Raw genomic sequence first — 111,824 nt, 5'->3', positions numbered from 1 at the left:
GGGTTCCCAAATACCGTGCCCGGTCAGGGGGAGGGCCGCAAACTCGCTACGCTCAGACAGTGCGGCCCTCTTGTCCCCTGCCCGGACACGGTATTTGGCAGCGGCCTTTTATGCGGAATTCAAGGTCAAAACCAAGCCCAGCCTTGGTGATTGGTTGATGGCCAGGCTCGCTTTGCGCGAGAAAGATGGCTTGTAAAAGCCTTGTCGGTTTTGAGTTTGGCGTTGGTTTTGATACTGAATTTGAAACGGGTTTTGACGTTGGTTTTGACGTTGGTTTTGAAGTCGATGTCGATCACGACGAGGGAGTTTTCTCGCGCAAAGCGAGCACGACCATCAATCAATTACCAAGGCTGGGCTTGGTTTTGACCTTGAATTCCGCATAAAAAGATCGCTGCCAAAAACCGGGTACGGCAAGAGGATCAGAGACCCGCACTGTCTGAGCGCAGCGAGTTTGCGGGTCTCCCTCTTGCCGTACCCGGTTTTTGGGAACCCGCAGGGCAGCGGTCTTGCGGTCGCCTTTTTCTTGGTTACTGCTTTTTGGCGAAGCAAAAAGAAGTGACCGGCTGCCGGGCCGCACCCGGCTTGCATCAACGGAGCGCAACCGTTTTAGCTACTGCAGCCCGCGCGTCGCCGCGACCCGCAAAGCAACCTGACGCATGTTGGGCTTCGCAGCCCAACCTACGATTCTGCAACGAATTCGACACTTTGTTCGCAGCCCATGTACCACCTTGCAAGAGCTGGCTTTGCGGCCCAACATACTATCGAAATTTTGTTTGCAGCCCAAACACGACCTGGAAATGGTTAGCTGGCAACCTGCCCATTCAATGTCGATTTCAAGCGTCTGCGCTCCCCCTGTCATGGCCGAAAACGGCTAGACGCTACCGCGATCCAAAGCGTATAACAACGCCATGGACATCCCGGCCCCAGACACGAACACCACCTCGGCAAGCCCGCACCATGCGCAGTGTTATCGCGCGCTGACCGCCCGCGATGCGCGCTTCGACGGTGTCTTTTTTACAGGTGTCAGCAGCACCGGCATTTATTGCCGGCCCGTCTGCCCGGCACGCACACCGCGCGCCTCTTCCTGTACATTTTTCAGTAGCGCCGCTGCCGCCGAGCAGGCCGGTTATCGTCCCTGCCTGCGCTGCCGGCCAGAACTGGCGCCGTATGCTTTGCAGCAAAACCTGGCCTATGCGGTATGGCAACGCATCGCTGCGGGTGCCCTCAATCATTGCGATGACGGCAGCGCCCTCGAACAACTGGCGGTGACGGTGGGCTTGTCGTCGCGGCAGTTGCGACGCGTGCTGGTGCAGCACTTTGGCGTGACGCCCGTCGAACTGGCGCAAACCCAACGCTTGCTGTTTGCCAAAAAGCTGTTGCAGGAAACTGCGTTGCCGATGACGGAGATTGCCCATGCCGCCGGGTTTGGCAGCGTGCGCCGTTTCAATGCCCTGTTTGCGGCACGCTACGGATTGGCCCCGGGGTCGATGCGGCGTGCTGCCGCTGATGACCGCCGTGGCAGCGATGCGCTGATCTTGCGTCTGGCCTATCGCCCGCCATTGGCGTGGGATGCGTTGTTGCGGTATCTGTCCGGGCGCGGGATGCCGGGACTGGAAGCGGTCCACGAAAATGCCTATCTGCGCAGTGTGCGGATCGATGGCGTCAGTGGCTGGTTGCGCGTGACGCACTCGCCGCTAAAAAATCAGCTACAGCTGGACATCGCGCCGGCACTGGCACCGCAATTGATGCCACTGCTGGCGCGGGTGCGTGCCCAGTTTGATCTGGATGCGAATCCGACCGTCATCGACCAGCATCTGCAGCAGGACGCGTTGCTGGCGGCGCAAATCCGGCGGGTGCCGGGACTGCGTGTGCCCGGCACATTCGATGCGTTCGAACTGGCGGTACGCGCTGTTCTTGGACAGCAGATCAGTGTGGCAGGTGCGACGACATTGTCAGGGCGACTGGTCGCGCGCTTTGGTGCACAGGCAGAAACGCCATTTGCCCAAGTCACGCATCACTTCCCCGAGGCCGGCTTGCTGGCGGCCACAGCGGTCGACGACATCGCCGCACTGGGCATGCCGCGCAGCCGCGCCGAAACGATCCGCGCCATCGCCCTTTTCGCCGATCAGGGCGGATTGGCAATGCGGCCGGGATTGTCGCTGGCATCGGCGGTCGCGCATTTGCGTGGCGTGCGCGGGATCGGCGAGTGGACCGCGCAATACATTGCGCTACGGGCCCTGCGCTTCCCGGATGCGTTTCCGGCGGGTGATCTCGGGCTGCAAAAGGCGGCGGCTGACGGGCTGTCCGAGACCACGCGACTGAGCGAAAAAACCTTGCTGGTGCGTGCTGCCGGCTGGGCACCGTGGCGCGGTTACGCTGCGCTGCTGCTGTGGCATTCGCTGCAGAAGAGCGACAGCGCCGCAATCACGCCATCGATTCACGATGAACCCTCTCAGAAAGATCAGGTGTAACGACATGACCATATCGACGCCCATCATTGCGCAAACCAACCCAGCATTGCCTGCATTGGCCATCGCGCCGGCAGTCCACTACCTGCGCCAGCCAAGTCCGCTGGGCGAGCTGATCGTCGCCGCCACCGAGCGCGGCATCTGCGGACTGTATTTCGAGCAGCACAAGTATTTCCGTGGCACGGCTGACTGGCGGTACACGCCCGTACAGCGCCATCTGCTACTGGCAGCGAGACAGCTCGATGACTATTTCGACGGCAAACTGACGCGCTTTACGTTGCCACTCGATCTGGCCGGCACACCGTTTCAGCGCAGCGTCTGGCAGGCGCTGAGCGACATTCCGTTCGGCGCAACCGTCAGCTATGGCGAGCATGCGCGGCAAATTGGCCGACCCTCGGCAGTACGGGCGGTTGGCACCGCGATCGGTCGTAATCCGGTATCGATCGTGGTGCCGTGCCATCGCGTTCTCGGCAGCGCGGGATCGCTGGCTGGCTACGCTGGCGGCCTGGAGCGCAAGCAGTTTTTACTGACGCTCGAAGGCCGCCGCTCACCTGCTGGCGACTGAAGCGCCTGATCAGCGTGGCGTCGCGCCGCTTGTTTCCGGTGCTGCACCAGTCGCGTCAGGCGGATTGGTACCAGCACCGGCGGCACCGGCGGCACCGGACTCCATCGACGGCGGGGTCATGCCGGAGCCCTGCATGCCTGGCGAACCGGACATGCCCGGCGCGGGACTGATGCTGCTGTTGGAATCGGGCGACATGGGCTTGGTGTCGGGCGATGACGGCGACATGGAGTTACAGGCGGCAAGCGCCAACAGGGCAGCGAGTGAGACGAGCGGTTTGATCATGAGAACTCCTGATAACAATGAGGGGATGGATGTTGATAAAGACGTTTCGGCAAACAGGCGTTGCCAAATAACGGGTCGACAAAAGCGTGCCGTAACGACAGCGCGCCAAGTGGGACGCTGCGTGTTCATGCGGAGGTTATGAGGGTGGTAATAATGATAAGTTCCGGCGCGCCCGGCGACAGTGCCCGGATGCTGATTCATATCAGGAGAGGCGCAGATTGATACCGCAAGCAGTACCAACGCGACGCGATTTGCAGTAGTGCTGCCTGAAAATAGTCGGTCAGACCAGCAGCTGCGCTGGTCCGATGTCAGTTCAGATCGACTAGCCTGCTTACTGCGCGGCGGCGCGCTTGCCCATCACGCGCTGTACCAGCGTGACCCCTGCCAGCACCATCGCACCGGCCACGATACCCGCCACGCCATCGATGAACATCGCCCCGATCACCGCCGAGACCGGTCCGAGCAGCGGCACCGTCGAGAGCGCCTGCAACACCTGCGCGATCAGATGATGCGCACCCGGCATGCCGTGGGTCAGCAGACCACCGCCAACCAGGAACATGGCGATGGTACCGATCACCGACAGCGACTTCATCATCCACGGTGCAGCGACCAGGATGGCGCGCCCGACACTGCGCTGGAACCGCGCCCCGCTGCCATCGCCGGATCGGCGGGTCAGGTACAGACCGCCATCGTCAAGCTTGACGATGCCGGCAACGATGCCATACACACCCACGGTCATGATGAACGCGATGCCCGCCAGCACCGTCACTTGCGACAGGAATGGCGCCGTGGCGACCGTGCCTAGCGTGATGACGATGATTTCGGCCGACAAGATGAAATCGGTGCGGATCGCGCCCTTGATCTTCTCTGTTTCCAGTGCGACCAGGTCGACCTCGGGACTGGCCACAGCCGCCAGCAATCGGGCATGTTGTTCGGCATCCTCGGGGCCCTTGTGCAGGAATTTGTGCGCCAGTTTTTCGAACCCCTCGTAGCAGAGGTACGCGCCACCCAGCATCAGCAATGGCGTCACCGCCCACGGTGCCAGCGCGCTGATCGCCAGCGCAGTCGGCACCAGAATCAGTTTGTTGCGCAGCGACCCTTTGGCCACGGCCCAGACCACCGGCAACTCGCGCTCGGCCTTGACGCCGGCAACCTGCTCGGCATTGAGTGCCAGATCGTCACCGAGTACGCCGGCAGTTTTTTTGGCGGCGACCTTGGTCATCAGCGCGACATCGTCGAGGATCGATGCGATGTCGTCGATCAGGGCAAACAAACTGGTTCCGGCCATGCTGAATTCCTTTGGTAATGCTAAAAATAAGTTCGCCAGTGTATGCGCAACCCTGCGGCAAATACGACTGCTTTTTGATGCCAGTTCGCTGGTTGGGCTGCACAGCAAGCCCTCTCAAGGTCAGCTTAGCCTGCAAATTCCACCATGCAAACGACCGACTGTTGGGCTGCAAAGCCCAACATGCGTAAAGTCCCCTATGCGGTCAGTGCTAGCGGAAGCGGTTTTGCTCTGTCGTGCAGCATCTGGTTTGGTGCTTCGCGGTAGTAACAACGTCCGCTACCGACGACGGCACAACGACCCGACAGGAAGCTTGACGCATGTTGGGCTTTGCAGCCCCAACCTACGATTGGGCAAAAGATTCGATGCTTTGTTTGCTGCCCAATCTACGAACCTGGCAATCCGCTCAACTGGATCTCGCCGCCCAGGGCATCGATGACTCGTAGCACGTTTTCAAGTCGCAAGGTGGGCTTGCCTGCCTCAAGATCGACGATGAAGCGCACACCGACTCCTGCCGCGAGGGCCAATTGAGGCTGTGTCAGCCCGAGCTGCTTGCGAGCGGCGCGCAGTGCATTCCCGAGTTGTTGGGGTGATCGAATGGATGTCATGGTTCTTTACCTTTCCCGTTCGGGAAATTATCAATCTCGTATAACCCCATTGCAAGCGATATTTCCCGATCGGGAATTTTTTTATCAAATATTCCAAATTCTGACCAAAACTTCCCGTTCGGGAAAGATGTTGTGCATGCGTCAATGCGGGCCACACTCTCTACAAAAAAACGGGACTTCGCCACGCGTGCACCTGCGATATGGTTGCTATCCACCTTGCCTCTGCAGTCCATCTCGATCAGCAGCGTTGTGTGGTGTAATAAGCCCCGGCACGGGCCGGCCTGCAGCGCCCGCTACCCGCACTGGCATCATCCGCTACCAACCAGAAAAAACCATGAATTCACTGACACTGTGCGCATTGCTCCTGCTCGGCGGTTGCGCGATCACTCCTCCTGCGGCGCGTGTCGCGATGCCGGCGGCACCGCAATGGATTGCGCCTTTGCCGCACAACGGCAGCGTGACCGACCTGGCGCAATGGTGGCAGCAACAGGGCGATCCGCTGCTGGTCCGGCTGATCGAGGCCGGCCAGGCAGTCAGTCCGACGGTGGCCTCGGCTGCCTCGCGGATCGGCCAGGCGCGGGCAGTGCGCGTGTCGGCGGGCGCCGCGTTGGCACCGACACTGGACGCCGCCGCCAGCGCCAGCCGCAGCAGCGCGCAACCCGGTGTTCCGCTGGGGACCGTGGCGCAGGTTGCACTGCAGGCCTCGTGGGAAATCGATCTGTTTGGCGCACGCCGCCTCGCACGCGACAGCGCGCAAGCCCGCCTCGATGGTGCGCAGGCCGGCTGGCATGACGCCCGCGTCTCGGTCGCCGCCGATATCGCCAACCAGTACTACGCGCTGCGCGCCTGCCGGCAGCTGCTGGACGTGACCAGTGCCGATGCAACCTCGCGCAGCGAGACTGCGCGTCTGTCGCAACTCAGTGCGAATGCCGGTTTTGTGGCACCCGCCACGGCGGCGCTGGCGCGCGCCAGCGCCGCCGAGGCCAGCAGCCGCGTGACGCAACAACAGGCGCTCTGTGATATCGATGTCAAGGTACTGGTGGCACTGACGGCGATCGCGGAACCGGACTTGCGCCAGCAGCTGGCCAGCACCACCTCGTCACTGTTACTGGCCGCGCCCATCGCCATCACCAGCTTGCCGGCGCAGACACTCAGCCAGCGTCCCGATGTCTTCAACGCCGAGCGCGAAGTCGCTGCCGCCAGTGCGGCGGTCGGTACCGCACAGGCGCAACGCTATCCGCGCCTGACGCTGGCAGGATCGATCGGCGCCGGTGCGTTCCGGGCTAACGGTGTGACCACGGATGCGCCGACCTGGACCATCGGTCCGCTGGCGCTGTCGCTGCCGGTATTCGATGGCGGCACGCGCGCCGCCAATGTGGACGCTGCCGCTGCCGCGTATGACGAAGCCGTGGCGCTGTATCGCGCCAGGGTGCGGCAGGCGGTACGCGAAGTCGAAGAAGCGCTGGTCAATCTGGACAGCACCCGCGCGCGCAGCGCCGACGCCGGTCTGGCGGTTGATGGCTACCGTGCCTCGTTTGCCGGCACCGAAAGCCGCTATCGCAGCGGCCTGGCCAGTCTGGTCGAGCTGGAAGACGCCCGTCGCCTGCGGCTGGCCGCCGAACTGACGCAAGTCTCGCTGCAACAGCAACGCAGCGCAGCGTGGATTGCCCTGTATCGCGCCGCCGGTGGTGGCTGGCGCAACCCCGATTTCAAAGAATGACCAAGAGAACCGACATGATGAAACGCCTGACACTGAGCCTGCTTGCCCTTTCGAGCCTGAGCGCACCCGGTTTTGCCAACGCTGCCGACGACAAGAAAGCCGGTCCGGCAAAACCGGCGCTGAGCGTCACCACCACCAGGCCCACCCGGATCAGCGTGCCGATACAACTATCCGCCAACGGCAACATCACCGCCTGGCAGGAAGCCGTGATCGGCAGTGAATCGAACGGCTTGCGCCTGACCGACGTGCAGGTCAATGTCGGCGACAAGGTACGTGCCGGGCAGGTTCTGGCGCGCTTTTCTGCCGAATCGACCAACGCCGATGTCGCCCAGGCACGCGCCAGCCTGATGGAGGCCCAAGCCAGCGCCGCCGACGCCAGCGGCAATGCGGCGCGCGCGCGCACCTTGCAGGATACCGGCGCGCTCAGCACCCAGCAGATCAACCAGTACCTGACTACCGAACAAACCGCCAAAGCCCGGGTCGCGGCCGCAAAAGCCACGCTGGATGTGCAGCAACTGCGCCTGAAACACACCCGCCTGATCGCGCCCGACAACGGCATCATTTCGGCCCGCAGCGCCACCGTCGGTGCGGTGGTGCCTGCCGGTACCGAACTGTTCCGGATGATTCGCCAGGGCCGGCTGGAATGGCGCGCCGAAGTGACCTCGACCGAGCTGGGACGCATTGCCCCCGGCATGGCAGCGACCGTCACCGCCGCCAATGGCAGCAAACTCAACGGCAAGGTGCGCATGATTGCCCCCACTGTCGATCTGCAGAACCGCACCGCACTGGTGTACGTGGACCTGGTGCCGGCCAGCGCAAACAGCGCGCCCGCCAAGGCAGGCATGTTTGCCCGCGGCGAGTTCGATCTCGGCAGTTCGACGGCATTGACCGTGCCACAGCAGTCGGTGGTGATACGCGATGGCTTCAGCTATGTGTTCCGGCTCAATGCCGATAACCGCGTGAGTCAGCTGAAGGTGCCGACCGGCAGGCGTCTGGCGGACCGGGTCGAAGTACGCGATGGCCTCACGCCGGAGACGCTGCTGGTGGTCAGCGGGGCGGGCTTTCTCAATGATGGCGACCTGGTCAAGGCGGTTGCTGCGGAACCAGTTGCCGCGGTACCAGTTGCTGCTATACCAGCTGCCGCTGCAGCCAAATAAGGAGACAGCGTGAATTTCTCCGCCTTCTCGATCAAGAATCCGATCCCTGCCATCATGCTGTTCGCGCTACTGACGCTGGCGGGACTATTGTCGTTTCGCAGTAGCGCAGTGCAGGATTTTCCGGACATCGAACTGCCGATCGTCACGGTCAGCGCAACGCTGTCGGGCGCCGCACCGGCCCAGCTCGAAACCGAAGTCGCCCGCAAGATCGAGGACTCGGTCGCCACCCTGCAAGGCGTCAAGAACATCTATACCAAGGTGCTCGATGGCGCGGTCACGGTGACGGTTGAATTCGTCCTGGAAAAACCGATCGCCGAAGCCGTCAATGACGTGCGCGACGCCGTGGCGCGGGTCCGCGCCGACCTGCCCAGCGAGTTGCGCGACCCGTCGGTGACGAAGGCGTCGACTGCGGGTCGCGTGGTACTGACTTTCGTCGCCGCCGCCGCGCCGGGTGCCCCGCTGGATCAGCAGGACCTGAGCTGGTTCGTCGACAATACGGTCTCGAAGCGCCTGCTCAATGTGCGTGGCGTCGGCGCAGTCAAACGGGTCGGCGGAGTCAGCCGCGAAGTGCGGGTGGAGCTGGATGCCACCAGCATGGCGGCGCTGAACGTGGCGGCGGTCGATGTCTCGCGCCGCTTGCGGCTGGTGCAGCAGGAAGCACCGGGCGGGCGTGGCGATGTCAGCGGTGCCGAGCAATCGGTGCGCACGATTGCCACCGTCAAAACAGCGGCCGAACTGGCGCAGCTGGATATCCCGCTAGCCGATGGCCGGCATATCCGCCTGAGTCAGGTCGCCCGCGTGATCGATACGGTGGCCGAGCCGCGGTCGCTGGCAACGCAGGATGGCCAGCGTGTGGTCGGCTTTGAAATCTTCCGCACCAAAGGCGCCAGCGAAATCGATGTGGCGCGCGATGCGCGCGTGGCGGTCGCCGAGTTGCAGGTGTCCCATCCGACGATCCAGCTCAAGCAGGTGATCGACAATGCGAAACCGGTCGAGGAGAACTTCGCCGGCTCGATGGAGTTGCTGTACGAAGGCGCGCTGCTGGCGGTGCTGGTGGTCTGGTGGTTCCTGCGCGACTGGCGCGCCACATTGGTGGCGGCCGCGGCCTTGCCGTTGTCGGTGATTCCGACTTTCCTTGGCCTGAAGTATTTCGGCTACACGCTCAACACCGTCACGCTGCTGTCGCTGGCGCTGGTGGTCGGGGTGCTGGTCGATGACGCCATCGTCGAAATCGAAAACATCTCGCGCCATCTGCGCATGGGCAAAACCCCGATGCAGGCCGCCATGGAGGCGGCTGATGAAATCGGCATGGCGGTGATCGCGACCACGTTTGCGCTGGTGGCCGTATTCTTGCCGACGGCCTTCATGGCGGGAATTCCCGGACTGTTTTTCAAGCAGTTTGGCTGGACCGCAGTGCTGGCGATTCTGGCCTCGCTGCTGGTGGCGCGTCTGCTGACACCGATGATGGCGGCCTACATCCTGAAGCCAACTGCCGAAACCGAGCAGAAGGACGGCTGGGTCATGCGTCATTACATGAGCGCGATGCAGTGGTGCCTGCGCCATCGCATCCTGACGGGAATCGGCGCCGGCCTGTTTTTTGTGGCGTCGATTGCGCTGGTGCCGTTGCTGCCGACCGGTTTTGTCCCGGCTGCCGACCGGGCCCAGACGCAGATCAATATCGAACTGGCACCCGGTACCACGCTGCAGGAAACCGCCGCCGTGGCCGAGCGTACCCGCTTGCTGGCGATGCAGGTCAAGGGCATCACCGGGATCTTCAGTTCGGTCGGTGGCGGCTCCAGCGGCGACGCCTTCGCACCGGGCGCCTCGGCCGAAGCGCGCCGTGCGGTGCTGACCCTGACGACGGTGCACCGCAATGACCGCAAGGAATCGATGGCACAACTCGAAAGCGCCCTGCGCGAACGCATCGCCGATATTCCCGGTGCGCGCTTCACGGTCGGACCACCCGACAGCGGCGTGAAAATGCAACTGGTGCTGCAAAGCGAAGACCCGATCGCGCTGGCAGAAACCGCCCAGAAAGTGGTGCGTGAATTGCGCACCCTGCGCGGCATCGGCAATGTCAATTCGAGTGCGTCGCTGGTGCGCCCGGAAATCATCGTGCGGCCCGACTTTGCGCGCGCCGCCGACCTCGGCGTGACCGCGGCCAGCATCGGCGAAACCGTGCGCGTGGCCACCGCCGGCGACTACGACACCAACCTGACCAAGCTGAATCTGCCGGAGCGCCAGGTACCGATCCGGGTCAAGCTGCCCGATGCCGTGCGCGCCGATCTGTCTGCTATCGAACGCCTGACGGTGCCGGGCAAGAATGGCCCGGTACTGCTCGGCACGGTCGCCACCATCACCATGGAAAGCGGCCCGGCGCAGATCGACCGCCTGAACCGCAACCGCAATGTGACGCTCGATGTCGAACTGGGCAGCCGCACGCTGGGCGAGTTGAATACCGAAGCGCGAGCGTTGCCGTCGCTGAAGAATTTGCCGCCTGCCGTGAAGATCGCCGAACTTGGCGACGCGCAGGAAATGCAGGCGCTGTTCGCCAGCTTTGGCCTGGCCATGGCAATCGGCGTGCTGTGTATTTATGGCGTGCTGGTGCTGCTGTTCAAGGACTTCATGCAGCCGGTCACGATTCTGGCGGCCTTGCCGCTGTCGATCGGCGGCGCCTTCGTGGCGCTGCTGATCACGGGCCGCGCGTTGTCGATGCCATCGATGATCGGACTGATCATGCTGATGGGCATCGTCACCAAAAATTCTATCCTGCTGGTCGACTATGCAATCCTGGCGCGCCAGGCCGGCATGGACCGCTTCGATGCACTGGTCGACGCCTGCCACAAGCGCAGTCGCCCGATCATCATGACGACGATTGCGATGGGGGCCGGCATGATGCCGCTGGCGCTGGGCTGGGGCGCCGACCCGAGTTTCCGTTCACCGATGGCGATTGCCGTGATCGGTGGATTGATTACATCGACGTTGCTGAGCTTGCTGGTGGTGCCGGCGGTATTTACGTATATCGATGATCTGGAGAAGTTGCCGGCGTGGGTGAAGCGGAAGTGGCGTGGCAGGGGTGCGAACAAACCGGAATGACGCGGTGATGGCAGCGGTGTCGATGGCGTCGCCAGGAATGCAAAAAGCCCGCCAGAAAAGTTTTCTGGCGGGCTTTTTGCAGGCGTCAAACGGCTGGCGAGACGTGTGACGGAACAGTCACCGAACGCACTGCGCAGGACAACTTATTTGATCAGCCTGACAATAAACGGATACCGGTAACCGGTGCCTTTTGAGGCAGCCACTGCACCGAGCAGGCAAAACACGATGTTGACGACATACAGCAGCGGAAACGCGATCAACCCGATCAGGATAAAGGTCAGCACGCCGCAGATGACATAGCCGATCAGGACGGTGATCTGGAAGTTCAGCGCTTCGGCCGCTTCTTGCGCGACGTAGGCCGAGCTGTCTTTCTTGACCAGCCAGATCACCAGCGCCCCCAGAAATCCGGTAAAAATCCCCAGCAGGTGTGCCAGCATCGCCATGTTGCAGTCGTCTTTTTCGGGCGTGGATTGCGTGATCTCGTTCATGGGCTGCCTCTCTGGAATTAACGGTAATCCGACGATAACATGGGGTCAGGCCATTGCCGGAAAAATCAGCAGTGCTGCCTGACCCGCAGCAATCAGGCGCTGATTTTTTTTGCCGCCGGTTTGCGCACTGCCGGCTTTTTGGCGGCAGCTTTTTTCGGTGCCGCTTTTTTGGCAGCCGGTTTGGCTGCGGCCAGCTTCACGACCTTGGTAGCAACCGGGGCAGCGTCCTCGTCACCATCGACCACAGCGGCGACCTTGCCCTTGGCCGGGGCCTTGGCCTTGCGCTCTTCGAACTCGAAGCTGACCTTGCCATCCTTGCCCTTGACCAGGAATGCCTTGAACGGACGACGCGTGCGTTGCGACACGAAACCCGGCATCAGGTCGGTCTTGCCGTCATTGAGCAATTTGACCATTTGTTCCGGCAGGATTTCTTGTTGCAGGATGATGCGGCCGCTGCGGAAATCACATTCCTTCGGTTTGGCGACACTCTTTTCGCAGACGTAGGCCAAGCCCAGTTCGAACACGCCGTTGCCACATTTCGGGCACGGTCCGAGCGGTGTCTGGCCGGTGAAATCGACGCCCTCGCCGTTTTCGCCTTCGTCATCGTTCTGGCCGAAATCGAATTCCAGCTTGCAGTTCTTGATCTCTTCGTCACGTGAAATTTTCAGGATCGCAGCGAACGGCCGGCCCATCTTGGAGCGGAATCCCTGCAGTGGTCCGATGGTGCGGTTGGTGAGCAATTCTTCGACTTCGGGGATTTCGAATTGCCGGCTGCCGGGTGTCTTGCTCATCGAGAATTCGCACTTGGTGCAGGCGAAACGGCGGTAGTTTTCCTTGACCACGGCACCGCAATTCGGGCACGGCGTCTTCAGTGTCGTGTAGTCGCCGGGAATCGTGACGTTGTCGTATTCCTTGGCACGCTTGACGATGATCTGCGTCATCTGCGCGATTTCGCGCATGAATTCTTCACGGCTGATCTTGCCGCGTTCCATCTGCGACAGCTTGTATTCCCATTCACCGGTCAATTCCGGTGCGGTCAGTTCGTTCACGCCGAGGCCGCGCAGCAGCGTCATCAACTGGAATGCCTTGGCGGTCGGGATCATTTCCCGGCCTTCGCGCAGCAGATAGCGTTCGTTGATCAACCCTTCGATGGTGGCCGCCCGCGTGGCTGGTGTGCCGAGGCCCTTGCCCGCCATCGCGTCGCGCAGCTCTTCATCGTCGATCAGCTTGCCGGCACCTTCCATGGCTGATAGCAAGGTCGCTTCCGTGTAACGCGCTGGCGGTTTGGTGACCAGGCCGTTGGCAGTGATCTTGTCGGTCTGGACTTTCTCGCCCTTGGCCACCGCCACCAGCGTGCCGTCGCCATCGGCGGCTTTCGGATCAACCACATCCTTGCCATACACGGCCAGCCAGCCCGGATTCGTCATGACCTTGCCTTCGGTCTTGAACTGATGGCCGGAGACTTCGGTAAAGCGGGTGGTGACCTGGAATTCGGCGGCCGGGAAAAAGATCGCGAGGAAGCGGCGCGTGACCAGGTCATACAGCTTCTGTTCCGGCTCGGACAGATTCTTCGGTGCCTGCGTCGTCGGGATGATCGCGAAGTGGTCGCTGATCTTGGTGTTGTCGAAAATCCGCTTGTTTGGTTTGACCCAGTTGCCGTTCAGGATTTGCGCGGCGAACTGGTAGTAGTTGTTGTTCTCTGAGACCGTCTCCAGGGTTTCCTTGACGGTGCTGATGTAGTCCTCGGGCAGATGGCGCGAATCGGTCCGCGGGTAGGTCAGGACCTTGTGTTTTTCGTACAGCGCCTGCGCCAGGCCGAGCGTGTTCTTGGCCGAAAAACCGAAGCGGGCATTGGCTTCGCGCTGCAGGCTGGTCAGGTCGAACAGGCCAGGCGCCATCGAGGTGGTCGGCTTGGATTCTTCGGTGACATTGCCCTGTTTGGTGCGGCAGGCGGCGACGATCGACTCGGCAGCGGCCTTGCTCCAGAGGCGCTCGGCGCGTTTTTCGGGATCGGTTTCGTCTTTCTTGAATTTGGTGTCGAGCCAGCGGCCTTCGTAGATGCCGGCCGCGCAGACGAAGTCGGCGCGGACTTCCCAGAAATCACGGGCGACAAACTTTTTGATTTTTTCTTCGCGCTCGACCACGATGGACAGGGTCGGTGTCTGGACCCGGCCAACGGTGGTCAGGTAGAAACCACCTTCCTTGGAATTGAATGCGGTCATGGCACGCGTGCCATTGATACCAATGAGCCAGTCGGCTTCGCTGCGGCAACGGGCGGCGTCGGCCAGCGGCAACATCTCGGCGTCGTCGCGCAGATTGGTAAAGGCTTCGCGGATGGCGCCTGGGGTCATCGATTGCAGCCAGAGGCGCTTGATCGGTTGCTTGGCCTTGGCGTTCTGGGCGATCAACCGGAAGATCAATTCGCCTTCGCGGCCGGCATCGCAGGCATTGATCAGTGCGGTAACGTCCTTGCGCTTGATCAGCCGGTTCAACACTTTCAGGCGCGCTTCGGTCTTGGCAATCGGGTTCAGGGCGAAGTACGGCGGGATCATCGGCAAGTGGGCAAAGCTCCATTTGCCGCGCTTGATATCGAACTCTTCGGGCACGGCGATTTCCAGCAGGTGACCCACTGCAGAGGAAAGCACGTATTCGTCGGATTCAAAATACTCATCGTGCTTGGTGAAGCCGCCCAGCGTCTTCGCGATATCGTTCGCGACAGAAGGCTTCTCGGCGATGATGAGGGTTTTAGTCATGGAGTTGGTCTCGGAAAAGGCGCGGTCGCCACATGGCGGGCAGTGTCATTGAGCGCATCATACAGCCCATGCCGGCAAACTTGCGACGCAGCGCGTTGCAGGCAAAGGACAAATGGCAACTCATAGTAAGCGGGTTGTTGCGAATGCTGCAATACGCAGTGGCAGCAAGGGAAGAAGGAAGCAACAGATCGCGCGGGCGGAATAATTAATGCAGCTGCCTTGGCTCTGGATCGTCATCATCCAGAAAAAGCTCGTCGAACATCAGCCCGTCAGGCTCTTTGCCCTGGCTCCACAACACCATCAGCACGATGACTTTGAGCTTGTCCAGCGAGATCAGGGTATCGCTGACGGCAAGCGCACGTTCGATGACGATTTCCCGCTGCACCGGGTTGAGCAACTTGGCTGCTTCCAGAAACTGGATGAAGCCGACCGCAGCGGTACCGAGCGCATCCATTTCCTGTTGTACGTAAATACGCACGCCAGCAGAAAACATGGTCTTTGGAGGATATTGGCCGGACAGCGAATCGGTGGTTTGCGCCAGATCGGTCAGCCAATCAAGCGCGCTGGAAATTTCATCGTCGTCGAAACCGACCGCAGACAGTTTCTTGACCAGTGCTGCCGGGGGTGGGCAGGCATCCGGACGGTAATAGGTTTCGTAGAGGTAGACAAGGACGTCGAACATGACTGTACTGTAGCGGTAAGATCGCCCCGACACAAGCGCACAAATGCTGTGCGCAGTGTGCGAAGCGGGGAGGTAATTGACGGGCTGGTCACACGGGCAATGACGATGCAGGCGGCGGCGAAGCGCAGGATTTTAACCGATGCGGCGATAAAATCCACCTGGCATCACTTCAATAAAACCCAGCAGCTCCAGTTCAAGTAGCTGCGACAGTAGCTCGGCGGCATCCAGGCCGCTGCGCTGGCTCAGTGTGTCGCCATCGGCCGGATCAAAACCCAGCACGTCGAACAGCGCCGACAACGCGGAAGGCGGCGCAACGTTGGCAACACGGACCGACGAGCTGACGGCAACAGCACCGATTTCTTCCAGAATATCCTGCCCCGATTCGACCAGCTTGGCGCCCTGCTTGATCAATTGATGACAGCCTTTCGAGAGCGGCGCGTGGATCGAACCGGGAATGGCGAAGACATCGCGTCCCTGCTCGGCCGCTACCCGAGCCGTGATCAGCGAACCCGATCGGGCTGCCGCTTCGACCACCAGGACACCGCGCGACAGCCCGCTGATCAGCCGATTGCGCCTCGGGAAATTGGCGGCCAGCGGTCCGGTACCCAGCACGTATTCACTGAGCAGGCAGCCGTCACGCGCAATCTGATGGGCCAGAGCGCGGTTGCGTGCCGGATAAACGATATCGATCCCGGTACCGACCACCGCAATGGTCGAGCCGGCATGCGGCAAGGCACCTGCATGTGCCGCGGTGTCGATGCCCAATGCCATGCCGGAGACGATCGTGAAACCCGACTGACTCAAGTGCTCGGCAAACTTGCCGGCATGGATACACCCTTGCGCAGTGGCATTGCGGCTGCCAACGATGGCCACGCTGGCCTGTTGCAACAATTCCACCTTGCCCTTTGCGTACAGCACGACCGGTGGGTCGTGGATATTCAGCAAGGCCTGCGGGTAGCGCCGGTCCGCCAGGGTCAGAAAGTGATTATCGGGATGGTCGAGCCAGTTCAGCGTTGCGGCAATCAGACTTTGCGTGCGCACCGATGGGGTGGCAACGAGGGCGCGGGCGATCGGCCCGCCGACCAGCTGGCTAAGTGAACGTTCGGTCGCCGCGAAGATGTTTTCTGGCAAACCGAACTCGGCGAGGAGCCTGTGCGCAGTCGTCGGACCGACGCCCGCGGTCTGCTCCAGCCGGAGCCAGTTCGTCACGTCAGCAGTAGCGTCGACAGACCTGGTGGATGTAATGGTATCGACGGGCAGTGACAGGGAATTACTCCGGTGATTTGGCCACGTCTCCGATTTGTACCGAGTCACTGACCTGCATGACCAGCGCGTACGAAATACCGTTAAAGACGCGGAATACAAACACCGTGCCATATTCGGTATCGGGCAGCTTGATCTTTTCCTTCTTGCCGTCGGTCTTGTCGATGATGGTTTCACCGAAGCGGCTTAACTGCAACACGGTACCGATATCGATGCCATCCCTCTTGCCGCGATTGATGGTAACAAGCTGGTTCTGTCCCGCATGGGTGACGCCACCATAAATCGAGACGATGCGGGCGTCGACCGGTTGCTCTGGCGGATGCGGCACGTAGTTCAGGATCGGTGTTGGCGGCACCGGCAGCAACCGGTCACCCACACCCATTTCTTGCTTGGTCGAGACGACGTTGAACACGTGCGCGCTGGCACCGCCGGATTTGTCGGCCTGAACCAGTTTGACGTTGCCCAGATAAACCGCTTCGTAGCCAATGATCTGTTTGGTTTCGGGATCTTTCAGCGGCAGGCCCGGGCGAAACACCTGAAATGCGGTGTCATCCTTGAGATCGCCACGCACATAGGCCTTGTCATTTTTGCCCAGGAAGACATGCCCTTCCTGCGCAGCGACGATGCGCGGCGTGCCTTGCAATTCGTTTTCTTCGATGATCAGCGGTTGTGACAGGAAAGGCTCGATCACATTCGAGGGGATGGCCGGAATGGCGGCATTGCCGAGGCCCTGGATGCGCATGCCCGGCGAGACCCGTATCGTCGGCGTATCACCTGGACTACCGCTCGGGCTGCCGAGCCGCAGGCGGCGATTGATGCGGTCAAAATACACTGTCTGTCCGGGATATATCCAGTGCGGATTGCGAATCTGGTCGCGGTTCATGTCCCATACCTGCGGCCAGCACCAGGGATGCTGGAGAAATTTTCCGGAGATATCCCAGAGTGTGTCGCCACGGACGACAAGATGACTGTCAGGCGCATTGGCAAGGAATTCGCAACGGGCGGATGCCGCTTGCGCATGACTACTGACGGTCAGGGAAAATGCAGCTGTCGCAAAGGCGAGGCAAAGGGCGGCTGTGCTAAACTTTTTCATGGTCGGTCCGGTGAGAGTAGCGAAATGACTTCACAATATCGCCACGGCAGGGTGCACACGCATCAAAGTACGTGACAAATCTTGCCAAATTGAATCAAAGTCTGCCCACAAATCCTTGAACTAGCAAGAAAAACTACGTTCAACATCACGCGCCTTGTTGCGCAAAAGCCGTATGCCATTACTGAATATATTGCGATACCCCGATCCGCGCCTGCACAAGATCGCCAAGCCCTTGACGGTCTTCGATGCCCGTCTGGCAAAACTCGTCGCCGATATGGCCGAGACCATGTACGACGCACCCGGCGTCGGGCTGGCAGCGTCGCAGGTCGACGTGCATGAACAGCTGATCATTGTCGACATTTCGGAAAACCAATCTGGTCTGCAAGTATTCATCAATCCTGAAATCATCAAGGCAAGTCCCGAGATGCAACTCTACGATGAAGGTTGCCTGTCGGTGCCCGGCGTCTATGACGGTGTCGAGCGTCACGCACGCATCACGGTACGCGCTCTGGATATCGAGGGCAACTCCTTCGACACATCCGCCGACGGCCTGCTGGCTGTGTGCATTCAGCACGAGATGGATCACCTGAAAGGCAAAGTGTTCGTTGAATATCTGTCGCCGCTCAAGCGCAACCGGATCAAGGCGAAAATGCTGAAGGAAGAGCGCGAAATCAATCGCGACAAAAAGCGCAGTAGCCAGAGCTGACCGCCGCTCTCATTGCATCCCTCTTACTGAACACACCACCCGGGCGCCCATGAAAATCATCTTTGCCGGAACGCCGGAGTTCGCTGCCGTGGCGCTCGCTGCCATCCACGCCGCCGGTATCGAGATCGTGCTGGTACTGACCCAACCCGATCGCCCGGCAGGGCGCGGGATGCAGCTGCATGCATCGGCGGTCAAGCAGTTTGCCCTGGCGCACAATATCCCGGTGGCGCAACCCGTGTCGTTGCGGCTCGATGGCAAATACCCGGACGTGGCACGCGAGGCCGATGCGTTGTTGCGGACCACACCGCATGACGTGATGGTCGTCGCTGCCTACGGATTGATCCTGCCACCGTCGGTGCTGGCCATCCCGCGGCTGGGTTGCCTGAATATTCATGCGTCGCTGTTGCCACGCTGGCGCGGCGCCGCGCCGATCCATCGCGCCATCGAAGCAGGCGATCCCGCTACCGGCATCACCATCATGCAAATGGAGCAAGGCCTCGATACCGGCCCCATGCTGCTGGTCGAGAGCTTGCCGATCGCAGCCAGCGATACGACCGGGAGCCTGCACGATCGGCTGGCGCAACTGGGCGGGCAGATGATCGTGACCGCATTGCGCCAGCGCGAACAGGGACCGCTGTCCGCCACACCGCAGCCCGAAGCTGGCACCAATTACGCCGCCAAAATCAGCAAGGAAGAAGCCGCACTGGACTTCCTGCAACCGGCCGAGGTGTTGGCACGCAAGATCCGCGCGTTCAATCCAGCGCCGGCAGCATCGGCCAATTTGCACGGCGCGGCGATCAAGATCTGGCAAGCAGAAGCCGTCGCGCGGTCGGCAGCGTCCGTACCCGGAGAGATCATTGCCGCCGATGTCGAGCTCGGACTAGTCGTTGCCTGCGGTACCGGTGCCTTGCGATTGATCGAGTTGCAAAAGCCCGGTGGCAAACGCTTGCCGGCAAGCGAATTCCTGAAGGGCTTCCCGCTGACCGTTGGCACGCGTGCCCTGACCAGAGACACCGGGACTACGTGATGGATAAAAATGACAGTGCAAAATGGTATTCACAAAAGCGATAACTCATATGGCCAATCAAAATTGGCACGCGCGTTGGCCCGCTTCTATACTTTGCTCGTCTCCTCCATGTCTCCTCCTTTTGATATGGATTTAAGCCCGCCCTGATTGCGGGCTTTTTTTTGTCCTGAAGAGAAGACACGCGCTTTGACGTATAATTTTCCAGCGCCGATTTGATCCATAAAGTCAAACCCAGCTTGCGGGCGCCAGCGTCGATGCCTGATGGCATGACCCTAAATAAATTCCGCTAAAGCGGCCCTGAAAACACCCGGCTCCGCTTTGCAAGCCGGGTTTTGCATTTTCAGACCACCTTCTTTTGAGCACACCATGAAACGCGACGCCATTTCCGCCACCGAAACTCTCCTGCGCGACCTGCTGTCGCGCCGCATCCTGATCCTCGATGGCGCGATGGGGACCATGATCCAGCAATACAAGCTGACCGAAGAAGATTATCGCGGTCCGCGCTTTGCGGATTTCACCGGCCCGGGCCGGGAGCTCTTCGTCAAGGGCAACAATGAATTGCTGAGCCTGACGCAACCGCAGATCGTCAGCGAAATCCACGAGCAATACCTGGCGGCCGGTGCCGACCTGATCGAAACCAATACCTTCGGCGCCACCACCGTCGCGCAGGACGACTATCACATGGCGCATCTGGCCTACGAGATGAACGTGACGTCGGCACGTATCGCCCGCGCTGCCTGTGACAAGTACTCGACCCCGGACAAACCGCGCTTCGTGGCCGGCGCGCTGGGCCCGACACCGAAGACCGCGTCGATTTCGCCGGACGTGAATGACCCTGCAGCGCGCAATGTCACGTTCGACCAATTGGTGACAGCCTATCTCGATCAAACCCGCGCTCTGGTCGAAGGTGGCGCTGATGTACTGCTGATCGAAACCGTTTTCGACACGCTCAATTGCAAGGCAGCGCTGTTCGCCGTCGATACCTTCTTTGAAGAATCCGGCAAACGCTTGCCGATCATGATTTCGGGGACCGTCACCGATGCGTCAGGTCGCATCCTGTCGGGCCAGACCGTGCCGGCCTTCTGGAATTCGGTGCGCCATGCCAAGCCACTGACGATCGGTCTGAACTGCGCGCTGGGTGCGGCGCTGATGCGGCCGTATGCCGAAGAACTGTCGAAGATCGCCGATACCTTCGTCTGTATTTATCCGAATGCCGGACTGCCCAATCCGATGAGCGACACTGGTTTCGACGAAACCCCGGACGTGACATCGTCGCTGCTGAAAGACTTCGCCGAGAGCGGCTTCGTCAACATCGCCGGCGGCTGCTGCGGCACCACGCCGGAGCATATCCGCGACATTGCCGACACCGTCGTCAGCATCGCGCCGCGCCGCATTCCGGAAGTCGCGCCAGTGATGCGTCTGTCGGGTCTGGAGCCGTTCGTCATCGATGACGATTCGCTGTTTGTGAACGTCGGCGAGCGTACCAACGTGACCGGCTCGAAAGCCTTTTCGCGCCTGATCCTCAACGAGCAATACGACGAAGCCATCGCGGTGGCGCGTCAACAGGTCGAAAACGGCGCACAGGTCATCGACATCAACATGGATGAAGCGATGCTCGATTCGGTCGCGGCGATGACGCGCTTCCTGCATCTGGTGGCGTCCGAGCCGGACATCGCGCGCGTACCGATCATGATCGACTCCTCCAAATGGTCGGTCATCGAAGCGGGCCTGAAATGCGTCCAGGGCAAGTCGGTGGTGAACTCGATTTCGATGAAGGAAGGCGAGGAAGAATTCCTGCGCCAGGCCCGCCTGTGCCGGCGCTACGGCGCGGCCGTGATCGTGATGGCGTTTGATGAAAAAGGCCAGGCCGACACCTTCGAACGCAAGACCGAAATTTGCCAGCGTGCCTACAACCTGCTGGTCTCGAAGATCGGCTTTCCACCCGAAGACATCATCTTCGATCCGAACATTTTTGCGATTGCCACCGGCATCGAGGAACATAACAATTACGCGGTCGATTTCATCAACGCGACGCGCTGGATCCGCGAGAACCTGCCGCACGCGAAGATCAGCGGCGGCGTCTCGAATGTCAGCTTCAGTTTCCGTGGCAATGACCCGGCGCGCGAGGCGATCCACACGGTGTTCCTGTACCACGCGATCCAGGCTGGCATGACGATGGGTATCGTCAACGCCGGCATGATGGGCGTCTACAGCGAGCTGTCGACAGAGTTGCGCGAGCGCGTCGAGGATGTGGTGCTGAATCGGCGCGAGGATGCGACCGAACGGATGATCGAGATCGCCGGCACTCTCAAAGCCGGCGGCAAGAAGGAAGAACAGAACCTCGAATGGCGCAACGGCCCGGTGCAAAAACGACTGGCGCACGCGCTGGTGCATGGCATCACGCAATGGATCGTGGAAGACACCGAAGAAGCGCGTCAGCAATTGCTGGCCAGTGGCGGTCGGCCTATCCATGTGATCGAAGGCCCGCTGATGGATGGCATGAATATCGTCGGCGACCTGTTCGGCCAGGGCAAAATGTTTTTGCCGCAGGTGGTCAAGTCGGCCCGCGTGATGAAGCAGGCCGTGGCCCATCTGATTCCATTCATCGAAATCGAAAAGCTGCTGGAAGAGCAAAAGACCGGCATCGCCGCCAAGGCCAAGGGCAAGATCGTGATTGCGACCGTCAAGGGCGACGTGCACGACATCGGCAAGAACATCGTTTCGGTGGTCCTGCAATGCAATAACTTTGAAGTCGTCAACATGGGCGTGATGGTGCCGTGCTCGGAAATTCTGGCGCGTGCAAAAGCCGAGAATGCCGACATCATCGGCCTGTCCGGATTGATCACGCCGTCGCTCGAAGAGATGGCGTACGTGGCCAAGGAAATGCAGCGCGACCCGTATTTCCGGATGATGAAGATTCCGCTGTTGATCGGTGGAGCAACCACGTCGCGTGCGCACACCGCCGTGAAGATCGCGCACAACTACGAAGGCCCGGTGGTGTATGTGGCCGATGCGTCGCGCTCGGTCTCGGTGGCGCAATCGCTGCTGACACCGGAGCAGCGCGAGCAGTACATCGCCGACATCGCGACCGACTACGAACGCATACGCGAACAGCACGCCAACCGCAAGGTCGTGCCGATGCTGTCGATCGCGCAGGCACGGGCCAACAAGATGGTCGTGCCATTTACCGGCGAAGACGCACCGGTCAAGCCGAAGTTCATTGGGCGGCGCGAGTTCCGCAATGTCGACCTCGGCACGCTGGCGCGCTACATCGACTGGGCACCGTTCTTCCAGACCTGGGACCTGGCCGGTCCGTTCCCGGCGATCCTGACCGACGAGGTCGTGGGCGAAACCGCCAGCAAGGTCTATGAAGAAGGCCTGGCGCTGTTGAAGAAAGTCGTCGATGGTCGCTGGCTGACGGCCAACGGCGTTGTCGCGCTGCTGCCGGCCAACAGCGTCAACGACGACGACATTGAAATCTATACCGACGAGACTCGCACCGAAGTCGCGTTCACCTACTACGGCGTGCGCCAGCAAACCGTCAAGCCGGTCATCGACGGCGTGGCGCGGCCGAACCAGTGCCTGGCCGATTTCATTGCGCCGAAAGCGTCCGGCATTGCCGACTACATCGGCCTGTTTGCGGTCACCACCGGCATCGGCATCGAGAAGTACGAACAGCGTTTTGAAGAGGCGCACGACGACTATTCATCGATCATGCTCAAGTCGCTGGCCGACCGTCTGGCCGAAGCCTTTGCCGAACATCTGCATGAGCGCGTGCGTACCGATTTGTGGGGCACGGTGCCGAACGAAGCACTCAGCAATGCGGCGCTGATCAAGGAAGAATATCTGGGTATTCGACCTGCTCCCGGCTATCCGGCATGCCCGGAACACACGGTCAAGCAGGAGATGTTTGCGCTGCTGCAGTGTGCCGATATCGGCATGCAGGTCACCGAATCGCATGCGATGTTTCCGGGTGCATCGGTGGCCGGCTTTTACTTCGGCCATCGGCAGTCGAAGTACTTCAGCGTCGGCAAGATCGGCGAGGATCAGGTCAAGGACATGACCGCGCGGCGCGGCGCCAGCCGGGACGATGTGGAGCGCTGGCTGGCACCGAATTTGTCCTGATTGTGGCCCTAAACCTCGGCAGCTCTTACACGATGTGATTTGGGCGGAAAAAAAATCGACCGCCGGAAGATTGAGCTGCAGGCAAAACGTCGCTTACGTTGCCGAATCGTGGGCTGCAAAGCCCAACATGCGTCAAGCTTCCTGTCAGATCGTTGTACGTTCGTCGGTAGCTGACCTTGTTACTACCCGGAAGCATCAGGTCAGGTGCTGCACAACGGTGTAAAAATGGCTTTCGATACCGCCGACCCCATAGGGAACTTGACGCATGTTGGGCTTTGCAGCCCACAGTTGGTAGTTTTCATGGTAAATCTGACCTACAGTCGGTGGTGTCCGTGGTGAAATTTGCAGCCAAAAGCCCGCCTTGCGGGCTCCTAATCCCCGGTCAGACCGGTGCGCCGTCGACGAACACTTTCAGTTCGCCGGCGGCAAAGCGGGTCCAGTGTTCATTTGTCGTCAGCGGTTCGGTGACGATAATCGCGACCCGGTCGTTCGGTGTCGTGACCTGCGAAAAATCGACGCTGACATCGTTGTCCGACAGCTGCGCCTGGGCGAACGGATATTGGCGAATGATGTAGTGCAAATTTGTCGAGCAATGCGCAAAGAGCGCCCCGCCATGTGACAGCATCATGTTGAAGGTGCCGTGGGTGGCGATCTCGCTGGTGAGCTCGGCAAGCGCGCTGCGCAACGCCGGCAGCGCCGGCAACTGGTCGCCGAAGCGACGCTGCAATTGCTGCAGCACATAGCAAAACGCCTGCTCGCTGTCGGTGCTGCCGACTGGCCGGAAGGCTCCGTCGAGTACCGGCGCGAAATTTTTCAGGTCGCCATTGTGTGCGAAGACCCAGTAGCGTCCCCATAATTCCCGCACGAACGGATGGCAGTTTTCGAGGGCGATGCTGCCCTGCGTGGCCTTGCGAATATGCGCGATGACGTTGGTCGATTTGATCGGGCAACGCTTGATCAGGTCGGCGATCGGTGACGCCACGGCGGCCTGGTAATCGACAAAATGGCGCACGCCGCGTCCTTCGAAAAAAGCAATTCCCCAACCGTCGTTGTGCTCGTCAGTGCCACCGCCACGCGTGGCAAAACCCGTGAAGCTGAACACGATATCGGTCGGGACGTTGCAGTTCATTGCGAGGAGTTGGCACATGGGGACTTTGGCTGTAGGCAAGGGCGACGGGAGGCAACGGTATCACGAGCGCCACCGCCCTCTCCGCACTGATCGTTCTACGCTGCCATGTGTCGTGCCTGGCGTTGCGGCAAGCTCTTTTCGGCGACCGCTTCGGTTTTCACGCGCGCGCCGCTGCGCGGTAAATTCACCTTGCCGGCATAGTCGCTGGCGACCAGCGCTTTCGCCGCATCGGCATCCATGCCACGTTCGGCCAGCCACTGTCCGACCAGCACGGCAAGACGCTCCAGCGCGATCCGGTGCGTCGCATCGGTACGCGCAAACAGCCAGTCGGAGAGCTGCATGAAGTGGTCGAACGGCGCATCGCCCAGCAGCACCGGCAAGCTGTTGGCGAAGCGTCCCGAGTTAGCGATCATGTCCCAGAAACGCGCGAAGCGCACCAGCCGCTGCATGTCGGCAAAGCTGATACGGTCGGTCGCGAGGATGGTGTAGGGCGGCGCCGGATCGAAAATCAGACCGTACTCGTCGGTGTGGCGGATGATCGGCGTGCCGCGCAGACGTTTCAGGATACCGAACTGGATTTCATGCGGTTGCAATGCCACCAGCCGGTCGAATCCGCGTGCAAAGCTGGCGATATCCTCACCCGGCAAGCCGGCGATCAGGTCGACATGCAAATGCGCGTGCGAGTGTTCGCACAGCCAACGGATGTTTTCTGCGGCCTTGGCATTGTCCTGCTTGCGGCTCACCAGCGCCTGAACCTCCGGATTGAAACTCTGGATACCGATCTCGAACTGCAGCGTACCCGGCGGGAATTGCATGATGCCGGCCTTGAGCGCATCCGGCAAATGATCGGGCACGACTTCGAAGTGGGCATAGACCGGATCATCCGGATGGGCGGCCAGCTTGTCGAGGAAGAACTGCATGATCTTCAGGCTGGACTTTATGTTCAGGTTGAAGGTGCGATCAACGAACTTGAACAGTCGCGCACCGCGCGCATGCAGCTTTTCCAGCTCTTCGATAAAGCCATCGAGCGCAAACGGCCAGGCAGTTTTGTCGAGCGCCGACAGGCAGAACTCGCACTTGAACGGACAGCCCCGCGAAGCTTCGACATACAGCGTGCGATGGGCGATGTCTTCGGCGGTGTACAGGTCATACGGCATCGGCAACTCGGCCAGTGGCGCCTGCACGCCGGCATGGACTTTCATCAGCGGTTGCGGGCCATTGAGGATCTGCTCGCACAGCAGCGGAAAGGTCACGTCGCCCCAGCCGGTAATCAGGTAATCGGCAAGTTGCACGATGGGCTGCCCGGCTGATTCGTACGACACCTCCGGACCGCCGAGGATGATCTTTACTTGTGGCGCGAGGCGTTTGAGCAATGCGACGACACGGGTAGTTTCGTCGACATTCCAGATGTAGACACCGAAGCCGATGATGCGCGGATTCGACGCCAGCAGTTTTTCAACGATGTCGGTACTGCGCGTGCCGATGACGAATTCGCGCAATTCGGTCTGCGCTGTCAGAGCTCCCATGTTGGCCAGCAAACAGCGCAGGCCGAGCGAGGCGTGGGCGTAGCGGGCATTGAGCGTGGCGAGCAGGATGGTCATGGGGGGCTTTGGGCGGCGGAAGATCGAACGCCATTTTACGCGGTGTGGCGGCAGGTGGCAGTTCCACCTGGAAGGCGCTTGCCGGAGGATGTGATGCTTCACCTACCGGCTTACTATGCTGCGTCAATATCTGACTAGTGATGTACTCATATCATTCATGCGCCAGTCAGAGTGGCAGGACTTGCTTCAGTTCGGGAGAACCTGCGCGATGCATCTATTGCGGCCATATCGATTCGCTTCCACGGTGAACGATCTCGAGCGGGCGTTGCCGATGACGGGCTCGCTCCTGGCCACGGAATGACCAAGCTGTCGCGTTCCGACGCATTGGATGAAGTATTATCAAGTACTTACAAGTATCACTTTAAGGGAGTCACCATGTCAGCAGCAACACTACGACCCACGACCGTAAAGATTGATGCAGAAACCAAGGAACGGGTGAAACGCCTTGCCGATGCGCGTAATCGTAGCTCCCACTGGATGATCCTTGAAGCGATCCGCCAATATGTCGGTCGGGAAGAAAAGCGGGAACTGATGCGGCAGGATGCACACCATGCCTGGAGTAACTATCAAGAAAATGGCTTGCATGTAACCCACGAGGAAGCAGACGCCTGGATGGCTAAACTGGAAGCGGGTCAGGATGCAGAGCCACCGATATGCCACGTCTGATCTGGTCACCAGCGTCGCTGCTGGATTTACAGCGACTCTATAAATTTCTTTCCGAAAAAAATGGTGATGCCGCCAGGCGTGCGGTAAGGGCTATTCGCGAAGGAATGAATGTCATTGCCAGGCAGCCCGGCATTGGCCGACCAGCGGAAGACATGGAGACGGAATTTCGCGAGTGGTTGATTGGATTTGGGGACAGTGGCTACGTGGTGCTGTACCACTTCGATGGTGAAAATGCTGTGATTCTAGCGATTCGGCATCAGCGTGAACTCGGATACTGAATTAACTGCACTTCGTTGCTGGAAGAGCAAATTTTGCAGGGTCTAGTGCACATTCCAAGTCATAACACGCTCCACCCAATTTAGTGAATCTGGCGGAATGAAAATGACGAGCAGCACACCATCGCTGGTCCGCACTACCCGCCGTCCGAGTCGATCCTGGCAACGAACCTTTGTTATTCCTGAGCCAGTTCTTTCTCCTGCAACGCTCGCCACATGACCTTTCCGGTAGCCGATTTCGGCAAGGCAGTGACGAATTCGATACGCTTCGGCACCTTGTAGGCCGCCATCGTCTCGTGCGCCCAGTGCATGATGTCGTCAGCGCTGGCGACCGCGCCGGGCTTGCGTACCACGACCGCTTTCACGGTTTCGCCGCGATAGGCGTCGCGCGAGGCGATGATGCAGCATTCCTCGATCGCCGGATGCTTGTACATCATCGATTCGACCTCGGCTGGCCAGACCTTGTAGCCGCTGGCGTTGATCATCCGCTTGAGGCGATCGGTAAAGAAGAAAAACCCTTCGGTATCCTGATAGCCCAGGTCGCCGGTGCGCAGGAAGCGCTTGCCATCGATGTCGATAAAGGAGTCGGCAGTCTTTTGCGGATCGTTCCAATAGCCCTGCATGACCTGCGGGCCGTGGATGATGATTTCACCGACCTCTCCCTGCGGCAATTCCAGCCAGGTGGTCGGGTCGATGATGCGCGAATCCACATTGAAAATCGGGATGCCGAGGCATTGCTGCTTCATGCGTTGCGGCGGGTTGGTGTGGGTCGATGCCATCGTTTCCGAGAGGCCGTAACCTTCCATGAAAGTCAGACCGGTCAGGTCCAGCAGTTTCTGGGCAATTGCCGCAGGCATCGCAGCCCCACCACCGGAGATGCGCCGCAGGCCCGACAGGTCATAATCCGCCAGCCGCGGATTCGACAGCAAGTCGATCACCATGGTCGGGATATTGGTCCATACCGTGACTTGGTAACGCGTGATCAGCTGGCCGGCTACATCGCGATCCCAGCGCGGCAGGATCACCATGGTGCCTCCACCAACGATCACGGCATTCATGCTGATCTGCATGCCGGTCACATGGAAAAATGGCAGTACCGCCAGCGTCACCTGGTCGGGCACCATCGACGTGGCCCAGTGCGGCGCACCGGCTGCGGTGAACATCACCGAGCTGTGCGTGTGTACGCACCCCTTCGGTTTGCCTGTCGTGCCCGAGGTGTACGGCATGCAGGCCAGATCATCCGGTTGCGCCAGATGCTCCTGCAAGACGCCACCTTCGGCCAGCGCCTCGCTCCATGCAATCACACCGGCAGCGTGCGGCACATCGCGTGCGGCAGTGATGAAATCCGGTACTTTCAGATCAGTCGCCACCGTGAGGTAATCGGAATAGGTGGCAACGATCGCCGTCACGAGGCCCGTCGTGCGTACCAGCGGCGCCAGTCTCGCAAAAACATCTTGCGACGCGAGCGCTACCTTGGCACCGCTATCCTCGACGTAGTGGCGCAACTCTTCGGTCATCAGCATCGGGTTGACCGGCACCACCATGGCATCGGCGCGCAGGATGGCAAAATATGCAATCACCCACTGCGGCGAATTCTGCATGTCGAGTAACACCCGGTCGCCGCGCTGGACACCGCAATGCTCCTGCAGATACCCCGCCAGCGCCAGTACCGCTTCATGCAGCTGGCGATAGGTCAGGATGGAATCGTAATAAATGATGGCCGGCTTGTCCGGATAGCGCAGCGCGCTGATTTGCAGATTGACGTAGACGCTGGTGGCAGGCACGGTCAGGTGGGTGGGCAAGCCAGCGGGCCAGTGTGCATAGTGAAGCGTATTCATGTGTTCGCCTTGTTGTGATGTTGTAGAGGTCGAATCGGTACGGCATTGTCTCGAATGAATTATAGGGGCTGGTTCAGTTGTGAGAAATAAAAGTCCGCTGACCAAAAAATTCTACTGCCGCATGGCGCCTGGCCGGGCATGACGCCACAGGAAAAAGCATCATTGATCGGCCGCCCATCAGCTTTCAACGACATCGGCTTATTTTTTGTGCGTCGCACAATAGTCTTGACATCCCGGTTTTGGTGCGTAGAATAGTCGTTGTTGCGGTGCACCAAAGTTACCGAATGCTACCGCCGACGAATCCGATGTGCCCACAACTTTAGGAGATTCACATGTTCTCATTTCAAGACCAATTTTCCGCTGCAACCAAAGCCAACTTCGAAGCTCAACTCGCGTTGATCACCACATTGACCAGCAAAGCCTTCGAAGGCGTCGAGAAACTTGTTGAGCTGAACCTGACCGCTGTCAAAAGCTCGCTGGAAGAAAGCACCGTCAACGCCAAGCAACTGATGGCTGCAAAAGATCCGCAAGAATTCCTGGCCCTGTCGACCTCACAAGCCAAGCCTAGCGCCGAGAAAGCACTGGCTTACAGCCGTCACGTTGCGAGCATCGCTACTAGCGCCCAAGCCGAGTTCACCCGCGCTGCCGAAGCCCAGATCGCTGAAACCAGCCGTAAAGTCTCCGCACTGGTTGACGATGTCAGCAAGAACGCACCAGCCGGTTCGGAAAACGTGATTGCGATGATGAAATCGGTCATCAGCAACGCCAACGCTGGCTACGAGCAGTTGACCAAGAGCACCAAGCAAGCCGTGCAAACCATGGAAGCCAACGTTACTTCGGCAACCGAGCAATTCACACAAGCTGCTGACAAAGCAACACGCGCTGCCAAGAAGTAATATTCTGCTGCTGCAGATCGAGTAGGACCGCTACGGCGGTCCTTTTTTTATGGGCGCGAGCAAACCGCCTGCGCGGTTGGCCGGCGTAATGCCTTCAGCAGGAAGCGGGCCGGGTCGAGTGCCGCAACCAGGTCACTTTCGATCGGGAACGGTTCGCCATCGAGCTGCGCGGCCAGCAGTTCCGCCGCCAGTGGCGCCCAGATCAAACCGCGCGACGCATATCCGAGCAATCCAAACAAGCCAGGCCAGCGTGGTACGTCACGCAGGCGTTCGGCACGTGGTCCGTTTTGGATTTCAGAAAAAAGACGTGGTAACGCGCCAACCAGTGGCAAGCGATCTGGCGCAACGCAACGAAAACCGACACGCCCTGCCAGCGGCAGACTCGCGGCATCAGGCCAATTCCCGGGCAGCATCGCCTGGACCCGTCGCAGGTTGTCGGTCTGGCTGTCGCGACGCAACTGCGGGTCGCTGTCGCGATCATAGGTCGCACCGACGCTGCGAATACCGTCCGATGGCGGTGTCAGGTAACTTTCACGGCATACCACCAGTGCAGGGGCAAAATCCAGCTCGGCTGCCACATGCGTGACCTGACCTCGCACCGCGTGCAACGGCAGCTCGGCGAGTTGCGCGAACCGTGTCGCGCCCTGGCCGTTTGCAAAGATTACCGTGGGTGCTTGCGCCAGCACATTGGCCTTCTCATCGAGAAGTTGCCAGTCGGCGCCGTCCTGCCGCAATGCCGTCACGGCGACGCCGAAGCGCATGTCGAGACGCTCACCGCAGGCCGCCAGCAGCGCCTGGCACACGCCGGCGGGATGCGCCCAGCCTCCCTGACGAAACAGCCAGCCCCCATCAGAAGTGGCCGCACCGAGCACAGCCCCGGCGTCGTCTGCTGTCAGCCATTCGGCAAACCCGGCCGGATAATTCCAGCGCCTGGCTATCTGCTCCTGCAACTCGGCATGCTCGGCATCGCGCGCAAGCTGCAACACGCCGCAGGCGCTGCCATCGAATGCCTTGCGCGCCAGCCGCGACCAGCGGTGCACGGCGAACAGGTAAGCGGCACGGCTCAAACGCGAGGCGAGATTGTCGTCCCTCGACAGCAACGGCATGACAATCCCGGCCAGGTTACCTGACGCTTCCATGGCAGCTTCGGCATGGCGTTCCAGTAGCGTGACGCGCCAGCCGCGCCGGATCAGGCGTTCGCAGATGGCGGCACCGGCCAGCCCGGCACCGAGCACGATGGCCTGTCGCGCCATCGGTGTGCCAGCGCGCACAGGGCGAGATGGCTGAAACACGGCGTGCGTGCCCGACGAAAATACAAATCCGGCACGCGCGAGCGCCGCGTCTGGCGCCCCGTCGACCAATATCAGCGCGGCCGACGGCGCGGCCAGGCGTGCCAGACGCCGCGCCGACTGCGTCGCGGCAACAACATCGACATGAAACGCATGCACCTGCGCCGTCGCTTGCGTCAGACAATCGTCCAGCGAACCGATCATCAACGTCAGACTGATGCGTCCATGCGCGAACAGCAAGCGATGGAATCCGGGCAGCAGTTCTGGCCAGGCCGCGCGCAACGCCGATGCTTCACACGTCAGTTCGGCGTGACCGGTGTGCTGTTGCAGGAGTTCGGCAAGGGTGATCGGTTGTGCCAGGAATGCCAGATAGTGCAAGCTGCCGGTCGTAGCCTGCCAGCTACGCAAAAACTGCAACCCTGCGCCAAAAGAGGTATCCAGCACCACGTGCGGAGCAATAGAGTCAGGACAAGGTTCATGCATGGAATTTGAATATTTGTCTCACAAAAACAACGTTAACCAGAAATTTCCTTGGTAGTTTTGTTCCCGAGCTCTCATCAGAGCGGCTCTGTTGGGTACCGAACAGAGCCCCAATATCAACCCCGGTAACGTTCTTCCCAACGCGGCAGACGATGATTTCAAGGAATGTCCATGCTGCGGAAAGTGATTGCAGCATGCCGTCACTTTCGATGCATGCGATACCTCGCACATCTACCTACAAAAGAAAATCATGAAAAAATCCAGCAAAATCGCCGTCGCACTTGCACTGATGAGTTGCGCTTCCAGCACCGTCGTGATGGCACAGACACTACCTGACTACAACCCATCATGGTACGTCGCACCTAGCCTCAATGCCATCGATCCGGATTCGCGCTTTGGTGTCGACAAAACCGGCGAAGGCGCAGCACTGCGTTTCGGCAAACCAGTTTCCCAAGACTGGGATGTCCAATTCGGCGCCAGTTACGCACGCTCCCGTGACAACGGCAACCGCTACCAGCAGCAACTGCTGGGCGCAGATGCGTTGTACATGTTTTCACGCAAATCATTCCGTCCGTTCGTGTTGATCGGCGCAGGTGCCCAACGCGATCGCGTCAACACCGCAAACGGTGGCGAAGCAACCAAGACCTCGCCATACATCAATGCCGGTCTGGGCTTCCAATATGGCTTTACCGAACAGACCTCGATGCAAGTCGATGTGCGCCGGGTCCATGGCTTCCTGCGTGGCGATACGTTCAACTTCGACCACAGCAACAATAACTACCTGAACATCGGCCTGGTCTATGCCTTTGACAAGCCAGCCGCACCGGTCCGCGCCATCACGCCGATGCCGATGCCCATGGCCGCACCGGCGCCTATGCCAGCACCGATGCCGGCACCAGCACCTGCACCACGCTTCGAAAAAATGACCTTCTCGGCTACCGAGCTGTTCGAGTTCGATCGCGCCGAACTGCGCATGCCACAGACCAAACTGGACCAGATCGCTGCCGCCCTGGCCGCCGATACCCAGTCGGGTAACAACGTCACCGTGTCCGGCTATACCGACCGTCTAGGCTCAAACGCTTACAACATGAAGCTGTCGCAGCGTCGTGCCGACGCAGTCAAAGCCTATCTGGTCAACAAGGGCGTACCTGCCACCCGCCTCAATGCAGTTGGCAACGGTGAAGCCAACCCGGTGGTCCAGTGCAGCGACAAGAAGCGCCCTGCCCTGATCAAGTGCCTGGAGCCAAATCGTCGCGTTGAAGTCGAGCAGATCACGATTGAGAAACGCGTGAACTGATCAGCCTGAACCGGCAACAAGACTGAACAAGAAGGAGCGGACATGTCCGCTCTTTTTTTTATGTCTGTACGGTAGCTGGCTCTCCGGCAAACAAATGGCAGTCCGATGTATGGTCGTTGACCACGCCGATGCCCTGCAAATAGGCATACACAATGGTCGATCCCACAAACTTGAAACCCCGCTTTAGCAGGTCTTTCGAGACCATATCCGACAACGCGGTTTTCGCTGGAACAACGTAGCCGTCGCGCTGCCTGTTGACGACCGGCCCACCGCCAACAAATCCCCACAGGTACGCATCGAGTCCGCCGACTTCGTCGCACAGGCGCAGATACGCCTGCGCATTCGTGATGGCCGCGGCGACCTTCAGGCGATTGCGCACGATGCCGGGATTGGCCAGCAATTGCGCCACCTTCGCCGTATCGTAGACAGCGATCCTGTGCGCGTCCCAGCCATCGAAAGCCTGCCGGTAGGTCTCGCGCTTGTTCAGGATCGTCGCCCAGCTAAGCCCGGCTTGCGCGCCCTCCAGGTTCAGCATTTCGAACAAGCGCAGCTCGTCATGGCAGGCCACGCCCCATTCCTCGTCGTGATAGACGAGGTAGCGCGGGTTGGCCGGGTTAGCCCAAGAGCAACGTCCAAGCGCCATCAGTGCGCCCCGGTCAACCGTGGCGACTCGGCTTCCAGTCGACTATTTTTGGCGATCATCTCTATTCTTTCCAAACATCACTGAATCCATTATCTTGAGGTGCCTATTCTCACCGGAACCTGTTGCAATGACACTTCGACTGCGTCTCTTTTTCCTGGTACTGGCGTCCATTGTTCCAATTCTGGCGACGCAAGCCTACAACCAGGCCAGGTTCCGTCAGGAACGCAGGCTCGATGCCCAACACGCTGTCGAGCTGGAGGCCAAACTGGTCGCAGGCGAACTGGAACAGATTGCCGCCGGCATGCACAAGTTCCTGCTCGCGATTGCAAACAGCGCGCAAATCGCGCCGGATGCGACCAATTGCAATAGCTATCTGGCGGCACTGAACAAGCAATTTCCGGGTTCACTGTCGATTGGTGTGTCGGATAGTACCGGGTTGGTGTACTGCTATGCCATCCCCTTTGAAAAAGGCACGCTGACCAATGCCGACCGTCCCCATTTCAAGCTGGCGCAGAGTACCGACAGCTTCGTCGTGGGCAATCTCATGGTCGGCAAAGAGACTGGCAAGAGGGCGATCGGCTTCGCCTATCCGCTGCCCCGCGATGCCGCCAACCAGCCTCGCGGTATCGTCTTCGCGTCCCTCAGCGTGGATTGGCTAACCGATCATCTGGGGCGCAATCCGTTGACAGCCGGCCATTCTCTGACCGTTGTCGACCGCACCGGAACGATCCTGGTAAGCCTGCCAGAGCGCAGCCAGATTGGTCAGACAGTGCCGCCGCTATGGCAAAAAAACTTCTCTGATGGCAAGGTCAGTGTGCGAGAGATGACCGATCCGGTTAGCCAGGTCAACGGAATTTTTGCGTTCATGCCCAATCCGTCAGCCACAGAAGGAATCGGCGTGGTGGTTGGCATCAACGAGGCCACGGCGATGGCGTCTGCCAACCAGTCGCTCAGACGTGCGCTGGCAGTTGCCATTGCTGGCATCCTCGCCGCCCTGGGACTGGCCTGGCTCATTGTGTCGGAAGCCATCGAGCGTCCCTTGCAATCGCTGCTGGACGCCGCTCGGCGCTGGCGCAGTGGCGATTTCACGGCACGCTGCAATCTGGCTAACGCCCCGGTCGAGATGTCGCGGCTGGCCGGTGCGTTCGACACGATGGCGGAATCACTGCAATTGCGCGAGGCCGACCGTGCCAGCAATGAGCTTGCGCTGCGGCGTTCGCGCGATGCCGCACTGGCGGCCAATCGGTCCAAGACGCAGTTTCTGGCCGCCGCCAGTCACGACTTGCGCCAGCCCCTGCACGCGTTATCGCTCGCCGTGTCGGTCATGCAGGTGCGCCATGCTGACGATACCGATACACCCCATCTGGAACGCATCGGGCGTTCCGTCCGCAGCCTGTCCAATTTGCTCAATACCCTGCTGGATGTCTCGCAACTTGATGCCGGGCTGGTGCAACCGACAATCACCGATTGCTGCCTGAAAATACTCTTCGCGGAAGTCGCCGAAGAGTTCGCCGGGATCGCGGCCCAGAAACAGGTGACGATGCAAGTGATGCCCTCGACCCTGACCGTGCGCAGTGATGGCCAGTTGCTGGGACGGATGATCAAGAATCTGGTCTCGAATGCAATCAAATACACACCGTCAGGCGGGTCAGTGCGGGTGCATGCGCGGGAGGATGGCAATCAGGTTGTGATTGTGGTGGCCGATACCGGCATCGGGATTGCCAGTGATTTGCAGGAAGAGGTATTTACGGATTTCATCCAGCTCAACAATCCAGAACGCGATCGCAAAAAAGGCCTGGGACTCGGACTGGCGATTGTGCGACGCATGAGCGAATTGCTGGACCATCCGGTGCGGCTGCAGTCGGTACCAGGTGCCGGTTCGACGTTTTCGATTCGCGTCACGCGTTCGACAGACAAGGTCAGGGGTGTCCCGCAGCAAATGATTCACCACCGCTACGAAGGCCGGGTTCTGCTAGTGGAAGACGATCCTCTGGTTGCCGAGGTCACCGCCGCTCTGCTCACCGTCTGGGGCGCAACGGTCACCAGCGTGGCATCCGGCGAGGCTGCCGTGACGTTGATGCAGGATGCGCAACTGCATTTCGATGCCCTGATCACCGACTATCGGCTGCAGAAAATGAGCGGCACCAGCGTCGCCAAAGCCGCCCTGTCGCGCTGGCCAGCGATTTGCGCCGTCGTGGTCACTGGCGATGCGAACGACGACATTCTGCGCGAGGTCCGGCTGTTGGGTGCCGCACTGCTGCAAAAACCGATCCGCACCGAAGCACTCGCCGCGATTCTGCAGCAGTCATAGCGCACCCGGTTTGCACTGTTCTGCAACTGCCACACCAACCTGAATTAAGGCGGGACTTTCAGCCTGCGTTCGACTATGATCGGCGGCCCTTTTCCGGTTGATGAAAGTTACTTCATGGCGAATGCCTGCGGCGTCGATTTTGGCACCTCGAATTCCACCGTCGGCCTGAGCCGGCCGGGATACTCCACGCTCCTGCCACTGGAAGACGGCAAGCTGACACTGCCGTCAGCGGTATTTTTCAATGCCGAAGACGAGCTGGTCAGTTATGGCCGGGCCGCACTGGCCAATTATCTGGCTGGCTATGAAGGCCGCCTGATGCGCTCGCTGAAAAGCCTGCTCGGTACCGGCCTGATCGATGGCCAGACCGAAGTGCTGGGGAGAGCCTTGCCGTTCCGCATGCTGCTGGCGCAATTCATTGGTGAACTCAAACACCGCGCCGAAGCAGCCAGCGGCCAATCCTTCGACCATGCCGTGCTGGGGCGCCCGGTATTTTTCATCGATGGCGACAATAAGGCCGATCAGCTGGCCGAGCAAACATTGAGCGATATCGCCAGATCGGTGGGTTTCCGCAATGTCGCATTCCAGTTCGAACCGATCGCCGCCGCGTTTGACTACGAATCCCAGATCGATCGCGAAGAACTCGTGCTGGTGGCCGATATCGGTGGCGGTACTTCGGACTTTTCTCTGGTGCGCCTGTCACCGCAACGGGCTAAACGCACCGACCGTCGCAGCGATATCCTGGCCAACGGCGGGGTACATATTGGCGGTACCGACTTCGACAAATACCTGAGCCTGACCACGGTGATGCCGCTACTGGGCCTAGGCAGTCGCCTGACCAATGACAGCGAAGTGCCGTCGAGTTATTACTTCAACCTCGCGACCTGGCACACCATCAACCTGGCCTACACCCAGAAGACCTGGCTGCAGCTCAAGGACTTGTATCGCGATGCCCGCGACAAGCCAAAACTGGATCGGTTGCTGGATCTGATCAAGGAACGCAGTGGCCACTGGCTGGCGATCCAGGTCGAGGAAGGCAAGATCGCGTTGTCGCAGGCCGACTCCGTGGTGCTGAACCTGGACCGGCTGGCACCGCGCGAACAACTCACGGTGACCCGCGATGCCTTTGATGGTGCGATCACGCGCCTGATGGGTTCGGTTGAAAGCACGGTTGCGGCGCTGCTGCAGGATGCCGGCGTCAATGCTGCCGATGTCGATACCGTATTCTTTACGGGTGGCTCCAGCGGCGTTGGCTCGCTGCGCCAGCGTATCGCCCGACTGGTGCCCACCGCGCGTCAGGTGGAGGGCGACCTGTTCGGCAGTATCGGCGCCGGATTGGCGCTCGATGCGTTGCGCAAGTTTGGCTGAGCGTCGCGCCGGACTACTCCTTGAACCAGACCGTCTGCTGCGTCGTTGCCAATAACTGACCCTGCGCACTCCAGACCTGTGCCACCTGATCGGCAAATCCCTGATGGAAGACCTGTCCCTGCGCCATTGCCAGCAGCGGTGCCGAACCGTTGTTTGTCAGGCTGGCAGCATCGGCATGAAAATGGATATTCAACGAGATCGTGCCGATTGGCACCGGCTGAGCACGCCGTGAAAACAGGCGCGGAAAAAAGGCATCGCAGATCGCCGTCAGCGCGGCAAAATCCAGCGTTCGCGGCGGGCTGTCGCTAATCCATAGCTGCGTCAGGCTGTCCGGATTGTTACCTTCGCCGCTAACACCCATCAATCCGCCGCGCACAAAGCGCATGTCGTAACAGTCCGGCCACTTGACCGCCATCGTGCGACCAGCACGCGGCAGAGCATCCGCCGGCGCGACGTCTGGCATCACCACCTCGGTCGCCGACCAGGTCGTGCGGCGCAACGCAAACACCGCAATCGCATTGATCACGCACTGACCGTCCTGATGAACCTCGACCGACCAGTGCTGGGTAGTGCGGCTGCTGCGCATCGGTCGCACCAGCACGCTGAACCCGCCATCGCGGATCGGGCCGGCAAAATTGACCGTGAGCGCGACCGGGTCTCCGAGTCGCTCCGGCTGGATTAGCAATGCCTGCAATACCGTCGCCGCGGTAATACCGCCAAACGGGCCGACCATGTTGGCGTAGTCGGTACTGGTCTGTGCAAGCCAGCTGCCGTCGTCCTGCGGCTGCAAGGCAATCGCCCGGTCGAACGGGTGCGATATCAAGCTGATCGTCTCGGTCATTATTATTCCGTCAAGTTCTGTTATCAGGGCGCCAATCATAGCCGAGAGCATGGCAGCCATACCTGCCAAGACAGATGCAAATCGCAATCTTCCATAGGGGAAAGTCGTTTATAGTCCAAACCGAGAGATGCCAACGTAGCATCTGACACCCCAGGAGACACCCCCCAATGAATATCCGTAATGTGCCTATCGGTACCCGCCTCGCTGTCGGTTTCGGCGCCGGTCTGCTGATCATGCTGGCGATCGCCATCGTCGGCTTGTCCAGCCTGACTGTCCTCAACAGGTCGACTGAACGGCTGACCAGGGACGAGGTGCCGCCTGCACTGCTGGCGTACCAGATTCTCGGTGCGGTTGACCGGGGTGAACAGGCCATGCGCAACACCCTGATTCTGCTCGATCCGACCAAGACCAAGATCGAAGTCGGCACGGTCGCCGCTGCCAACAAACTCATCAAGGAAAATACCGGCAAGCTCACGGTTCTGATGACCGGCAGCACTGACAAGGCATTACTCAATACCCTGGCGTCGACGCGCGAGAAATATCTGGCGGGTCAGGCCGAGTTCATGAAAACCGTCGCCGAATACAAAAAAGAGCAGGCGGCTGACTTCCTGCTGAGCGATTTCAGACCGCCGCAACAAGCCTTCAATGCGGCACTCAATGCCATCATCAAGCAGCAGCTGGACCACGTGGATGTCTCTGGCAAGGACTCGGCGGATGCCTATGTCAATGCGCGTAACACCATGCTGGTACTGGCGCTGACGGCGCTGGTTCTAGGCGTAGCGATTGCGGTAATGACCACGCGTAGTATCGTGCGCCCGCTGTTTGAAGCCGTCACCATTGCCCGGCGAGTGGCCAACGGCGACCTCACCGGTACCATCACGGTGAGCTCCACCGATGAAACCGGCGCATTGATGCAGTCGCTGAAAGACATGAACGACAGCCTGATCAACACCATTGCCCGTTTGCACACCGGCACCGAGACGATCGCGCTGGCCTCGCGCGAGATCGCTTCCGGTAACGCCGACCTGTCGACGCGCACCGAATCCCAGGCCAGTTCGCTGGAACAAACTGCGTCGTCGATGGAGGAACTGACCGAAACCGTCCGGCAAAATGCCGACAATGCGCGGCAAGCCAATCAGCTGGCCATCTCTGCATCTGACTTTGCGTTCAAGGGAGGCGAAGTGGTCAGCAAGGTGGTCAACACCATGAGCTCGATCAAAGAAAGTTCCAGCAAGATCGCCGACATCATTGGCGTGATCGACGGGATTGCTTTCCAGACCAACATTCTGGCGCTGAACGCCGCGGTCGAAGCGGCCCGGGCGGGCGAGCAGGGTCGCGGATTTGCGGTGGTGGCCTCTGAAGTGCGCAGCCTGGCGCAGCGCTCGGCGGCGGCGGCCAGGGAGATCAAAGGCCTGATCGGTGATTCGGTCGCGAAGGTCGATGCCGGCAGCAAGCTCGTCGATACGGCTGGCCAGACCATGCAGGACATCGTTGGTTCGATCAGGCAGGTCGCCGATATCATGTCGGAAATCAGTGCGGCAAGTCAGGAACAAAGCACGGGCATCCGGGAAATCAACCAGGCCATCGGCCAGATGGATGAGATGACGCAGCAAAATTCGGCGCTGGTCGAACAGGCCGCAGCGGCAGCCGAAAGCCTGCAAGATCAGGCGGTGGCGCTGACCCAGGCGATTGCTATTTTCCAGCTGCCGGATGGGCGCGAAAGAACCTCGACGGTACGGTTGCTGAGTGCCTGATCAAATTTTTCGTCGTAACTAATTGTGGCACTTATTTGTTGACTTTTGGAAAGTGGAAGCCGTACGATACGTTGCCTTAGTGTTATGAATTCGGTAACTGAAGTTGCCGAAAAAATAACCATTGGCAGGCATCGATTTGACAACGGCTACCTGCGCAGATTGCCACCGGCCTGAGCTTCCCCCAACATAAGGTTCGTATGTTTGACGCCCTGCAGCTACCGCTTGCCGAAGCAATCATCAAGGACACCTCCGATGGCATTGTCATTTGCGACATGCGATTGCCGGACGCGCCCATTGTCTTCTGCAACCCTGCTTTCACGCGGATGACCGGCTATTCATCGCAGGAAGTCATCGGCAAGAATTGCCGTTTCCTGCAAAAAGATGATCCGAATCCGGGTGATAAAGCTGCAATCCGGCTGGCGATCAGCAAGCGGGAGCCGATGCGCACACTGATACGCAACTATCGACGTGACGGCAGCATGTTCTGGAACGAACTGGCTTTGTATCCACTGTCCGATACCAGCGGTGGCGAACACTTTTACGCGGCGACGCAGCGGGATGTGACCGAGTCGGTCCAGAACGCCGAAAAACTTGCCAACATACGCAATGATCTGGAAGACAGGGTGCGCGAACGCACTACCGAACTGCGCGAGGCGAATGATTTGCTGCGGCGCGAAATCGCCGAACGTCGGCGCACCGAAGAAGCCTTGATCGATGCGCGTGCCACCCTGACGATCTCGCAAAGCCTGGCCCGACTTGGCAGCTGGAGTTATGACATCGCCAGCCAGAACATGACCTGGTCCGACGAAATCTTCCTGGCCCTTGGGTTGGTACCGCAGGCCATCGAGCCGAGGCGGGAAGCCATTTTGCAGCGTACCCATCCGGACGATCGGGAGAAAGCCGCCAGCATTCTCAGTCACAGCCTGCGCACCGGTACAGATTACAACAGGGAATACCGCGTCGTTCGGTCGAATGGCGAAATTCGTCATATTCAAACATCAGGCAAGATCATTTTTTCTAGCAGCAATCAGCCTGTGCGACTGGTTGGATCGTGGCTGGACATCACCGAGCACCGGGAAATCGAGCAGGCATTACGCAACACGCAGGAGAGCCTGCGCAAACTGGGTGCGCACCAGGAGCATGTCAAGGAAAACGAACGCAAACGCATCGCCCGTGAAATTCATGACGAACTGGGTACACTGCTCACGGGAATCAAAGCCTACCAGTCGGTGGCCGTCGACCAGGCGCGGCGTCACTGTACGGTCCCGCTCGATACGCTGCTCGAAGCGAATCGTCTTGCCGACGAAGCCATCGGTACAGTACGTCGTGTTATCACCGATTTGCGCCCCAGCGTGCTGGACGAACTGGGTATCTGGACCGCAGTGGAATGGGTGGCCGAACGGATTGCACAACGCGCTAACCTGATCCTTAATCTGGACATCGAAGACCATCTTGACGACAATGGCATCGATGCAGAGCGCAGCATCGCGCTTTTCCGCATCGTGCAGGAAGCCTTGACCAACGTACAAAAACACGCGAAAGCGACTTCAGTGGACGTGCAAGTCCGGCTCGTCGCCAACGTGCTGCGCATCGTTATCAAAGACAACGGCATTGGCATCGCGCCAGAGCACGTTGACCAGCAAGAATCATGGGGCTTGATCGGCATGCGTGAACGGATCGGCCATTTTGGCGGCGAACTCCACATACATGGCGGGTCCGGATACGGCACCGTCGTGTCGATACACATGCCGCTGCAGGAAATTACCGATGCCACCTGACACCATACGCGTCATGCTGGTGGACGACCATGCGGTGGTACGCAGCGGCGTACGACTGATGCTGGGCACGACTGGCGATATCACGGTAACCGGGGAAGCCAGCTCGGGCCCGGCGGCATTGCAGCTGATTACCGGACAGATTTTTGATGTTGCCATCGTCGATATTTCATTGCCCGGAAAAAATGGGCTCGAACTACTCAAACAGCTGCGTCAGTTGCGTCCGACCATGGCGGTACTCATGTTCAGCATGTATTCGGAAGAAGTCTATGCAGTTCGGGCCTTGCGCAATGGTGCGGTTGGCTACCTTACCAAGGAAAGTCCGACCGACGTCGTGATCGACGCGGTGCGCACTGCCGCTGCCGGTCGCAAATACGTCAGTCCCACACTGGTCGAGCGACTGGCCGAGTTGCTTGGCGACGGCGGCAGATTTCCGCACGAAAGTCTGTCGGACCGTGAACTCGAAGTCATGAAGTTGCTCGCGTCCGGTATCAGCCTGGTCGACATTGCGACCAAATTGCATCTGAGTGCCAGCACAGTGACCACCTACCGCTCGCGCATTTTCGAGAAGACGGGGTTAAAAGGGAATACCGGACTGGCCCGATATGCGATCGAGCATGGTCTGATCGAGTGAGCACACACGGCAGCTCTGCCATTACGTCGTGATTGCTACCAACAGTTGGCATACGTTGTAGTGATTCCCTGACAAACAGGGTGAAAATTTCCAACAAAAACTGACCGTGTTTTATGGATTGTCGCGATATCAACTGCCAGAGATACTAAGTCTTGGGAAAAGTTCAATCTCCCTCAACGATCCAGACTTGTTATTTACCTAGGGGACAAAAATGACACTCCATAACATGGCACAACAAACGCCAACCATTGCAGAAGTCTCACCATCACTCCCAGCGGCATCCGGCACCACCGAAAAAACGGCGCGACAACACAGCGCTTCCCGCAAGCCCGAAAAATCCACCGACACACGTCAAACCCTGCATCAGCTTTCACAGCTGCGCGACAACAGCGAGATGCACGAAGAACTGCGCAAGCTGCTTGGTCATTTGCACGCGCAAACCATGCTCATCAGCGGCGAAGGCATGGAAAATTTCTTCAATCATAACGACCAGATCAAAAGCGACTATCTCTGGGCGATGTGCGATACCGCCGAGCGCGCCATGAAGTTATTGGACGACGCTGGCTGAGTAGGGTTGTACGGAGCGCTGCCGAATGTCCGACGCGCTTGTCTTGCGTAATCTGCGCAGACGGCTGACTACGCCAAAGCGCCTACACGCCGATCACCTGCTGTCTGATTGCATGTGATCCTGACGAGGTGCAAAATCTGCCAGGCCGGTCACCGCGTATCCTCTCATCAGCGCTTCGATGAGCATACCGGCCAGACTGGCCGGCAGTCCCGTCAGGCTGTCGAACCTGCTGCGAGACTGCCCATGAAATCTGCTGTTCCGACCTCGCCAGCCAACGGTGCACCACCGCGCTTGCAATTACGCGATGTCGTTCTGCTTGCAAAAACCACCTTCACCTCCTGGCTGGATGACTATGCGCCCAGTATGGGTGCCGCGCTGGCGTATTACACGGTGTTTTCCATCGCACCGCTGTTGCTGATCGTGATTTCTCTGGCCGGACTGGTGTTCGGTGCGGAAGCCGTGCGCGGTGAAATTGTCGGTCAGCTGTCCGGGCTGATGGGTCGATCCGGTGCACAGGTCATCGAAAGCCTGTTGCAAAGTGCCAGCAAACCATCGGAAAGCATTACCGGAACGCTGTTCGGGATTGCGCTGCTGCTGGTCGGCGCAACGACAGTCTTCGGCGAATTGCAGGATGCCATGGACCGTATCTGGCGCGCGCCGCAACGGCAAGTCAGTGGCGGCTTGCTGCGCTTACTGCGCACCCGCTTGCTGTCGTTCGGAATGATACTCGGCATCGGTTTTTTGCTGATGATTTCGCTGGTGTTCAGCGCCGCGCTGGCGGCACTGGGGCGCTGGTGGGGGCCGCTGTTTGCCGAGTGGGTACTGCTGGCCAACCTGCTCGACATCGTGCTCGGCTTCGGGCTGACCACGGCCGTGTTTGCGCTGATCTACAAATTGATGCCACGTGTCAGTGTCGGCTGGCGCGACGTCATCATCGGTGCGCTCGTGACGGCATTCCTGTTCACGCTGGGCAAGCGGTTGATCAGCCTGTATATCGGAACCAGTGGTGTCACCTCGGCCTTCGGTGCCGCCGGTTCGCTGGTAGTGGTGCTGGTGTGGGTGTATTACTCGGCGCAGATTTTTTTGCTCGGCGCTGAATTCACCTGGGCGTATGCGCACTTGCGTGGATCGCGCCGACCGCCTCCGCACGGTGCCGACAACACAAACGACGGTCCAGCGGATCGGCTGCATGACGCGTTGAGCAAGATGCCATCTGATATACCGCTGGCTACACTCCAGGACGGCAACGAGGACCCTCTGTCAGGTATCGACCAGTTGCCCCCGTTACACGCCGCGAAACGCCGCCGTTGACGACAACAGCTTGCTCGAAACAAACGTGACCAACTGCACTTGTCGGCAACAGGCTATCATCCGCCCCTTCCCACAAAACGGAAGTACGCATGCGCACCTCTCTGGCATTCCACGAGAATTCCGGCAGTACCGGCAGGCACACGCAGTTTCGCTCCATCGACCTGCTGAAAATTATTGCAGTGCAGCTCATCGTCCTGCATCACCTGGCGTTCTACGGACCGATGTCCGATCAGGTGGCACTGATTGCGCCATCACTGATCGCCTGGCTCAGTGACGAGGCCCGTATCGCCGTGCAGATTTTCCTGGTCGCCGGCGGATTCCTGGCAGCGCGCTCGCTGACGCCGCAAGGCCGCCCCGGAATCGCCCGGCCGTGGCGCACGGTCGGTGGGCGCTATCTGAAGCTGGTCCCGCCATTTCTGGTAGCAACGATGCTTGCCGCTGCGGCCTCTGCCGTAGCCAGCCAGTGGATGACGCACGCATCGATTTCGGCTCCGCCCACCATCCATCAGTTGATCGCCCATGGGCTGCTGTTGCACGGCATTCTGGGATACGCCTCTTTGTCGGCCGGCGCCTGGTATGTGGCGATCGACTTTCAGCTATACGCGCTGATGGTGCTGCTGCTCTGGCTATCGGGCAGCTTCGCAGCGCGACGCACCGCAGCATGGCTGGTACCTGCACTGGTCGTGATGCTGGCATCGCTGTCGTTACTGATCATTAATCGGGACGCTGCGTGGGATAACTGGGCGCCCTATTTCTTCGGTAGCTACGGGCTCGGGGCAATCGCCTGGTGGGCCTGTGATCCGCGCCGACGACCAGGAGCCGCAGCACTGCTTTTTGGCGCGATTCTGGTGCCGGCACTGGTCGCGCTGATGATCGACTTTCGCAGTCGCATCGCGCTGGCTGCCGTGGTTGCCTGTGTCCTGGTGCTCGTCAACCGTCGTGGCGACAGTGGCCCGTGGTTTGACGGTCGGCGCTTCGACTGGGTTGACCAGTTTGGCAAAATATCGTACTCGGTATTCCTGATCCATTTTCCGGTTTGCTTGCTGGTGAATGCCGCTTTCACGCATTTTGCCCCGCCTGATCCGCTCATCCAGGGCGCAGGCATGCTGCTGGCGTGGATCACGAGCCTCGCAGCGGGCGCTTTGTTCCACCAGTGGGTCGAGCAACCGTTGGGGCGACTGGTAACAACGCGCCGACGCCGGCGGCATTTTGACTTGGTGATGTAACATTAATGGCAACCTTTTGCCATGCATCGGGTCTGACGTTTACTTTCACTTCAACAAGGACATACCATGCGCATCGACCTGTTTCAGCGGACAGAATCCGAAGGCCATTTTTCCTATCTTGCCGTGCCCGAAGGCAAGGTCATTCCTGATGAAGTCGTCAACAGCGAATGGCTGGACGTGGCACGTGGCATGGAGCTGGGCGACCAGCAAGCACGCACTGCCTACGGTATCGATGCGGCGGAAGAACAGATCAATGCGAAAGGGTACGCCATCACGGGATTGACCAGCGACTGCTGAGCGCACCCTTACCGCGAACCAGTCCGTATCCGATGGCCAATCGGCGTTACCCAATTGATACGTCGGCGACGTCAACACGGTATCCGCATTCCCGGGCACGTATTCGTTTTGATGGATCTGTTAATGTCTAGTCATACAGATCCAACCACTCGAATGCACAATGCCATCACTTTTCCTGCAGTTCCTTTTGTCGCTGCTGCTATTGGTAGTCAATGCCCAGGCGCTGGCGCAAACCAACGCCGAGCAAGCACTCATCGAACGCAAGGTCGAGTCGGCACTTTACGTCCAGCGTCCCCTGCTGGACCGGGCGTTGGCCGCCATCGCTCCCACCGATCCAGCGCGTATCGGCATGTATTTTCTGGGTGTGGCCGGTGATGGCACACAGGAAGTTTTTCGGCGCGAGGTGGAATTCGTGCGCAACCAGTTCGATCGTGACTTCGGCACCCGTGGCCGTTCGCTGTCGCTGATCAATAGCCGCACGACCGTCGAAACCAACCCGATGGCAACGCGTACCAGTCTGCGCGCCGCCTTGCAAACCATCGCCGCGCGGATGGACCGCAACAAAGACATCCTGTTCCTGTTCCTCACCAGCCATGGCTCACCAACCCATGAACTGGTACTGGGACAGTTCGGCATGGACTTGCCCGGCTTGCCTGCGAAGGAGCTGGCGTCACTGCTCAAGCAACAGCAGATACGCTGGAAAGTCATCGTGGTCTCGGCTTGTTACGCCGGAGGTTTTATTGCACCGTTAAAGGATGACCACACCCTCATCATCACTGCAGCACGTCAGGATCGCAGTTCATTCGGCTGCGCCGATGACAATGACTTTACGTATTTTGGCCGTGCGTTTTTCAAGGAATCGCTGCCCCTCAGCAGCTCGTTCGACGATGCATTCAACCGGTCAACCCGGCTCATTACCAGCTGGGAATTACGTGACCAGAAAACCGCCCCCAAGGGCGAAGCGGTAGCGCATTCGTATCCGCAGATGTCCAGCCCGGCGGCGATTGCCACCTACCTGACGCAGTGGCGTCAACAGTTGCCGACCCGCTGACAACGTGCCTGACCGGGGCAGTCCATCCGGCACATCAGGCCGCCAGCCTGAGCGGCGCCGAGCCGGTTTGCGCGGCAGAAAAGAAACCGATCGCCGCACGCAATTGCTGGCTTTGCCGTTGCAGCTCTGCGGCATTGGCTGCGGCTTCCCGCACCAGTGCAGCATTCTGTTGGGTCGCCGCATCGATCTCTGCCACGGCCAGATTGACTTGCTCGATACCGATGTGTTGCTGGTGACTGGCATCGGTGATTTGCCCGACGATCGTGGCGACCTCGCGCGACGAAGTGACAATGGCATCGATGGTCTGACCAGCACTGTGGACGTGGCGACTGCCGAGCGTCACGCAGTCGACGGATTGCTGAATCAGCGCCTTGATTTCACGTGCGGCCGCAGCAGAACGTTGGGCCAGCGCCCGTACCTCTGCGGCAACGACGGCAAAACCTCGCCCGTGATCCCCCGCCCTGGCAGCCTCAACGGCGGCATTGAGCGCCAGGATATTGGTCTGGAACGCGATGCCGTCGATCACGCCGATAATGTCACCCATGCGTGCCGAACTCTTGGCAATGCTGGTCATGGTCGTTACCAGTTGGCCAATTTGTTGACCACCTTGATTGGCGTTGTCGGCAGCCGAGGTCGCCAGACCATTGGCCTGCAATGCGCTGGCCGCATTTTGCCGGACCGCCGCGCTCAGTTGTTCGATCGAGCTGGCCGCATCCTGCAGCGACTCTGCCTGCAACACGGTCCGGTCAGACAGATGAACATTGTCGATCGACATTTGCTGTGCGGTGGCATCCATGGCGACGATGCCATGACGGACATTGCCGACAGTACCGGCCAGACTTGCCGCCATTTGTTCCAGCGACATCAGCAAAGCACCGACCTCATCGCCACGGCGCGGCTGGCTCTCGATGGCGAGATCGCCGCTCGCGACCTGCGCCGCAATCCCGATGGCATGCCGGAGTGGCCGCACCAGACTGCGAATGAGCAACCAGGCACACAACACACCGAGCGCAATGCTGAGTACACCCAGTCCGATCAGTAGCAGGATGCTGGTGCGATAGAGCCGTTCGCTGTCGTCGGCGATCTGTTTCGCCTGGATTTTCTGGTTATCCAGCACTTGACGGATACCTTGCAGGCTCGCCAGTTGCGCCGGCTCCATGTTGCGCTTGACCTGTTGTTCGACATCCTGCGTCTTGCCGATTGATTTCAGCTTGAAGACCTCTGTGCGCACCGCCAGATAGCGGCTGCGTTGCAGGTCGATCGCTGCCAGTAGCGCAGTTTCTTCGGCAGTGATCGCCGAGCCCTGCAAGGCGGTGCGCAAGACGGCAATTTCCTTGTCGCCCACGCTGAGCTGGCTGGCAAAATATTCTTCCAGTTCCAGACTGTCACTCTTCGCTATCGCAATGGCCCGCACGCTGTTCAGGCTGACCGCACCCAGCCAGTCGGCGGCCAGCTGCTGAGTTGCCAGTTTGCGGTTGACCAGGTAATCAGTCATGTCATACGCGGCTTGCAAACGCCACAGTGCCACCGCAGTGATCGCCGCCATAACCAGTAAAACGGTAGCAAAAGACAGGATCAGGCGGGTCGTGATGTTGAACTGATAGGTAGGCATGTCAACAGTGCTCTCATATTTCCTTGTGGAAATTTCAGGTTACTCCTGGCGTGTGACAGGCTCGTTACAGGCCTGCTCGGCGTAACGTTTGTACAAGTTTGTCAAACATCATTGCAAACGGGTCAATTCCATCAGGTAGACATACCGGCTCGCCGCGAAACGCGTAAAGTACAGCGATGTTGCAGCGGAACATCCACGGGCACCGACGGTGGGTTTAACGTCATGCGAACAGCGCTATTTTTCCCTCTTATCCCGAGTCCAGCATGCCCAACTTTGCAAAGTTGCATCAATCGTTCAAGCGCTTTTACCTGCCTTTGGTGCTCCTGCTGATCGCCCTGCTGGCAATGACTTTCAATAATGTCAAACCCGCGCCCTCCCAGGAAGCCATCTCGGTAGTGCAGACGCAGAATGTCGCCGAAATTACGGCGCTGGTCGCCAATCGCGCACGCATCGAGTACGTCTTGATAGCGCAACCGTTGGCCGATTTTCCACGATATGTCTTCAAGTACAAGGATGAACAGCAGATCCACGCAGTGAAGGTGCCGATCAATACCCACATCGGCATCGAACGCGAGATCCTGCTGAAAAATGGCATTCCGTATGCGATGGCAAAAGACGATTTCCTGGCCGCGCACGCCAGCATTCTCAGTACCGGCAAGAGTCCGCTGGAAGCCGTCGAAAACTATCTCATCAAGAACCTGTTCAGCATCCTGACGCTGGGCATCATGCTGTTCCTGTGCTTCGCAGTCAAAAATGGCATGCCGGGCATGGGCGCGAAAGCCGGCATCACGAAGCCCGCCGATATCAAAGGCTCCATGGATGACCTGATCGGCATGGCCGATATCAAACAGGAAGTCGCGCATCTGGAAGACATGATCCGCAACCGCAGCCTGTACCGCGCGCACAACATCGACAAACCGTTCAATGTGATGCTGAGCGGACCTGCCGGCACCGGCAAGACCAGGCTGGTCGGCTATCTGGCCAAGCGACTCGATGTGGCCTTGATCCAGGCCTCCGGCTCCGGACTGGAATCCGGCCTGGTCGGCGGCGGCTCGAATGCGCTACAGCGCATTTACAAGAAAGCCTGCAAGCAGGGCAACTGCATTATTTTTCTGGACGAAGCGCAGGGGCTGTTCATGCCACGCGGACGTAGTGACAAGAAATGGGAAGACGATACTGCCAACACCTTGCTCGGGCTGCTCGACGGCATCCAGAGCGGCGAAGGCGCTGGCGTGATCTGGGTGGTGGCATCGAACTTCGATGACGCCTCGACCGAGATGGATGAAGCAATGCTGCGGCGCTTTTCGGTGAAGATCAATTTTCGCTTGCCGAACCAGACCGAACGGCGCGACATCCTGCAGGTACTGTTGTCACGCAAAGCCGATGACTGCATCGATCGCAATGACCTCGACCTCGACCATGTGGCGCGCGTCACCGCCAACCTCAGTCCGGCGCTGCTGGAAACCGTGGTCGATTGCGCCAGCCGGATCGCGATCCAGCAATCCTGCGTGATCACCACCGACGTGCTGGTACGTGCCTTCGAACGCGCCACCATCGGCCTGACCGACCGCGCCACCAGCGCCGAAAAGAACCGCCAGCGCGAACGGGTGGCGATCCATGAACTCGGTCATTTCCTGATGCAGATCGATCCGCTATTGCGGCAAGGGTTGCCCCTGGACGTCATCAAGGCACGCTCCGACTTGCTGAAGATCAGCACCGAGTCGGTCTCGAAACTCAATGCACTGGGCTATGTGCTGCAATCGGCCGACGATGCACCGCTGAAAACGCTGGAAGACATGGAGCAGGATGTGATCCAGCTGTATGGCGGGGTCGCGGCAGAGCAGCTGTTTTACGGCGAGCGCGGGATCTCGGTAGGCAGCATGAACGACATCGAAAAGGCGACCCGATTGCTCAACCTGATGGTGTCGCGCCTGTCGATGTATTCACGCTCGAAACTGGACTATGCACAGCTACGGCCCGAAGGGTCGCACAGCGACGAGATGCTGAAGCAGGTCGAAGCCAAGGCCGATGAACTCTACAGTGCCGCGCTGGCAGCAATGCAACCGCACCGCGAGACCATCGACGCGCTCAAAGATGTGCTGATGGAACGCTATGTGCTATCGAAGGAGGAAGTCTTTGTATTGCTGGCCGAATGCCTGCCAGCGCGATGCGATGACACGCCCTCGCTAGCGGAAGCGCAGCCGGCCTGAACGGCCACCGATCGGCGTAGTGCCTTGTTACTGCGCCGTCTTCTGCCGCTCGATTTCGTGACGCTTCATGGCCAGGTAATCGCTGCGCTCGACCTCATGCAGTTGCAGTGGATACTCTTCGGTCGCAGCGAACCAGCCCTGTAAGCGCGTGTCAACTTGCGCGGCAGCGGGCGCGTCCAGATAGCTATCGATGGCCAGGTAGTAGCGCATCGTATTGCGCTCGACCACGCCGCGCATCCCACCGATGTAATCGGGCTGGCCGTCGGCCTGTTTGCCATTGCTGGTAAAGCCGACCTTGTCGCTGCCGACCGTCGACAGATACGCCTGCATGGCGATCTTGCTGGTGAAGCCAAACGTGTAGGAGTAGGTCAGGTGCAGGAAGGTCTTGTTGCCGGGAACCTCAACCGCTTCCAGCATGATGCGGTAATTGCTGGTACCGAGCGGACCCTTTTTTGCATCCAGCCGCGTATCAAAATACGTCGGTGCAGATGTCCCCTGCCGGTACAAAAAATTGACCCGGTAGGCAGCGTCGAGCTGTTGGTCGTCTTTCTTGCCGACGCTGACATTGAGCGTGGTGCCTGCGTCGCTGTTGGCAGCGCGACAGTACTTGGTATTGAGGTGCAGGATCAATACATCGCACCAGCGCGATGGTCCGTTAAGTACCGTGCTGACTTCCGTAAAGGGATGATCGACCAGCGCATAGATATCCCCCTTGAGCGTGTCCGGCGTTTCGCTGGACTCCAGTACTAAAGGGCGCTTGAACTGATTACTCGTCAGTTTCGACGTCAGTTCAGCGTATTTGGCGCGCAGGCTGATAGCAGACGCAGATTCCGGAGCAGCCTGCGCGTCTGTTGCGCCGCACAAGCAGAGCAGCAGCACGCTGCCGGCCAGGTTGATGCATTTTGATACGGTCATCGCGATCCTTTATGTAAGCTTGGCAAGAATGCGCTAGTCGGCACAACGGGCGCACTACGATATTGGCGCATGTCGGGCGGTGCAGCCCCACATGCGCTAGCTCTGCTACGTTGCCTTTCCGGCGCGCCGATGATGCACGACTTAATCGACCCTGCGCATGGAAGACAATTGCCCGGATAGCCGTCCGAGGTTGGCATATTTTCCGGGACCAAACACGACGCACTGACCACGGAAGCCGGCGTCCACGCACATTTCCCATTGCCCGCCCGTGATGACGAAGGAATTGATCTGGTCGTTGAAACCGTTGCGGCTGAAGTTGTCGAGGTCCTGCGTCATCAGGTAGCGGTTGCCACCAAAGCCGGGTGCCGTGAACAGTTCGACACCGGGTTGCTGTTGCGGTTGTTGGTAGCCGCCGCGACCGGCCTGTTGCGCGACGCGCAACGAGCTGAGCGAACGGTACAGACCAGGCTCAAGGCGACGGTACTGGCCCGGCCCCAGGACCCGGCACTGACCACGAAAATCGCGGTCGGAACACAATTCCCAGTAACCACCTTCAATCACCATCGAGGCAGCAGTGTCGTTGAAATTCGCGTCGGACAAGGTCACGACATTGTTCGTCACCGACATGCTGCGACCGCGCATTCCTTCCTCGGAAAACAGCGTCACGCTGGCACCGCGGTCCTGTCCGCCGCGCTCCCAGCCGCCACGATGACGCGGCCGGCCATCCTCATCCCGATCGCGGTCACGACCGTCAACCTCACGTGCAGACGAAATGCGATCATTCAGGCGCCCGTCGAGACGGCGGTATTCGCCCCGATCGAGAATGGCGCAATATCCATTGAACTCATCGTCGCTACAGACTTCCCATTTTCCGCCACGCACCACCACACTGGAGGCACGGTCGTTGAAGCCAACCCGGCCCAGGCTCGGTGTCGCGTCGCGCAGTGCGATTGCGCGGCCACCAAAATCGGGATGTTCGTAGATATCGATTTCACCGGCATGGGCAGCGCCGGCAAACAGGCCTGCAATGCCCATAATTCCCAGCAACAGCGTCGCGGCGATGGATTTGTTCATGATGCGTCCTCGAAAGAGTATGGGTTGGCCCCGATGACCGAGTGACAGTGCCACCAGTAGCGTCACAGGATACGCCTCAAGGTACGGCCGAAAGTTGCCTCGCTACGCCGATGTTACATGTCGCATTATTGATTACAGCATTGCATCAGGCGATGCACGATGCGCTTTCGGGGTGGACATGTCTGTACGCGAACACACCCAACCGTCGCAACAATCACTTGCGCCACATTGGCTGTGGCAGAATCCACCGCTGGCAGTCCCTGGCTGCCCGGCGTTTCGCCGTTCCATCCTCACACGGAGCTTCTTTCATGGTCACGCCTGCACCTACCTATGGCTCCGATCAATCCGGCCTGATCTGGGGCTATGTGTTCGAATCGGCCCGGCCGGCCACGGTCATCGGCTCGCATGAAGCGGCCGACTGGTTACGCGCCTCGCGCACGCTGGATTCAACCGAATTCATCTGGCTGCATTTCAATCTGAGCCATACCGCCAGCGAAAAGTGGATCACCGAACATACCGGCGTGGTCGATGAATTCTACGAAGCGCTGCACGAAGGCTCGCGCTCGACCCGCATCGAAATGGCTGAAAACACGCTAGTCGCCGTGGTCAACGATGTACTGCACAATTTTTCATTCCAGCCATCGGATACCTCGACAGTCTGGATCAGCGTGTCCAAGCATGTGGTCATCAGCGTACGACGCACACCACTGAAATCGATCGAACGCTTGCGTCGGGCGGTCGAGGGTGGCGAGTCGATCCGTTCATCGGTGGAACTGCTGACGCACTTGCTGCGCGATCAGGCCGATGTACTGGAGAGCATCGTGCGGGATGCCGTCAGCAAGGTCGATGACATCGAAGACAATTTGCTGGCGGGCCGGCTCAATCACCGGCGCGCCAAACTGGGCGCGCTGCGTCGGGTGCTGGTGCGGCTGCAACGCTTGCTGGCACCGGAACCGGCCGCCCTGTTCCGCTTGCTGCAACGCCCGCCGCAATGGGTCGCCGAGGAAGATTCGCAGGATCTACGGCAATCGACTGAGGAGTTTTCGGTGGTGCTGAGCGATCTGGTGTCGGTCCAGGAGCGCATCAAACTGCTGCAGGAAGAAATCGCCGCCGACGTCAACGAAGGCAACAACCGCAGCCTGTTCGTGTTGACCATTGTCACCGTACTGGCGCTGCCGATCAATATCATCACGGGCTTGCTGGGGATGAACGTGGGTGCAATTCCGCTGGCCAACCATCCGTATGGATTCTGGGTTGTGGTCGCGCTGGTGCTGACGATTACGCTGGTGGCCGGCTGGATCGCATTGCGGGCCCAGCGCGACCGTTAAGGTTTGACTGGAATCGCGGAGTTCACGGCGGCGTCGGTCACCTCAGCGTCGGCCAGCGGATTGGTTTCCGTAGCCGCCGGCACCGTGGTGTCGACTTGCACCAGCGATCCCGATGGCAAAGTCGCAGGACGCGCTGTCGCGGCCTTGAAAATCGGCGAGAAACTGGCGACATTGCGCGGCTTTGAACGGCATTTTTGCGCGCTGCGTCGCGTTTCACCGAGCGCTATCGTATAGCCCATCGTCACGGCGGTGGCGCTCTCGCCGCCATCGCGGTTGGTGTGCCGTGACAATCCGACCTGCCAACTGCCACGATGCAAGTCGAGCTGGACTTCATCGGTCGACGCGCTGCTGCGAACCCCGCCCCGCACCCGCGTGCAGTTGTCCAGATACTGCGTAAAGCTGGCTTGCCGCACTGCGGTGCCGGAAGTGCTTTCTGCACCATCGGCCATACCGTATTCGGCACGATCGACCCCCTGGCCTAGCTCCAGTGTGGAATAGTCCGAAGGTGCCAGGCTCAGATTGAGCATGTAACCCTGTTGCTTGCCGGTGGCCAGCCGCTCGGTGCGGCGATCCGCCAGCAAAGCCTGCTCGGCGCCATGCTCGCGCGCACCGGCCTGAAAAACACTGGCGCCAAAATCACGCAGCAACGAACCGGGCTGCCAGTATTTGCGCACGTCAAGCAGATAGCTGTTTTGCGCCACGTTACTGGCGTATTCGCCAAAGACAAATTGATAGGTAGTGCTGGTGCGTAGCTGACCGACGGCCATGTGCAACCGTAAATCGTTGACGGGATCATAGACACCGTTGAGCACTACTTCACTTTGGCGTGGTTGTATCGCCAGATGAATGCCGGCAGCCAGGCTCTCGGCCAGAATGGAACCATACGTGAGTTGCAGCGCTGTTTCGGTTCCGGTCGGGCGGCTGGCGATGGCACCCCAGCCCTGGTCGGGTGCGTCGTAACCCAACGTAAAGCCACCCGGATCCGCCTTGAAACGGGTCACGTCGGAAGCACGATGCGGTTGCGGCAAATCGGGCAGCGTTGACCCGATGTCCGTCTGCATGGCGTGGGCATGGCCCGTCGCCAGCAAGGCAAACAACAACGATTGCAAACGTAAAGGCGGACGTGAAGACAGACGTAAGGACATGGCAAACAGAAGCTTTGGAAGGACGATGCACGGTAACACAGTCGTGCTGCTGGCTTACATCTTGACACACTTGATACCGAATAGAGGGTGCCATGATGGCCTGCTCTGGTTAGGCTCAAGTCTCCCAAACACGCAACGCAGGAGCACTCCATGGAAACGATCCCAACCACCCCTTCACGCATCCATCCGCTGGCCGCCGGCGCCGCTGTCTCGGTGATTCTGGTGAGCTTGCTGGGCGTCGCGGCCATCGCCGGCATCCTGCCGAACTCGCACAGCAGTGACAACAGCAACAACGCACCTCTGGTGCAAAATGCCGGCGCACCGGTACTGGTACAAACCGCCGCAGGACTGCAATACATGCAACCGGTGACCGCGCCGATCGCGTCCGCATATCAGGTTGATCCGGTACAGGCACCCGTCGCTGTCAAGCAGGCCTCGACCGCCCGCCGCACCACACACACGCACCACACACAATCACAAACGTACGCACAGGCCGACACGGGTTATCGCAACGATGTACGCCAGCCGACCTATCAGCAACCGGCCCCCGTCGCCAATAGCCCGATCGGTATCGCGACCGGCGCGGTCGTCGGTGGCCTGCTCGGTAATCAAGTCGGCGGCGGGCGTGGACGTACTCTGGCTACGGTAGCCGGCGCTGTTGGTGGCGGATATCTGGGCAACATGGCCGGGCAAAAATACGGTTATTGATTGATGTCGATTCGATTGATGCCAATTTGATTGATATCGATTGACTGGCACGGAAAGAAAGCAGAAAGCCTCGCAGGACGCGAGGCTTTTTCATGTCTGGCGCGCGCGTTGCGACAGCGCGTCGGCGCTTGTATTTCTTGCGCGGGGTATCCACTGGAACCGCACTTCACCAAGGATGGCGATCAGCGATGTGGCTAGTTTCCGGTAAGTTTGCAGTCCCGGGACTTCGTGCAGCGAGGTCACATCATCGATCACGATCCGGCTGTCACCGTGGATCACCAGCGCCGCCGGTTGCAGTGGCAGTGCGGCCTCCAGCAAAGCCAGCAGCGCAAGGTATTCCGCCTGGTTGCTGTCGCCGTGACCGGCCTGGATGCTGATCTCGATAATGCTTCCCGACGGGCTGCGCAGCACGCCGCCCAGCCCGATACGTCCCGGGTTCGGCCACGCCGAACCGTCAAACCAGCCGTGCCATGCCGCAGGATCGGGCAATTTCTGGTGCTGCCTGGCGTGCCACGCAGCCGCTTTTTCCTGATGGTGCCGGTCACGCCGTACCAGCTCGTCCAGCCTGGATTGTCGGCGCAATGTCACCAGCTCCTGCAAGCCGCCTGGCTGCGCCACCGCTGTCAATATGTTGCGCAGCGCCTCGGCAACCGGCAGCCCCGCATTGCGCGACAGCCGGCGCGCTTGCACCAGCTCTCTGGCATGCGCCGTGGCACACAGCTGATCCCAGTCGGGCGGCTCTTCCCGGATGTCCACTGCACTGATTTGTGCTGCCTACTTGCTTTTGAACTTGCGCAGCAGCGCATCGAGCTGCGCGCTGGCTGCCGGCGCTACCGAGGCAGCCTGTTCGTCGCTGATCTCGTCATCGTCGGCGAACTCTTCCGCCAGGTTTTTCCAGCCGCGACTTTCGGCGAAGACGATGAAGTCTTCCGGCGCTTCCAGTACGATCAGCTTGTCATCCTGCAGGGCGATGTCGCCCGCAATCAGGTCGGGTCCGACATAGCCGAGGCCGTGCAAATGCTTGGTGATGTGGTGGATCAGGACGGCGTCTTCGGACAGCGGATCGTCGTTCATGGCATGGCGCAGGTCGACATAGACGTCGATCATGCCGTAGCCCTCATCAAAAATGCGGATCATGCTGATCTCGCGCAGGTTGCCGGAAGAATCCTTCGCAGTGAAGGACCCGCAAAGCTGGATATCGGTGTCATTGTTCATGCCTGCAGAGTACACCAGGATGGGCCGACGGGTCATCCTCCGGGACCACCAACTTGAAGAATCGCGGCATGGACCCATGTAACCGACTTCCCTCTTCGTGATCGCCTTCTGATGATTCCCTTATCGATACTTGACCTGTCCCCCATCGTGGAAGGCAGCGACGCAGCACAATCGTTTCGCAGCACGCTCAGCCTGGCGCAACACGGCGAGCGTCTGGGTTACCACCGCTACTGGCTGGCCGAACACCATGGCATGCCTGGTATCGCCAGCGCCGCTACGGCGGTCGTGATCGGCCATGTCGCTGCCGGTACCAGCACGATCCGGGTCGGCGCAGGCGGGGTCATGTTGCCGAATCATTCGCCACTCGTGATTGCCGAGCAGTTCGGCACGCTGGCGTCACTGTTCCCGGGTCGCATCGACCTGGGCCTTGGCCGCGCACCGGGTTCCGACCAGGCCAGCGCGCGGGCAATGCGGCGCAATCTGGCGAGCGATGCGGATGAATTTCCGCAGGATGTGCTGGAGCTGATGGCGTACTTCGAACCCTACAGCGGGCGAGGCGTGCGCGCTGTGCCCGGTGCCGGACTGGACGTTCCGGTCTGGATACTTGGCAGCAGCCTGTTTGGCGCCCAACTGGCCGCTGAGTTCGGTTTGCCGTATGCCTTTGCATCGCACTTCGCACCGGGCCAGATGATGCAGGCCATCGAGATATATCGGGCCCGCTTCAAGCCCTCGGCACGACTGGCGAAACCCTACGTCATGCTGGGTTTTAATGTGTTTGCCGCCGATACCGACGAAGAAGGGCGCTTGCTGGCGACTTCGATGCAGCAGGCCTTCGTGAACCTGCGCAGCGGTCGGCCATCCTTGCTGCAAGCGCCGGTACAGGGCTACCTGGAACGCCTGCCACCGGAAGCGCGTGCGATGCTGGAACACACGCTGTCGTCATCAGCGATCGGCGGGCCGGCTACCGTGGCCGCTGCGCTGGAGGCGTTCATTGGGCGCACCGGTGCCGATGAGTTGATGGTGACCTCGCAGATTTTCGATCAGGCAGCGCGCCAGCGCTCGTATGAAATTCTGGCCGAGGTGCATCAGCCCGTGGCCGCCTGAAGCGCCCCGCCTATGGTCGCGGCAGCAGCGCGCTGCGACGGCTGGCGAACGCCTCGGCTGGCTCGAACAAGGTCAGCGACGTCATCGCCCGCGTCATGGCGACATACAGCAAACGGCGCTCCTCGCCGAGATTGGCCGTACGCGGAAACTGGCCACGCTCCAGGTACGGGATCAGGACTTGCGGCCACTCCTTGCCCTTCGCGTATTGCACCGTGGTCAGATCCAGTTGTGCGCGACCTTTCAGGTAATTGAGCTTCTTGCCGATACTGGCCTGGCGCGCCGCCAGCTCCCTGAGAAAATCGGTGGCGGACTGATCGGGACGGTTGCCGGCAAAGCGGATAAAGGCGTCAATCGACCGCGTTGCCGAGTCCGCGCGCCCACGACTGACGAAGACACGACTGGTGGCGGACGCCAGGTCAAGCTGACGGACCGCGTAAGTCAGCAATTGCACGGCGGTGTTTTTTACGGCCACGTTCGCGGCCATCTCGCGCAGCGTCGCAACGACTTCTGCAAAGCGAATTTTCCAGCGTCCGGTACTATCCGAATCCACCGATGACACGCGGCACAAGATCCCCGAAAAAAAGGACTCCAGCGTAGCCGGTTCGGCGGTAATCATGCGTAACGCTTCTTTCCAGCGCCGTTCGTTTTTCAGCTCCGGCGCCAGCCGCTCGTCGAACGACAACAGCGACGCAAAATCGGCATCCGAATCAAACCGTGCAGACGCATACAGGCCGAGGCTGCGCACCAGTTTTTCGGTGGACAGCTTTTCGCCAGAGAGCGTGTCGTAACTGCCGGTGGCGATGTGCAGCAGGCCGCGCAGCATCAGTATCTCGGGGCGCACCAGATACGAATCAAAACCAGAACAGCGGTACGGGATTTCAGCATCGATCAGCTGGTTTTCGATGTCGATACTTTGGTCGGCATCGCGTACCACGACCGCAAAATCGCTCAGCTTGGCATCCTTGCGCGCCCGCGCTGCAGTGATCGTCGCGACCACCATGGCGGCACAATCATTGTCGGCTCCGGGCTGGTAGGGCATGTACGTCACCCTGGTGCTCAATCCCGGCTGCGACACGCATTCGCGCCGCATCATCGCTCCCGCCAGCGCCGACAACGACGATCCGAAGCGAAACGTGCGGGTGATCGCCTGCCGGGTCGCACCCGGAAACGCAAAATCAAATCCGTTCGACGACAGCGCCGGATCGGCCCCGCGTTCGGCATTGATAATCTGATCGCGGTCGCCCACCACCACCAGCCGCGCATGCCGCGCCAGCAATTGCACCAGTGCGAACTCGGCGGCATTGACGTCATGCCACTCGTCGACCACGCAGATGCGGAAACGCGGCAGCACGTTCACTGCTTCTGGCTGGCGTCGGAATAACCCGATCAGGTCGGTGACATGGTCGAACGGGCTTTGCCAGACACACTCGCCGGAATCGGTACCGCGCTGGCGTTCGACCTCTTTGCAGATTGCGATGAGTTCGGCAGATTCGTCGAGCGACTCGGCGATTTCATCGGTATCACGCGCCTCGAATTCCAGCGTGACGAGGTTGGCTTTCAGGCGCACCAGCAGACGAATGAAATCCTCGATGCGCTCATTGCTGTCAAACGAAAAATCAAAGTCGGTAAGGACACCGGCGTCGGCATAGCGCTGCCAGACCGCTTCGGCTGCGGCCACGATATGCGGCCGGATCTGCTCGTTGCTGTCGTAAAAAACCGGCATGTCGAGGTAACTCGCGCCGGCCATGCTGATCACTTGCTGGCGTGCGAATTCTTCGACGGTCTGGACCACGATGCCGCGTGGCGCGCCTTCTTCCACAAATTTTTGCGTCAGTCGTTCCTTGGCTCCCTGCGAAAAACACAGTGCGATGGCCTGCGCCGGTGCGACGCCTTTGTCGCAAGCGCGCTTGAGCACGCAGGCCAGCACGGTAGTCTTGCCGGCGCCAGCCACGGCTTCGATCATGGTGACCGGCTTGGTCGATTCGATGATCGCGATTTGTTCGGGGGTTGGTGAGACGGGCATGGGGCGAATTGGGTCGGAAATCAGTATGGTAGTCGAGCAGGGTGGGGACGCGGTGGAATGCCGTATTCAGATTCGTGTTTGCAGCCATGCGCGGCCTGCATCGGTGAGGCGGTAGCGCTGTAGTCGGCTTTTCGGCTGCGCAGGCAAAGTCATTTCCAAATAGCCCGTAGCGATTGCGGGAAGCACATAAGCCTTGCGGAAATAGTCGGCGTTTTTCAATCCCAGTGCTGATTGCAGTGCTTGGCGGCTCATCTCGCCGCGCACGGCGCGGAGTAACTTTTCGACTTCCATGGTGACTTCCATGGTGACTTCCATGGTGACTTCCGCGGTAAGCCTCTGCGCCAGCACATGCACCGGCAACCGGATCACAAACGCCGTGCGTTCGTCATCGCTCTCGAACACCGACAACGGCGAACCATTGGCCGCCATCACTTTGAGTATTTTTGGGATGCCGGTCGCACGGCCCTCGGTCAGATCCAGTTCTTTCAGGAACTCGCCGATGCGACGGTTGCGATAACGCCGACTCACTGCGCGTCCGGCCTGCAAATCCGCCAGCCGGATCGAGCGGTCCGGCCCTGGAAAACTGAACACCACCAGTTCGTCGTGGCTGATTCGTACCTCGATCGGCTCGCGCTCTTCGTACGAACGGTGATAGACCGCATTGACCACCGCTTCTTCAATCGCGGCATACGGAAAGTTCACGATACGCTGCGCCTCTGCGCGCTGCGGATGCTTGATGACGGTCTCATGCAGGTAATTACGCTGGATGTAATCGAGCGCCTCGCGCGTCATCCGACCCAGCGGTCCCGTGAAAATTTTTTCGACGAACCGGTCGCCACCGGCACCATCGGGAAACCACACCACATCGATCTGCGTGCCGGGAAAAAATTGCTCCGGCGTCGCATTGAAAAACAGCAGCCCGATATTCTTCGGCATCGGCGATTCACTCGCACCACCGACCACGTTCATTTGCCGCCCGAGCGCCTCGACCGACAAGGCCGGTGCGTCGTCCTGCAACTCACTGCCCACCTCGCGCAGGAACGCCTGCATCAGTGCTGGTGACAAGTCATCGACCCGCGCCGATTGCCGGAAGCGATCATCGAATGGCACCTTTGCGGTCAGACTCAGCAGTTCCTGCTCCAGCTCTCCCTTGGCCTCGACCGTGCTGCTGTAACGGCGCACATAGTAGTGCCACGACTTGTGCCGTGCCGTGACAGCGGCGGGTGCCTTGTAGGGCCGGGTTTGCCCGCCTGGCGCCCACAGGATGATCAGATGGCGTCCTTCAATCCGCTCCAGACTGAGTGTCGGAAAATACGGCGGCTGGATCAGTTGGCAACAGGCCAGCAGTTCTTGCTGAATCTTGTCGAGCTGGTGCCCGGGCAATCCTTCGGGTGGAAACACTGGCTGACCGTTGGCGTCGCAGTCTTGCCCCAGGACCAGATAACCGCCGCCCAGATTTTCGAAGTCGTTGGCAAACGCGCATATCGACCGCACGACCGGATCAGGATTCCAGCCTGCCTTGTACTCGATACGGGCGCTTTCAACTGTGCGCTGGCGCAGCAGGTCTTGCAGGTTGACGGGGAGTTTGGTGGTGGACTTTATGGTGGCTCTTCATGGGCACCGGGAGTGCCGGATAGTTGAAGAGGAGTTTGCCGCCATCGCGAAAATTGCGGACATGATCGCTATCGATCATCGGGTGCGTCTCAGGCATTTCCCACTTCGTGATGCACTTACGAGACAGTTCGCCAGCCCGAAAACCAGTTCACGCAGCACCACTTGCCAGCGATCGCAAGGCTCTGCGCCCAGCCCGACTTGGGCACCACGAAATGCAGCGGGTCGACATCAACGCCCCTGTGCGCTCATTGCTGTCAAACGAAAAATCAAAGTCGGTAAGGACACCGGCGTCGGCATAGCTGCGATGGCAACCAGTGAAGACGAATCAAACGAGTCGTGCCAGCAGCCAGCCTGTGCCGACAATATGGCTCAATGTCACGACCACCGACAAGCCGTGCAACCACTTGAAACGCTGCCGCTGGCCGGCGTCCGTAGCGCGATTAATCGCTGGCATCAACAGCTGCCATACGGGCACGGTGGACAGGGCGACACCAGCCATCACGACAGCGGCAGTGGCGTCATGCGCCCACCACGTCAAAGCCGCGAATGCTGCTGTGGCCACGACAAAAGCATAGAACCACGTGAAGGCGCGACGCAGTGTTGCACCTGCCGTTGCAGCTGGCAAAGTCGAGAAAAGCAACGCCGCAAGCCCGAACGAATACAGCGTCATTCCGCCAAACAGCAGCGCGGTGGCCAGCACCGCTAACGAATGTGTGATCACGAAATACCTTGTTATAGAGAGATTACCGAGCGCCGTGGACAGAACTTTGGCCACTGGCTGACAGGCATCAGCCAATTGGTTGCTGCCTGACGGCGTGAGGAAAAATTCCGGTCGCGTTACGTGCCCGACGCAAGAACATGCGCCGCGCCTGAAGATAACGTCAAATCCGGCTGACGATAATAACCCCTCGGCAATGATCGCGCTCCCGGTAACGCTGCCGGCCCCGATACCGCTCGGAGTCAGGTTTGCACTCCGCCATACGACGGCGGCGCGGTTCCTGGCGCAGCGTTCCGTGTACGACGCACCAGGCGCATGCATGAGCGATCGCCACGTCAACGTAGTGCTACTGACTTCAGGGAATTGCCGTTGCAACCGGGTTTAAAAAAGAGAATTAAACTGGTGTCCGCACTGTCGCAAACCAAGAGCGCTCTGCCAGGTCGTTATGGCGATCGGATAGTGACAGGGCGGTATGCGACCGCAGTCCCACCAAACACCTCTGAAGACGGAACACCCGGATGAAAAGCCAAGCCTGTTTTGAACTGCGCGACCTGCAAATCAATACCGATATCGGGACCTACGGTCCCCATGACATCGTGCCAGACAAGCATGTGCTGGACCTGACCTTGCAAGTCAATGCGAAAAAAGTCGTGATTGCCGAAGACGGTATGGCGTACGTGTTCGACTATGACCCTCTGGTCACGGAAATTATCCGTCTTGCCGGCGACGGCCATTACGCAACCCAGGAGCGACTTATTACCCGTATCGCCGAGGCATGTGCCGCTTATGCAGACATTGAATCCGTTGAAATCTGTTTGCGAAAATCCCCGGTCTATAACGGTTCCGGCTCGCTAGGCGTAAGGCTGATTGTGGATGCAAATACATTGACCGGCATGCGATAAAAAGAGTCGAGGGCGACAGGAAACGCGTCGTCTTTTCAGCAGACATTTTCAGGTTGGTTCAATGATCGGACGGATAAAGAGGAAAAAAAATGTGGCACTTCCGGAGTCTTGGCTGCATAAAAGCACGCAGGATACCGTGTGTCCATTGTGCGAACGACCCATACCGGGACAGCAGAAAGACGCCCACCATCTCGTACCCAAGTCGCAGGGTGGATCGCTGACCGTTGACCTGCATCGTATCTGCCACCGTCAAATTCATGCGCTTTTTACCGAAACGGAACTGGCGCGGCAATTTTCCACGATTGAACACTTGAAGCAACAAGATGAAATGCAGCGCTTTCTGAAGTGGGTCAAGACCAAGCCCGATGCTTTTTTCGAAAAGAGCCGGAAAAGCGCGCGACTGCGCAGCAAATAAAACCTCGCACATCAGGCACTATCAATGCATGACGGGAATAGTCAACATTCGGCAGGCCAGTGTTCGGAAACTCTCTGAAAATCATGAAGGAAATGACGTAATGGAAGTGGTCTGGTTCAAGCGCGACCTGCGCATTCGCGACCACGCGCCGCTGGCCGGAGCTGCCGCTGCCGGCCCGGTGCTGGCGCTGTTCCTGCATGAACCGGAGATCGTTCTCGCGCCGGATTTTTCAGCGGCCCATGGCGCCTTCATCCGTGAATGCCTCGATAGCCTGCATGCCGCCTTGCAGGACCGCGGTGCGGCGCTCGTGGAGATGACAGGTTCGGCGCCCGACCTGCTGGAGCAGATATGGCAACAGCAGCCATTTGCAACGCTGTGGAGCCATCAGGAAACTGGGAACTGGGCCTCGTACCAACGTGACAAGCTGGTCGCTACGTGGTGCAGCAAGCGCGGCGTGCGATGGCGGCAAACTCCGCAGAACGGGGTCATCCGCGGCCAGGAGGCGCGTGCGAAGCGTGACTGGCTCGCCGAACTCGATACCTATGCGAGCAGCGAGCCAGTCAAGGCGCCGCGCAATATTGTGCCGTCAGGGTTGCACCCGATGCTGGTCGCGTCCGTCGCACCGCTCCAGGCAGCCGGCCACGACAAGCCCGGCCGTGTCAGAGGCGGGCGCGCCGAAGCCATCCGGCTGCTGACCGAATTCATCCGGACCAAGATCATCCGTTATCCGCACGCAATTTCCAGTCCGATCTCCGCCGAGCATGGTTGCTCCCGGCTCAGTCCATTCCTGGCACACGGGGTAATCACGATGCGTGAAATCGTGCTCGCCATGAACCGGCGCGTGGACTCGCCGGAGCTTGCCGTCGACAGGTACCAGCGCGAGCGCCTGATCAATGCCCTGCGGTTTTTTGCCGACCGTCTGCGCTGGCGTGCCGGGTATTTCCAAAATATGGAATCGATGCCGCGACTGGAATTCGACAACATCCACCCCGGCATGAACGGGCTACGCGAAGCAGAATTCAACCCGTCGCATTTCGCGTGCTGGCGGGACGGCGAGACCGGGTATCCGATGGTGGATGCGGCGATGAAAATGCTGCAGCACACCGGCTGGATCAATATGCGCATGCGCGGCATGGTGCTGTCCTTTGCACTCAATGAACTGTGGCTGCACTGGCGCGAACCGGCGCTGTTTCTTGCACGGGAATTTGTCGACTACGAGCCGGCCATCCACTACAACCAGATGCAGATCCATGCCGGCACGGCTGGCGCAAGCAGCATGCTGGCCTATAACCCGGTCAAGCAGGCGCAGGAACTCGATCCCGCGGGCGTGTTCGTGCGGCGATGGTTGCCGGCGCTGCGAGCTGTGCCCGACGCGTATCTGGTCGCGCCGTGGAGCATGCCGCTGACGGTACAAGCTGCTTGCGGCGTGTTGATCGGTACCGACTATCCGGCACCACTGGTTGACCATCTGGACGCCGGGCGCCGGGCGCGTGCCCGGGTGGCCGACGCGCATATTGCCGCCGGTATCCGGCTGCGCGCAGTGCGTGGCGGGGCCGGGCAGAAAATGGCGGGAGCAAGTCAGGACGCGCTGTTTTAACGGCGCGCCGCGTGCGAGCCAGACACACCGCATCAAGACAAAACAGCCGTCGATCAGCATCGGCGCCGATCACTTTTCCAGGCGCTGTCGCGAGGCATGGCGCTTGCCACTTGACACCCAATCCTGGCGCGCTGGCAGGCAATCGTACCGGACCAGTGGCCTGCTAGCCCAATCTGTCGCGCTCCCCCAGCAACGCCGCACGCGTCACCGGATTTTGCAGTTGAGCCAGCCACCACTGCAGGGCGCGTCCTTGGCCTGACGTACCGCTCTTGCGCCAAGCGTAACTGGCCTGGATTTGCTGCTGCGTACGCTCCACGCTTCTGGCGACCAACCGTCCGGTATCGAGATAGGGTTGCGCGAGGCAGGTCGGCAAAAAACCGGCCCCCAGGCCGCGCACTTGCGCATCCAGTTTGGTCGGCATGTCTGCCACCGTGAAAACATCCTGCCCGGTCAGCAACCCTATCGACAAGCTCGTACCGCGTTTGACGGTGTCGGCAACGGCCACCGCCCGGTGCTGCCGGATCACCTTGTCGGATAACGGCTGCGTGGCGATTGCCAGCGGATGATGCGCAGCCACCGCAAAGACGAAGCTGACCGTGCCGAGTAGCTCACGGTGCAAACCGGTCTTGGTGTTGTCATCCATCACGACGCCCAGCGCCAGATCAGCTTGTCCCGACACCAGCGATTCGAGTGTGCCTGACAGCGTTTCGACACGCAGTTTCAAGCGTGTGGGTGGATTCAGGTTAAAAAAATTGGTACACAGTTCCATCACTGTCGCATGGTTGATGATGCTATCGACGGCAATGGTCAACTGCGGTTCCCAACCAGTGGCCACGCGTTTGACACGATTGGCGACGGCGTCAATTTCGGCCAGCAGGCAGCCGCTCTCGCGCAACAATTCCGTCCCCGCTTCGGTCAGTTTGGCCTGGCGTGAACGGCGGTCGAACAACAGGACATCGAGAGCCTCTTCCATCTGGCGCACGCGATAGGTCAGGGCGCTTGGCACCATATTGCTGGCCCGCGCGGCAGCAGCAAAACTGCCCGTCTCGGCGATCACCTGGAGCATGGAGAGAGCGGCGGGAGTCAATGCATCGCGTGGTGTGGGCATAGTGGAAGTCGGAATTCAGATCGCTTGCATCATGCCATCAATTAACGGCCCTCGGACCCGGAGCATGGCAACACAGTCCCCGCCAGGTAAGAATGGCGACCGCGATCACTACCCCTGCAAACTCAGCGCTTACGGTGGGCAGTTACCTCGGCCACGCGCTGGCCGAACAGTTTGGCAGTATCGAGATCGCTGGCGTGGACGACCCCTTGGCAAATTTCTTGAACTGCCAGGGCACACTGCCCATATAGGTAGGGCGGCCCATGATGACGGCGTCAGCGGCAACCAGTGCCTCCCAACCACCTTCGGACAAATTGCCCTAGGCATCAACGACGAGGAGTTACGCGCCAGCGCCATGCGCGACGGCCTCTGCCATGCGTTTTGTGTGACCCTAACCCGAGTAATACACCATGGCGATCGTTACCATTTTTTCCCCATGGCGGACCTGCGTTAAATCCATAATGGCAGGCACCTGCCCGAGTCACCCGATCCGTTCAATCCATATTGTCAAGCCGCCAGGTCGAAGACCAGCACCTCGGCATTGCTACCGTTGGCCAGCGTGATGCGGCTTTCCGCTTCCAGCAATACCGCGTCACCTGCGCTGAGGGATTGGCCGTTGACTTCAAGCACGCCACGCACCAGATGCACATAGGCTTTACGGTGTTGATCGAGCGCTAGTTCCGCGTGCTCAGTGCCGTCGAACAGACCCGAATACAGTGCGGCATCGGCGTGGATGGTCACGGAGTCTTGTGCGCCATCTGACGAGGCGATCAGACGCAGTGCGCCACGCTTGTCTGCCGCCGGAATCGTCTTCTGCTCGTAACCCGGCGCAATGCCCGTCACGTTCGGCACAATCCAGATCTGCAGGAAGTGGGTGGTCTGATCCTTGGCATGGTTGAACTCGCTATGCGCGACACCCGTGCCGGCGCTCATGCGCTGCACGTCACCCGGCGGGATGCCTTTGACGTTGCCCATGCTGTCCTGATGCGCCAGTTCACCCGAAAGTACATAGCTGATGATTTCCATGTCGCGATGACTGTGCTTGCCGAAGCCCATGCCCGCTGCAATATGGTCTTCGTTGATGACGCGCAGGTTGCCCCACTCCATGTGCGCCGGATCGTGATACCCGGCGAACGAAAACGAATGGTAGCTTTTGAGCCAGCCGTGGTCGGCATAGCCGCGGTCTTGCGATTTGCGAAGGGTCAGCATGGGGCGTTCTCCTGGTGGATGACAGCTTGCATTATTGCTTGATAGCTTCGACCGGAAGCTCGATCGTCACGTCGTCGCCGACGGTGGGTGTGTATTTGCCGGCATTGAAGTCGGTCCGCTTGATGGTCACCGTGGCGTTCGCACCAATTGCCTCTTTCTTCAGCATCGGGTGCGGTCCGGCCACGAAAGAAGTGATGGTCAATGTCACTGGCTTGGTCACGCCCTTGATGGTGAGGTTCCCCTCAACTTTGGCTGGCTTGTCGCCGTCGAAGACCACTTTGGTTGATTTGAAGGTTGCGGTCGGGTACTTGGCTGTGTCCAGAAAGTCAGCGCCCTGAATATGTTCGTTGAACAGCGGGAAGCCGGTGTTGACCGAGCGCGTGTCGATGACGATGTCCACGGAGCCGGTCTTGGCAGCCTTGTCGACGACGATCGTACCGGTGGTTTTGTCGAAGCGCGAAAGCTGGGTCGAAAACCCCAAATGGCTATACGAAAAACGCGGCAACGTGTGGGTGCCGTCGATTACAAAAGTTTCCGACGCAGCCAGAGCAGGTGCAGATGCGGCGAGAGCAAGAACGAGGCCGGCGAATTGCTTTTTCATGAATTTTTCCTGGTGATGTTTCAGTGATTTAGTGGAGCGATAGTCTTGCTTCCTGCGTCGCTGTACAGCGTTGGGCAGGATTCGGCACAGCTGGAATGCGGATTCTTCGCGGCGTGCATGCGTGGCATTGCCTCCTGAAGCAATACATTGTGCCTTTGCTCTCATCGTCGATGGAGCGTGCAATTTGATGACATTGTTCAAATTAACTGAACGAAAATGAAGCGACTGCGCACTGTCTGTACTGCAATGGAAAGGAATCAGGGCTATCTGCCTGCAATTCGCCCGCACAAACCTGGCAGCAAGAGGTTCACGCGCAGGTGGCAAAAAGTGCCGGTTTAACTCCGACTGGCATTAATTTTTACGTAAAAAAAGAGGGCTGCATTCGCAGCCCTCTTTTTGCTTCTGTCGTTACGCCGTTATCCCTCTGCGTTTCGGATCTGCTACCGACGATCAAATATCAATATTCCCCGCCTGCAAAGCATTGGCTTCGATAAACGCCCGGCGCGGCTCCACATCATCGCCCATCAGCGTCGTGAAAATCTGATCCGCTGCAATGGCATCATCAATCTGCACCTTGAGCAAGCGGCGCACGGCCGGGTCCATGGTGGTTTCCCACAGCTGCATCGGGTTCATTTCGCCCAGACCTTTGTAGCGCTGCTTCGAGACGCCGCGTTCGGCTTCCTCGCGCAACCAGGCCATGGCCTGATGGAAATCGTTGATGCGGGTTTCCTTGATGCGTTCACCGGTGCCACGACGTACCATCGCACCTTCGCCAAGCAAGCCCTTGAAGGTCGCGGCGGCATTGGCCAGCACCTGGTAATCCGGGCCACTGACAAAGTCGGCGTCGATCACGCTGACCTTGATATTGCCGTGGTACATGCGCTGGATACGCAGCTGGTGCTTGTCGGACAAGCTATCCGATCGCACGATGATCTCGACCGATGGATCGTTGATCGTGGCCATCATGGCGGCGGCGGATTGGGCCGAGCTTTCCGGCGTGCTCAGGTCCAGCGTGACGCCGGTCATGATCGCTGATAACGCGGCATTGTCGACCGCGCGCGCCAGTCGCATGATGATCGCGTTGGCGGTGTTGTACTGACGGACCAGTTCGGCCAGCGCGTCACCGCTGATGGCATCGGCGTTTTCCTGCGGGATCAGGGCGGCGTCATTGAGTGCGATCTGCATCATGTAGGCGGCTTCTTCGACATCGTCCTTCAGGTAGCGCTCGTCACGACCGTGCTTGACCTTGTACAGCGGCGGCTGCGCGATGTAGACATGGCCACGCTCGACCAGTGCCGGCATTTGCCGGTACAGCAGCGTCAGCAACAGCGTGCGGATGTGCGCGCCGTCGACGTCGGCGTCGGTCATGATGATGATGCGGTGGTAACGCAGCTTGTCGGGATTGAATTCATCGGGGCCGATACTGGTGCCCAGCGTGGCGATCAGGGTGGTGATCTGCTCGGACGACAGCATCTTTTCAAAGCGGGCTTTTTCGACGTTCAGGACCTTGCCGCGCAGTGGCAGGATGGCCTGGAATTTACGGTCGCGACCTTGCTTGGCGGAGCCGCCGGCGGAGTCCCCCTCGACGATGTACAACTCGCACAGGGCCGGATCTTTTTCCTGGCAATCGGCCAGTTTGGAGGACAGGCCGAGGCCGTCCATGACGCCTTTGCGACGCGTCAGTTCGCGGGCCTTGCGCGCTGCTTCACGGGCACGCGCGGCTTCGACGATCTTGCCGCAGATGATCTTGGCGTCGTTCGGTTTTTCCTGCAGATAGTCCGACAGGGTCTTGGCGACGATCTCTTCGACCGGGCCGCGCACTTCGCTGGAGACCAGCTTGTCCTTGGTTTGCGAGCTGAACTTCGGCTCCGGTACCTTGACCGACAGCACGCAGGTCAGACCCTCGCGCATGTCGTCGCCGGTGACTTCCACTTTGGCGCGTTTGGCGAACTCGTGCTCTTCGATGTATTTGTTGATGACCCGAGTCATGGCCGCGCGCAAGCCGGTCAGATGGGTGCCGCCATCGCGTTGCGGGATATTGTTGGTGAAGCAGAGCACTTGCTCGTTGTAGGCATCGTTCCATTGCATCGATACATCGACGCTGATGTTGGTGTTCTGGTCGGACAGTTTGTCGCCAGTGGCCTGAAACACCGTCGGATGCAGGACGGACTTGCTCTTGTTAATGTATTCGACGAAACCACGGGTGCCGCCTTCGAAGGCGAATTCTTCTTCCTTGCCGGTGCGCTGATCGCTCAGTTTGATGCGCACGCCATTGTTCAGGAAGGACAATTCGCGGATGCGCTTGGCCAGGATGTCGTAATGGAATTCGATGTGGTTGAAGATGTCTTCGTCGGCCCAGAAGTGCACTTCGGTGCCACGCTTGTCGGTGTCGCCGATCACCTTGATTGGTGAAATCTGCACGCCGTCGACGGTGTCGATGATGCGGTGCTGCGGAATTCCGCGCACGAACTCCATGTAGTGCACTTTGCCGTCGCGCCGCACGGTCAGCTTCAACAGCTTCGACAAACCATTCACGCATGACACACCCACACCGTGCAAACCGCCCGACACCTTGTACGAGTTCTGGTCGAACTTGCCGCCGGCATGCAGTTCGGTCATGACGATTTCGGCAGCGCTGCGCTTGGGTTCGTGCTTGTCGTCCCACTTGATGCCGGTCGGAATGCCGCGCCCGTTATCGGTGATCGAGATGGAATTATCGGAATGGATCGTGACGTTGATTTCGGTACAGTGTCCTGCCAGCGATTCATCGATCGAATTGTCCAGCACTTCGAACACCAGATGATGCAGGCCGGTGCCGTCGGAGGTGTCACCAATGTACATGCCAGGACGCTTGCGTACTGCTTCCAGCCCTTCGAGGATCTGGATGGAGGATGCGCCGTACTGGCTGGATTGCGGCTGGCCTGGACTATCTTGGGGAATCGCGGACATGGGTACCTTCTAAACGGTGACTGACTGCTGGGGCTGACTCTGCGAACCAACTACCTGATGAACTGAAAAACGGAATTCTGCAAAGACGACTGCGGTAACACGGCAAGGGCCAACCGGGCCCCTTGCACCAAACATTCAGGGCGGATCAGATCCGCATCGGCATGACGACGTACTTGAAATCGGCATTGTCGGGAATGGTGATCAAGGCCGACGAATTGGCATCGCCCAGTGCGACGTTGACCTGATCGCACTTGAGGTTGTTCAGCACATCGAGCAGGTACGTGACATTGAAGCCGATGTCGACGCTGTCACCACCGTAATCGATTTCGATTTCTTCGACCGACTCTTCCTGATCGGCATTGGTCGAACTGACCTTCATGCTGCCCGGTGTGACGATGCAGCGTACGCCCTTGAACTTGTCGCTGGTCATGATCGCGGCGCGCTGCAACGAGCGCAGCAACTGGTCACGGCCAAGCGTGAAGTTGTTCTTGTACCCCTTCGGCACAACGCGGGTGTAGTCCGGGAACTTGCCTTCGACCAGCTTCGAAATCAGTTCGATGTCGGCAAATTTTAGCTTGACCTGGTTGGTGGCGATGTCGATATGGACCAGTTCGTCGGTGTCTTCGAGCAGGCGCTGCAATTCGATGATGGTCTTGCGCGGAATGATGACTTCCTGACGCGTGAATTCCTGGTCGGTCTCGACCTGGCAAAACGCCAGCCGGTGACCATCGGTTGCCACGGCAATGACATGCTTGCCATCGACGACCAGCAGCAAGCCATTCAGGTAATACCGGATGTCTTGCTGGGCCATCGAAAAATGGACCATGTTGAACAGATGCTTCAGGGTTTTTTGCGGCAGGCTCAGCTGCGCGCTGTAATGCTCGGCTTGCGTGACGGTCGGGAATTCTTCGGCCGCGAGCGTTTGCAAGGCAAAACGTGATTTGCCGGACTGCACCGTCATGCGTTTATTCGCCATCGTCAGCGACACATCGCCGGACTCGGGCAGGGCACGCAGGATGTCGAGCAGCTTGCGCGCAGCCACTGTGGTGGCGACCGCTTCGCCGCCGCCCTCGACCTTGATGTGGGTCGTGATCTGTACTTCGATGTCGGTCGACAGGAACGACACGGTATCGCCTTCCTTGCGAATGAGGATATTGGCCAGAATCGGCAATGTGTGCCGACGCTCGACAATACCGCTCACAATCTGCAGCGGCCGGAGTAGGGTGTCTCTGCTGGTTTTGACCAATTGCATGGTTTTATCCTTGGTGATGATTGTTGGTGGAAATGGCGCCAGTGATTTTTCCCTGCCACTGGTTCCGGCCCCGTGAGTCGGACTGCAATTTTGTCCATCGCGTATTTTGACAGAAAAGGCGTCATTTCTTCAAAAACCACGACGCAGATGTTGCCGACCTGTCCCGCTGCCACCCATGTCATGTGGAGTTATCCACAGGCTGGCAGGCAGCGGTCGCTCAGCCTTTCAGTGTTTGTTCCAGTACGTGCAATTCATGATTGCATTCGGGATTTTTGGAGCGATCCGCGGCAATCTTGCGCACCGCATGCAACACGGTGGTGTGATCGCGCCCGCCGAACAGGTCGCCAATTTCCGGCAAGCTCTTCTGGGTCAGTTCCTTGGCCAGGTACATCGCGATCTGGCGTGGCCGGGCAATGTTGGCCGGGCGCTTTTTGGAGTACATGTCGGCGACCTTGATATTGAAAAAGTCGGCGACCGTCTTCTGGATGTTTTCAACGGAAATCTGCCGATTCTGGACCGACAGCAAATCCTTCAACGCATCCTTGACCACTTCGATCGTGATGTCCTTGCCATGAAAACGCGAGAACGCGAGGATCTTGCGCAGTGCGCCTTCGAGCTCGCGCACGTTCGAGCGCAGGTGCTTGGCCACGAAGAAGGCCACGTCGTCCGAAAAATTCACGCCTTCCTGGTTGGCTTTCTTCAGCAAAATTGCAACCCGCATTTCCAGTTCGGGTGGCTCCACCGCTACCGTCAGGCCAGAGTCGAAGCGCGAAATCAGGCGGTCATCCATGCCGGTGATTTCTTTCGGGTAGGTATCGCTGGTGATGATGATCTGCTTCTTGGCGGCGATCAGTGCCTCGAACGCATAGAAGAATTCTTCCTGGGTCCGGCTTTTGCCGCCGAAGAATTGAATATCATCGATCAGCAGCACATCCAGCGAATGATAGTAGCGCTTGAAGTCGTCGAAACCCTTGCGCTGATACGCGGTCACGACGTCACGCACATACTGCTCGGCATGGATGTAGCGGATCTTGGCGGACGGATTATCTGCCATCACCTGATTACCAATCGCGTGGATCAGATGGGTCTTGCCGAGGCCGACGCCGCCGTACAGGAACAGCGGATTGTAGGAAACCCCGGGGTTGCTGGCGACCTGAATTGCCGCCGCTCTTGCCAGCTGATTGGCCTTGCCGGTCACGAAACTGTCGAACGTCAGTGCAGTGTTAACCCGGCTCTGATCACGTCGCGGGGCGCTCTCGACCGGGGGCAGATCGACCAGGCCATCGGCCGTACCACGGATGCCGTCGATACCGTTGGCTTCAGCACGTATCACCGCGGGCATTGCCGCTGCGGGTTTGCGCGGCGCGTTGAGGCGTGGGTCGAGGACGAACTGCACATCGATCGGCTCTTCCCAGTATTGGCCAGCCAGTACCGTAATGCGATTGGCAAATTGCGTTTTGACCCAATCCAGCTTGAACCGGTTAGGCGCAGCAATGCGCAAGCGGCCATCTTCGTAATCGAGCGGGATGAGCGGTTTGATCCAGGCGCTGAATTGCTGCGGCGTTAATTCCTGCTCTAACTGGGCGGAGCAGGTTTGCCAGAAATTATCCATGCATCTCTAAATGAAAAAGGGGAGGCGGGGGCCATGTGGTCATTCCCCGCAGACTGGTCGTGGTCGTCAGCGAGGGCAGGCCGCGCGCTGGCGTATTCTACCCTTGACGGGAAGAGTTATCCACAGGCGCGGGCGACTATTTCGGCACCGGACGACGCTCCGGCGCGCGTGAGGAAATGTCTCTAAGTAATTGACAAGGCAACGGAAAGTGCTGTCTAATCCCGGGTTCACTGTTCACCCGCTTGCGAACCATGCTGTTGCCGTTAGCAGCTTCATCCGCCTCTGGGTACAGAGTGAAGAACGAATGAAGCGCTTTCGGGCATTGGGACGCATCGTCAAACCCGGGCCTGAACATTCCGCGAGCCTTCATACTCCGGCTTTAATACTCCGATTTTTTTCTGCTGATTAGCGAGACCATAATGAAACGTACTTATCAACCTTCCGTCGTTCGCCGCAAGCGTACCCATGGCTTCCGCGCACGCATGGCAACCCGCGGTGGCCGCGCAGTGCTTAACGCACGTCGCAGCAAGGGTCGTAAGCGCCTGGCCGCTTAAGACCTGTCGCAACGGCTTGAAGCTGGCGTGACCGGCGCTCGTTCACAGGACTTTGCACGCGAACGGCGCATCGTTAAAACGGATGAATTTTCATCCGTTTTTCGTTTGCGGCCCGTGTATCGTACAGCCCATTTCGTGCTGTACACCCGCGTCAATCAACTGACCCATGCCCGCCTTGGCGTGGTGGCTGCCAAGCGACTGGCGCCGCGCGCCGTGACGCGTAACACCATCAAGCGCACCACGCGCGAATTGTTCCGGATCGCCGAACTGCCGCCTATCGATTGCATCGTCAGATTGTCAAAACCGGTCAACGTGCGCAAAGGGCCCGCCACCACGGCCAGCCTGAAACGCGAATTACGGTCCGAATTGCTGCGCCTGTTTGCTTCGCAGCGCCCGGAGGCCCGATCGTGAAGACGCTCATGCTGCTTTTCTTGCGTGGATATCAGTTGGGGATTAGCCCGTTTCTTGGCCAGAACTGCCGGTTTTATCCCAGTTGCTCCAACTATGCAGCACAGGCAATTAGCGAGCACGGTGCCCTGAAAGGCGGTATCCTCGCGGCCAAGCGTCTTGCCAGATGCCATCCGTGGCATCCGGGCGGAATTGATCCGGTGCCGACGCGCGGCGCCATCGACGCTGAACCTGCATCGGCATCGACCTGCAATCATCCCCATTCCTGAATTCCTTAATTCCTGACCACTACTCAATTATTTAAAACACTTATGGATATCCGACGTACCGTGCTGTGGGTTGTGTTTTCCTTGTCAATATTGATGCTATGGGACAAATGGCAGCAGCATAATGGCAAGCCACCAATGCTGTTTCCTGGCGCCAGCGAACAAGTAAAACCGGCAGCCACAACCACGCCAGCCACACCAGCCACACCTACTGCCAGCTTGCCAGCGTCCGGTGTAACGACCGCATCCGGTATCGCAACGGCACCTGCCACCAAGGGCGAAACCATCACCATCACGACCGATGTCTTCAAGGCAGACATCGACACGCTGGGCGGAGAACTGAAGCGACTTGAGCTGCTCAAGCACGTCGATACTGTGGACAAGACCAAGAATGTGGTCCTGTTTGACAGTAGCGCCAGCCGTACCTATCTGGCTGACACGGGTCTGATCGGTGGCGACTTCCCTAGTCACAAATCGCTCTTCACCGCCAGGCCGGGCGTGCGCACCATGGACTCCAGCGGCGCACTGCAGGTGGTAATGGATGCCGAGCAGGGCGGCGTCAAGCTGACCAAGACCTACACGTTCAAGCGCGGCGACTACCACATCGACCTGAAGCACGATGTCACCAATACCGGCGCTACGGCGGTGTCGCCATCGCTTTACCTGCAACTCGTTCGCGACGGCAGCAAGCCAGCCGGTGAGTCCTCGTTCTACAGCACCTTCACCGGTCCCGCTGTCTACACCGATACCGACAAATTCCAGAAGCTGACTTTCGATAAAATCGAAAAAGGTACCGAAGAGCACGCCACCAAGGCTGACAACGGCTGGATTGCATTGATTCAGCACTACTTCGTCTCAGCCTTCGTCCTGCCAGCCAAGACCCAACGCGAAATTTTCACGAAAAAGGTCGGCACCAATCTGTACGCCGTCGGTAGCATCGTACCGCTGGGCAGCATTGCTGCTGGCGCAAGCACGTCACTCGATACGCAACTGTATTCCGGTCCGCAGGAATCGGCGGTACTCGAACAGACTGCCCAGGGCCTGGATCTGGTCAAGGACTATGGCTGGCTGACCATCATCGCCAAGCCGATTTTCTGGCTGATGACGCAGATCCATAAAATCCTCGGCAACTGGGGCTGGACCATCATCGTGTTGACGATCATGATCAAACTGGCATTCTTCCCCCTGTCTGCCGCAAGTTATCGCAGCATGGCAAAAATGAAGTTGGTCACGCCGAAAATGACGGCGATCCGCGAGCGCTTCAAAGGCGATCCGCAAAAAATGAATCAGTCCATGATGGAGCTGTACAAAACCGAAAAAATCAACCCGCTCGGTGGTTGCCTGCCGATCGTGGTGCAGATCCCGGTCTTCATTTCGCTGTACTGGGTTCTGCTGGCCAGCGTAGAGATGCGTAACGCGCCGTGGCTGGGCTGGATTCATGACCTCGCCTCACCCGACCCGTTCTACATCCTGCCGGTGCTGATGGCCATCTCGATGTTCATCCAGACCAAGCTCAATCCAACGCCACCCGACCCGATGCAGGCCAAGGTCATGATGTTCATGCCGATTATTTTCTCGGTCATGTTCTTCTTCTTCCCGTCCGGACTGGTGCTGTACTGGGTCGTCAATAACGTATTGTCGATTGCCCAGCAATGGGTGATCACCAAGAAAGCGGAACAGAAGCTGGCTTGATACCGGCGTACCCGTTGTTCAAGGCCCGTGAATTGTTTTTCACGGGCTTTTTTATTGATTGATACTTTCCAACAAACGCTAGAATTGCTCATGACTTTAGACTCTTCTCCCATCGTAGCGATCGCCACGGCGCCAGGCCGCGGCGGTATTGGCGTGGTGCGCGTTTCCGGCAAAAACCTCGGCACCATGGTTACTGCCATTTGCACGCTACCGCAGGGCGCAGCCCTGCAACCCCGGCATGCCACTTACACGAATTTTGTCGATGCCGATGGCAGCGTGATTGATCAGGGATTGGCACTCTATTTCAAGGCGCCGCATTCTTATACGGGCGAAGATGTCCTCGAGCTGCAGGGACATGGCGGTCCGGTGGTGATGCAGTTGTTGCTGGCACGTTGCCTGCAAGCCGGTAATGGCATTGATTTGCGCATGGCACAGCCGGGTGAATTTACCCATCGTGCCTTCCTCAATGACAAGCTCGACCTGGCCCAGGCCGAAGCCGTCGCCGACCTGATTGAAGCGTCGACTGAAGCGGCGGCACGCTCTGCATCGCAATCGCTGTCGGGGGTCTTTTCCAGCATCATCCACACGCTGGTCGAACAGGTCACTCAATTGCGCATGCTGGTGGAAGCGACGCTGGATTTTCCGGAGGAAGAAATCGACTTCCTCGAAAAATCCGATGCGCGCGGCAAGCTCGACACCATCCGCAGCAGCCTGGACCAGGTCTTCCAGCAAGCCGCGCAAGGTGCGTTGTTACGCGACGGCCTCAATATCGTGCTGGCAGGCCAACCGAACGTCGGCAAGTCATCTCTGCTGAACGCGTTAGCGGGCGCTGATGTCGCCATCGTCACGCCAATTGCCGGTACCACGCGCGACAAGGTGACCGAAACTATCCAGATCGAAGGCATTCCACTCAACATTATCGATACCGCCGGGATTCGCGATAGCGCCGACGCCGCCGATGACGTCGAACGCATCGGTATCGCGCGCACCTGGGCTGCCGTCGAGCAGGCCGATGTCATCATCCACATGCTCGATGCCTGTCGCGGACCGACACTGGCAGACGAGCACATCACGGCGCGCTTTCCGGACAACGTACCGGTCATGCGTGTCTGGAACAAGATCGATTTGTCCGGACACCGGCCGGCCATCGATCGACTGGACAACGCGACACACATTTATTTGTCCGCCACGGACAAGCTGGGAATGGAGTTGTTACGCGCAGAGTTACTTCGGCTTGCCGGATGGCAGCAAACCGGCGAATCGCTGTACCTGGCGCGGGAGCGTCATCTGATAGCACTCGGTGCTGCGCGGCTGCACCTGAACGCAGCTGCCGAACATGCCGCGCTCAATGATCATGCGCTGGACTTGTTTGCCGAAGAGTTACGCTTGGCGCAAGACCGGCTTAGCAGCATCACGGGCGAGTTCACCTCGGATGATTTACTTGGGGTTATTTTTAGTCGGTTTTGTATTGGGAAATAAACCTGCACTTGCTTCGATATGCCGCGCGAGTGCTTAGCCGGAAGCCATACAGAATTGCTCGGTAGTGACCGTCAACACCGCGACCGATGAGCCGGTGCGGTCGATCAGGCCCATGATCTGTTCGACCTCTTTATGGCATTGATTGATGGCGCTATTGATACGCTGGCGCAAATCGACCGGACACTGCTCGGCATGTTGCGCCTGCAGATTGACCAGTCGCGCCATGCGCAAACGGCTTTCGGCCAGATGGCGTGCGGCAATTTCGATGAATTCAATATGCAGATCGCCCGCAAGTTTTGCCAGGCGCCGGGTGTCGGCGGTCAGTAGTGACATATCGGCACGTAGTCGCACCACACTGAGTTCAAACACGTTACCCGGTGAACGCGCGAGGTGGGTTTTCACCTGCAGCGCCTGTTGCTGCAACTGCGTCAGCTTGCGGACATTCTCGGCGATTTTCTGGCCTAGCACGTCGATATCTGCGCGTCGCTCGCAGAAATGAATCAAGGCAAGCTGAAAAGGATTTTGCTCTGCAATTGACATCGGGGCTTCCTCAAGGCGGCCGACAGGCTGCCAATTAGTGAGTATTGGTTACGATAAAATACTAACCACTAACCGCTTCGATGTATAGCAAAAGTTATTTTAAGGAAATCGATCTGTTCTTGGCTGCTCAGCGCGTGGTGAACGACCAGTTACGCGTTACAGCCACTCCGGATACCGTACCGATGAACTGGACATCGTAAATGGTCGCTGCGGTCAACACGGTGAGGGGAACAATCGCTGCCGCTGATGTCGGTGTTTCAGGATCGTCAGCATGAATCAGCAAGCGCGTGGCAAGTGCAACGCCGCCGCGCGGCGTGATCGTGAATCGCTGCGTCAGGACGGTTGCATCGATATCAGCATGGACGCTGACCGGGTAACCGACCGCATTCTGACCGGGAATCGGATCAGGTGATTCCTGATCGCTGTAAAAAATTGGCGATACATTTTGTTGGCCGGTGAACGGATAGACGGCGAGTTGGCCTGTACCGACACCACCGCTCAAGCCGTTGGCCGTGAAATCTACCGTAAAAAAGTTATAGCCAGTGGCACTCAATCCCGCCGATCCGGCGCCAGCTTCCTTGAATTTCGGTTCGAAAATGACGAACCGATGATAGATGGCCGTAATCAGATCATCTGCATTGGCGGCACCTGACAAGTCACCGCTTGCGGCAATGACTTCGCCGAACGCGTAGCCGGTGGTCGACGTGAATGCGTAATTGGCAGCAGTCAGACGGTTCGCTACCTCGGTACCGGTAAAGCCCTGGCTTCCCGGAATCTGTGTGTGGGTAATCGTGTCGTTGATTTTCTGGTAATTCGAGTGCCCCTGGGCGGCGATATCCACTTGCCTGTTGCGACTCAGGACCGTCAGTCCCATTTGCTGGCGACGAAAATTAATCTGATTGAATCCATCTGTCGCGGTGTTGCCGGTCAAAACTGGGGCACCGGGGTCGGCGATTGTGCGGACCGCGCTCTGGTCGGTTGCCGGCGTCGCTGTCGATGCCCCGCCGCCGCCGCAAGCCGACAGTGCTAGTGCCAGTGCCAGCGAAGCAAGATGGGCAGCAAATCGTCGGGACTGAATCATGAGGTAGTGCTCCTGAAAATTCCGCAGCAAAGCTCTTTGCCGGACGCGCGAGCTTTGCTCAAGGCAAGGCGGAAGTCACAGGGATGGTATACAAAAAAATTGCGGGCCGTGGAAGTCGCTGTACCGCAATGCGGTCAGCTAGTCTCGAACACGCCAGCAATGCGGTTTTTTTGCACGTTGCTCCAGTCGAAGTACTGACCGTTCATTGCTACATAAACACCATGTGGCAAGACTTGCGCCATCGCGCAGGCGAAACCGAAATTGAACAAGGCGTCGGAATTGGCAATTTCGTAGGGGATCATCGCTCCTGTCAGAACAATCGTTTTTGGTATCCCGGCAGACCCGAGCACTGCGGCAGTTTCGCGCATGGTGTCGGTGCCATGAATGATGACGATGGCCGTCTCGATTGAGGCAAGGCAGCAGTCGCGTATGCGTTCGCGGTCCGCGTCCTGCATCTCCAGAGAATCCAGGAACGGTAATTCTTCCAGTACCACAGGCAGTGTCAGCCGGGCGCGTTTGATGGCACCTGCGAGATGCCCTGCGCCAAAGGTCAGCTTGCCAGCAATCTCATCGTAATGTTTATCAAAAGTACCACCGGTGGCGATTACGCGTAACGTCATGGGAAGCAGGCGGGTCGCCTGTTGAAGATCAGATCGGAGGGTTATTGTAATTTAATCCGCGTAGCGCCTGCCGCCCGGCGGGAAACGGCGGTTGCGCCGCTGGCTTCAGCCGGTCCAGCGAAAATTGCCGAAGATGCTGGTGCATGCTCTGGTTGATGGCAATCGCGGCCTGCATCAGGAGCAGGTCAACCGCAAGATTGGCATGATGTACCACCGGCTTCAACGCCGTTCTGGAGGGCGGCGTTGCTGCGAAAGTGACGCAGCGGTAGACATCTTCCAGAGTCACCTCGGCCGGGTCGACAGCCAGTTGCCACAAACCATTGGTCGTTTCAGTGATCAAGCCATTGCGCGCCAGTTCCAGACATCGCTTGCCAAGCTCTCGCGCAGTCCTGCCGGTACTCTGCGCTAACTGCGCAAGGCTGAGGGACTGCGGTGCCACGGACACCAGTTTGCCCAGCACCTCAGTGATTGCGCAAAATCGTGCGTGGACATCACCGCTACCAAGAATAAAATCGGGAACCACTGTCATCGCCGCTCCGTGTGTACGCACAATCATCGCGCGAGGCCATACCCCGACCCCGCTTCCGTATCCTGGCGACACATGGAAGAAGTGAGACTGCCCGGTCAGTCAGGAACGGACACATCGTAGACGAGCGGAGCAAGGCAAAGCCAATGCCATGTTCGCATTACTTTATGCGAAACAGACATAGATATTAGCGTCAGAGACTCAATGATGGACGGCGCGAGCTGTAGCGGGAAGCGCTGCCTGATGGGAATGGAACAGACGTACTGAAGTTCAACCGGTCCAGCGAAAATTGACGCAAATGCTGGAACACGCTCTGGTTGATCGCCATCGCTGCCTGTGTCACCAGCAGGTCGGCATCGCGATGCAGGCGTTGCGTGTGGCGCTCGGACGGCGCGGGCGCTTTGGTCGACAGTGCCTGTTCGGATGGGTGTTCGGCCATTGCGCAACGAAACACATCTTCCAGGGTGACCAGGTCAGGTGCGCATGTCAGCGCCCAGTGGCCTGGCACCTGCGCCATGTGGGGTTGCAGTAATTCGGCACGGGCTAGTCCGGCACAAAGCTTGACCAGCTCTTTTTCGGACCGCCCGGTACTTTCAGTGAGTTGCGAAATGCTCAGTGGCCGCGGTGCCGTGGCAACAAATTTTCCGAGGATTTCGGTAATCGCGCACAGACGCTGGTGCAAGGCGCTGTCACCCAAAATAAAGTCGTCTTTCATCACATCATTCTCCTGATCCCGGCAGGTCGCCGGACAATTACCCGAGATATCGGGGAACCAGCAAGGCAGTGCAGGGTGTGCGCTGTCTTCGGTTTTTTGACTTCGTGATGAAAAGCTGCTGCCACTTCATCGCAAAGTAGTGACATGGCGTTAGCAAATTACAGGCCAGCGTGACCAAGGACAGGGCAGCCGCTTTTGCGCCGCAATACACCAACTATGTGCTTCACGGGCCTGGCTGAGTGACACCAGTGCCTCAGGCTGGTGCAAAAACCTGTTCCGCGTCGCCAGGTCGCAGACACACCAGCGCGCAATTTTCGCTAAACTGGCGCATCCACTCCATCCAACCTGATCAGCTTTTTATGAAACCTGTTGCCCCCGGTACTGTTATTTTCCATCGTCATCGCGGCTACGGGGTCATCGTGTCAGTCAATCTGCTGACGGGATGGATTGCTGCACGGTTCGGCAGCGAGGCCCGTACGCTGGACCTGAATTTGTCATCGGATGACGTGCAACATGCGGACGGTGAGCCGATCCTGTTTCGGCACTCGCCACCTGACCGTATGCCGCAAGCACGGCTGATGGCCATGTTGCGGGAACTACACCGGGCCGGCTATCAGCGCCTGTATCTGTACAACTGGCCAAAACCGTCCGGACTGCACTGGCGCTGGCATTTGTTTTGCGGAACCCGCAACTGGATGCAACGACCCTGGCGCGAAGGCTGGTACGGATCGGGCGCCGACTACAATTTCAATCCGGTGCTGGGCTGGGGCGATACCCCTGGCGCAACGGCTGCCGAACTGGCCAGCGCATTGGCGCGCTTTGATGCCCAGGGTCTGGCGCTGGCGCTTGGTCGTGATGAAGATCACACCGAATGGTTCGCGCATGCCTGCGATTTACTCTTGCCCAATTACACCTTCAGCCTGAGCTGGGACCACTGCCAGGGCCCGGCACCTAGTGGCGTGCCGATTATTCCGGTGCGTAGCGGCGTGGCAGCCTATGCGGGGGAGGAGCTGCCCTGGCCACCCGGATGGGCAACCATGTGGAATCGGGGAGGTGGCGTCATGCAACGTGCGCCGGAGGGCAGACCGCTCAAATTAGCGTCGATGGGGTCCTTCAAGACGCCTGGCTGAACCACCTGCTTCGCGCCATGGTGCACACACGGGTCAGCAGCGCACCATGCCAATGGCAGACGGGTTCAGCACGTTGTGCGGCGTGCCCGCGGCGACATCGAGGATGTTGCGGAATGCCGCTGCAAAATATAGCTCGTAGCTGTGCTCCTCGACGTATCCCAAATGCGGAGTTGCCAGCACATTGTGCATTCGAAGCAGTGCGGCGCTGGCAGGCAGCGGCTCGGTCTCGAACACGTCGAGTGCAGCGAAACCAGGACGCCCCGCTTGCAGCGCCTGCTCCAGCGCATCAGCGGCAATCAGCTCGGCGCGGCTGGTATTGACCAGCAAGGATGCCGGTTTCATGCGTGCCAGATCATCGGCACCGACACAGCAACGGGTTGCCTCGTTCAGACGCAAATGCAGCGACAACACATCGGCCTGTTCAAAAAATTCCGCCTTGGATGCGGCGATGCGATAGCCATCCTGGCTGGCCACAGCGCGGCTCTGCTCCCGCCCCCAGACCAGAACATCCATGCCGAATGCCTTGCCATATCCGGCCACGATTCTGCCGATTTTTCCGTATCCCCAGATCGCCAGTGTCTGGCCTTTCAGTGCCCGGCCCAGCATGTTGCGCTCGGGCGTGATGGAGACGGTTTGCCACAATCCCTCGCGCAAATTCAATGCATAGTCAGGAAGCCGGCGCGACGCCGCCATGATCAGAGCCCAGGTCAGTTCTGCCGGAGCAACCGGGTCACCGGTGCCTTCGACGATCAGTATGCCGAGTGCCGTGGCCGCATCGACGTCGATATGCCCGGCAACTTTGCCGGTCTGGGCGATCAGTTTCAGGTTCGGCAATTTTTTCAGTAACGCCGCCGGCAGGCTGGTGCGTTCACGGATCAGTACCAGAGCATCGAAGCTAGCCAGACGGATAGCCAGTTGACCGATCCCGCGGGCAACATGGTTGAATATCCTTACTTCATGTCCGGCAAGCAGTTCAAAGCAGCGCAGGTGACGAACCCGATCCTGATGGTCGTCGAGAATGGCAATTTTCATGGAAGTAAGCACGCGACGGTGTGAATTGTGAATAAATGACTTGCCCGAAAAATTGCAATTAGCCCACTACAAAAGTCAAGATTTATTGCTACCGATTTGTTGTAAGTGCGCAGGATATGCGGACCGGCGGTGTACAATTTCCCTTCATTTTTTCGCGGTAATGATGAAGACGTTGTGTTTGTCGCCGTGGAAAACATAATGACAATTTCCTGATTTCACTGCCCGATCATTATTTCATTGAACGCGGCCAGCAACACCGGAACCAGATTTCTTATTTGCCTTGGAGGCTTTTTCATGAATCAACCCGTCATGGGTGGCGTCGCCAGTGTCAACGCCCCGTCTTACGTCAAACAACAACAACTGATCAACTGGGTTGCCGAAGTGGCCTCGCTGACCAAGCCGGCACGCATCGTCTGGTGTGATGGCTCGCAAGAAGAATATGACCGGTTGTGCGCCGAGATGGTCGCCTCCGGCATGATGATAAAGCTCAATCAGGACAAGCGGCCCAACAGCTATCTGGCCTGTTCCGACCCGACCGACGTCGCGCGTGTCGAAGACCGTACGTTTATCTGCTCTGCTACCGAAGCTGAGGCCGGCCCGACCAATAACTGGACAGCCCCGGACGCGATGCGCGCCAAGCTCAACGGCCTGTTCGATGGTGCCATGCAAGGCCGTACGATGTATGTGGTGCCGTTTTCGATGGGCCCGCTGGGTTCACCGATTGCCCATATCGGCGTCGAGCTGTCCGACTCACCATACGTCGCCGTCAACATGCGCGTCATGACACGCATGGGCAAGGCGATTTTTGATGTCCTCGGTACAGACGGCGAGTTCGTACCTTGCGTACACACCGTCGGTGCGCCATTGGCCACCGGTGAACAAAGCGCACGCTGGCCGTGCAACCCGACCAAGTACATCGTCCATTATCCGGAAACCCGCGAAATCTGGTCGTTCGGTTCCGGCTATGGCGGCAATGCACTGCTGGGCAAAAAATGCCTCGCCCTGCGTATCGCCTCCAGCATGGGTCGCGCCAAGGGCTGGCTGGCCGAGCACATGCTGATTCTCGGCGTCGAATCGCCTGCAGGCAAAAAGCATTATGTCGCCGCCGCGTTCCCGTCGGCCTGCGGTAAAACCAATTTTGCGATGCTGATTCCGCCAGCCGGTTTTGAAGGCTGGAAAGTCACCACCATCGGTGACGATATCGCCTGGATCAAGCCGGGCGCAGATGGCCGTTTGTATGCCATCAATCCGGAAGCAGGTTATTTCGGCGTCGCGCCGGGTACCAACCAGAAAACCAACTTCAACTGTATGGCATCGCTGGCCAGCGACACGATCTTTACCAATGTGGCATTGACCGATGACGGGGATGTCTGGTGGGAAGGACTGACCAAGGAAGCGCCAGCCCATCTGATCGATTGGCAGGGCAAGGACTGGACACCAGCCAGCGCCCAGGAAAGTGGTCGCAAGGCAGCACATCCGAATGCCCGCTTCACCGTGGCAGCAACGCAAAATCCGGTCATCGATACCGCCTGGGACGACCCGGCCGGCGTGCCAATTTCAGCCTTTATTTTTGGCGGCCGTCGTTCGACGACGATTCCGCTGGTGACAGAGGCGCGCAATTGGGTGGAAGGCGTCTACATGGCGGCGACCATGGGTTCGGAAACCACTGCTGCAGCAGCCGGCCAGACTGGCGTAGTACGTCGCGATCCGTTCGCCATGCTGCCATTCATTGGTTACAACATGAGCGACTACTTTCAGCACTGGCTCGATATGGGCGAGAAACTGGCCGCAACGGGCGCAACCTTGCCGAAGATTTACTGTGTGAACTGGTTTCGCACCGGCGACGACGGCAAGTTTGTCTGGCCAGGTTTTGGCGACAACATGCGCGTGCTGAAGTGGATGCTGGACCGGATCGACCACAACGCCGCTGGCATTGAAAACATCTTCGGTACCACGCCTTCCTATGCCGACTTGAGCTGGGACGGCATCGATTTCACGTCAGAGCAGTTTAAGCAGATCACCTCCATCGACCATGCCGCCTGGCAGGAAGAGTTGAAGCTGCACACTGAATTGTTCGACAAGTTGCATCATCACCTGCCGCAAGAATTGGTCGCGATTAAAGACCAGTTGGAGAAGCGCCTGTCCAACTGAGTTTGATTGACAGTCAGATAGCTCGACAGTCAGAAATCTGCAAAAGCACGACCGACACTCTTTCAGGTGTGTCGGTCGTGCTTTTTTTTCACCATATTGATGACCTCAGACGCCTGCTCAGCCACATAAAAAAGCCCCGCGTGGCACTTGCCAGCGGGGCTCAATCCTGCAGTAACCGGAAAGGAGGAGACGCGTTACAGGTCAGCAGCCAGGCGGAGGCGACGGCTGACCGTCAAGCCGTGTTTTGCCGTGGTACGCAATGAGATGTCGGCGATATCGGCTAATGCCAATCCGCGTGCGCCTGTCACGACTGGCGTGAGCGGCAGGATGGCAGAAAATTTCTTGGCCAGCAGCGCCAGCGAAGGAACCGAGAAGTGATCGACAGGTGGAGCGAACGATAACGTTTTCATGGTGACCCTTTCGAAGAATGTGGGAATAGCAGCCGTTTGAACGTCGCCTGTCAGCCGCGTGCTGCGAATGCACGCAGTTCGGACGCAACATTGGGCTGGCAATGATCTAGATCACTGGCCATCCGGTTGAGCGTCAGGATGCCGCGCAACCGGCTGCGAACCGAGCGCTGTTCGAGCGACTTGCGCGGCTTCAGCACCAGCAATGCGGCACGCAGCACACCTGCCAGCAGCGGCCTGAATACCAAAAACAATGTCACAAATACGCCGATGCCGAACAACGGCCGTGCCGCGGCGACCACGGCGAGGATGGCTGACTGGGCGACGGGGACGGCGGCTTGTGCCGGGAAGGCGATGGCCAGAATGGACATGTGGGGCTTTCTGTGGAATGTGTATTATGTTGCAGTGCAGTGTAGTTAGCTGCCTGTTATAAATCCAATTCCAATTTCACATATCAGTTATACTTTTTGTGAATAAAATCAAGTTGTTAACGTCACAATTCCATCATGATTTTTTCACTTCTCCCGACCGGCCATTACCGATGAGCTTCTTGACTCTGGACTTGAATTTGCTGCGTGTTTTCGATGCAGTGATGAGCGAACGTAATCTGACACGTGCGGCCAGTCGCCTTGCGATGACCCAACCTGCGGTGTCGAACGCATTGAAACGATTGCGGGATTCGGTCGGCGACGAATTGCTGATCCGGACAGCACATGGTGTCAAACCAACTCCTCACGCAGACGAACTCTGGCCGGCCGTGCGACGTGCGCTCTCGGATCTGGAAGCGGCGATGGCGCCACAAAGTTTCGATGTATCGACCACGCAGGCAACATTTCGCATGGCAATGGCAGATGCCACCGCAGCGCTCTGGTTGCCGTCGCTGGTGCGCTCGATCGAGCGTGATGCGCCAGGTTTAAACGTGCGCATGGTGCCGTTGACGACCCGCGAACCGCGACCGATGCTGTTACGTGGTGATATCGACCTCGCGATTGGCTTTTTCCCGGGTGTGGTGGCGCAATTGGCTGGCGAACCCGATACGCCGATCCGCCACGAATTGCTGTACTCGGGCAAATATGTCTGTGTGATGCGCAAACAACATCCGCTGGCGAAAGCAGAGCTGACGTTGGACGCCTATTGCGCCGCCAACCATTTGCTCGTGAGTTTTTCGGGACGTGCGCATGGACTGGTCAGCGATACGCTGACCCAACTCGGACGTGATCGCCGTATTCTGCTCACGGTGAATCAGTTTTTCACGGCAGGGCGGGTGGTGGCCAACTCGGATCTGCTTACCGTGCTGCCGAGGCACCTGATCGCCTCGACCGGCATGACCGGCGAACTGATCGCCAAGGAACTTCCGTTCGCGCTGCCACAGGTGCAAGTTGATATGCTATGGCACCAACGCGATGCCCGCAGCCCGGCGCACAAGTGGCTACGAGATCATCTGACGGCATTGACCGATGAAACGTTTTTGCGGGATACCGTTCGACCGTAGAGCACTAGAAACACCGACATGGTCGCCACTACGTCAGCAGAACTGACCACCTCGGCGGCGCATCAGCGTATCGGCAATTTGGTCGTGTTCTTGACTTCTTCCATTACCGCGTAAGTGTGTGTCTCGCGCACGCCTTTCAATTGCAGCAGTGATTTACCCAAAAACTCGCGGTAGGCGTTCATGTCACGTACCCGGGCCTTGACCAGGTAATCGAAACCGCCTGCGACCATGTGGCATTCCAGCACCTCGGGAATGATCTGGACACTGCGTTTGAACGCATCGAACACTTCCGGCGTGGTCCGGTCCAGTACGACTTCAATAAACACCAATAACGACACGTCCAGCAATTGCGGATTGAGCTGCGCGGTATAACCGAGGATGTAGCCTCCTTCCTGCAGTTTGCGTACCCGTTCCAGGCAAGCCGCCGGAGACAGGTTTACCCGTGCCGATAATTCCACATTGCTGATGCGACCATCATTTTGCAGTTCGCTTAGTATTTTTTTGCTGATTTTGTCTAGCATCGAGAATCTCAGTTAAGAATTTTATTTGGTGAAATTGTCTCACTAAAAACAAAGTTTTGATAGTTGTCGGGAATACCAGAATAAATACGATCCAATCACACATACAATCGAATATTCAGTTTCCTTGGAAGTGCCAACTTCTTCTGAAATCCGGCCCGTACCCAATCCTATATCACCGAGTAAAAAATGCCCTTTTCTGCCCCTGTCAGCCGCTCGCCTTTTTCAGCATTACATGACGAAATGTCCAAGCCAGTTACGGATTTACGTAGGGCAATAACGGCAGCATATCGCAAGCAGGAAAAAGAAGCTGTCGACTGGCTGGTTGCGCAGGTTCCGCAGAATACCGCATTGACTGCACAGACCGGAATACTGGCGGAGCGCCTGGTAATCGCCGTGCGCGAAAAGCGTACTCGCGCCTCCGGAGTGGATGCTTTGATGCACGAATTTTCGCTGTCGTCGGAGGAAGGCGTGGCGTTGATGTGTCTGGCCGAAGCGCTGTTGCGTATCCCTGACCACCAGACTGCCGACCGGCTGATTGCCGACAAGATCAGCAAGGGCGACTGGCGCAAGCATCTCGGCGAATCGCCCTCGCTATTCGTCAATGCCGCCACTTGGGGTTTGCTGGTAACGGGCAAGCTGGTATCGACCAGCAGCGAAAAAACCCTGGGGTCGGCACTCGGCAAACTGATCACCAAAGGCGGCGAACCGCTGATCCGCAAAGGCGTCGATCTGGCCATGCGGATGCTGGGAAACCAGTTCGTTACCGGACAAACCATCGCTGACGCACTCGTCAACAGCCGCGACAATGAAGCACGCGGCTATCGCTATTCGTACGACATGCTGGGTGAAGCGGCGTTGACAGCTGAAGATGCACAAAAATACTACGCCTCCTACGAAAACGCGATTCACGCGATCGGTCGCGCATCGGCCGGGCGCGGAATCCGCCAAGGCCCTGGGATCTCCGTCAAATTGTCTGCCTTGCACCCACGCTACGCGCGCGCCCAGCACGCACGGGTCATGTCCGAATTACTCCCGCGCCTGCAAAGCCTGCTGTTGCTGGCGAAATCCTACGATATCGGTCTCAATATCGATGCCGAAGAGGCTGATCGCCTCGAACTGTCACTCGACCTGATGGAAGCGCTGGCCCATGATCCGGCGCTTGACGGGTATGAGGGAATAGGCTTTGTGGTGCAGGCATACCAGAAACGCTGCCCGTCTGTAATCGATTTCCTGATCGACCTGGCACGTCGTAGCGGTCGCAAACTGATGGTGCGCCTGGTCAAGGGCGCCTACTGGGACGCCGAAATCAAGCGGGCGCAAGTCGACGGGATGGAGGGCTATCCGGTTTACACGCGCAAGGTTTATACGGATGTCTCGTACCTGGTCTGTGCCGAAAAATTACTCGCTGCGACCGACGTGCTGTACCCGCAATTTGCGACACATAACGCCCACACGCTGGCAGCAATTTATACCTCCGCAGAAGCGCGCGGCGTGACCGATTACGAATTCCAGTGCCTGCACGGCATGGGTGAAACCTTGTATGACCAAGTAGTGGGCAAGGCCAATCTCGACAAGCCGTGCCGCATCTATGCACCCGTCGGCTCGCATCAGACGCTGCTGGCCTATCTGGTACGCAGGCTGCTGGAAAACGGCGCGAATTCATCCTTCGTCAATCAGATCGTCGACGCCAATGTCGCAGTAGCAGCGTTGGTGGCAGATCCGGTCGCGCAGGCCCGACAACTGGCCGGCGTGGCGCATGCCAACATTGTTTTACCGCGCGACCTGTTTGGTGCCGAGCGGACGAACTCGGCTGGTATCGATCTGAGCAATGAACTGGTACTGGCCGAGATCGATCAGGCGTTCGCACGGTTCGGTACGATGCAATGGCATGCAACGCCGCTGTTGCATGGTGCTATTTCTGCGGTTCTTCAAAGTACCCATCAGGCAATTTTGAATCCAGCTGATCGGCGCGACCAGGTCGGTACGGTCACCGACGCTGGCAGTAGCGAGATCGAGTCGGCCCTGCTTGCTGCTAACGCCTGTGCAACCGACTGGCAAACCCGGTCACCGACAGACCGTGCCGCAGTGCTGTTTCGCGCTGCCGATCTGTTCGAAAACCACCGTCTGGAACTGATGGCTATTGCCATCCGTGAAGCGGGCAAGTCATTGCCGAATGCAATCGCCGAAGTGCGCGAAGCGGTTGACTTTTTGCGCTATTACGCGGCACGCGTCGACGGCACACCAAACGCTCTGGCGCTAGGTCCTGTGGTCTGCATCAGTCCCTGGAATTTTCCGCTGGCGATTTTTGCGGGACAGGTCAGTGCTGCGCTTGCGGCTGGCAATGTGGTGCTGGCCAAGCCAGCCGAACAGACACCGCTGATTGCCTTCCGGGCCGTGCAATTGCTGCATGCAGCGGGCGTACCGCGCGGCGCACTGCAATTTTTGCCAGGGCAGGGCGAGACGATCGGTGCGCAACTGGTGGCCGATGCGCGCGTGTGCGGCGTCATTTTTACCGGTTCGACTGACGTGGCGCAACTCATCAACCGGACACTGGCCGCGCGTGCATCGACAGAGTCGCGCGACATTGCGCTGATCGCCGAAACCGGCGGACAAAATGCCATGATCGTCGATTCCAGCGCACTAGCCGAACAGGTAGTGCAGGACGTCATCAGCTCGGCCTTCGACAGCGCCGGACAGCGCTGTTCGGCGCTGCGCGTCCTGTGCCTGCAACAGGATATCGCCGACAAGACCATCACCATGCTCAAAGGGGCGATGGTCGAACTAAGCGTAGGCAATCCCGACCGCCTGGCCACCGATATCGGGCCGGTGATCGATGCCGAGGCACGCGAGGGCTTGCTGGCGCATATCGCACAGATGAAAAAAAATGGCCGTCCCGTGTTTCAGTTGCCACTGCCTGATAGCACGCAACACGGTACTTTCGTGGCACCGACCGTCATTGAAATTACCGCATTGTCGGAGTTGACCCGCGAAGTCTTTGGTCCGGTGCTGCATGTACTGCGCTACCGGCGCGAGGACTTGCCGGCGCTGGTGGAGGCGATCAATGCAACCGGCTACGGACTAACTTTCGGGATTCATTCGCGCATCGACGAAACCATCGACGTCATCACTAGCCGCATCCATGCCGGCAACATCTACGTGAACCGTAATATCGTCGGCGCGGTGGTTGGCGTGCAGCCGTTTGGTGGTGAAGGAAAATCCGGCACGGGTCCGAAAGCTGGTGGTCCGCTGTATCTGAAGCGTCTGCAACGTGCGCCCGATGGCAAACTCGGCGCGCACATGATCGACGAGCATCGCGGCATGTCCGACGCACCGGTACTCAACGCGCTGCTGTCATGGGCCAGCATGCACGGACACGACACAGTGACCGGACTTGGCAGCCAATACGCCCGTAGCAGTTTGCTGGGCAGCACCGTGGTCTTGCCGGGCCCGACCGGTGAACGCAATACGCTGTCGTTCGCCGCGCGTGGCGACATTCTCTGTGCAGCCAGTACAGTAGGGGCTTTGCTGAACCAGCTGGCAGCGGTGCTGGCGACCGGAAACCGGCCCGTGATGCTGGCAGCAGCGCACGGCTTGCTGCCCGGCGGACTGCCGCGTGCAGTGCGCGAGGGCGTGATACGGATCGATGACATCACTGACCCGTCACGTCATTTGCAGCTTGCGCTGGTAGCTGATGATGAGCTGGCGCGATCCATTCGTAGCGACCTGGCCGCACGCAGTGGGGCATTGGTGCCGTTGATAGCGACCGATGGCACCACGCCGATTGCGTTGTGGCGCCTGGTAGCCGAGCGCGCACTGTGCGTCAATACGACTGCTGCTGGCGGGAATGCCAGTCTGATGACGCTGGAAGTGTAATTCTCAGGCACCGTGGGCGGACAAGCCCGGACACCCATCCGGTCGCCGCTCACCGGTCCGGACCGGCTTGTGCTCGATGGCAAAAATCGACAGCTTGTTGATGTTGGTCAAGCGCAATTACATTCATCCGTTCGCATCAACTTCCCGGTTTTCGTTGCCATGACTACGGAACCAGTTACCTAACTGCACTTGCGCTTCGTCCGCAAGACACACCGGGCACCGCAATCCGGTTGCCGTCACAGGCCCATAGTTCCTTGATGCGCCGATAGTCGATTTCGGCGACCCACTTTTTCCAGAAACCCGACGATCTGCGCTTGCCCGGTGATGAACTCTGACCGCTTGCGCCAGACGCCGTCGAGCCTACAGGACGGCAAGGATAGTCGAGGCGCGATCCGTGTCATTCCTTCTCCAAAAAAACAATGTCAGGTAATTCACTGTAACCACTAGCAGAACGCGGCTGGTGGCGGTTGAATCACGTTAACGATCCCCTCTGTGCAATCGCTGTCGTTCGTCGCGTCACGAGGCTCTCTGCCATGCTGTGCGGGGTCGTCCTGACTGGTCTGCAGAGCTGTTTTTCGTTTTTTTAAGGAAGTCGTTTTGAACACACCGAAATCGCGTTTCAGGTTTTACATTAAAGGTTTATATATCTCTTTAGTAATGATTGTTAACACAGCCCCTTTTCTGTGGATAAGCCGGAAATTCGTTGATAGATCAACTGCTTGAAGAAAAGATAAGTGGGTCGGTAAACCCCTTTTTTTCGCAGGACAAGTTCTGGATAAGTTTTTGCGATTGCCGATAAAACGAACTTGTCCACAGTCCATCCACCGGTTATCCAGAGACTTGTCTACAGACCCGGGTTTGCATGCGACCTTGTGCGGAATGCCGCTGCTGTCGATGTACCAGGCAGAGGCCGTTTTTTACGCGCTTTCTGGATTCTGAAAATGCACCAGAAGCCTGCTGACGGTGTTTATTCCGTATTCCGTACCCATTCCCCTTCACTGACATCGCATCACAGCGTTGAGCGATGCTCTCGTGCTGTCAATGTCGATCCTGAATGCAGACCGTGCGGTTTCAGATCTTCAAGAGAAGGAAATTTGTTTCGCCGTTCAGGTTTTGTTTTGCCGGTTTTTTTTTTCGTCTTCCGGCTTTTACTTATAGGTCTATATATCTCTTTAGTAGTAATTGTTAACACAGGCGCCTTGCTGTGGACAAGCGGAAAATTCGTTGATAGATCAACTGCTTGGAAAAAAGATAACCGGGTCCACAAGTACGCAGATTGCCAAGGACAAGTTCTGAATAACTTTCGGCGTATCGGTTTGCGTGACCGTTATGCACAGTTGCTGCACCGGTTATCCAGAGACTTATCCACAGACGTGATTACGCCGTGGAAAATCAACGGCAGCGCGACCAGAAAAAGCAGGGAATCAGTGGCTCCAGAGCGCTTTCAGCAGGCCAAAGGCAGCATGGATGGCGGGTTCGTTTTTACGGCTTTGCAATGCGATGAACGAGAGTTCGGTCGACAGGCTGACGGCATCGGCGATGACCAGTCCGTGCACATGGGCTTCATGCAGGGCAATCGATTCGCGTGCCAGTGACAGGCCAACACCCGATTTGACCAGGTCCAGCATCGAGGATTCCTGATCGACCAGGGCGACTTTTTCGGGCAGGGTTTTGTGAGCGGAAAATTTTTTCGACAAAAGCCGGTGATGCGCCGACTCCGGTGGTGCCCAGATCCACGGCAGCTCGGCCAACGCATCCCAGTCCTTGCCGGCTACCCGTGCTTTCCAGCCCTGCGGCGCGACGACGTTATAAGTGAACGTCGTCAATACCTGGTGGTGGAATTCTTTCGGTGGGATTCCCAGGTAGAAACCGACATCGAGCGCGCCGGATTTGACCTGATCCAGCACGTTGCCGGACATGCCTTGGCGCAGCTCGGTCGAGAGTTGCGGATAATTTTCCACCAGCCGCTTCAGGAATGCACCCAGACGGGTGAATTCGGCATCGAGTATCGTGCCGATCGACAGTGGGCCGGCAACCGTGGATTGCATGGCGCGTACTCCCTGATGGAATTCGGCGACGCCCTCCATGATGCGTTCGGCGTAGGGCAGCAATTTTTTTCCGTCGTCGGTCAATTGCATGCCCCCCGGCGTGCGGATGAACAGCTTGACGTCCAGCGTTGTTTGCAGGGATTTCAATTGCAGGCTGACAGCGGGCTGGGTCAGGTTCAATCGCTGTGCAGCACGTGTAAGATTGCCTTCGCGCGCAATGGTGATGAAAGCGCGTAATTGCGTGAAATCCATCGGTTTCCCCGGTTTTTCCATAAGTGATGCTTATGAAGAAACGATGATAACTCATTGGATTCTGCATTCTTCCCGCGATATTCTTGCCGTCACGTTAATTTGCCCAAGGATTAGTTATGAACCAGCCCGTTCCTGTTCTCCAGCACTTCATCAACAACCGCATCGTCGAATCCACCAGCGGCCGTCGTCAGGATGTATTCAATCCGGCCACCGGTGCCGTTGCCGCAGAAGTCGTGCTGGCCAGTGTCGACGAAGTCAATCAGGCCGTGGCCGCGGCCAATGCTGCCGCGCCAGCCTGGGCGGCAACCGCGCCGCTGCGCCGCGCCCGCATCCTGATGCGCTTCAAGGAATTGATGGAGCTGAACCATGATGCGCTGGCAGCAGCGATCACGCGTGAACACGGCAAGGTGTTTTCCGATGCGAAGGGCGAAGTCACGCGCGGCCTGGAAGTCGTCGAATTTGCCTGCGGTGCGCCGCAACTGCTGAAGACCCAATTCTCCGACAACATCGGCGGCGGTATCGATAACTGGCAAATGCGTCAGCCATTGGGTGTCACGGTCGGTATCACGCCGTTCAACTTTCCGGTAATGGTGCCATTGTGGATGGCGCCGATGGCGATCGCCACCGGCAATACCTTCATCCTGAAACCGTCGGAGCGTGATCCTTCCGCGTCGCTGCTGCTGGCCGATCTGTTCAAGCAGGCTGGCTTGCCACCCGGTGTGTTCAACGTGGTCCAGGGTGACAAGATTGCCGTCGATGCCCTGTTGCAGCATCCGGATGTCAAGGCTGTTTCGTTCGTCGGATCGACACCGATTGCCGAATACATCTACACCGAAGGCGCCAAGCGCAAAGGACCGTATCCATTGCGCGTGCAAGCATTGGGCGGTGCAAAAAATCATCTGGTCGTGATGCCCGATGCCAACCTCGATCTGGCTGTCGATGCCCTGATGGGTGCAGCGTACGGTTCTGCCGGCGAGCGCTGCATGGCAATTTCGGTTGCTGTCGCAGTCGGCTCGGTGGCGGACAAATTGGTCGAAGCGCTGATCCCGCGCGTGAAGGCATTGAAGATCATGAACGGCATGGAAGCCGCTGCCGAAATGGGTCCGGTCGTGACCGCCGTGCACAAGGCCAAGATCGAGGGCTACATTCAGGACGGTATCGACGAAGGTGCAACCTTGCTGGTGGATGGTCGCGGTCTGAGTGTGGCAGGTCACGAGCAAGGCTTCTTCCTCGGCGGCACGCTCTTTGATCACGTCAAGGAAGGCATGAAAATTCATAACGAAGAAATTTTCGGGCCGGTGTTGTGTATCGTGCGCGTGCCGGATTTTGCGGCGGCAGTCGAGCTGATCAACGGCCATGAATTCGGTAATGGCGTCGCGTTGTTCACCTCGGATGGCAATACCGCACGCGAGTTTTCACGTCGCATCGAAGTGGGCATGGTCGGCATCAATGTCCCGATCCCGGTGCCGATGGCCTGGCATTCGTTCGGTGGCTGGAAGCGTTCGCTGTTTGGCGACACCCATGCTTACGGCGAAGAAGGCGTACGCTTTTATACGCGCTACAAATCCATCATGCAGCGTTGGCCAGAGACCATCGACAAGGGCGCCGAGTTCACGATGCCGGTAGCGAAGTAATCGACGGAGCTGACCATGACCCAATCCGCCGGTAAATACGATTACATCATCGTCGGTGCCGGTTCGGCCGGCTGTGTACTGGCGAAACGCCTGTCCGACAATCCCGCCAATCGCGTCCTGTTGATCGAGGCCGGTGGCAAGGATGACTATCTGTGGATTCATATCCCGGTCGGTTATCTGTATTGCATCAACAATCCGCGTACAGACTGGCGCTTCAAGACAGAACCGGATGCCGGCCTGAACGGACGCAGTCTGGGATACCCGCGCGGCAAGGTGCTGGGCGGATCGTCGTCGATCAATGGCATGATTTACATGCGCGGCCAGTCGCAGGATTACGATGGCTGGGCGCAGGCGTGCGGCGACGATGCCTGGCGCTGGGATCAGGTTTTGCCGTTGTTCAAGAAGAGCGAAGATCACTATCAGGGCGCGACAGAATTCCATGGCGCTGGTGGCGAATGGCGTGTCGAAAAGCAGCGTCTGTCCTGGGAAATTCTGGATGCATTTCGCGATGCAGCGGCTGAAGTCGGGATTCCGAAAACCGCTGATTTCAATCGTGGCGACAATAACGGCAGTGCTTATTTCGATGTCAATCAGCGTCGTGGCGTACGTGTCAGTACTGCCAAGGCGTTCCTGAAAACTGCTGGTACCCGTGGCAACCTCGAGATCATGACCGGCTGCCAGGTAAAACGCCTGACACTGAAAAACGGTCCCGATGGTGTGCGTTGTACCGGCGTCGAATTTACCGGTGGTGGCGTGCACTGGTCGGCTGAATCGGTACACGAAACAGTGCTGTGTGCAGGTGCCATAGGCTCACCGCATATCCTGCAGTTGTCCGGTATCGGATCGGCGGCCTTGCTGCAGAAACATGGCATCGCGCCGATGGTGGACTCGCCCGGCGTCGGTGAAAATCTGCAGGACCATTTGCAGATTCGCATGGTCTTCAAGGTCACCAATGCGAAGACGCTGAACATGATGGCCAACAGCTGGTTCGGCAAAATGAAAATCGGTATGGAATACGCGATGTTCCGGTCCGGCCCGATGTCGATGGCACCGTCCCAGCTGGGTGCTTTTGCGCGCTCTGATCCATCGCAGGTGACACCGAATTTGCAGTATCACGTGCAGCCACTGTCGCTGGAAAAGTTCGGTGATCCGCTGCATGGATTTCCGGCCTTCACTGCCAGCGTGTGCAACGTGCGACCGACCTCGCGTGGCCATGTCCGGATCGCTTCGGGTGACGCAACACAGGCACCGCAGATCACGCCCAATTATCTGAGTACGGCGGAAGACCGCCATGTGGCCGCCGATGCGCAGCGACTCACGCGCCGGATCGCCGCTGCGCCGGCATTGAAAAAATATGCGGCACAAGAATTGAAACCGGGTGCGATGTTCACCAGCGAAGAGGAGCTGGTGCGCGCTGCCGGCGATATTGGTACGACGATTTTTCATCCGGTCGGCACCTGCAAAATGGGTGCAGCTTCCGACCCGATGGCAGTGGTCGACAGTGCGTTGCAAGTGCGTGGTGTGGCTGGTCTGCGTGTGGTGGATGCGTCGATCATGCCGACGATCACATCGGGCAATACAAATTCGCCGACGGTCATGATTGCCGAGCGTGCGGCGATGCTAATTCTGGCGGCACATGCCAGTTCGTCTAAGGGATAACACTTAGTCGTAGCGCGGTAATTGCTGATTCGTTTCGTGACACGTTATGATCAGCAGCCAGCGCGCGTACCTTGGGCGGTGCAATGTCGTTTCGTGCGATCAGATTGCACACAATAGAGCCGCAGCAACGTCATCCGGCGTCGTAGTTATACGGTATTGATGGATGATATAGCGGCTTGTACTATCTATAAAAAATGAGACTGCCCAAAAATTAAGCAATCAGGAGACACGATGACCGAAGTCATCCTAGAAACAAAAAACTTGACCAAAGAGTTCAAGGGGTTCACCGCAGTCAGTGCAGTGAACCTGAAGGTGCAGCGTGGACACATCCACGCACTGATCGGGCCGAATGGTGCCGGCAAGACCACCTGCTTCAATTTGCTGACCAAATTTCTGGTGCCGACATCTGGCCAGATTCTGTTCAATGGCAAGGACATCACCGCCGCCAGACCGGCGCAGATTGCCCGTCAAGGCGTGATCCGTTCATTTCAGATTTCTGCGGTGTTCCCGCATCTGAGCGTGCTCGAAAATGTACGGATCGGTTTGCAGCGCACACTGGGCACCTCCTTTCATTTCTGGAAAAGCGAACGCAGCCTGTCGGCGTTGAATGACCGTGCGATGGCGTTACTGGGCGAGGTCGACCTGGCAGAATTCGCCGACACCATCACCGTCGATTTGCCCTACGGACGCAAGCGCGCACTGGAGATTGCGACCACGCTGGCAATGGAGCCGGAATTGATGCTGCTCGATGAGCCGACCCAGGGCATGGGCCACGAAGACGTCGATCGCGTGACGGCGCTAATCAAGAAGGTCTCGGTTGGTCGCACCATCCTGATGGTCGAACACAACATGAATGTGGTGTCCGGCATCTGTGATCGTATTTCGGTATTGCAGCGCGGCGCGATGCTGGCCGAAGGTCGCTACGAGGAAGTCTCGAATAATCCGCTGGTGATGGAGGCCTACATGGGCACCACTTCGGGTGCGCTGGAAGGAGCCCACTGATGGCCGCCAAAGCGCTAGAAATCTCAGGCTTGCATGCCTGGTATGGCGAGTCCCACATCCTGCACGACGTGAACCTGTCGGTAAACCGGGGCGAGGTCGTGACGCTGCTGGGCCGCAATGGCGCCGGTCGCAGCACGACGCTGCGGGCGATCATGGGCTTGACCGGTACCCGCAAGGGATCCATCAAGATCAATGGCGTCGAAGCGATCGGGTTGGCAACACACAAGATTGCCCATTTGGGTGTCGGTTACTGCCCGGAAGAACGCGGAATATTTTCATCGCTGACCGCCGAAGAAAACCTGATGTTGCCGCCGGTGGTTTCACAGACTGACAAGGGCATGTCGGTTGAGGAAATCTACGACATGTTCCCGAACCTGAAAGAGCGTCGATTTAGCCAGGGAACCCGTCTGTCCGGTGGTGAGCAGCAGATGCTGGCAGTGGCGCGGATATTGCGCACCGGGGCGCGTTTGCTGTTGCTCGATGAAATTTCCGAGGGCCTGGCACCGGTCATCGTGCAGGCACTCGCGCGCATGATCCTGACGCTGAAAGCCAATGGATACACCATCGTCATGGTGGAGCAGAATTTCCGTTTCGCCGCACCCCTGGCGGACCGGTTTTATGTGGTGGAGCACGGTCAGATCGTCGAGACTTTTGCTGCATCCGAGTTAGAGGCCAAGATGCCCGTACTCAATGAATTGCTGGGCGTTTGACGACACACGTCCGGCACTCAGACCATCCGTATAACTTCAAGGAGAAGAGACAATGACTACAAGTACCAAAACAATCATGCCCAAGACCATGACCCTGGCAGTTGCCGCTGCAGTTGCGCTGACGTTTGCCGGCGCTGCTTCTGCGCAGATTTCTGGCGATGTCGTGAAGATCGGGTTTATCACCGACATCTCCGGCTTGTATTCGGACATCGACGGCCAGGGTGGCGTCGAAGCCATCAAGATGGCGATTGCCGATTTTGGCGGCACCGTCAACGGCAAGAAAATTGAACTGATTACGGCCGACCACCAGAACAAGGCTGACATCGCAGCCAGCAAGGCGCGCGAATGGTTCGATCAGCAAGGTGTGGACATGCTGGTCGGTGGGACCAATTCCGGTACCAACCTGGCGATGTCGAAAGTCGCTCTGGAAAAGAAAAAGCCCTTCATTTCGATCGGTGCCGGCACTGCCCGCCTGACCAATGAAGAATGCACACCGTACACCATGCACTATGCGTACGACACCGTCGCACTGGCCAAGGGCACCGGCGGCGCCGTGGTCAAGCAGGGTGGCAAAAGCTGGTTCTTCCTGACCGCTGACTATGCATTCGGCGCCTCGCTGGAAAGCGATACGACCAGTGTAGTGAAAGCCAACGGCGGTACCGTGGCCGGTGCAGTACGCCATCCGTTGTCGGCTTCCGATTTCTCGTCGTTCCTGTTGCAGGCACAAGCGTCCAAAGCGCAAATTCTCGGTCTGGCCAATGCCGGCGGTGACACCGTCAATGCCATCAAGGCCGCCAATGAATTTGGCGTGACCAAAACCATGAAGCTCGCAGGCCTGCTGATGTTCATCAATGACGTCCATTCGCTGACGCTGAAACTGACGCAAGGTATGTACTTGACCGATAGCTGGTACTGGGATCAGAGCGACGAGTCACGCAAGTGGTCACGCCGTTACTTCGAGAAAATGAAGAAGATGCCATCGAGTTTGCAAGCTGCGGACTACTCGGCAACGCTGACCTACCTCAATGCCGTCAAGGCTGCCGGTAGCGACGATTCCGACAAGGTCATTGCACAATTGCACAAGACCAAGGTCAATGACATGTACGCCAAGAACGGTACCTTCCGCGGCGATGGCAGCATGATCCATGACATGTTCCTGATGCAGGTGAAGACGCCAGCAGAATCGAAGTACCCGTGGGATTACTACAAGGTCATCCAGTCGATTCCCGGAGAACAGGCGTTCACGACCAAGGCCGAATCCAAGTGCGCGACCTGGAAGTGACATTGGCCCGTGCCTGCAGTCTTTAGCGTCAACTTGACTGACAAGTTGGGTAACAGGCCGGGCATCAAGCCCGACTGAAACTCAACGCTGCCCTGGTGCGCAGCCGGAGTCCAATCCGCGCGCACCAATTCTTTTGCAATCCCACCCGGGTTTCGCCGGGTGCACTCTCCCTGAATTTGCCATGGAAATTTTCGGCATTCCCCTGCAGGCCATGATGAGCCAGTTGCTGCTCGGCCTGGTCAATGGTTCGTTTTACGCGATGTTGTCGCTCGGTCTGGCGGTGATTTTCGGCTTGTTAAACGTGATCAATTTCGCCCATGGTGCGCTGTACATGATGGGCGCGTTTTCGGCCTGGATAGGACTCACTTATTTTGGCTTGAGCTACTGGACAATGTTGCTGGTCGGCCCGTTAGTCGTCGGGCTGTTCGGTATCGTGATCGAGAAAACCATGCTGCGCTGGTTGTACAAGCTCGATCACCTGTATGGATTATTGCTGACCTTTGGTATCACGTTGATGGTCGAAGGCGTGTTTCGTTCGATCTATGGTGTGTCTGGCCAGCCGTATTCGGTGCCGGACGCGCTGTCCGGTGCGACCGATCTGGGTTTCATGATGTTGCCGAATTATCGGGCCTGGGTGGTTGTCGCCTCGCTGACGGTGTGCTTCGTGACCTGGTTCGTGATCGAAAAAACCCGGCTGGGCGCCTATTTGCGGGCAGGTACCGAGAACCCGAAACTGGTCGAGGCGTTTGGTATCAATGTTCCGCTGATGGTGACACTGACCTACGGCTTCGGCGTCGCGCTCGCAGCTTTCGCCGGCGTGCTGGCCGCGCCAGTAATCCAGGTGTCACCGCTGATGGGATCGAACCTGATCATTGTCGTGTTTGCGGTGGTCGTGATTGGTGGCATGGGGTCGATACTGGGCTCGATCCTGACCGGTCTGGCATTGGGCATCATCGAAGGGTTGACCCGCGTGTTCTATCCGGAAGCGTCCGCCACGGTGGTGTTCATCGTGATGGCGATCGTGTTGATGATTCGTCCGGCCGGACTGTTCGGAAAAGAGAAGTGATCATTTCATCGATCACCACCAGCGTGTCATCGCAACAGTATCATCCGGACGAGACAGCGGTCTCTCCGCAACGGAGCTTGAGAGCATGAACAAGAAAATCGGTTACGGCATTGCACTGGCCGCCTTGCTGGCGGCTCCATTCTGGTTGTACCCGGTGTTCCTGATGAAGGTATTGTGCTTTGCGCTGTTTGCGTGCGCATTCAACCTGCTGATCGGATTCACCGGATTGCTGTCGTTCGGACACGCAGCATTTTTTGGTGGCGCCGGCTATGTGGCTGGATACGCGATGGCGTCAATGGGCGTCTCCTCGGAAATTGGCATTCTGCTAGGCACTCTGGCCGGCGCCCTGATCGGCTTGCTAATGGGCAGTCTGGCAATCCGGCGACAGGGTATCTATTTCACGATGATCACGCTGGCATTGGCGCAAATGCTGTACTTCGTCTTCCTGCAAATGAAATTTACTGGCGGCGAAGATGGCTTGCAAGGCGTGCCGCGAGGAAAACTGTTCGGGATGATCGACCTGAGCAGTGACCTGGTGCTGTACTACCTGGTGCTGGCCATTGCGGTTGGCGGCTACGCTTTCATCATGCGTGTCGTGCATTCGCATTTCGGTCAGGTGCTGAAAGCGATCAAGGAAAACGAGCCACGCGCGATTTCCTTGGGATACGACGTTGACCGCTACAAGTTGCTGGCATTCGTGCTCTCAGCGGCGCTGTCCGGCCTTGCTGGCGCTACCAAGACGCTGGTGCTGGGCTTTGAAACCCTGACCGACGTGCACTGGTCGATGTCTGGCATGGTAGTACTGATGACGCTGGTGGGTGGACTCGGCACGCTGGTTGGTCCGATCGTCGGGGCAGTGATCATTATCGCGCTGGAAAACAAGCTCGGGGACTTTGGCAATGCACTGGCCACGTTCACGCATATCGAGTGGTTCCGCTCGATTGGTCAATCGGTAACCATCGTCATCGGCCTGATCTTCATCATTTGCGTACTGGCCTTCCGGCGCGGCATTGTGGGCGAACTGGCGGCGCGTTTCAAGCGCCCCTGAGTTCGCGGTTTTTGTCTATAAAGCAGCGGCGTAGATTGCGCGGACGTCGCTGCGTGTTACCTCCCGTGGATTGTTTCCGAGCAACCGCGTCTGCAACATGGCATCGTCTGCCAACCTGTCCAAATCCGCTTCCGTAATCCCTACATCCCGCAGTCTGGTGGCGATGCCGACATCGTCTGCCAGTTGTTCCATCGCCTCTATCATGGCCGTCGATTTTTCGGCGGTGGTTCCGCTGGTTCCCGGCACCAGCACATCCGCAAGTTCTGCATACAGCGCGCTGGCCGACGGTGCATTAAATCGCAGCACATGCGGCAGTACCAGCGAGTTCGACAAACCATGTGGGACATGGAAGATGCCGCCGATCGGGTAGGCCAGTGCGTGGACTGCGGCGACGGGTGCATTGGCAAAGGCCTGGCCTGCCAGCATCGCGCCCAGCAGCATGGCCTGACGCGCTTCCAGATCGGTGCCGTGTGTGCAAGCACGCCGCAGGTTGTTGCTGATCAGGTGCAAGGCCTGGCGGGCCAGGGAGTCCGAGAGCGGATTTTTTTTGTGACGCGATGTGTAGGCTTCGATCGCATGCACCATCGCATCGATGCCTGTGGCGGCGGTAATGGCGGGCGGCAGTCCCACTGTCAGCTCCGCATCCAGAATCGCCATGTCGGCGTACAGCATGGGCGAGACCACGCCCATTTTCGTGGTCTCGCCCGTGGTGACAATCGAGATGGGCGTGACTTCCGAGCCGGTACCGGCCGTTGTTGGTATTTGAATAAGTTTTAACCGGGGGCCTTTGACGTTCCCTATACCGTACATGGTCGCCAGTGGCTGCTCGCTCGCAGCGAGAACGGCGATCAGTTTGGCGACGTCCATCGAGCTGCCGCCACCGAGCCCGATGACCAGGTCGATGTCGGATGCACGCGCACGGGCGGCAGCCTGCAAGATAATTGCCTCCGGTGGATCGGCCATGACATCGGCATACACGCTGACCGCGAACCCGGCTTTTTCCAGTGTAGCGATGGGGCCATCGACCAGACCGGTGGCGAGAAAGCCTGGGTCGGTAACAATCAGAATCCTGCTGATGTGATGGAAATTGTCGGCAACCAGCTGTCCTAGCTGCCGGGTCGCCCCTTGCTGACAAACGAGGTGGGGTACGGTGTTGAATGTGAACGGGTTCATGTGGTCTCCTGGAATTTTTTCCTATTGTAGCAACCCGATGCACGGGCAGTGGCGCGGTAAAATATTCGGCGGCAATGAACAGATTCGGGATGGATGGCTATCCCGATGTCTAGTGGTGGCTCTTAACGTGGAATCAGATGAAGAAAGTACGCAGGATATTATTGCCTCACTACACTACCGATCGGCGCTTGCTTTGCGCTGTGTGGCGCTAGCATGGAGCAATTCGCGCTGTTGTACGTGGCGGCTTTTTTAGCTGGATTGGTCGATGCCGTGGTCGGTGGTGGAGGCCTGATTCAATTGCCCGCACTATTTTCGGTGTTCCCGAACATGGCTCCAGCGACATTACTAGGCACGAACAAGTTATCCGGGTTTCTGGGGACCAGTGTGGCAGCGGTCAGCTTTTCTAGACGGGTTAACGTTGAATGGAGCGCTGCATTGCCAGCGGCTGCCGCGGCGTTCGTGTTTGCCTTTGCCGGGGCATTTACGGTAACCCATGTGCCGGCTGATTTTATCCGCAAGTTACTGCCATTTATTCTGATTGGCGTTGGGGCTTACACGCTCAAGAAAAAGGATTTCGGGAGTGTGCATGCGCCTTACCATTCCGGTGTCAAAGAGCGCTGGCTTGCGATTGCTATCGGTGGTGGTGTCGGTTTTTACGACGGGTTTTTCGGGCCGGGTACGGGTAGCTTTCTGGTTTTTCTGTTTGTACGTATTTTTGGGTTCGATTTTCTTGGTGCTTCTGCAGTATCCAAGGTAGTCAACGTGGCCTGCAACGTGTCTGCATTGTTCTGGTTCTGGAACAGTGGTCATGTGCTGTGGCAAATTGGATTGATGATGGGTGCCTGCAATGTTCTCGGATCGTTGGTTGGGAGTCGTCTTGCGATCAAGCACGGCAGCGGATTTGTCAGGAAGTTGTTTTTGGTCGTTGTGCTGTTGTTAATAAGCAAAACAAGTTACGACGCCTTTATTCGGTAGTCAGCGCGAATTACACTCTGTCAATAGAGCTTCACGTGTTTCACGTGAAACAACTACTTTGACCGGGGGTTATAAGTGCTTGCATCTGCCGTGTTTCAACGCTCAGACACTGGACGTAGCGAAATCCATCAAAAAACCTATGGCCTGACGCAAACCGAGCGAATGGTGCTGATTCTGGTGGATGGACTCACACCGTTAGCTGAGACTCAAGAAAAACTGAAGGGTTTATCCCCTGAGCGTTTTGAGCGGGCATTCAATCAACTTAAAAGCAAAGACCTGATCGTGGAAGTGATGCTTGCGCCCGATGTTCTACAGCCGGACATTGTCGATCCAGTTGCTGCGGCTCGCTTCCTTCAGCAAGATCCGCTCGATCCAGTGACCATCGTGTCTTTTGACGCTGATAGCGATTTCGGCATGGAGCTATACGGCGAGCGTGGTATGGATCGTGGCGTGAACGCTATCAGTGGCAACGCAGCGGCAGGACCCGCGTTAACTGTGAACCTTCTCAGTGCTGCTGTCGGGGTTGCTCCATCACTGGTGAGTGTGGACTTCCATATCCCGCTTAAGAAGCAACCGCAAACTACCAACGTATTCAGGATGGATGCGGGCGCTGAGACAAGGGAGGTTGGTCTAATCGGACCTAAAATACCGGTGAAGAAGCGTTTATATATGCCGTGGGGACCGCTGATGATGGCCGCCGGGTGCTTGCTTCTTGCGGCTTCCGTCGTTCTCAGATTGATGCGTTAATATGGTTTCACGTGAAACAAGCGTGTCATCACCAACCGACGATCACGCTACCGTCAATGAATGAGTCGGTGGTGCAGCACGCAATGCCCCTATAATCTCGCTTCAGTCCACCGTACATCGAGCAGAATCATGCAATACCCATCAGAATTTGACGTCATCGTGATCGGCGGAGGCCACGCCGGTACGGAAGCTGCGCTCGCAGCAGCGCGAATGGGGCAAAAAACTTTGCTCCTGAGTCACAATATCGAGACCCTCGGACAGATGTCCTGCAATCCCTCGATCGGGGGCATAGGCAAGGGGCATCTGGTGCGGGAAGTCGATGCGATGGGTGGTGCAATGGCAATCGCCACCGATGAAGCCGGCATCCAGTTTCGTATTCTGAATTCATCAAAGGGCCCAGCAGTGCGTGCCACGCGCGCGCAGGCCGACCGCATCTTGTACAAGCAGGCGATCCGGTCCCGCCTCGAAAATCAGCCCAATCTTTGGCTATTCCAGCAGGCAGTGGACGACCTGATGGTGGAAGGTGATCGCGTCGTTGGTGCGGTTACCCAGATCGGAATTCAATTCCGCGCACGCTCGGTCGTACTCACTGCCGGCACTTTTCTTGATGGAAAGATTCATGTTGGATTGAATAATTATGCAGCAGGGCGTGCTGGTGACCCGCCAGCTGTCTCCCTATCGGCCCGACTGAAAGAGTTGCGCATGCCGCAAGGACGCCTGAAAACCGGGACGCCTCCGCGCTTGGATGGCCGTAGTATTGATTTTTCCGTGATGCAGATACAGCCAGGTGATATCGACCCCGTGCCGGTATTTTCGGTCATGGGTTCGGCTGCCATGCATCCGGCCCAACTGCCATGCTGGATCACGCACACCAATGAACGCACGCATGACATTATCCGTAGCGGTCTGGATCGCAGCCCGATGTATACCGGCGTGATCGAGGGTGTCGGACCGCGCTATTGCCCATCGATCGAAGACAAGATCCATCGTTTCGCTGGTAAATCGTCGCATCAGATTTATCTGGAGCCGGAGGGATTGACTACCCACGAGATTTATCCGAACGGTATCTCAACCAGTTTGCCTTTTGATATACAGCTCGCACTGGTTCGCTCGATGGTCGGTCTGGAGCAGGCGCATATTCTGCGTCCGGGATATGCGATCGAATATGACTACTTTGATCCACGCGGATTGAAATCCTCCCTCGAAACCAAAGCAATTCAGGGGCTGTTTTTTGCTGGACAAATCAATGGTACGACCGGATACGAAGAGGCCGCGGCACAAGGCATGCTGGCCGGGTTGAACGCCGCGTTGCAAACTCAGGGCAGGGCGGCCTGGTGTCCAGGGCGTGACCAGGCTTATCTTGGTGTACTGGTCGATGACCTGATTACCCAAGGCGTGCAGGAACCCTATCGGATGTTTACAAGTCGGGCCGAATACCGGCTTAGCCTGCGTGAAGACAACGCCGATATGCGCCTGACCGAAATCGGTCGTGAACTAGGTTGTGTGGGCGACACGCAATGGGCTGCTTTCGAACAAAAGCGCGAAGCAGTTGCGCGCGAACTGGAGCGCTTGCGTTCCACGTGGATCAGCCCCCGCGTGCTGGCCGACGCCGAAGGTGAGCGGGTGCTGGGAAAAGCGATTGAGCGGGAATATGCGCTGGCCGACCTGTTGCGTCGCCCGAACGTTACCTATGCCGCTTTGCTGGGCATGACCGGTATCGATGGCCAATCACTCGCCGGCCCCGGAGTGTCTGACCCGATCGTGCGCGAGCAAGTTGAAATCCAGTTGAAATACGCCGGTTACATCGACCGTCAGGCAAAGGAAGTCGAACGCCATGAGCACTTCGAGCAGCTGAAATTGCCTGCCGAGTTTGACTATCTGGCAGTCACCGCGCTATCGATGGAAGTACGGCAAAAGCTGCATTTCAACCGCCCGGAAACGATAGGCCAGGCATCCCGGATGTCGGGCGTGACACCTGCCGCGATTTCGCTGTTGCTGGTGCACTTGAAAAAGGGCGGATTCAATGAGTTTCAATCCGTGCCTGTTACCGCTGATGTTGCCACCTGAGCCTTGCCAATAATGACTGTTTTGAATCGTGAAGTACTGACACAAGCGCTGCGCCAGGGCGTCGATCAACTCGACCTGGATCTTACGCCGGCAACCATCGATCGCTTGATTGATTACGTTGCCTTGCTCTGCAAATGGAATGCCGTCTATAACCTGACCGCAGTGCGCGACCCCTTGCAAATGGTGACACAGCATTTGCTGGATTCGCTGGCCGTGATCCCTGCATTTTTTCACGTGAAACACGTGCTCGATGTTGGCGCCGGTGGTGGACTGCCGGGGATGGTGCTGGCGATCTGGGCGCAACAGGCCGAACCGGCGATGCGCATATCGATGATCGATACCGTCCACAAGAAGACCGCTTTTCTGACGCAGGCAAAAGTTGAACTGGGCCTTGCCAACGTCACGATACATACCGCGCGGGTCGAACAGCTGAAGGTGGTGCAGCCATTTGACGTCATCACGTCGCGTGCGTTTGCAGAGCTCGCTGACTTCGTGAACTGGTCGGGCCACTTGCTCGACGAGGGCGGCAAGTTCATCGCCATGAAGGGGCAGCTTCCCCACGACGAAATCAGCCGGTTGCCGGATGGCTGGACGGTGACTGAGATCCGCCCTGTGACGGTGCCGGGACTGCATGCCGAACGCCATTTGATTTTCATTGAAAGACATGCAGCATGAGTCATTTTTATCGCACCATGGTTTCTGGTCTTGCTCCACTACTTTTGATGGTGCAGCTTGGCAGCGCCGGGGCGCAGACGGTAACGCCTGTCACGGAACTTGATCTGAACCGCTACGCCGGAAAATGGGTCGAAATTGCCCGTTTGCCTAACAAGTTCCAGAAAGACTGTGTCAGTAACGTCACTGCCAACTACGTCAAGCGCAGCGATGGCGAGATCGATGTTATCAATAGATGCAAAAAAGCCAATGGCGCAGTCGAGGAAGCCGTCGGTCGTGCGCGCATACCGAATCTACAAATGACTTCAAAACTGAAAGTACGTTTTGCGCCGCAATGGTTATCCTGGCTGCCTATGGTGTGGGCAGATTACTGGGTTGTCGATTTGTCCACGGATTATTCGCTGGCCGCCGTCGGTGGACCTACCCATGAGTACTTGTGGATACTTGCCCGTTCGCCAGAGGTCGCAGAACCGAGCTACCAGGCGCTGCTGCAGCGACTGACCGCACAGGGCTTTGATACCGCCAAACTCGTCAGGACGCTGCAGGATTCATCGAAATGAGTATCGCCGTTCAACCGTCCTGCCACTACGCCGAGAGCAATTAAAAACAATGGCTAAAATATTTTGTGTTGCAAACCAGAAGGGTGGGGTAGGCAAGACCACGACAGCAGTCAACCTTGCGGCAGGGCTGACCCGGATCGGCCAACGCGTGATGCTGGTCGACCTCGATCCGCAAGGTAATGCAACGATGGGTGCGGGCATCAACAAAGCGACCCTGAAAGTCTCTATCTATGAAGTCTTGCTGGGCATGTCCGACGTCGCCAGCGCCCGCCTGAGATCCGAGAATGGCGGATTTGACGTGTTGCCCGCGAACCGGGAACTGGCCGGCGCCGAAGTCGAGATGGTCGAACTCGACAATCGTGAAAAGCGGTTGAAAGATGCACTGAGCCTGGTGGCTGACGACTACGATTTCATCCTGATCGACTGTCCACCTGCCTTGTCGATACTGACCCTGAACGGCCTGTGTGCGGCCAACGGCGTCATCATTCCGATGCAGTGTGAATATTACGCACTGGAAGGGCTGTCCGATCTGGTCAATACGATCAAGAAAGTGCATGCCAAGCTCAACACGGATTTGAAAATCATCGGCCTGTTGCGGGTCATGTTTGATCCGCGCATGACGTTGTCGCAGCAAGTCTCCGCACAACTGGAACAGCATTTCGGTGACAAGGTATTCAAAACCATGATCCCCCGAAATATTCGCCTGGCCGAAGCGCCTTCTTACGGGATGCCGGGTGTTAACTTCGATCCCGGTTCCAAAGGTGCGCAGGCGTACATCGCATTCGGTGCCGAGATGGTCGAACGTATCAAAACAATGTAAAGAAATCATGGCCACAAAAAAACACAAAAGCGGCCTCGGTCGCGGTCTGGAAGCATTGCTAGGCGGTTCTACTGATCTGGATGACGCCGTTCTGAACGTCCCTGGTGCGCCATCAATACTGTCGGTGGATGTCCTGCAGGCCGGAAAATATCAGCCGCGTCTTCGCATGGACGAGGGTGCGCTGAACGAACTGGCGGCGTCCATCAAGGCGCAGGGCGTCTTGCAGGCCATTCTGGTGCGACCGATTGCGGCACTTGATGGTGTCGCTCGTTATGAAATCATTGCGGGCGAGCGCCGTTTCAGAGCCGCGCAATTAGCCGGCCTCACGGAAGTGCCGGTGCTGGTCAAGGATGTCGAAGATCAGACCGCGGCTGCCATGGCCCTGATTGAAAACATCCAGCGCGAAGACCTGAATCCGCTCGAAGAAGCGCAGGGCATTCACCGTCTGATTACGGACTTTGAATTCACGCACGAACAAGCCGCCGGTGCGGTTGGGCGCTCACGCAGCGCGGTGTCGAATTTGTTGCGCTTGCTGAACCTGGCCAAGCCGGTGCAGACCATGCTGATGGCAGGTGACATCGACATGGGGCATGCCCGTGCGCTGCTGGCAGTCGACGCCGCTACCCAGATCACGCTGGCCAACCAGATCGTCGCCAAGCGCATGTCGGTACGTGAGGCCGAAAAACTGGTGAAGCGTGCCACTACCGAGCAGTCATTGGCACCAACGCTGTCCAAGTCAAACTCGAAGTCGCGCGACTACACCGGACTTGAAGAAGAATTGTCCGATATATTGGCGACCAAGGTAGCGATCAAAATCAACTCCGAAAAAAAAGGTCAAATACTTATCGATTTCGCCGATCTCGATTCACTCGACGGTTTGCTTGCGAGATTGCGCTCCACGGCCTGATCGTTCACAAAAAACCCGGTTCAGCAAACCGGGTAGCCGCACCGCAGCGATCTACTAGGACGCAAAATGATAAACCGGTAAATTTATTTGCGCCATTCCAAGGCAGGGGACAGCATTGTGCCCCCTTGCAGTGCGCCAAATAATTGACTGGTCCTTCGGAAACCACTTATAATCCCGTGGCTTCCGAATACCCACATTACGCACTCATTTCCCGCATATCAAAGCCGAATCACAGGCGATGTGCAACCGACCTTGGACAAGCATGTTGCGAATCGTATTTTTGCAGTTCGCAGCGACACTGGTCGTCAGTCTGATTGCTGGTGCGTTGGCCGGAGTCGCCGGGTTTTTGTCGGCGCTGTTGGGTGGACTGTGTTGTGTAGTTCCGAATGGCCTGTTTGCGCTGCGACTGTTTGCTGATTCCCGCAAACCCGGCGGTGCCAACCCGGTGTCATTTTTTATTGGTGAATTTGTAAAGATTGCATTGACGGTGGCGCTCCTGGGCGCGACTGCATGGCTGTACCGCGACTTGAACTGGCTGGCGCTCATCGCTGCCTTCGTCGTGGCACTGAAAAGTTACATCATTCTATTATTTAGGCACTGACATGACGACTGAAGCGATTGCTGGCGCGGCTGCGGAACACGCACCGACTGCCTCTGAATACATCGTTCACCACCTGGGACATCTGTCCACCAAGCACCAGGACAAAATCATCGATTTCTCGATCCTCAACATGGATACCATTTTCTGGTCCGTGTTTGCTGGCGTCGTCGGCTGCCTGGTGATGTACATGGCAGCGCGCAAGGCAACTTCCGGAGTGCCGGGTCGCTTCCAGGCTGCAGTC

96 protein-coding genes and 1 pseudogene (1 of these 97 only partly in view) are annotated in these 111,824 nt (G+C 58.5%); 55 read left to right on the top strand and 42 right to left on the bottom strand.

The genetic code is table 11. The features are described from left to right. The first annotated feature begins 185 nt into the window (after nucleotides 1-185). The 3 genes from ABD720_RS08545 (at nucleotide 186) to ABD720_RS08535 (ending at nucleotide 3,033) form a co-directional block, all read left to right on the top strand. A complete protein-coding gene (locus tag ABD720_RS08545; RefSeq protein ID WP_344762850.1) occupies nucleotides 186-383 on the top strand; it encodes a hypothetical protein in 198 nt (65 codons plus the stop codon). Nucleotides 384-908: 525 nt separating this feature from the next. Next, nucleotides 909-2,471: an AlkA N-terminal domain-containing protein gene (locus ABD720_RS08540; protein WP_344762849.1), complete on the top strand. Its 1,563-nt coding sequence runs from the start codon at nucleotides 909-911 to the stop codon at nucleotides 2,469-2,471. Nucleotides 2,472-2,475: 4 nt separating this feature from the next. Next, the gene (locus tag ABD720_RS08535; protein ID WP_344762848.1) at nucleotides 2,476-3,033 is read left to right on the top strand and encodes a methylated-DNA--[protein]-cysteine S-methyltransferase; all 558 of its coding nucleotides are present in this window, start codon (nucleotides 2,476-2,478) and stop codon (nucleotides 3,031-3,033) included. A gap of 9 nt (nucleotides 3,034-3,042) precedes the next feature. On the opposite strand, the gene ABD720_RS08530 is transcribed toward ABD720_RS08535, so the two are convergent. From ABD720_RS08530 to ABD720_RS08515, 4 genes are all read right to left on the bottom strand, one after another. Continuing rightward, nucleotides 3,043-3,315 carry a hypothetical protein gene (locus tag ABD720_RS08530; RefSeq protein WP_344762847.1) on the bottom strand — a complete coding sequence of 91 codons (273 nt, stop codon included), beginning with the start codon at nucleotides 3,313-3,315 and terminating at the stop codon, nucleotides 3,043-3,045. A 331-nt stretch (nucleotides 3,316-3,646) separates the two neighbouring features. Beyond that, a complete protein-coding gene (locus ABD720_RS08525; RefSeq protein ID WP_344762846.1) occupies nucleotides 3,647-4,603 on the bottom strand; it encodes a DUF808 domain-containing protein in 957 nt (318 codons plus the stop codon). Nucleotides 4,604-4,986: 383 nt separating this feature from the next. Further along, nucleotides 4,987-5,208, bottom strand: a complete 222-nt coding sequence (locus ABD720_RS08520; protein WP_344762845.1) for a helix-turn-helix transcriptional regulator — start codon at nucleotides 5,206-5,208, stop codon at nucleotides 4,987-4,989. Further along, entirely contained in the window at nucleotides 5,205-5,423 is a 219-nt protein-coding gene (locus tag ABD720_RS08515) for a hypothetical protein (protein WP_344762844.1), read from the bottom strand. The genes ABD720_RS08520 and ABD720_RS08515 overlap by 4 nt, the downstream gene beginning before the upstream one ends. A 119-nt stretch (nucleotides 5,424-5,542) precedes the next feature. Here ABD720_RS08515 and ABD720_RS08510 point away from each other — a divergent pair, with 119 nt between their 5' ends. The 3 genes from ABD720_RS08510 to ABD720_RS08500 are packed head-to-tail and all read left to right on the top strand — an operon-like array spanning nucleotide 5,543 to nucleotide 11,181. Further along, nucleotides 5,543-6,928 (top strand): efflux transporter outer membrane subunit, encoded by a 1,386-nt coding sequence (locus ABD720_RS08510; protein WP_344762843.1) that lies wholly within the window; start codon nucleotides 5,543-5,545, stop codon nucleotides 6,926-6,928. 14 nt (nucleotides 6,929-6,942) lie between these two features. Beyond that, a complete protein-coding gene (locus ABD720_RS08505; RefSeq protein ID WP_425547946.1) occupies nucleotides 6,943-8,085 on the top strand; it encodes an efflux RND transporter periplasmic adaptor subunit in 1,143 nt (380 codons plus the stop codon). 9 nt (nucleotides 8,086-8,094) lie between these two features. After that, entirely contained in the window at nucleotides 8,095-11,181 is a 3,087-nt protein-coding gene (locus tag ABD720_RS08500; protein WP_344762841.1) for an efflux RND transporter permease subunit, read from the top strand. Between the two features lie 143 nt (nucleotides 11,182-11,324). Here the strand turns inward: ABD720_RS08500 and ABD720_RS08495 are convergent, their stop codons facing one another. From ABD720_RS08495 to ABD720_RS08475, 5 genes are all read right to left on the bottom strand, one after another. Further along, nucleotides 11,325-11,669: a DUF4870 domain-containing protein gene (locus ABD720_RS08495; protein WP_344762840.1), complete on the bottom strand. Its 345-nt coding sequence runs from the start codon at nucleotides 11,667-11,669 to the stop codon at nucleotides 11,325-11,327. Nucleotides 11,670-11,761: 92 nt separating this feature from the next. Then, entirely contained in the window at nucleotides 11,762-14,422 is a 2,661-nt protein-coding gene (locus ABD720_RS08490; RefSeq protein ID WP_344762839.1) for a DNA topoisomerase III, read from the bottom strand. Between the two features lie 205 nt (nucleotides 14,423-14,627). Then, a complete protein-coding gene (locus tag ABD720_RS08485) occupies nucleotides 14,628-15,104 on the bottom strand; it encodes a Smg family protein (RefSeq protein ID WP_344762838.1) in 477 nt (158 codons plus the stop codon). Between the two features lie 132 nt (nucleotides 15,105-15,236). After that, nucleotides 15,237-16,349 carry a DNA-processing protein DprA gene (gene dprA / locus ABD720_RS08480; RefSeq protein WP_425547972.1) on the bottom strand — a complete coding sequence of 371 codons (1,113 nt, stop codon included), beginning with the start codon at nucleotides 16,347-16,349 and terminating at the stop codon, nucleotides 15,237-15,239. A 25-nt stretch (nucleotides 16,350-16,374) separates the two neighbouring features. Then, complete coding sequence (locus tag ABD720_RS08475) at nucleotides 16,375-17,460, bottom strand: LysM peptidoglycan-binding domain-containing protein (RefSeq protein WP_344762836.1); 1,086 nt, start codon at nucleotides 17,458-17,460, stop codon at nucleotides 16,375-16,377. Nucleotides 17,461-17,632: 172 nt separating this feature from the next. Here ABD720_RS08475 and def point away from each other — a divergent pair, with 172 nt between their 5' ends. From def to metH, 3 genes are all read left to right on the top strand, one after another. Continuing rightward, nucleotides 17,633-18,166, top strand: coding sequence for a peptide deformylase (def, locus tag ABD720_RS08470; protein WP_344762834.1), 534 nt, complete (start codon nucleotides 17,633-17,635; stop codon nucleotides 18,164-18,166). Between the two features lie 49 nt (nucleotides 18,167-18,215). Then, on the top strand, nucleotides 18,216-19,193 hold the full coding sequence (gene fmt / locus ABD720_RS08465) for a methionyl-tRNA formyltransferase (RefSeq protein ID WP_344762833.1): 978 nt from the start codon (nucleotides 18,216-18,218) through the stop codon (nucleotides 19,191-19,193). A 366-nt stretch (nucleotides 19,194-19,559) separates the two neighbouring features. After that, entirely contained in the window at nucleotides 19,560-23,318 is a 3,759-nt protein-coding gene (metH, locus tag ABD720_RS08460; RefSeq protein WP_344762832.1) for a methionine synthase, read from the top strand. 382 nt (nucleotides 23,319-23,700) lie between these two features. Here the strand turns inward: metH and ABD720_RS08455 are convergent, their stop codons facing one another. Both ABD720_RS08455 and ABD720_RS08450 read right to left on the bottom strand, forming a co-directional pair. Next, the gene (locus ABD720_RS08455) at nucleotides 23,701-24,465 is read right to left on the bottom strand and encodes a class II glutamine amidotransferase (RefSeq protein WP_344762831.1); all 765 of its coding nucleotides are present in this window, start codon (nucleotides 24,463-24,465) and stop codon (nucleotides 23,701-23,703) included. A 77-nt stretch (nucleotides 24,466-24,542) separates the two neighbouring features. Continuing rightward, complete coding sequence (locus ABD720_RS08450) at nucleotides 24,543-26,048, bottom strand: B12-binding domain-containing radical SAM protein (protein ID WP_344762830.1); 1,506 nt, start codon at nucleotides 26,046-26,048, stop codon at nucleotides 24,543-24,545. A gap of 297 nt (nucleotides 26,049-26,345) precedes the next feature. Here ABD720_RS08450 and ABD720_RS08445 point away from each other — a divergent pair, with 297 nt between their 5' ends. Both ABD720_RS08445 and ABD720_RS08440 read left to right on the top strand, forming a co-directional pair. Beyond that, on the top strand, nucleotides 26,346-26,714 hold the full coding sequence (locus ABD720_RS08445; protein WP_344762829.1) for a CopG family ribbon-helix-helix protein: 369 nt from the start codon (nucleotides 26,346-26,348) through the stop codon (nucleotides 26,712-26,714). Next, nucleotides 26,702-26,992 (top strand): type II toxin-antitoxin system RelE/ParE family toxin, encoded by a 291-nt coding sequence (locus ABD720_RS08440; RefSeq protein ID WP_344762828.1) that lies wholly within the window; start codon nucleotides 26,702-26,704, stop codon nucleotides 26,990-26,992. The genes ABD720_RS08445 and ABD720_RS08440 overlap by 13 nt, the downstream gene beginning before the upstream one ends. Before the next feature lie 173 nt (nucleotides 26,993-27,165). On the opposite strand, the gene ABD720_RS08435 is transcribed toward ABD720_RS08440, so the two are convergent. Further along, nucleotides 27,166-28,827: a long-chain fatty acid--CoA ligase gene (locus tag ABD720_RS08435; RefSeq protein ID WP_344762827.1), complete on the bottom strand. Its 1,662-nt coding sequence runs from the start codon at nucleotides 28,825-28,827 to the stop codon at nucleotides 27,166-27,168. Nucleotides 28,828-29,159: 332 nt separating this feature from the next. On the opposite strand from ABD720_RS08435, the gene ABD720_RS08430 reads away from it, so the two are divergent. Beyond that, complete coding sequence (locus ABD720_RS08430) at nucleotides 29,160-29,723, top strand: phasin family protein (protein ID WP_344762826.1); 564 nt, start codon at nucleotides 29,160-29,162, stop codon at nucleotides 29,721-29,723. Between the two features lie 47 nt (nucleotides 29,724-29,770). On the opposite strand, the gene mnmC1 is transcribed toward ABD720_RS08430, so the two are convergent. Beyond that, nucleotides 29,771-31,495, bottom strand: coding sequence for an FAD-dependent 5-carboxymethylaminomethyl-2-thiouridine(34) oxidoreductase MnmC1 (gene mnmC1 / locus ABD720_RS08425; RefSeq protein WP_344762825.1), 1,725 nt, complete (start codon nucleotides 31,493-31,495; stop codon nucleotides 29,771-29,773). A 247-nt stretch (nucleotides 31,496-31,742) separates the two neighbouring features. Between mnmC1 and ABD720_RS08420 the strand changes: the two genes are divergently transcribed. Continuing rightward, nucleotides 31,743-32,789 carry an OmpA family protein gene (locus ABD720_RS08420; protein WP_344762824.1) on the top strand — a complete coding sequence of 349 codons (1,047 nt, stop codon included), beginning with the start codon at nucleotides 31,743-31,745 and terminating at the stop codon, nucleotides 32,787-32,789. 58 nt (nucleotides 32,790-32,847) lie between these two features. Here the strand turns inward: ABD720_RS08420 and ABD720_RS08415 are convergent, their stop codons facing one another. Beyond that, the gene (locus tag ABD720_RS08415) at nucleotides 32,848-33,432 is read right to left on the bottom strand and encodes a DNA-3-methyladenine glycosylase I (RefSeq protein ID WP_344762823.1); all 585 of its coding nucleotides are present in this window, start codon (nucleotides 33,430-33,432) and stop codon (nucleotides 32,848-32,850) included. Nucleotides 33,433-33,559: 127 nt separating this feature from the next. On the opposite strand from ABD720_RS08415, the gene ABD720_RS08410 reads away from it, so the two are divergent. Next, a complete protein-coding gene (locus tag ABD720_RS08410) occupies nucleotides 33,560-35,743 on the top strand; it encodes a hybrid sensor histidine kinase/response regulator (RefSeq protein ID WP_344762822.1) in 2,184 nt (727 codons plus the stop codon). A 114-nt stretch (nucleotides 35,744-35,857) separates the two neighbouring features. Then, the gene (locus ABD720_RS08405; RefSeq protein ID WP_344763661.1) at nucleotides 35,858-37,108 is read left to right on the top strand and encodes an Hsp70 family protein; all 1,251 of its coding nucleotides are present in this window, start codon (nucleotides 35,858-35,860) and stop codon (nucleotides 37,106-37,108) included. A 13-nt stretch (nucleotides 37,109-37,121) separates the two neighbouring features. On the opposite strand, the gene ABD720_RS08400 is transcribed toward ABD720_RS08405, so the two are convergent. Beyond that, the gene (locus tag ABD720_RS08400) at nucleotides 37,122-37,949 is read right to left on the bottom strand and encodes an acyl-CoA thioesterase (RefSeq protein ID WP_344762821.1); all 828 of its coding nucleotides are present in this window, start codon (nucleotides 37,947-37,949) and stop codon (nucleotides 37,122-37,124) included. Nucleotides 37,950-38,116: 167 nt separating this feature from the next. On the opposite strand from ABD720_RS08400, the gene ABD720_RS08395 reads away from it, so the two are divergent. The 8 genes from ABD720_RS08395 (at nucleotide 38,117) to ABD720_RS08360 (ending at nucleotide 46,565) form a co-directional block, all read left to right on the top strand. Continuing rightward, entirely contained in the window at nucleotides 38,117-39,703 is a 1,587-nt protein-coding gene (locus ABD720_RS08395; protein WP_344762820.1) for a methyl-accepting chemotaxis protein, read from the top strand. A 197-nt stretch (nucleotides 39,704-39,900) separates the two neighbouring features. Next, complete coding sequence (locus ABD720_RS08390; RefSeq protein WP_344762819.1) at nucleotides 39,901-41,481, top strand: PAS domain-containing sensor histidine kinase; 1,581 nt, start codon at nucleotides 39,901-39,903, stop codon at nucleotides 41,479-41,481. Further along, nucleotides 41,471-42,112: a response regulator gene (locus ABD720_RS08385; RefSeq protein WP_344762818.1), complete on the top strand. Its 642-nt coding sequence runs from the start codon at nucleotides 41,471-41,473 to the stop codon at nucleotides 42,110-42,112. Before ABD720_RS08390 ends, ABD720_RS08385 begins: the two co-directional genes overlap by 11 nt. A gap of 211 nt (nucleotides 42,113-42,323) precedes the next feature. Beyond that, a complete protein-coding gene (locus ABD720_RS08380; protein WP_344762817.1) occupies nucleotides 42,324-42,680 on the top strand; it encodes a hypothetical protein in 357 nt (118 codons plus the stop codon). A 243-nt stretch (nucleotides 42,681-42,923) separates the two neighbouring features. Further along, on the top strand, nucleotides 42,924-43,991 hold the full coding sequence (locus ABD720_RS08375) for a YihY/virulence factor BrkB family protein (RefSeq protein WP_344762816.1): 1,068 nt from the start codon (nucleotides 42,924-42,926) through the stop codon (nucleotides 43,989-43,991). 89 nt (nucleotides 43,992-44,080) lie between these two features. Next, nucleotides 44,081-45,217, top strand: coding sequence for an acyltransferase family protein (locus ABD720_RS08370; RefSeq protein WP_344762815.1), 1,137 nt, complete (start codon nucleotides 44,081-44,083; stop codon nucleotides 45,215-45,217). A gap of 66 nt (nucleotides 45,218-45,283) precedes the next feature. After that, entirely contained in the window at nucleotides 45,284-45,514 is a 231-nt protein-coding gene (locus ABD720_RS08365; RefSeq protein ID WP_344762814.1) for a DUF6139 family protein, read from the top strand. A 160-nt stretch (nucleotides 45,515-45,674) separates the two neighbouring features. Continuing rightward, nucleotides 45,675-46,565 carry a C13 family peptidase gene (locus ABD720_RS08360; RefSeq protein WP_344762813.1) on the top strand — a complete coding sequence of 297 codons (891 nt, stop codon included), beginning with the start codon at nucleotides 45,675-45,677 and terminating at the stop codon, nucleotides 46,563-46,565. Nucleotides 46,566-46,599: 34 nt separating this feature from the next. On the opposite strand, the gene ABD720_RS08355 is transcribed toward ABD720_RS08360, so the two are convergent. Then, nucleotides 46,600-48,177: a methyl-accepting chemotaxis protein gene (locus ABD720_RS08355; protein ID WP_344762812.1), complete on the bottom strand. Its 1,578-nt coding sequence runs from the start codon at nucleotides 48,175-48,177 to the stop codon at nucleotides 46,600-46,602. 263 nt (nucleotides 48,178-48,440) lie between these two features. Between ABD720_RS08355 and ABD720_RS08350 the strand changes: the two genes are divergently transcribed. Next, nucleotides 48,441-50,387, top strand: a complete 1,947-nt coding sequence (locus ABD720_RS08350; RefSeq protein ID WP_344762811.1) for an AAA family ATPase — start codon at nucleotides 48,441-48,443, stop codon at nucleotides 50,385-50,387. 27 nt (nucleotides 50,388-50,414) lie between these two features. Here ABD720_RS08350 and ABD720_RS08345 read toward each other — a convergent pair whose 3' ends face one another. Further along, nucleotides 50,415-51,302 carry a hypothetical protein gene (locus ABD720_RS08345; RefSeq protein ID WP_344762810.1) on the bottom strand — a complete coding sequence of 296 codons (888 nt, stop codon included), beginning with the start codon at nucleotides 51,300-51,302 and terminating at the stop codon, nucleotides 50,415-50,417. Nucleotides 51,303-51,443: 141 nt separating this feature from the next. Beyond that, a complete protein-coding gene (locus ABD720_RS08340) occupies nucleotides 51,444-52,376 on the bottom strand; it encodes a beta/gamma crystallin family protein (protein ID WP_344762809.1) in 933 nt (310 codons plus the stop codon). A 308-nt stretch (nucleotides 52,377-52,684) separates the two neighbouring features. Between ABD720_RS08340 and ABD720_RS08335 the strand changes: the two genes are divergently transcribed. Then, the gene (locus tag ABD720_RS08335) at nucleotides 52,685-53,704 is read left to right on the top strand and encodes a transporter (protein WP_344762808.1); all 1,020 of its coding nucleotides are present in this window, start codon (nucleotides 52,685-52,687) and stop codon (nucleotides 53,702-53,704) included. On the opposite strand, the gene ABD720_RS08330 is transcribed toward ABD720_RS08335, so the two are convergent. Continuing rightward, a complete protein-coding gene (locus ABD720_RS08330; RefSeq protein ID WP_344762807.1) occupies nucleotides 53,701-54,849 on the bottom strand; it encodes a hypothetical protein in 1,149 nt (382 codons plus the stop codon). The genes ABD720_RS08335 and ABD720_RS08330 overlap by 4 nt on opposite strands. Before the next feature lie 150 nt (nucleotides 54,850-54,999). On the opposite strand from ABD720_RS08330, the gene ABD720_RS08325 reads away from it, so the two are divergent. Next, a complete protein-coding gene (locus ABD720_RS08325) occupies nucleotides 55,000-55,557 on the top strand; it encodes a glycine zipper 2TM domain-containing protein (protein ID WP_344762806.1) in 558 nt (185 codons plus the stop codon). A 90-nt stretch (nucleotides 55,558-55,647) separates the two neighbouring features. Here ABD720_RS08325 and ABD720_RS08320 read toward each other — a convergent pair whose 3' ends face one another. Both ABD720_RS08320 and ABD720_RS08315 read right to left on the bottom strand, forming a co-directional pair. Then, complete coding sequence (locus ABD720_RS08320) at nucleotides 55,648-56,313, bottom strand: reverse transcriptase-like protein (protein WP_344762805.1); 666 nt, start codon at nucleotides 56,311-56,313, stop codon at nucleotides 55,648-55,650. Nucleotides 56,314-56,331: 18 nt separating this feature from the next. Beyond that, entirely contained in the window at nucleotides 56,332-56,772 is a 441-nt protein-coding gene (locus tag ABD720_RS08315) for a hypothetical protein (protein WP_344762804.1), read from the bottom strand. Nucleotides 56,773-56,883: 111 nt separating this feature from the next. Between ABD720_RS08315 and ABD720_RS08310 the strand changes: the two genes are divergently transcribed. Beyond that, nucleotides 56,884-57,876, top strand: coding sequence for an LLM class flavin-dependent oxidoreductase (locus ABD720_RS08310; protein WP_344762803.1), 993 nt, complete (start codon nucleotides 56,884-56,886; stop codon nucleotides 57,874-57,876). Between the two features lie 10 nt (nucleotides 57,877-57,886). On the opposite strand, the gene ABD720_RS08305 is transcribed toward ABD720_RS08310, so the two are convergent. From ABD720_RS08305 to ABD720_RS08295, 3 genes are all read right to left on the bottom strand, one after another. Next, nucleotides 57,887-59,899, bottom strand: coding sequence for a 3'-5' exonuclease (locus tag ABD720_RS08305; RefSeq protein WP_344762802.1), 2,013 nt, complete (start codon nucleotides 59,897-59,899; stop codon nucleotides 57,887-57,889). A gap of 66 nt (nucleotides 59,900-59,965) precedes the next feature. Further along, on the bottom strand, nucleotides 59,966-61,429 hold the full coding sequence (locus ABD720_RS08300) for a Fic family protein (RefSeq protein WP_344763660.1): 1,464 nt from the start codon (nucleotides 61,427-61,429) through the stop codon (nucleotides 59,966-59,968). A 409-nt stretch (nucleotides 61,430-61,838) separates the two neighbouring features. Then, nucleotides 61,839-62,234 carry a DUF4149 domain-containing protein gene (locus ABD720_RS08295; protein ID WP_344762801.1) on the bottom strand — a complete coding sequence of 132 codons (396 nt, stop codon included), beginning with the start codon at nucleotides 62,232-62,234 and terminating at the stop codon, nucleotides 61,839-61,841. A gap of 515 nt (nucleotides 62,235-62,749) precedes the next feature. Here ABD720_RS08295 and ABD720_RS08290 point away from each other — a divergent pair. The 3 genes from ABD720_RS08290 (at nucleotide 62,750) to ABD720_RS08280 (ending at nucleotide 65,145) form a co-directional block, all read left to right on the top strand. Then, the gene (locus tag ABD720_RS08290; RefSeq protein ID WP_344762800.1) at nucleotides 62,750-63,133 is read left to right on the top strand and encodes a dihydroneopterin aldolase; all 384 of its coding nucleotides are present in this window, start codon (nucleotides 62,750-62,752) and stop codon (nucleotides 63,131-63,133) included. 61 nt (nucleotides 63,134-63,194) lie between these two features. Next, a complete protein-coding gene (locus tag ABD720_RS08285; protein ID WP_344762799.1) occupies nucleotides 63,195-63,548 on the top strand; it encodes an HNH endonuclease in 354 nt (117 codons plus the stop codon). Between the two features lie 100 nt (nucleotides 63,549-63,648). After that, on the top strand, nucleotides 63,649-65,145 hold the full coding sequence (locus ABD720_RS08280; protein WP_344762797.1) for a cryptochrome/deoxyribodipyrimidine photo-lyase family protein: 1,497 nt from the start codon (nucleotides 63,649-63,651) through the stop codon (nucleotides 65,143-65,145). 163 nt (nucleotides 65,146-65,308) lie between these two features. Here the strand turns inward: ABD720_RS08280 and ABD720_RS08275 are convergent, their stop codons facing one another. The 6 genes from ABD720_RS08275 to dnaA all read right to left on the bottom strand — a co-directional run bounded on the left by ABD720_RS08275 (nucleotide 65,309) and on the right by dnaA (nucleotide 73,873). Next, nucleotides 65,309-66,253 carry a LysR family transcriptional regulator gene (locus tag ABD720_RS08275; protein WP_344762796.1) on the bottom strand — a complete coding sequence of 315 codons (945 nt, stop codon included), beginning with the start codon at nucleotides 66,251-66,253 and terminating at the stop codon, nucleotides 65,309-65,311. A gap of 504 nt (nucleotides 66,254-66,757) precedes the next feature. Further along, nucleotides 66,758-67,459, bottom strand: coding sequence for a pirin family protein (locus ABD720_RS08265; protein WP_344762795.1), 702 nt, complete (start codon nucleotides 67,457-67,459; stop codon nucleotides 66,758-66,760). Between the two features lie 31 nt (nucleotides 67,460-67,490). Beyond that, nucleotides 67,491-68,060, bottom strand: a complete 570-nt coding sequence (locus tag ABD720_RS08260) for a YceI family protein (protein ID WP_344762794.1) — start codon at nucleotides 68,058-68,060, stop codon at nucleotides 67,491-67,493. Between the two features lie 450 nt (nucleotides 68,061-68,510). Beyond that, nucleotides 68,511-71,009 carry a DNA topoisomerase (ATP-hydrolyzing) subunit B gene (gyrB, locus tag ABD720_RS08255; protein WP_344762793.1) on the bottom strand — a complete coding sequence of 833 codons (2,499 nt, stop codon included), beginning with the start codon at nucleotides 71,007-71,009 and terminating at the stop codon, nucleotides 68,511-68,513. 145 nt (nucleotides 71,010-71,154) lie between these two features. After that, nucleotides 71,155-72,261, bottom strand: a complete 1,107-nt coding sequence (gene dnaN / locus ABD720_RS08250; protein WP_344762792.1) for a DNA polymerase III subunit beta — start codon at nucleotides 72,259-72,261, stop codon at nucleotides 71,155-71,157. Nucleotides 72,262-72,478: 217 nt separating this feature from the next. Then, nucleotides 72,479-73,873 carry a chromosomal replication initiator protein DnaA gene (dnaA, locus tag ABD720_RS08245; RefSeq protein WP_344762791.1) on the bottom strand — a complete coding sequence of 465 codons (1,395 nt, stop codon included), beginning with the start codon at nucleotides 73,871-73,873 and terminating at the stop codon, nucleotides 72,479-72,481. Nucleotides 73,874-74,292: 419 nt separating this feature from the next. Between dnaA and rpmH the strand changes: the two genes are divergently transcribed. From rpmH to mnmE, 5 genes are all read left to right on the top strand, one after another. Next, nucleotides 74,293-74,427, top strand: coding sequence for a 50S ribosomal protein L34 (gene rpmH / locus ABD720_RS08240; protein ID WP_009664891.1), 135 nt, complete (start codon nucleotides 74,293-74,295; stop codon nucleotides 74,425-74,427). Between the two features lie 27 nt (nucleotides 74,428-74,454). Continuing rightward, on the top strand, nucleotides 74,455-74,838 hold the full coding sequence (rnpA, locus tag ABD720_RS08235) for a ribonuclease P protein component (RefSeq protein ID WP_344762790.1): 384 nt from the start codon (nucleotides 74,455-74,457) through the stop codon (nucleotides 74,836-74,838). After that, entirely contained in the window at nucleotides 74,835-75,104 is a 270-nt protein-coding gene (gene yidD, locus ABD720_RS08230) for a membrane protein insertion efficiency factor YidD (RefSeq protein WP_344762789.1), read from the top strand. Before rnpA ends, yidD begins: the two co-directional genes overlap by 4 nt. 42 nt (nucleotides 75,105-75,146) lie before the next feature. Next, a complete protein-coding gene (gene yidC, locus ABD720_RS08225) occupies nucleotides 75,147-76,793 on the top strand; it encodes a membrane protein insertase YidC (RefSeq protein ID WP_344762788.1) in 1,647 nt (548 codons plus the stop codon). Between the two features lie 90 nt (nucleotides 76,794-76,883). Then, nucleotides 76,884-78,272 carry a tRNA uridine-5-carboxymethylaminomethyl(34) synthesis GTPase MnmE gene (gene mnmE, locus ABD720_RS08220; protein WP_344762787.1) on the top strand — a complete coding sequence of 463 codons (1,389 nt, stop codon included), beginning with the start codon at nucleotides 76,884-76,886 and terminating at the stop codon, nucleotides 78,270-78,272. Between the two features lie 33 nt (nucleotides 78,273-78,305). On the opposite strand, the gene ABD720_RS08215 is transcribed toward mnmE, so the two are convergent. The 5 genes from ABD720_RS08215 to ABD720_RS08195 form a co-directional block, all read right to left on the bottom strand. After that, the gene (locus tag ABD720_RS08215) at nucleotides 78,306-78,812 is read right to left on the bottom strand and encodes a hypothetical protein (RefSeq protein ID WP_344762786.1); all 507 of its coding nucleotides are present in this window, start codon (nucleotides 78,810-78,812) and stop codon (nucleotides 78,306-78,308) included. A gap of 127 nt (nucleotides 78,813-78,939) precedes the next feature. Continuing rightward, nucleotides 78,940-79,893, bottom strand: coding sequence for a CAP domain-containing protein (locus ABD720_RS08210; RefSeq protein WP_344762785.1), 954 nt, complete (start codon nucleotides 79,891-79,893; stop codon nucleotides 78,940-78,942). 134 nt (nucleotides 79,894-80,027) lie between these two features. Further along, nucleotides 80,028-80,513, bottom strand: coding sequence for an asparaginase domain-containing protein (locus ABD720_RS08205; protein ID WP_344762784.1), 486 nt, complete (start codon nucleotides 80,511-80,513; stop codon nucleotides 80,028-80,030). 28 nt (nucleotides 80,514-80,541) lie between these two features. Beyond that, on the bottom strand, nucleotides 80,542-81,042 hold the full coding sequence (locus ABD720_RS08200; protein ID WP_344762783.1) for an Rrf2 family transcriptional regulator: 501 nt from the start codon (nucleotides 81,040-81,042) through the stop codon (nucleotides 80,542-80,544). Nucleotides 81,043-81,232: 190 nt separating this feature from the next. Beyond that, nucleotides 81,233-81,754, bottom strand: coding sequence for a hypothetical protein (locus ABD720_RS08195; protein WP_344762782.1), 522 nt, complete (start codon nucleotides 81,752-81,754; stop codon nucleotides 81,233-81,235). Between the two features lie 359 nt (nucleotides 81,755-82,113). Between ABD720_RS08195 and ABD720_RS08190 the strand changes: the two genes are divergently transcribed. Then, nucleotides 82,114-82,884 carry an L-asparaginase gene (locus tag ABD720_RS08190; RefSeq protein ID WP_344762781.1) on the top strand — a complete coding sequence of 257 codons (771 nt, stop codon included), beginning with the start codon at nucleotides 82,114-82,116 and terminating at the stop codon, nucleotides 82,882-82,884. A 33-nt stretch (nucleotides 82,885-82,917) separates the two neighbouring features. On the opposite strand, the gene ABD720_RS08185 is transcribed toward ABD720_RS08190, so the two are convergent. Continuing rightward, the gene (locus ABD720_RS08185) at nucleotides 82,918-83,916 is read right to left on the bottom strand and encodes a D-2-hydroxyacid dehydrogenase family protein (protein ID WP_344762780.1); all 999 of its coding nucleotides are present in this window, start codon (nucleotides 83,914-83,916) and stop codon (nucleotides 82,918-82,920) included. A 294-nt stretch (nucleotides 83,917-84,210) separates the two neighbouring features. Here ABD720_RS08185 and ABD720_RS08180 point away from each other — a divergent pair, with 294 nt between their 5' ends. Next, nucleotides 84,211-86,067, top strand: coding sequence for a phosphoenolpyruvate carboxykinase (GTP) (locus ABD720_RS08180; protein WP_344762779.1), 1,857 nt, complete (start codon nucleotides 84,211-84,213; stop codon nucleotides 86,065-86,067). A gap of 194 nt (nucleotides 86,068-86,261) precedes the next feature. Here ABD720_RS08180 and ABD720_RS08175 read toward each other — a convergent pair whose 3' ends face one another. Both ABD720_RS08175 and ABD720_RS08170 read right to left on the bottom strand, forming a co-directional pair. Then, nucleotides 86,262-86,477 carry a hypothetical protein gene (locus ABD720_RS08175; protein ID WP_344762778.1) on the bottom strand — a complete coding sequence of 72 codons (216 nt, stop codon included), beginning with the start codon at nucleotides 86,475-86,477 and terminating at the stop codon, nucleotides 86,262-86,264. A 50-nt stretch (nucleotides 86,478-86,527) separates the two neighbouring features. Beyond that, nucleotides 86,528-86,845 (bottom strand): hypothetical protein, encoded by a 318-nt coding sequence (locus ABD720_RS08170; RefSeq protein ID WP_344762777.1) that lies wholly within the window; start codon nucleotides 86,843-86,845, stop codon nucleotides 86,528-86,530. A 170-nt stretch (nucleotides 86,846-87,015) separates the two neighbouring features. On the opposite strand from ABD720_RS08170, the gene ABD720_RS08165 reads away from it, so the two are divergent. Further along, the gene (locus tag ABD720_RS08165; RefSeq protein WP_344762776.1) at nucleotides 87,016-87,966 is read left to right on the top strand and encodes a LysR family transcriptional regulator; all 951 of its coding nucleotides are present in this window, start codon (nucleotides 87,016-87,018) and stop codon (nucleotides 87,964-87,966) included. A gap of 62 nt (nucleotides 87,967-88,028) precedes the next feature. Here ABD720_RS08165 and ABD720_RS08160 read toward each other — a convergent pair whose 3' ends face one another. Then, nucleotides 88,029-88,487 (bottom strand): Lrp/AsnC ligand binding domain-containing protein, encoded by a 459-nt coding sequence (locus tag ABD720_RS08160; protein ID WP_344762775.1) that lies wholly within the window; start codon nucleotides 88,485-88,487, stop codon nucleotides 88,029-88,031. A 240-nt stretch (nucleotides 88,488-88,727) separates the two neighbouring features. On the opposite strand from ABD720_RS08160, the gene putA reads away from it, so the two are divergent. Then, nucleotides 88,728-92,360 carry a trifunctional transcriptional regulator/proline dehydrogenase/L-glutamate gamma-semialdehyde dehydrogenase gene (putA, locus tag ABD720_RS08155; protein ID WP_344762774.1) on the top strand — a complete coding sequence of 1,211 codons (3,633 nt, stop codon included), beginning with the start codon at nucleotides 88,728-88,730 and terminating at the stop codon, nucleotides 92,358-92,360. 126 nt (nucleotides 92,361-92,486) lie between these two features. Here the strand turns inward: putA and ABD720_RS19320 are convergent. Both ABD720_RS19320 and ABD720_RS08145 read right to left on the bottom strand, forming a co-directional pair. Continuing rightward, nucleotides 92,487-92,707 (bottom strand): annotated as a pseudogene (locus ABD720_RS19320) (DUF1348 family protein); the annotation flags it as partial. Between the two features lie 1,077 nt (nucleotides 92,708-93,784). Continuing rightward, on the bottom strand, nucleotides 93,785-94,660 hold the full coding sequence (locus ABD720_RS08145) for a LysR family transcriptional regulator (protein WP_344763658.1): 876 nt from the start codon (nucleotides 94,658-94,660) through the stop codon (nucleotides 93,785-93,787). Nucleotides 94,661-94,776: 116 nt separating this feature from the next. Here ABD720_RS08145 and ABD720_RS08140 point away from each other — a divergent pair, with 116 nt between their 5' ends. The 7 genes from ABD720_RS08140 (at nucleotide 94,777) to ABD720_RS08110 (ending at nucleotide 103,061) form a co-directional block, all read left to right on the top strand. Next, complete coding sequence (locus ABD720_RS08140; RefSeq protein ID WP_344762773.1) at nucleotides 94,777-96,294, top strand: CoA-acylating methylmalonate-semialdehyde dehydrogenase; 1,518 nt, start codon at nucleotides 94,777-94,779, stop codon at nucleotides 96,292-96,294. 15 nt (nucleotides 96,295-96,309) lie between these two features. Then, complete coding sequence (locus ABD720_RS08135) at nucleotides 96,310-97,953, top strand: GMC family oxidoreductase (RefSeq protein WP_344762772.1); 1,644 nt, start codon at nucleotides 96,310-96,312, stop codon at nucleotides 97,951-97,953. Nucleotides 97,954-98,184: 231 nt separating this feature from the next. Beyond that, complete coding sequence (locus ABD720_RS08130) at nucleotides 98,185-98,955, top strand: ABC transporter ATP-binding protein (RefSeq protein ID WP_344762771.1); 771 nt, start codon at nucleotides 98,185-98,187, stop codon at nucleotides 98,953-98,955. After that, the gene (locus tag ABD720_RS08125; protein WP_344762769.1) at nucleotides 98,955-99,665 is read left to right on the top strand and encodes an ABC transporter ATP-binding protein; all 711 of its coding nucleotides are present in this window, start codon (nucleotides 98,955-98,957) and stop codon (nucleotides 99,663-99,665) included. Before ABD720_RS08130 ends, ABD720_RS08125 begins: the two co-directional genes overlap by 1 nt. Before the next feature lie 52 nt (nucleotides 99,666-99,717). Continuing rightward, a complete protein-coding gene (locus ABD720_RS08120; protein WP_344762767.1) occupies nucleotides 99,718-100,947 on the top strand; it encodes an ABC transporter substrate-binding protein in 1,230 nt (409 codons plus the stop codon). A 181-nt stretch (nucleotides 100,948-101,128) separates the two neighbouring features. Then, nucleotides 101,129-102,013 carry a branched-chain amino acid ABC transporter permease gene (locus ABD720_RS08115; protein WP_344762766.1) on the top strand — a complete coding sequence of 295 codons (885 nt, stop codon included), beginning with the start codon at nucleotides 101,129-101,131 and terminating at the stop codon, nucleotides 102,011-102,013. 85 nt (nucleotides 102,014-102,098) lie between these two features. Further along, on the top strand, nucleotides 102,099-103,061 hold the full coding sequence (locus tag ABD720_RS08110) for a branched-chain amino acid ABC transporter permease (RefSeq protein ID WP_344762765.1): 963 nt from the start codon (nucleotides 102,099-102,101) through the stop codon (nucleotides 103,059-103,061). A gap of 15 nt (nucleotides 103,062-103,076) precedes the next feature. Here the strand turns inward: ABD720_RS08110 and ABD720_RS08105 are convergent, their stop codons facing one another. Next, entirely contained in the window at nucleotides 103,077-104,234 is a 1,158-nt protein-coding gene (locus tag ABD720_RS08105; RefSeq protein ID WP_344762764.1) for an iron-containing alcohol dehydrogenase, read from the bottom strand. A 213-nt stretch (nucleotides 104,235-104,447) separates the two neighbouring features. Here ABD720_RS08105 and ABD720_RS08100 point away from each other — a divergent pair, with 213 nt between their 5' ends. The 9 genes from ABD720_RS08100 to atpB form a co-directional block, all read left to right on the top strand. After that, complete coding sequence (locus tag ABD720_RS08100) at nucleotides 104,448-105,209, top strand: TSUP family transporter (protein WP_344762763.1); 762 nt, start codon at nucleotides 104,448-104,450, stop codon at nucleotides 105,207-105,209. A gap of 75 nt (nucleotides 105,210-105,284) precedes the next feature. After that, nucleotides 105,285-105,956 (top strand): hypothetical protein, encoded by a 672-nt coding sequence (locus ABD720_RS08095; protein WP_344762762.1) that lies wholly within the window; start codon nucleotides 105,285-105,287, stop codon nucleotides 105,954-105,956. A 129-nt stretch (nucleotides 105,957-106,085) separates the two neighbouring features. Then, a complete protein-coding gene (gene mnmG / locus ABD720_RS08090) occupies nucleotides 106,086-108,023 on the top strand; it encodes a tRNA uridine-5-carboxymethylaminomethyl(34) synthesis enzyme MnmG (RefSeq protein ID WP_344762761.1) in 1,938 nt (645 codons plus the stop codon). A gap of 12 nt (nucleotides 108,024-108,035) precedes the next feature. Further along, on the top strand, nucleotides 108,036-108,698 hold the full coding sequence (rsmG, locus tag ABD720_RS08085; RefSeq protein ID WP_344762760.1) for a 16S rRNA (guanine(527)-N(7))-methyltransferase RsmG: 663 nt from the start codon (nucleotides 108,036-108,038) through the stop codon (nucleotides 108,696-108,698). Then, entirely contained in the window at nucleotides 108,695-109,255 is a 561-nt protein-coding gene (locus tag ABD720_RS08080; protein ID WP_344762759.1) for a lipocalin family protein, read from the top strand. Before rsmG ends, ABD720_RS08080 begins: the two co-directional genes overlap by 4 nt. Nucleotides 109,256-109,304: 49 nt before the next feature. Then, the gene (locus ABD720_RS08075; protein ID WP_344762758.1) at nucleotides 109,305-110,075 is read left to right on the top strand and encodes a ParA family protein; all 771 of its coding nucleotides are present in this window, start codon (nucleotides 109,305-109,307) and stop codon (nucleotides 110,073-110,075) included. A 7-nt stretch (nucleotides 110,076-110,082) separates the two neighbouring features. Beyond that, entirely contained in the window at nucleotides 110,083-110,982 is a 900-nt protein-coding gene (locus ABD720_RS08070; RefSeq protein ID WP_344762757.1) for a ParB/RepB/Spo0J family partition protein, read from the top strand. A gap of 262 nt (nucleotides 110,983-111,244) precedes the next feature. Then, on the top strand, nucleotides 111,245-111,583 hold the full coding sequence (locus ABD720_RS08065; RefSeq protein WP_344762756.1) for an ATP synthase subunit I: 339 nt from the start codon (nucleotides 111,245-111,247) through the stop codon (nucleotides 111,581-111,583). A gap of 16 nt (nucleotides 111,584-111,599) precedes the next feature. Beyond that, nucleotides 111,600-111,824 carry the beginning of a F0F1 ATP synthase subunit A gene (gene atpB / locus ABD720_RS08060; RefSeq protein WP_425547971.1) on the top strand. It continues 603 nt past the right edge of the window, so the window shows 225 of its 828 coding nt (coding positions 1-225); its start codon is at nucleotides 111,600-111,602; its stop codon lies beyond the right edge, outside the window.

Origin of the sequence: Actimicrobium antarcticum (assembly GCF_039536745.1) — a bacterium.
Taxonomy (GTDB): Bacteria; Pseudomonadota; Gammaproteobacteria; order Burkholderiales; family Burkholderiaceae_D; genus Actimicrobium; species Actimicrobium antarcticum.
Note: the sequence above shows the minus strand (reverse complement) of the source record. Positions and strands in the feature narration are given on the sequence as shown.

Bases quoted from the DNA above. Each gene is read 5' to 3' on its own strand.
- ABD720_RS08125 (WP_344762769.1), top strand. From the start codon at position 98,955: ATGGCCGCCAAAGCGCTAGAAATCTCAGGCTTGCATGCCTGGTATGGC.
- ABD720_RS08370 (WP_344762815.1), top strand. From the start codon at position 44,081: ATGCGCACCTCTCTGGCATTCCACGAGAATTCCGGCAGTACCGGCAGG.
- ABD720_RS08275 (WP_344762796.1), bottom strand. From the start codon at position 66,253: ATGCCCACACCACGCGATGCATTGACTCCCGCCGCTCTCTCCATGCTC.
- ABD720_RS08375 (WP_344762816.1), top strand. From the start codon at position 42,924: ATGAAATCTGCTGTTCCGACCTCGCCAGCCAACGGTGCACCACCGCGC.
- ABD720_RS08485 (WP_344762838.1), bottom strand. From the start codon at position 15,104: ATGTTCGACGTCCTTGTCTACCTCTACGAAACCTATTACCGTCCGGAT.
- mnmG (WP_344762761.1), top strand. From the start codon at position 106,086: ATGCAATACCCATCAGAATTTGACGTCATCGTGATCGGCGGAGGCCAC.
- putA (WP_344762774.1), top strand. From the start codon at position 88,728: ATGTCCAAGCCAGTTACGGATTTACGTAGGGCAATAACGGCAGCATAT.
- ABD720_RS08455 (WP_344762831.1), bottom strand. From the start codon at position 24,465: ATGTGCCAACTCCTCGCAATGAACTGCAACGTCCCGACCGATATCGTG.
- ABD720_RS08280 (WP_344762797.1), top strand. From the start codon at position 63,649: ATGGAAGTGGTCTGGTTCAAGCGCGACCTGCGCATTCGCGACCACGCG.
- ABD720_RS08360 (WP_344762813.1), top strand. From the start codon at position 45,675: ATGCCATCACTTTTCCTGCAGTTCCTTTTGTCGCTGCTGCTATTGGTA.
- ABD720_RS08185 (WP_344762780.1), bottom strand. From the start codon at position 83,916: ATGAAAATTGCCATTCTCGACGACCATCAGGATCGGGTTCGTCACCTG.
- ABD720_RS08105 (WP_344762764.1), bottom strand. From the start codon at position 104,234: ATGAACCCGTTCACATTCAACACCGTACCCCACCTCGTTTGTCAGCAA.
- ABD720_RS08365 (WP_344762814.1), top strand. From the start codon at position 45,284: ATGCGCATCGACCTGTTTCAGCGGACAGAATCCGAAGGCCATTTTTCC.
- ABD720_RS08385 (WP_344762818.1), top strand. From the start codon at position 41,471: ATGCCACCTGACACCATACGCGTCATGCTGGTGGACGACCATGCGGTG.
- ABD720_RS08260 (WP_344762794.1), bottom strand. From the start codon at position 68,060: ATGAAAAAGCAATTCGCCGGCCTCGTTCTTGCTCTCGCCGCATCTGCA.
- ABD720_RS08530 (WP_344762847.1), bottom strand. From the start codon at position 3,315: ATGATCAAACCGCTCGTCTCACTCGCTGCCCTGTTGGCGCTTGCCGCC.
- ABD720_RS08080 (WP_344762759.1), top strand. From the start codon at position 108,695: ATGAGTCATTTTTATCGCACCATGGTTTCTGGTCTTGCTCCACTACTT.
- ABD720_RS08450 (WP_344762830.1), bottom strand. From the start codon at position 26,048: ATGACCATCCTGCTCGCCACGCTCAATGCCCGCTACGCCCACGCCTCG.
- ABD720_RS08430 (WP_344762826.1), top strand. From the start codon at position 29,160: ATGTTCTCATTTCAAGACCAATTTTCCGCTGCAACCAAAGCCAACTTC.
- ABD720_RS08395 (WP_344762820.1), top strand. From the start codon at position 38,117: ATGAATATCCGTAATGTGCCTATCGGTACCCGCCTCGCTGTCGGTTTC.
- ABD720_RS08305 (WP_344762802.1), bottom strand. From the start codon at position 59,899: ATGCCCGTCTCACCAACCCCCGAACAAATCGCGATCATCGAATCGACC.
- ABD720_RS08115 (WP_344762766.1), top strand. From the start codon at position 101,129: ATGGAAATTTTCGGCATTCCCCTGCAGGCCATGATGAGCCAGTTGCTG.
- mnmE (WP_344762787.1), top strand. From the start codon at position 76,884: ATGACTTTAGACTCTTCTCCCATCGTAGCGATCGCCACGGCGCCAGGC.
- ABD720_RS08335 (WP_344762808.1), top strand. From the start codon at position 52,685: ATGGTCACGCCTGCACCTACCTATGGCTCCGATCAATCCGGCCTGATC.
- ABD720_RS08505 (WP_425547946.1), top strand. From the start codon at position 6,943: ATGATGAAACGCCTGACACTGAGCCTGCTTGCCCTTTCGAGCCTGAGC.
- ABD720_RS08165 (WP_344762776.1), top strand. From the start codon at position 87,016: ATGAGCTTCTTGACTCTGGACTTGAATTTGCTGCGTGTTTTCGATGCA.
- ABD720_RS08135 (WP_344762772.1), top strand. From the start codon at position 96,310: ATGACCCAATCCGCCGGTAAATACGATTACATCATCGTCGGTGCCGGT.
- ABD720_RS08410 (WP_344762822.1), top strand. From the start codon at position 33,560: ATGACACTTCGACTGCGTCTCTTTTTCCTGGTACTGGCGTCCATTGTT.
- ABD720_RS08170 (WP_344762777.1), bottom strand. From the start codon at position 86,845: ATGTCCATTCTGGCCATCGCCTTCCCGGCACAAGCCGCCGTCCCCGTC.
- ABD720_RS08265 (WP_344762795.1), bottom strand. From the start codon at position 67,459: ATGCTGACCCTTCGCAAATCGCAAGACCGCGGCTATGCCGACCACGGC.
- ABD720_RS08075 (WP_344762758.1), top strand. From the start codon at position 109,305: ATGGCTAAAATATTTTGTGTTGCAAACCAGAAGGGTGGGGTAGGCAAG.
- ABD720_RS08110 (WP_344762765.1), top strand. From the start codon at position 102,099: ATGAACAAGAAAATCGGTTACGGCATTGCACTGGCCGCCTTGCTGGCG.
- ABD720_RS08475 (WP_344762836.1), bottom strand. From the start codon at position 17,460: ATGAAAAAGTTTAGCACAGCCGCCCTTTGCCTCGCCTTTGCGACAGCT.
- ABD720_RS08355 (WP_344762812.1), bottom strand. From the start codon at position 48,177: ATGCCTACCTATCAGTTCAACATCACGACCCGCCTGATCCTGTCTTTT.
- ABD720_RS08495 (WP_344762840.1), bottom strand. From the start codon at position 11,669: ATGAACGAGATCACGCAATCCACGCCCGAAAAAGACGACTGCAACATG.
- ABD720_RS08435 (WP_344762827.1), bottom strand. From the start codon at position 28,827: ATGAATACGCTTCACTATGCACACTGGCCCGCTGGCTTGCCCACCCAC.
- fmt (WP_344762833.1), top strand. From the start codon at position 18,216: ATGAAAATCATCTTTGCCGGAACGCCGGAGTTCGCTGCCGTGGCGCTC.
- ABD720_RS08290 (WP_344762800.1), top strand. From the start codon at position 62,750: ATGAAAAGCCAAGCCTGTTTTGAACTGCGCGACCTGCAAATCAATACC.
- ABD720_RS08420 (WP_344762824.1), top strand. From the start codon at position 31,743: ATGAAAAAATCCAGCAAAATCGCCGTCGCACTTGCACTGATGAGTTGC.
- rsmG (WP_344762760.1), top strand. From the start codon at position 108,036: ATGACTGTTTTGAATCGTGAAGTACTGACACAAGCGCTGCGCCAGGGC.
- ABD720_RS08490 (WP_344762839.1), bottom strand. From the start codon at position 14,422: ATGACTAAAACCCTCATCATCGCCGAGAAGCCTTCTGTCGCGAACGAT.
- ABD720_RS08510 (WP_344762843.1), top strand. From the start codon at position 5,543: ATGAATTCACTGACACTGTGCGCATTGCTCCTGCTCGGCGGTTGCGCG.
- ABD720_RS08100 (WP_344762763.1), top strand. From the start codon at position 104,448: ATGGAGCAATTCGCGCTGTTGTACGTGGCGGCTTTTTTAGCTGGATTG.
- ABD720_RS08070 (WP_344762757.1), top strand. From the start codon at position 110,083: ATGGCCACAAAAAAACACAAAAGCGGCCTCGGTCGCGGTCTGGAAGCA.
- ABD720_RS08525 (WP_344762846.1), bottom strand. From the start codon at position 4,603: ATGGCCGGAACCAGTTTGTTTGCCCTGATCGACGACATCGCATCGATC.
- dnaN (WP_344762792.1), bottom strand. From the start codon at position 72,261: ATGCAATTGGTCAAAACCAGCAGAGACACCCTACTCCGGCCGCTGCAG.
- ABD720_RS08215 (WP_344762786.1), bottom strand. From the start codon at position 78,812: ATGTCAATTGCAGAGCAAAATCCTTTTCAGCTTGCCTTGATTCATTTC.
- yidC (WP_344762788.1), top strand. From the start codon at position 75,147: ATGGATATCCGACGTACCGTGCTGTGGGTTGTGTTTTCCTTGTCAATA.
- ABD720_RS08340 (WP_344762809.1), bottom strand. From the start codon at position 52,376: ATGAACAAATCCATCGCCGCGACGCTGTTGCTGGGAATTATGGGCATT.
- rpmH (WP_009664891.1), top strand. From the start codon at position 74,293: ATGAAACGTACTTATCAACCTTCCGTCGTTCGCCGCAAGCGTACCCAT.
- ABD720_RS08200 (WP_344762783.1), bottom strand. From the start codon at position 81,042: ATGACAGTGGTTCCCGATTTTATTCTTGGTAGCGGTGATGTCCACGCA.
- dnaA (WP_344762791.1), bottom strand. From the start codon at position 73,873: ATGGATAATTTCTGGCAAACCTGCTCCGCCCAGTTAGAGCAGGAATTA.
- ABD720_RS08540 (WP_344762849.1), top strand. From the start codon at position 909: ATGGACATCCCGGCCCCAGACACGAACACCACCTCGGCAAGCCCGCAC.
- ABD720_RS08520 (WP_344762845.1), bottom strand. From the start codon at position 5,208: ATGACATCCATTCGATCACCCCAACAACTCGGGAATGCACTGCGCGCC.
- ABD720_RS08285 (WP_344762799.1), top strand. From the start codon at position 63,195: ATGATCGGACGGATAAAGAGGAAAAAAAATGTGGCACTTCCGGAGTCT.
- ABD720_RS08325 (WP_344762806.1), top strand. From the start codon at position 55,000: ATGGAAACGATCCCAACCACCCCTTCACGCATCCATCCGCTGGCCGCC.
- ABD720_RS08415 (WP_344762823.1), bottom strand. From the start codon at position 33,432: ATGGCGCTTGGACGTTGCTCTTGGGCTAACCCGGCCAACCCGCGCTAC.
- ABD720_RS08380 (WP_344762817.1), top strand. From the start codon at position 42,324: ATGACACTCCATAACATGGCACAACAAACGCCAACCATTGCAGAAGTC.
- def (WP_344762834.1), top strand. From the start codon at position 17,633: ATGCCATTACTGAATATATTGCGATACCCCGATCCGCGCCTGCACAAG.
- gyrB (WP_344762793.1), bottom strand. From the start codon at position 71,009: ATGTCCGCGATTCCCCAAGATAGTCCAGGCCAGCCGCAATCCAGCCAG.
- mnmC1 (WP_344762825.1), bottom strand. From the start codon at position 31,495: ATGCATGAACCTTGTCCTGACTCTATTGCTCCGCACGTGGTGCTGGAT.
- ABD720_RS08400 (WP_344762821.1), bottom strand. From the start codon at position 37,949: ATGACCGAGACGATCAGCTTGATATCGCACCCGTTCGACCGGGCGATT.
- ABD720_RS08160 (WP_344762775.1), bottom strand. From the start codon at position 88,487: ATGCTAGACAAAATCAGCAAAAAAATACTAAGCGAACTGCAAAATGAT.
- ABD720_RS08210 (WP_344762785.1), bottom strand. From the start codon at position 79,893: ATGATTCAGTCCCGACGATTTGCTGCCCATCTTGCTTCGCTGGCACTG.
- ABD720_RS08545 (WP_344762850.1), top strand. From the start codon at position 186: ATGGCTTGTAAAAGCCTTGTCGGTTTTGAGTTTGGCGTTGGTTTTGAT.
- metH (WP_344762832.1), top strand. From the start codon at position 19,560: ATGAAACGCGACGCCATTTCCGCCACCGAAACTCTCCTGCGCGACCTG.
- ABD720_RS08120 (WP_344762767.1), top strand. From the start codon at position 99,718: ATGACTACAAGTACCAAAACAATCATGCCCAAGACCATGACCCTGGCA.
- ABD720_RS08330 (WP_344762807.1), bottom strand. From the start codon at position 54,849: ATGTCCTTACGTCTGTCTTCACGTCCGCCTTTACGTTTGCAATCGTTG.
- ABD720_RS08130 (WP_344762771.1), top strand. From the start codon at position 98,185: ATGACCGAAGTCATCCTAGAAACAAAAAACTTGACCAAAGAGTTCAAG.
- ABD720_RS08345 (WP_344762810.1), bottom strand. From the start codon at position 51,302: ATGACCGTATCAAAATGCATCAACCTGGCCGGCAGCGTGCTGCTGCTC.
- ABD720_RS08535 (WP_344762848.1), top strand. From the start codon at position 2,476: ATGACCATATCGACGCCCATCATTGCGCAAACCAACCCAGCATTGCCT.
- ABD720_RS08175 (WP_344762778.1), bottom strand. From the start codon at position 86,477: ATGAAAACGTTATCGTTCGCTCCACCTGTCGATCACTTCTCGGTTCCT.
- ABD720_RS08405 (WP_344763661.1), top strand. From the start codon at position 35,858: ATGGCGAATGCCTGCGGCGTCGATTTTGGCACCTCGAATTCCACCGTC.
- ABD720_RS08190 (WP_344762781.1), top strand. From the start codon at position 82,114: ATGAAACCTGTTGCCCCCGGTACTGTTATTTTCCATCGTCATCGCGGC.
- ABD720_RS08145 (WP_344763658.1), bottom strand. From the start codon at position 94,660: ATGGATTTCACGCAATTACGCGCTTTCATCACCATTGCGCGCGAAGGC.
- ABD720_RS08310 (WP_344762803.1), top strand. From the start codon at position 56,884: ATGATTCCCTTATCGATACTTGACCTGTCCCCCATCGTGGAAGGCAGC.
- ABD720_RS08205 (WP_344762784.1), bottom strand. From the start codon at position 80,513: ATGACGTTACGCGTAATCGCCACCGGTGGTACTTTTGATAAACATTAC.
- ABD720_RS08140 (WP_344762773.1), top strand. From the start codon at position 94,777: ATGAACCAGCCCGTTCCTGTTCTCCAGCACTTCATCAACAACCGCATC.
- ABD720_RS08065 (WP_344762756.1), top strand. From the start codon at position 111,245: ATGTTGCGAATCGTATTTTTGCAGTTCGCAGCGACACTGGTCGTCAGT.
- ABD720_RS08445 (WP_344762829.1), top strand. From the start codon at position 26,346: ATGACCAAGCTGTCGCGTTCCGACGCATTGGATGAAGTATTATCAAGT.
- ABD720_RS08195 (WP_344762782.1), bottom strand. From the start codon at position 81,754: ATGAAAGACGACTTTATTTTGGGTGACAGCGCCTTGCACCAGCGTCTG.
- ABD720_RS08390 (WP_344762819.1), top strand. From the start codon at position 39,901: ATGTTTGACGCCCTGCAGCTACCGCTTGCCGAAGCAATCATCAAGGAC.
- ABD720_RS08350 (WP_344762811.1), top strand. From the start codon at position 48,441: ATGCCCAACTTTGCAAAGTTGCATCAATCGTTCAAGCGCTTTTACCTG.
- ABD720_RS08440 (WP_344762828.1), top strand. From the start codon at position 26,702: ATGCCACGTCTGATCTGGTCACCAGCGTCGCTGCTGGATTTACAGCGA.
- ABD720_RS08180 (WP_344762779.1), top strand. From the start codon at position 84,211: ATGAATCAACCCGTCATGGGTGGCGTCGCCAGTGTCAACGCCCCGTCT.
- ABD720_RS08315 (WP_344762804.1), bottom strand. From the start codon at position 56,772: ATGAACAATGACACCGATATCCAGCTTTGCGGGTCCTTCACTGCGAAG.